This window comes from Marinobacter manganoxydans MnI7-9 (assembly GCF_000235625.1).
Classification (GTDB): Bacteria; Pseudomonadota; Gammaproteobacteria; order Pseudomonadales; family Oleiphilaceae; genus Marinobacter; species Marinobacter manganoxydans.
The window spans coordinates 57,672-143,400 of the sequence record NZ_AGTR01000013.1; the positions used below are offsets into that span (position 1 = coordinate 57,672).

Here is an 85,729-nt window from a genome sequence, read left to right on the forward strand (position 1 = left end):
TATGTCCGGATTGCCGCCGGCGAGTCGCCCGTTTCTCTGGATTTTCCCCAGCTTTTCGGGGGCGCCTGGTCATTCCCCGTACTTGAGGGCGAAGTGGCCTGGCTGCTGGATGGCGCTATTACCCGTGTGTTTTCGGATGGCGTACGGATGCGTTACGGCGAGGCCACCGAACTGGACGGTGCTTTTGACCTCAGGATGGATCGAGAGGGTGAAGACAATCTGGGGCTCAAAGTGTCGGTGAAAAACGGCAACGCCGACATGCTGGCAGATTTCGTTCCGGTTAAGGCGGTAAACCCCGGTTTGTACGATTGGCTCACGACCGCCATTCTCGAGGCCGATATTACCTCAGGGACGTTTTTCGGCCATGGTCAGATAGGTTTTGGTGCACCCCGGGGCTCCTTCGTCACCTCAATGATCTATGAATTCGATCAGGCATCTGTCCGCTACGATGACGCCTGGCCGGAGGTCACAGGTGCCCGGGGCAGTGTCAGGGTTCACAATGGCGACACGCTGGTTCGACTCGAAGCAGGTCAGACCGGTGGCCTGGATCTCGATCCCGGGACGGTTCGCGTGGAGCCCTCCGATCAAGGCACACGGATAAGGGTGGATACCTCGGCACGGGTGCCCGGCGAATCGGTCGGGTTCTGGATGGAAAATAGCCCCCTGGGTGATATGGCAGGCACAGAGGCCCAGAAGCTTGAATATGGTGGTGAGTATCAGCTGGACCTTGGTGTCGACTTGCCATTGGGGACGGAGCAGCCAACCGTGGTTGAGGCAAAAATTGCCGCACAGGAAGGCACCGTCTCCTACCCCTCGGCAGGGTTGGCCTGGCGGTCGGTTCAGGGTGAACTGACCTACCACAGCGAAAACGGCTTCTCCGGTGGCCCTTTGACTGCCGAATTTTTCGATGAACCGGTAACCATTGCCTTCAGCAAGTCCCGGGCGGGCAATGCCCTTACCATCCGGCAGTCGGGAACGCTACCGGTGCCCGGGGTGTTTGAGCAGGCGGGACTTGAGACCAGTTCGGGTTTTGGTTTGCAGGGCAATGTTACCTATACCGCGGACCTGGACGTGGGATCGGATTCAACGTCGGGCATCCGAGTGCGGTCCAGTCTTGAGGGGCTGGCGGTTGACTGGCCGGAGCCACTGTCAAAAACGGCGGATGAGGCAGCACCGCTGCGGGCAACCATCAATCCCTCGGCCGCCGGCGGGCTTGGCATTACGGGCGACTGGGAAAACCGCGCAACGTTCGATCTGTTATGGAAAGAGACCGGGTTTGATTTGCGTCTTGGCCGCCTGCACCTTGGCCCGCAGGTGTTGAACGATATTGATATCAATGCCCTCGATCTTGGTGACCGGTGGGTGGTGACCACCAGCTCGCAACGCGCCGAAGGCCGACTGACAATTCCGCAAAATGGCGACACGGTGAAGGCCGATTTTCAGGTGTTACGGCTCGTGCGCAGTGAAACACCCCCTGAGGATTCGCCGGAATTACTCACCCTCGAAGAGCAGCTTGAGGCGTTCCGCGCGCTGGATATGGGAAACTGGCCGGATATCGATGTCTCGATTGCGGAACTGCAACTGAACGACGAATCGTTGGGACAGTGGGCCTTCCGGCTCCGCCCCGAACCTTTTCGGTTGCAGGTAAATGACATCGAGGGGCGCCTGAATTCCCTGACACTGCTGGGCGACATGAGCTGGAGCATCGTCGGAGACCGGGAAACCAGCCGGTTTACAGGTTCCATCAGCGGGGGTGCGCTCGCGGATCTGAACGAGCTCCTCGACACTGAAATGCCGGTCACTAACGAGGGGACCAACATAGAGCTGGATCTGGACTGGCCCGGCCGTCCGGATGAGCTTTCCATACCGGAGCTCAGTGGCTCGGTCAGTCTAAGGCTGGATGAGGGTGTGATCCTGGAGCGAAACAACACGGCGCAACTGTTCCGGGTGTTCAATCTGCTGAACTCTGACACCCTATGGCGCCGGTTGAAGCTCGACTTTTCCGATCTGTATGAGCGTGGGGTGGCATTCGACGCGATCTCGGGCAAGGCGCAGATCATCAATGGCTTGCTGACCATGGATCCCGAACTGCAAATAGTGGGCCCATCCGGCGCCTTCAAACTCAGTGGCACGACCAATATGGCCAGCGAGGAGCTGGATATGCGGCTTGTGGTTGTGTTGCCCCTGACTCAGAATCTGCCATTGGCGGCGCTGCTCATGGGTGCCGGTGCGCCGATCGGCGGCGCCTTGTTTGTGCTGGACAAGATTCTGGGCGATCCTTTGAGCAGGCTGACAAGCGCAACCTACAGCGTGACCGGCTCATGGGACGAGCCGGAAGTGAATCTGCAACGGGTTTTTGACACCGGCGAATAACTTTTCTGTTTGGCAATATCGGAGGCAGTCATGAACAAGCGTGTTTCCAACCGGGTCGCAGCCATCCAGATGGTCAGCGGTCATGACATTGACGCCAATCTGCGCGAAGCGGAACAGCTGCTGGCCCGGGCTGCCGAGCAGGGCGCCTCGGTCGCCGTACTGCCTGAGAATTTTGCGGTTCTGGCCACCAGTCAGATGATTGATCGTGGTCGCCAGGAGGCGGGGGCCGAGCCTGTCATAAGAACCTTCCTGGCCGAACAGGCCCGGAAACTGGGGCTCTGGATCGTTGGCGGATCGATGCCCGTGGCCAAACGACCGGACGGCTCAGATCTGGAGGATCGGGTCAGGGCAACCTGCATTGTCTTTGATGACCAGGGTGAGGAAGTTGCCCGTTACGACAAGATTCACCTGTTTGATGCCATGGTGGAAGACGCCCATGGTCAATACCGTGAATCGGACACCTTCGAGCCCGGCGAACAGATAGTGACCGTGGATACGCCCGCGGGCAAGCTGGGGTTGGCGATCTGCTACGATCTTCGCTTTCCGGAGCTGTTCAGGCTGCTGCGTGAGCAGGATGTCGACTGGATTTGCCTTCCGAGCGCTTTCACCTGGCAGACCGGTGATGCCCACTGGTACCCCCTGATCCGGGCCCGCGCGATCGAGAACCAGGTATGGTTAGTGGCACCTGGCCAGGGTGGCCAGAACAGCGAGCGCCGTCGCACCTATGGCCACAGCCTGATCTGTGATCCCTGGGGGCGGATCGTGACGGAAATGGGGGAAGGCCCGGGCCTGGTCACCGCCGAACTGGACGCCGATCAGGTAGCCAATCTGCGCGCCCGGATGCCGGTGTGGGAGCACCGCCGGCTCAAAGGTTGAACCAACGGCTCACATGGCCTCGGCGTCATCGATGCACTCCCTGAGATAACGGAACAGTTTCCGGGCCTGGCCGGTGTTCTTCTGTTTTTCGACGTCTTTTCGGGCGTTTCGAGCAAGGTTTCGCAGGTGCTGCATATCGGCAGTGGGGCAGTAGCTGAAGAACTCGCCAACAACGGAATCGCCTTCGGCAATCATCCGGTCCCGCCAGCGTTCCGCCAGGTGGTGTCTGCGGGTGTGTTCTTCGCTACCGGCATCGAAGGCGTCGATGGCTTTCGCCAGGGCTTCAGGATCATCTTCCTGTCGGATGACCTTACCGATGTATTGCAGGTGCCGTCGTTTGGCCTCGTTCTGGCGGATACGGCGGGATTCCTCGATCGCGGCGCGGAGGGTCTCGCTGATTGGCAAGGTTTCCAGCTGATCGTTGCTCAGGTCCAGCATCCGCTTGCCCAGATCCTGCAGGGCATGCATTTCCCGTTTCAGCTGGGATTTGCTCGGGCCGTCGTATTCCGGCGCGTCGTTGTCTTGATGGTCTTTCATAAATCCGAGATCCGCTTAAGCGTAGAAAATCGTCGCGAGGCCAAGAAAGGCCATGAACCCGACTACATCGGTCACAGTCGTGAGAATCACGCTGCCTGCCAGGGCCGGATCAATATTGCGAGATTTGAGAAACAGTGGCAGAACCGTGCCAACCAGCGCTGCGGCGACAAGATTGATCACCAGCGCGGCAGCAATGATCGCGCCGATCATCACATCCTGGAACCAGAGCATGGCTGCACCCGCCACCACGGCGGCCCAGAGCAGGCCGTTCAGTATCCCTGACAGAAATTCCCGGTTCAGCAGCCAGCCTACGTTGGCGCCGCTGATCTGCCCCACGGCCATACCGCGAATCACCAGTGTAAGCGTCTGACTACCAGCAATGCCGCCCATACTGGCAACAATTGGCATCAGCACTGCGAGCGCCACCACTTTGGCGATCGTGTCTTCAAATAGCCCGATGACGGCGGAGGCGGTCAGTGCCGTAATCAGGTTGATGCCCAGCCAGACGGCACGGCGACGGGTGGTTTTCCACACCGGCGCAAAGGTGTCCTCGTCTTCGTCCAGACCCGCCATACTCATCAGTGAGTGGTCCGCATCCTCCCGGATAACGTCAACCACGTCATCGATGGTGATCCGACCCAGCAGGCGGCCCTCCTCGTTTACCACCGGCGCCGAGATCAGGTCGTAGCGTTCAAACAATGTCGCTACCTTGGTGTCGGAGAGGCTCACGGGAATGGGCTCGATGTCGGTATCCATGACTTCCCGCACGGTGGAGGCGGGGTTGGAGACCAGCATTTTCGTGATGGGCAGCATGCCAATGAAATCGTCCCGGCGGCTGACCACGATCAGGCTGTCGGTCATGGGTGGCAGGGTGCGGTGCCTGCGAAGGTAGCGGAGCACAACATCGATACTGATGTCCGGGCGCACCGTAATGGTGTCCGTGTTCATCAGACCGCCGGCGGTGTCCTCCGGATAGGAGAGAACTTCCTCCACCCGTTGCCGGTCCTGCTCGTCCATGGTCTCCAGGACTTCCTGGATGACCGTATCCGGCAGCTGCTGCAGCAGGTCGGCCAGGTCGTCTGACTCGAAATCCTCGATGATGTCCGCCAGTTCCTGAGCGTTCAGCTGGCTCAGGAAGTAGCCTCGGATATCATCACTGAGATACTGGAGAACCTCGCCTTCGAGGTCTTTGTCCACCAGGTTCCACAGCAGGGCCCGCTGCCGGGGCGGTGAGGACTCCAGCAAATGGGCAATATCACTGGGGCTCAGGCCACCGTTCAGGATGCGGGCAACCTGCTTCAGTGCGCCACTGTCCAGCGCTTCGCTCAGGGAACGAAGACGCTGGCGGGCCTGGCTTTTTTCCAGAATATCGGTCATGTGTTTATTTTACTCACCCTCACCGAAATAGTCGTTAATCAGTTCCACCAATGCTTCGATGGCCTGTTCCTCATCCGGTCCGTCGGCAATGAGCTCCACATCGGTTCCTTTGCTGGCGGCCAGCATCATCACCTGCATGATGTTCTTCGCGTCCACATCCCGGCCTTTGCCGCTGATACGCACGCTGCTGTCGTATTCCGATGCCGTGTTGACCAGCTTCGCAGTGGCGCGCGCATGCAGGCCCAGTTTGTTGATGATGGTAATGGGGCGGCGAATCATGGCTTGATCAGATCTCTTCCCGGGTCTGCAGGTGTGGCAGCTCGGTGTGCCGCACTTGCACATTGCTGTACCGTTGCCGGAAGTACTCACCCAACTGCTCGCACACATACACCGACCGGTGCTGGCCGCCGGTACAGCCAATGGAAATGGTCATATAGCTGCGGTTACTGTCTGCAAAGGAGGGCAGCCAGGTATCCAGAAATGATTTCAGGTCCTCGATCATCTTCCGGCTTGCCGGTTCTTTTTCCAGAAACTCGATAACCGGCTGATCCGTCCCGACATACTTGCGGAGGCTGGTATCCCAGTAGGGGTTGGGCAGGCAGCGGACATCGAAAACGTAGTCGGAATCCAGCGGCACGCCGTGTTTGAAGCCGAATGACTGAAACAGGAGAGCCAGTTCCTGATCTTTTCGACCGACCACGCGCTGCTTGACCATGTCCCGCAGCTCGTACATGGACATGCCGGTGGTATTTACGTAAAGATCGGAAAGCTTGGAGAGGGGCTCCAGCAGTTTCTTCTCGCTGGTAATGGCTTCCCGGAGAGAGGTCCTGTCGTCACTCAACGGATGCTTTCTGCGGGTGGCGTGAAAACGCTGCAGAAGCGACTGCTCGTCGGCGTCCAGGAAGATGATTTCAACGGTAACCCCGGTTTCCTGGAGGCGCCGGTAGATCTCCTCGAAATTGGCCAGCTCGCCGGAAAGGTTCCGCGCATCGATACTGACGGCCATCTTGCCCAGTCGACCAGGCCTGGTCTGGCTGGCGGCTTCCCGTGTGAGGGGGAAGAGCAGGCCAATAGGAAGATTGTCGATGCAATAAAACCCGAGGTCCTCCAGCACATGAAGTGCGGTACTCTTGCCCGAACCGGACCTGCCACTGACGATAATCAGCTTCATGACCACCTTACCTCCACTGCAGTGAATATCAGCCGCCTGAGGCGGTCATGCGCTGGTACAGCGTGCTGGCGTCCTCGGATTGCCGGAGGCGATCACAGAACGACCGCTCATTGAACTTTTCAGCCAGTTGGCTGAGCAGCTCCAGGTGTTCGCTCGTTGCTTCCTTCGGGACGATCAGGGCGAAAATCAGATCCACCGGCTGATTGTCGATAGCATCGAATTCGACGCTTTCTTCCAGCGTCATCAGCACGCCCACCACGTGATCAAGTCCTTCCAGACGGCAGTGGGGAATGGCGATTCCCTGGCCAATGCCGGTGCTGCCCAGGCGCTCGCGGGAAATCAGGTTGTTGAAGAGCTGGGTCTCGCTGAGCGTGTTGTCCTGATGGTTTATCTGCTCGGCAATAAACTCCAGGGCCCGTTTCTTGCTGGACGCAGCTACCCTGCAGAGGGTGAGCTCCGGAGCAAGAATGTTCTCTATGGTCAGGGATGTGTCGCTCATGGATCGACTGCGTTTCCGTTAAAAAAAAGGCTGCGACACGTTACTCATGTCGCAGCTCGATTAGATGAATTGCATGAAAACAGTCAGTTAGCGAGAGCCGTTTCCGTGCATCCGGTCTACATTCTTTTCCTTGTGCTTGAGGATCTGACGGTCAAGCTTGTCGATCAGGGCATCGATGGCTGCGTACATATCCTCATTTTCTGCCTTTGCGTGAATCTCACCACCAACCACATGCAACGTGGCTTCCGCAATCTGGCGCACCTTTTCCACTTCCAGGGTCACCTGGCAGTTACTGATGTGGTCAAAGTGACGCTCGAGCTTCTCGAACTTCTCTGAAACATAATCCTTCAGTGCGGGAGTAAGTTCTACGTGATGGCCTGAAATATTGAGTTGCATAGGCGTCTCCTGTTGTCATCGTGCCGGCTCCCGGGAGCCGGTCTGGGTGCTGGCGCATTATGCGCCGGCGAATACGGTGTTGCGTCCCGGCCCCGGGTATTCAGACCAGCCGCTTGCGCTCGTTGGACGGCGGAATGTGCATGGCCTCCCGGTACTTGGCAACGGTGCGTCGCGCAACCTTGATACCCTGTTCCCCTAGCATGGCTGCAATTTTGCTGTCGCTCAACGGCTTTTTGGGCGTTTCCGCCGCAATCAGCTTCTTGATCATCGCGCGTATGGCCGTGGAGGAGCATTCTCCACCCTCGTCAGTGCTGACATGGCTGGAGAAGAAGTACTTCAGCTCGAAAATGCCACGGGGGGTATGCATGTATTTCTGGGTGGTTACCCGTGAAATGGTCGATTCATGCATCTCTACCGCCTGGGCGATGTCTGAAAGAATCAACGGTTTCATGGCTTCTTCACCGTGATCCAGGAATCCCTGCTGGTGCTCGACAATACGGGTCGCGACTTTCAGCAAGGTCTCATTGCGGCTCTGCAGGCTCTTGATGAACCACTTGGCCTCCTGCAACTGGTCGCGCAGGTAGGTGTTGTCTGCGCTGCTGTCCGCACGCCTTATAAGTGAAGCATAGCTGGCATTGACCCGGATGCGCGGTGCAATTTCAGGATTCAGCTCAACACGCCAGCGGCCATTGTGTTTGCGAACGATCACGTCCGGAATCACATAATCGGGTTCGGCCCGGTCAATGACATCGCCCGGCCGCGGATTCAGGCCGGTGATCAGCGCCAGGACATCCCGCAACTGGTCTTCTTTCAGGCGGCTGCGGCGCAGCAACTGGGCGTAATCGCGGTTGCCCAGCAGGTTGATGTAATGGGTAATTACAAGGCGTGCCTGGGCCAGCCAGGGTGTTTCCGGCGGCAGCTGGTTGAGCTGGATCAGCAGGCATTCCTGTAGGTCCCGGGCAAACACGCCGGGCGGATCAAAGTGTTGCAGGCGGTGAAGCACGGCTTCCACTTCATCCAGTTCAAGGGGGTCTTCATCGTTCTCATCCAGCAGTCCGGCGTGGATTTCCTCCAGCGGGCTGGTGATATAGCCCCGTTCGTCCACTGCATCCATCAGGGCATGGGCAATGGCCTGGTCCCGTTCACTGAGGGGCGTCAGATTGAGCTGCCATTCCAGGTGATCCTGAAGCGTTTCGGTCGGGGAATTACGGGTTTCGAAATCGTGATCGTTTTCGTCGTCGTTGCGGGCTGCCGGCGCTGGTGCGGACTGGTAGATGTCGTCCCAGGCGGTATCAACCGGCAGATCGTCCGGAATGTTGTCAGGAATCTCGTTCTCCGAGGACCAGTCCGGGCCGTTCTCGGATTCATCCCAGTCGCTGGCCGGTTCCGGGGCAGCTTCAGCGGCGGACTCGGTGGCGTTGGCCTCGCGCTCGTCGTTTTCGCTGGCTGCGTCGGTCTGGTCATCGTCCTCGGAGGTCTCCAGCATGGGGTTGGATTCCAGTGCCTGCTGGATTTCCTGCTGGAGGTCGAGAGTGGAGAGCTGGAGAAGCCGGATCGCCTGTTGCAGCTGGGGCGTCATGGTCAGGCTTTGACCCAGCTTTAACTGTAAGGAGGCTTTCATAACCATGGTTCAGGATCCGTCACTCATCAGCGCGTTGTGTCATAAGTCGTGAAAAAATCTTTATATGCCGGTTACTTGCCGTGATTTTAATTTACCCTAGCAAGTTCTTTGCCGAGTTTACTTGCTACAGGTCATCAAAACAATCAGCCATTGGGTGTCAGAGTCTGAATTCGTCGCCGAGATAGACTTCCTTGACCTGCTGGTTGGCCAGGATGGCGTCGGCATTGCCGGAGGCGATGATGTGGCCGCCGGAAACAATGTAGGCATTCTCGCAGATGTCCAGGGTCTCACGCACGTTGTGGTCGGTGATCAAAACGCCAATGCCTTTGTCCCGAAGGTGCCGGATGATGTGTTTGATGTCACTGACGGATATGGGGTCCACACCGGCGAAGGGTTCATCCAGCAGGATAAAAGCCGGCTCCATGGCCAGTGCCCGGGCAATCTCCACCCGTCGGCGTTCACCGCCGGACAATGCCATGCCAACACTGTCCCGGATATGGGTGATGTGGAATTCTTCCAATAACCCCTCGAGCTTCTTCTCCCGCTCTGCCTTGCCCAGCCCCGGCCGGGTTTCGAGGATGGCCATGATGTTGTCGCGTACGGACAGTTTGCGGAAGACCGAGGCTTCCTGGGGCAGGTAACCGATGCCCTGGCGGGCCCGACCATGCATGGGCAGGGGGGTGATATCCCGGCTGTCGATCGTGATCCGCCCGCGATCAGCGGGGACGAGCCCAACGATCATATAGAAGCAGGTGGTTTTCCCGGCACCGTTGGGACCAAGCAGCCCGACAATTTCCCCACTGCGGATTTCCAGGGAAACGTCGATCACCACTTTTTTCTGTTTGTAACTCTTTGCCAGGTTACTGGCTCTCAGAACTGCCATCGGATCCCTGTCTGTCTGTACTGCGTGGCTGAATCACCATCTCTACCCGGCCGCTGCCCTCGCCGGTGTCTGCGCCGCCCTCAGCGGTGACAACCCGGCCGACGGTATCATAATGAATGACATCACCCCGGAACAGGTTGCCATTCTGCTCGATGACTGCTTCCCGTTCAAAGGTCAGCTGGCTGTCGGTGGCAGACCAGGTAATGTTCAGGGCACGGGCATCGGTTTCGCCTTCCCCCTCGCGCGCCGGTTGACGGTATATAGCGGGCGTACCAGAGGCTTCGATCCGGCTCAGGCCGTCCTCGGTCCGGTACAGGACGACCCGCTCGGCAGTCAGGCGGGTATTGCCCTGCTCAAGTTCCACAGCGCCGGTGTAGGTGGCAATGCCCTGGCCGTCATCCAGGCGGGCGGTATCTGCGGTGACCTTGATAGGAGTGTCAGAATCAAGGTCAAATGCAGCCGCCGGGCCGATCATCACGACCGTTAGCAGGGCAGCCATCAGGCGCCGGTATCGGTTAGTTTCCGGTTTCATAGAGTCCTTCCACCTGGGAGTTCAGTTCCAGAATTCGTTCGTCTATCCACGCTTTCATGCCCGTGGCCCGGGTTATGCCGGTAACATCACGTATTTCTACGGGCGCGTCTGTATATACCATGCCCCGGTCGTTATCCAGGGTCAGGCTTGATGTTGTCAGGACGGCGTCCCGTTCGCCAATCGTGCGCTGAACCCGGACATTGTCCGTCAGGTACACCAGATTCTGGTTTTGCAGCAAGCTGCCATTGTCGGCCTCGACAATCCACGGCAGGGCCTCCTGGTCCCCGTACAGCTCGGCCCGGGGAGATTCCATGGTGGCCAGGTTGCCTTCCTCGAACTGCTCAATTCGGGGGCTGGAAAACCGGATCTTGAGATTGCCCGCTTCATCGAAGGAGGTGTACTGACCATTCACCACGAAACCGTCTGGTTCGGCGTCTCCCCGTAGGGCCGCTGCCTCGTCATCAATCACAGGGGGTTCATCGCTGCGCCAGAGCAGGAATACGGCTGCCACCACGGTAGCAGCCAGTGCCAGTGCTCGCAGCCAGGGTCTGTCCAGCAGCCAGTTCATGCCTCGGGCTCCAGATAGGGGGCAAGTGCTGCGTCAAGCCTGCCATGGGCCGTCAGCAGCAAGTCGCAGGCTTCGCGGACCGCCCCTTCGCCGCCCCGGGCAATGGTGCAGTAGTCGGCATGCTGCTGCACCAGCCAGTAACCGTTGGGCACGGTGATGCCCAGTCCGGCGAACCTCAGTGCCGGGAGATCTGGCAGATCGTCCCCCATGTATGCGATGGCCTCGGGGCTGATATCCATGGTGCTGACCAGTTCCTGAAGGGCTACCTTCTTGTCCTCTCGCCCCTGCATCAGGTGGGGAATGCCAAGATCCCGCATGCGCTTCTCGGTCAGGGGGGACTTTCGTCCGGTGATCACGGCCACGGTAATCCCGGCTGCCATCAGTTGTTTCAAACCCAGGCCATCCAGAATGTTAAAAGCCTTGAGCTCATCACCAGTGGCGCTGAAATAAAGTTTACCGTCGCTCATGATGCCGTCGACATCCAGTGCGATCAGGCGGATCTTTACGGCCTTTGCCAACAGCGAATCCGGCCATTGGTGCTTCATATCAAACAGCTCCTCATAGCCCCTAGATAACGCCGGCACGCAGCAGGTCGTGCATATTGATGGCGCCAATCAGACCACCCTGGTCGTCGGTAACGGGGAGGGCGTTGATCTTCATCTCCTCCATTATGTTCAGCGCTTCCGCCGCCAGATGATCGGCCTGGATCGTTTTACCATGCCGGGTCATGACCTCGTTGATGGGCGTATTGTGAATGTCCACCGATCGATCCAGAGTCCGTCGAAGGTCACCGTCCGTAAATATTCCGGTAAGAGTGCCTTTATCATTGACGACGGTGGTCATACCGAGACCCTTTCGGGACATCTCAAGAAGAGCACCGCTCAAGGGGGTATCCTCGTTGACGACTGGAATCTGATCACCGCTGTGCATGATGTCGGAGACCCTGAGCAGCAGCCGACGCCCGAGGCTGCCGCCGGGGTGAGAGATAGCGAAATCCTCGGCACTGAAGCCCCGGGCCTCAAGGAGTGCAACGGCGAGGGCATCGCCCATCACCAGGGTGGCCGTTGTGGAGGAGGTGGGCGCCAAACCCAGTGGGCAGGCTTCCACCATAACGCTGACGTCCAGATTGGCGACGGCTTCCCGGGCCAGTGTGGAGCTGGCATTGCCGGTCATGCTGATCAGCGGAGCGCCCATGCGTTTGATCAACGGCAGAATGGTGACCACCTCGCTGGTGTTGCCGCTGTTGGAAATGGCGATGACCACATCCTGGGAGGTGATCATACCCATGTCACCGTGGCTTGCCTCGCCCGGGTGCACGAAAAACGATGGCGTTCCAGTGCTGGCCAGGGTGGCGGCAATTTTGTTGCCAATGTGGCCGGATTTTCCCATGCCGGTCACAACCACGCGGCCCTTGCAGTTCATGATAACTTCGCAGGCCCGCGTGAACTGGTCGTCGATTCGGCCTTCAAGGGCATCAATGGCGTCGCGCTCAATGCGGATGGCGCGGATGGCAGAAGATCGGAAATCGCTGGGAGTCTGTTCGGTCATCGGGCTTTGGGCCTGGCTGTCGGGACGTTGTAAATGTTGGGCAGAGTATACCATTTTCACCCGGCAACGATGCCCGGTTACCGAAAGTTCAGTCAAACTGATCATTGCTATCAGTACATTTTGGGCACTTTGGATTGAGCTTGCGCGCTCCTTGGCATAATGTAGCCCCTCTTTGAAAGGTAAGGACTATGAATTCACCGGCTTACATATCGCTCAAGGACGTCGTGTTCTCCCGCTCAGGGCGCCGTATCTTCGACGGTGTCAGCCTGGACATCCCCCGCGGAAAAATCACCGCCATCATGGGGCCCAGCGGAACCGGGAAAACCACGCTGCTTCGCCTTATTGGCGGCCAGCTCAGGCCGGATTCGGGCAGTGTTGTGGTGGACGGCCATGAAGTGCCGAAGCTCAAGCGCAAAGCCCTCTACAGCCTTCGGGAAAAGATGGGCATGCTGTTCCAGAGTGGGGCGCTGTTCACCGATCTGAGCGTGTTCGAGAACGTGGCCTTCCCGTTGCGGGTGCACACAAAGCTGCCGGAAGACATGATTCGTGATGTCGTGCTAATGAAGCTTGAAGCCGTCGGATTGCGAGGCGCACGCCAACTGATGCCGTCGGAACTGTCCGGAGGTATGACCCGCCGGGTTGCTCTTGCCCGAAGTATTGCCCTGGATCCCGAGCTGATCATGTACGACGAGCCGTTCGCCGGCCAGGACCCGATTGCCATGGGCGTTCTGGTAAAGCTGATCCGCGATCTGAACAGCTCCATGGGGCTGACCAGCGTTCTGGTCTCCCACGATGTGCCCGAATCCCTGAGCATCTGCCATTACGCCTGCATTATTTCTGATGGCAAGGTAATCGGTGAGGGCACACCGGAGGAGCTCCGGGCGCATCCTTCCGGGAAGGTCCAGCAATTTTTGCAGGGGCAGCCGGATGGCCCGGTGCCGTTCCATTATCCGGCCGAAGGCGCCGCCAGTGACTTCGGCCTGTCGGGAGGTGCCTCTTGATTGACAGAATAGCGGCATTCGGACGCCTGGGGCTGGATATCGTTTCTTCATTCGGTCGTTCCGGTCGTTTTCTGGCGGGCGTTCTGGGCGGTGTTCCCCGCCCGGCAACGGGCTTCCCGCTTCTGATGAAACAGATTTATGCCGTTGGGGTGCTCTCTCTGGCCATTGTTGTGGTGTCGGGCCTGTTTATCGGCATGGTGCTGGGGCTTCAGGGATACACTATTCTGAGCGACTATGGCTCGGAAGCGGCCATCGGTCAGATGATTGCGCTGACCCTGGTGCGTGAGCTTGGCCCGGTGGTGACAGCATTGCTGTTTGCCGGCCGCGCGGGTTCAGCTCTGACGGCAGAGATTGGCTTGATGAAAGCCACCGAACAGCTATCAAGTATGGAAATGATGGGTGTAGACCCGCTGCGGCGTGTCATTGCGCCTCGCCTCTGGGCCGGGTTTATTGCCATGCCGGTACTGGCGGTGATTTTCTCGGTAGTCGGCATCTGGGGCGGTATGCTTGTGGGTGTGGACTGGCTGGGTGTGTTCGAAGGCTCCTTCTGGGGCAACATGCAGTCGTCTGTGGATTTTGTGGATGACGTCCTGAACGGCGTCATCAAAAGCGTTGTTTTTGGTTTTGTTTGTGCCTGGATCGCGGTTTACCAGGGCTATGACTGCGTGCCGACATCGGCAGGTATCAGTTCGGCGACCACCAAGACGGTGGTGTACTCATCGCTGGCGGTGCTGGGGCTGGATTTTGTACTGACCGCTGTCATGTTTGGCGATTTCTGAAACATCGATCAACGAGATATTACCGGAGCCTGAAATGGCACAGAGAACCACTGAAATCGTAGTTGGCCTGTTCATGATCGCAGGCTGCGCAGCCCTGCTTTTCCTGGCGCTGCAGGTTAGCGGGCTGTCGCCGAAGTCGGCCGAGAGCACCTATACCATTTACGCCAATTTCAACGATACGGGCGGGCTCACGCCCCGCGGTCGGGTCTCGATGGCCGGGGTAACGGTTGGCACCATCGAATCCATCAGCCTGAACACGGAAACCTTCCAGGCTCGGGTCGAGATGTCGATTCATTCGGATGTGGACAATATCCCGTCGGACAGTTCCGCAGTTATACGTACATCCGGCCTGCTCGGCGAGCAGTACATTGATATATCGATTGGCGCCGAGATGGATTCGCTGAAAGAGGGCGATACCTTCTATTCGACACAGTCGGCCATGAACCTGGAACGGCTGATCAGCAACTTTGCATCGGGCCGTTGATTCGGGCCGGAAAGATCAAACAGGAGATCCTGATGTTTGCACTGAGACACCACATTCTGATCGGCCTCTTCATGGCCCTGGCTCTGGTCGCGCCGACCCAGGCGAGTGAAGCGGAGGAGCTTCGCAAGTATGTGGATGCCAACACCCAGCGGCTCGTGGACAAGCTGAACGAGGAGCGCGGACTCTACGAGCGGGATCCAGAGGCTTTTTATAAAAGCATGGATGAGGCTCTGACCGATTTTGTCGACTTCCGCCGCATCGCTGCCAGGGTGATGGGCCGTTACGCACGCCAAACGACGCCTGAGCAACGAGACGAGTTCGTGGCCAAGTTCAAGCGCAGTCTGTTTGACAGCTACGCCCAGGCGCTGGTTAATGCCGAGAATTTCGAGATCCAGGTCAAGGAGGCGACCATCAACCCCCAGAGTGACGATCGAGCCTCTGTGCAGATGGAAGTGATCAGTGCCTCCGGTAATCGCTACCCGGTGACCTATTCGATGTACAAGACGGCGGAAGGCAAGTGGTTGATGGAAAACGTCATTGTTGAGGGCGTCAACATAGGCCTGGCTTTCCGGGATCGATTCGGCCAGGAAATGGAAGAAAACCGTGGCCAGATCCAGGCGGTGATTGATGGGTGGAGCGACGCTGTTGAAAGTCTGAACCTCGATCAGGAAGTCAACCAATCATGACCAGCGGCTCGCCTGTGGTTCAGCTCCTGGACGGCGTGCTTGTCGTGACCGGTGAAGTGAACACAGACACCGTGGTCGGCTTGAGAAAGCAGGGTGAGAAGCTGATCCGTTTGGCTTCTGTCGATCTGGTCGTCGACCTCGATGGACTGGTGACGGCCCACAGTGCTGTTCTCTCCATGCTGCTCTGCTGGCAGCGCCTGGCGCATCAGGCAGGCGTTGCCCTTTCGTTTCGTGGCGTCAGCCGCCGTCTGGCCTCGCTGGCAGCCCTGAGCAATCTTGATGATCAGCTTGAGGGGTTTGGTCCGGAAGCCGTCCATCCCGCCCACTGATTATTCCGGCCTCGCTCCCTTTCTTGACCGGATGCTAAAGCTGACCCGAGCGCCGGAATTGGTTACAATCTCGCCCCTGATTTCAAAACACCCGAGGATTGTCTATGGATGCCGCCCAAGTCACCGAGCTGGTCAAAGAAGCGTTGCCCGGCTGTGAAGTTCAGGTTCAGGTTGATGGTACCCATTACCTGGTCGTCGTGGTGGGTGACGTATTCGAAGGCCTGCCGACTATCAAGCGCCAGCAGTTGATCAACAAGGCGCTGTTCCAGCAGATCATGGATGGCTCGATTCACGCCCTTCATCCAAAAGCATTTACTCCGGCCGAATGGGCTGAGCGCCAGGGCTGAACGGCCCGGACAAAACAGGATATTTATTGTGGATAAACTTCTGATCAGAGGCCGCAAGCCTCTGGATGGTGAAATCCGGATTTCCGGTGCCAAGAACGCCGCACTGCCGATCCTGGCAGCCACTCTGCTGGCGGATGAGCCGGTAACCGTAGGCAATCTACCGCACCTGCACGACGTAACCACCATGATCGAGCTGCTGGGTCGCATGGGTGTTGAAGTGATCATTGATGAGAAAATGAGCGTGGAAATCCATGCCAACACCATCAAACACTTCCATGCCCCTTACGAGCTGGTGAAAACCATGCGGGCCTCCATTCTGGTGCTGGGTCCGCTGGTGGCTCACTTCGGCGAAGCAGAAGTATCCCTGCCCGGCGGTTGTGCGATCGGCAGTCGCCCGGTGAACCTGCACATCCATGGCCTGGAAATGATGGGCGCGGACATCAAGGTCGAGAATGGCTACATCAAGGCCAAGACCAACGGTCGTCTGAAAGGCGCGCACATCTTCCTGGATATCGTCACCGTAACCGGCACCGAAAACCTGATGATGGCCGCGGCCCTGGCCGACGGAAAAACCATCCTGGAAAACGCGGCCCGCGAGCCGGAGGTTGTTGACCTCGCCGAGTGTCTGATCGCCATGGGCGCAGACATCAAAGGTCACGGTACCGCCACCATCGAAATCAACGGTGTTGAGCGCCTGCACGGTTGCCATTACAACGTGCTGCCAGACCGTGTTGAAACCGGTACCTATCTCGTCGCTGCGGCTGCAACCGGCGGTAGGGTAAAACTGAAGGATACCCGGGAAGACCTGCTGGAAGCTGTTGTGCTCAAGCTTGAAGAGGCCGGCGCCCACATCAACACCGGCCCGGACTGGATTGAACTGGACATGAAGGGTAATCGCCCGAAGGCGGTTAGCCTGCGTACAGCGCCATATCCGGCCTTCCCGACCGACATGCAGGCGCAGTTCGCTGCAATGAACGCCGTGGCCGAAGGCACCGGTACCATTGTGGAAACCGTATTCGAGAACCGGTTTATGCACCTTCAGGAACTGATCCGCATGGGTGCGGATATCACGCTTGAGGGCAATGCCGCGATCATCAAGGGTGTGGACCACCTCACCGGCGCGCCGGTTATGGCCACGGACCTCAGGGCCTCGGCAAGCCTTGTCATCGCCGGCCTCATGGCCGACGGCGATACCATCGTAGATCGCATCTATCACATAGACCGCGGGTACGAGTGTATCGAAGAGAAACTGCAGTTGCTGGGTGCCACCATCCGCCGCCTGCCAGCGTGAAAGACATCTATCCAGACACTACGGGAAACCGGAAGAATCCATGACAGATTCCATAACCATCGCCTTGTCGAAGGGACGAATCCTGGAAGAGACCCTGCCGCTGCTCGCAGAAGCGGGCATTGAGCTGATCGACGACGTCAAAAAGTCGCGCAAACTGGTGTTCCCGACAACGGATCCCCATGTGCGGGTATTGATCATCCGGGCCACCGACGTGCCGACCTATGTTCAGTACGGCGGGGCGGACCTTGGTGTGACCGGCAAGGACGTGCTGATGGAGCATGGTGGGGAAGGGCTGTATGAGCCACTGGATCTGAACATTTCCCGGTGTCGCCTTATGACCGCCGGCCCAAAAGATCAGACTCCGCCATCCGGTCGTATCAAGGTGGCAACAAAATTTGTAAACCTGGCCCGCCGATATTACTCGGCCCAGGGCCGTCAGGCAGACATTATTAAGTTATACGGTGCCATGGAGCTGGCTCCGATTCTCGGGCTGGCCGACGAGATCGTCGACATTGTCGACACCGGCAACACGCTGAAGGCGAACGGCCTCGAGGCCCGGGAACTGATTGAACACATCAGCAGCCGGCTGGTGGTCAATCGTGCCTCCATGAAGATGAAACACGAGCGTATTAACCCCATAATCGAAAAGATGTCCGCAGCTGTGGATAAACGCCGGACCTGATGTCAGGGCCGGCCAGAGTCAGTTAGTCGTTAATCCCATACAGGATTTGAGTTATGACCGCCAAGATCACCCGATTGAACGCTTCCCAAAGTGACTTTAATGATGCGTTGGCCAAACTTTTGGCCTGGGACGACAGCGTTGATCATCAGGTGAACGAGTCGGTGCGCCATATCCTGCATGAGGTGAAAACCCGGGGTGACCAGGCGGTTCTGGAATTTACCGAGAAATTCGATCGCCTGAAGGTTGGGTCCGTCGCCGAGTTGGAAATGGATCAAAGCCGTTTGCAGCAGGCCCTCGACGCGATTCCCCAGGACCAGCGGGTTGCCCTTGAAAAAGCGGCTGAGCGAATTCGCGACTACCACGAACGCCAGAACCAGAAGTCCTGGCAGTATGAGGACGAAGACGGAACCGTGCTTGGCCAGAAGGTAACGCCATTGGACCGGGCGGGCTTGTATGTGCCCGGCGGCAAGGCTGCTTACCCTTCATCCGTGCTCATGAACGCTATTCCGGCAAAGGTCGCCGGCGTCAGTGAAGTGGTGATGGTCGTTCCAACGCCGGATGGTGTGGTGAACGACATGGTATTGGCCTCGGCAGCGATTGCCGGCGTTGACCGCGTATTCACCGTTGGGGGCGCCCAGGCTGTTGGCGCGCTGGCCTACGGTACAGAAACCATTCCGGCCGTCGATAAAATCGTCGGCCCCGGTAATATCTTTGTTGCCACCGCAAAGCGTGAAGTGTTTGGCGTCGTCGGCATCGACATGATTGCCGGGCCCTCGGAAATTCTCGTGATCAGTGACGGAAAGACCGATCCCGACTGGATCGCCATGGATCTCTTCTCCCAGGCAGAACACGACGAACAGGCCCAGTCCATCCTGATCAGCCCGGATGCTGAATTCCTCGACGCTGTCGAAGCCAGTATCAACAACCTGCTTCCAACCATGGAACGTGCCGACATCATCCGCACCTCCATGACTGACCGCGCCGCGTTGATCCATGTCACCGACCTGAAACAAGCCGCCGAAGTGTCCAACCGCATCGCCCCGGAACACCTGGAGCTGTCGGTTGAAGACCCAGAGGCCATGCTCGATGACATTCGCCACGCCGGCGCCATCTTCATGGGCCGCTACACCGCCGAAGCCCTGGGTGACTACTGCGCCGGTCCGAACCACGTGCTGCCCACCAGCGGCACCGCACGGTTCTCTTCACCCCTGGGCGTCTATGACTTCCAGAAGCGGTCCTCCATCATCGGCTTCAGCGCTGCCGGTGCTGACCGCATGGGACGTGTGGCCTCGGTTCTGGCCCGTGGCGAGGGCTTAACGGCACACGCCCGGTCGGCGGAATATCGTATTAAAGATTAAAAGACTTCACCCCCTATGTATGCAGGGCGGCGGGGAGGTCACTCTCCGAGAATGTCGGCGGCCATGGATGGCCGACGCCAAGCGCACATGGGTGTGGCAGAGCGATGATGAAGCGGAGCTTCATGCGATAGCCACACGACAGCAATCTGAGATTGCTGGCCGGACCCGCTTGCGGGTGCTCGTAGCGGTTCTCGGAGAGTGACCTGCCTGTCGCCCGTCTGCACCAAATGGAGTGCATAATCGATGAGCAAATTCTGGAGCCCCCTGGTAAACGACCTGGTTCCATACGTCCCAGGCGAACAGCCAAAAATGGCCAACCTGGTGAAGCTGAACACCAACGAAAACCCCTTCGGCCCCTCACCAAAAGTCATCGAAGCCATCCAGGCCGAACTGAACGACGGCTTGCGCCTCTATCCCGATCCGGAAGGCGAAAGCCTGCGCGAGACCATTGCGGCTTACCACAAGATAAAGCCGGAACAGATCTTCCTCGGCAACGGCTCCGATGAAGTCCTCGCACACATCTTCTTCGGTCTGTTTCAGCACGGCGAACCGATCCTGTTCCCGGACATCACCTACAGCTTCTATCCGGTTTACTGTGGCCTCTATAACATCGAGAGCAAAAAAGTACCGCTGACAGAAAGCTTTGAAATCAACCCGGAGGACTTCAAGCAACCCAACGGCGGCGTGATTTTCCCGAATCCGAACGCGCCAACCGGTCGGTATCTCGAGTTGCAGCATGTTGAAGAGATCCTGGTGGCCAACCCCGACCGCGTCGTGGTGGTGGATGAGGCCTACATTGATTTCGGCGGCGAGTCGGCAATCACCCTGGTCGACAAATACCCGAACCTGCTGGTCTCCCAAACGCTCTCCAAGGCCCGCTCGCTGGCGGGGTTGCGCGTAGGCTTCGCTGTCGGTCATCCGGACCTGATCGAGGCCCTGAACCGGGTGAAGAACAGCTTCAACAGCTATCCGCTGGACCGCCTGGCCCTGGCCGGTGCGAAAGCAGCCTACGAGGATGAGGCCTGGTTCCGGAAGTGCTGCGATGGCGTGATCTCCGAGCGAGAGCGGGTAACGTCTGCTCTCGAGGGGCTGGGTTTTGAGGTGTTACCCTCAAAGGCAAACTTTATCTTTGCGCGTCACAAAGAGCAGCCGGGTGAGGTTTTGGCGAAGAGCCTTCGTGAGCAGGGCATTATCGTTCGGCACTTCAACAAGCCCCGAATCAGCGAGTTCCTGCGCATCACCATCGGCACTGTTGATCAGAACGATGCTTTGATTGCTGGGCTCGAATCACTCTAGCCTTTGGAGCTAGCGGGCAGCGCGAGGCAGGCACCCCTTTTCGGGAACCGCTACGAGCACATCCATGTGCGCTTGACGTCGGCCATCCTTGGCCGCCGACATTCCCGAAAAGGGGTGCCTGCTTCGCTCGTCGAACTTCTCAGAAATAGTCCGGAGCGATTACTGATGGCTGAACGAAACGACATCCTTAAAAAAATCGGCGTATGGCTGCAGCCAGAGAATTTCCAGGATTACTGTCCGAATGGCCTGCAGGTTGAAGGCACGTCCGAAATTAATACTGTCATTTCTGGCGTAACTGCCTCAAAAGCTCTCATCGAAGCCGCTATTGAAGCAAACGCAGATATGATCCTCGTCCACCACGGTTACTTCTGGAAAGGTGAGGACCAGCGAATCCAGGGCATGAAACGAGAACGCTTGAAACAGCTTCTCGACAACGATATCAATCTTGTCGCCTACCACCTCCCGCTGGATGACCACCCGGAATACGGCAACAATCGTCAGCTTGCAAGTATTCTCAACATCAAGAATCCACGCCCGCTCGGCGGTCTGGTCTGGGAGGGTGAGCTGGAAGAAGCGATGTCTCCAGAGAAATTCGGTCTTCACATCGCCAGACAGCTTCACCGTGAACCGCTCTGGGTTGGCGAGGGTCCGGCTGCGATCAAGCGGGTAGGTTGGTGCACCGGTGCTGCACAGGGGTTTATTAACACTGCTCTGGACGCTGGCCTGGATGCCTACATCAGCGGTGAAATCTCCGAGCCGACGACGCATACGGCAAGGGAGTGCGGCATTCATTATTACGCTGCCGGACACCACGCGACCGAACGCTACGGCGTTCAGGCTCTCGGAAAAGCGCTAGTGGAGGAGTTTGGGGTAACCCACAAATTCATTGATTGTGACAACCCGGTCTGATCGCGAATAGGCGGTCAGACGAAGGCTTGAAGCGAATTGCACAGAGTTGATGGAGCGGGGTAGTCACCCCTTTCCGAGAATGTCGGCGGCCAAGGATGGCCGACGTCAAGCGCACATGGATGTGCTCGTAGCGGTTCTCGGAAAGGGGTGACTACCCCGGTCCCTGCCCAAGCTTGGCAGTCTTGTCGAGACTAAACTCCCAAGCTTCCGCGAGAGCAAAAAAGAACTCAGGCCTGCTGAGCCTTATCACCCTTCTTGAGCCCAAAGTCCTCAGCAAGCGTGCCGGAATCCTTAGGATCTGTCTTGGGCGCATAATCCCGCGGCGGCTCGGAAGCGTCCTCGCGAACCTCTTCCAGGCGCTTCTTGGAAGTCTCCTGCGCCAACTCCTCCATCCAGTCTTCGTCATTGCAAAGACGGTTGGCGCCGCGTGCCATATGCTGGTTCACGTCGCGGTAGGCATCGTTGAAGCGGCGCAGCAAATGGGCCGACTCCATGAAATGCTCGTTCACCTGGGCCTGGTAGCGGGTATATTCGCTTCTCAGTTCCTCAATCTGCTGTTCCGCCCGGCGCTGCCGAAGCGACGTTCCCTGCCCGGAACGGCCAACAAATACCCCGATGACAATGCCAACAACCAATGCGGCAATCGCTGCCAGAATCAGGTTTGTCATATGCTGTGTCGTCCTTTTACCTAGAAGTGAGCCAAGCCCCTGTTCGACGAGTATAACGCCCCAGGCTCCATCATCCCATGATTGTGGCCTGCGCCAATCGTCGTATTGCTGCCCAGGCGGCCAACGTGGCGAAAAATCGCCAAATGCGAGACAATATGGCGCCCAAATTTACGATCAACTTCCGGGAATACCTTGATGACAGCTGCGATGTCCTCCGAAACCAGTGCGACCATGACCCCTTGGCAACGTTACCAGAAGGATCTTGAACGCCCGGATTTCCAGAAGGACTCTGCCCAGGAAGATGCGGTCAAGCGCCTTCAGTCACTTTACGACAAACTGGTTGAAGCCGAAAGGGATCGCAGCAAGCCCAAGGCCAAACTTTTCCGCAAGCTCAAAAAAGGCAAGGAAGAGCCGGTCAAGGGCCTGTATTTCTGGGGCGGGGTAGGTCGCGGCAAAACCTACCTGATGGACACCTTCTACGAGTCGCTGCCTTTTGATCGCAAGATGCGGGTTCACTTCCACCGTTTCATGCAGCGTGTCCACAGCGAACTCAAATCGCTCAAGGGCGAGAAAAACCCTTTGGAGCTGGTGTCCAAGAAGTTTGCCGATGAAACCCGGGTTATCTGTTTCGACGAGTTTTTTGTGTCCGACATTGGCGACGCTATGATCCTCGCCACTCTCATGGATGGTTTATTCAGCCGCGGCGTCACCCTGGTGTGTACCTCCAACATTGTGCCGGATGGTCTTTACAAAGATGGTCTCCAGCGCGCCCGGTTTCTGCCCGCTATTAAGCTCGTCAAAAAGCACACCGATGTGGTTAACGTTGATGGCGGCGTAGACTACCGGTTGCGGACGCTCGAGCAGGCGGAACTGTTCCACTCGCCTCTTGATGAAGATGCGGACGTCAGCCTGCGCAAAAGTTTCGATGCTTTGGCGGTTGAGGCCGGCAAACACAGCAAATCCATGGAAATCAACGGCCGTAAAATTCCGGCCCAGGCGCACGCAGACGACGTGGTCTGGTTCGATTTCAAAGACGTCTGCGACGGCCCACGAAGCCAGAACGATTACATCGAGATGGCCAGGCAGTTCCACGCCATCATCGTCAGCAACGTGCCCGTCCTGGGCAAAGAAAAAGACGATCAGGCGCGCCGGTTCATTAACATGATTGACGAATTTTACGACCGCAACGTTAAAGTCATCATCTCGGCGGCGGCACCTATCACAGAGCTTTACACCGGCGGCCGCCTCGGCTTCGAATTCGAGCGCACCGAATCTCGACTGCTGGAAATGCAGTCCCGGGAATACCTTGAAGCACCGCACAAACCATAAAAAAGAAAACAGCCCTGCGTAGGTCGGATCAGCACAGCGCAATCCGACAAGAACCTGCCAGACAACCAACAGAGAGATTCAGAAATGAGCACAGACAACGTCGTTATCGTAAGCGGGGTTCGTACCCCCATGGGTGGATTCCAGGGTAGCCTGGCCAGTGTCAGCGCAACCGATCTTGGAGCGATCACCATCGCCGAGGCCGTAAAACGCGCCGGTCTGAAGCCTGCGGATGTGCAGGAAGTCATCATGGGCAACGTCCTGCCTGCCGGCCTAAAACAGGGCCCGGCCCGCCAGGCTATGCGCAAGGCCGGCCTGCCGGATCACACTGGAGCTACCACCATCAATAAGCTCTGCGGCTCCGGCATGAAAGCCGCCATGTTCGCCCATGATCTGATCAAAGCCGGCAGCAATGACATCATGGTAGCTGGTGGTATGGAGAGCATGTCCAACGCCCCCTATATTCTGCAGGGCGTCCGCAGCGGCTACCGCATGGGACCGGGCCAGGCACCCCAGGATCATATGTTCCTGGACGGCCTCGAAGACGCCGAAACCGGTCGCCTGATGGGTGCCTTTGCCCAGGAAATGGCGGACAAGAAAGGCTACACCCGGGAAGAAATGGATGAATACGCCATCACCTCCCTCACTCGGGCCAAAAAAGCCATTGAGGAAGGCCTGCTGAAAGACGAGATCATTCCGGTAACCGTGAAAAGCCGAAAAGGCGAGGTGGTCGTTGAGGACGACGAGCAGCCCCACAACGCCAACATCGACAAGATCCCGAGCCTCCGCCCGGCCTTCGCTAAAGATGGCACCGTCACAGCGGCAAACGCCTCTTCGATCTCAGACGGCGCTTCTGCGTTGCTGCTGATGCGCGAGTCCGAGGCTGAAAAACGCGGCCTCAAGCCGCTGGCCCGCATCGTCGGCCACAGCACCCAGTCCCAGCATCCGTCCGAGTTCACCTGCGCCCCGGTTGGCGCCATTGAAACCCTGTTTGGCAAAACCGGCTGGAGTAAAGACGACGTCGACCTCTTCGAAATCAACGAAGCCTTCGCCATGGTCGCCATGATGCCCATCCGCGAACTAGGCCTGGACCCCGAGAAAGTCAACATCCACGGCGGCGCCTGCGCGCAGGGTCACCCCGTCGGCTCCACCGGCTCTCGCCTGCTTGTCACCCTCATGTACGCTCTTCAGCGTTACGGCAAAAAGAAGGGCATTGCAGCTCTTTGCATCGGTGGCGGCGAGGCTACGGCCATGGCGATTGAGATGCTTTAAGCAAGAATCCTGGATAGCTCTTTTGCTTCGGTTGTTGGGCAAGGGGCGGTCGTCTTTCTGAAACACGCCGTGAATACGTCCCTGTAGGCTTGACGGCAGCATCCATGCTGCCGACAGTTTCAGAAAGACGACCGCCCCTTGCCCCTGACAATACGAGAAGGCTTTTCGAGGCACTGGTGCCGAAGCTTCCTTTTGTCGTGAATCTGGTGACATCTGAGTCGCAGATTACATCGGAACTATGGGCGCTGACGTCGGGGTGAGCCTTCCGGGAATGTAGAGGGCCATGGATGGCCCGAAACAAGCGCACATGGATGTGCTCGTAGCGGTTCCCGGAAGGCTCACCCCGGCGGCAGTGCTTGCTCCCAAGTTTAAAGCGAAAAAAACCACCAAAACCAAAGTGGTTGCATCTAATTTTGTTGTCTATAGTGATTCTGTGCGACGAAACCCGGCGGCAAACGGCGTTTACAGGGGGATGATAGCAAAATCATACTTTTGACTGATCAAAGCGCCCGAAGGCGTTAGCTATAGTGCCAACATCACGAGCACTGTGCATGAAGCCTCCAATACATCGTGAACACCAATAATCAGAGCAGCGACTCAGAACAACAATGGAGTAGCCTTCCAATGACAAGAAAAACACATCAATGGCAGCGTTGGACCAAATTACCGCTGGCCGTGGCAGTTGCAGCCGGGATGTCCGGTCACGCAGCCGCCTATTCGTTTTATGTGGGTGATGTGGAAGCCCAGTTCAACACCACGCTGTCTGCGGGTGCAGGTTGGCGGGTCGAGGATAGAGATAAGCGTCTGATCGCGCAGGGTAACCTTGGCCCCGAGTATGCCCCAGGTGGCTCCCTTGCCAATATTGGTTCCTCTACGAACAACTATGACGACGGCAACCTCAACTTCGAGAGTGGCGATACTTACTCCAAGATCGTCAAGGGTAACAGTGAACTTTACCTGAACTACTACGTTGACAACCCCTACCTTACACGCGTGGGCGGCCTGCTTCGTGGGCGTTACTGGTATGACTTCGAGTTGAAAGACGAGAACCGCGCCGTTGATTTTGTCGGCCAGCAGCGTGAGCTGAATCCAGACGCGAAAGATAATGCTTCCGGTGGTGAAATCCTCGACGCCTACATTTTCTCTGACTGGTATTTCGGTAATGTTCCGGTCAGCCTTCGCTACGGCAAGCAGGTTGTGAGCTGGGGCGAGAGCACCTTTATCCCGGGCGGCATCAACGTCATCAACCCGGTGGATGTTCCCGCCTTCCGGGCGCCGGGCTCTGAACTGAAAGACGCGCTTCTCCCGGTCGAGATGTTCTACATGTCTGCGGGTATCACAGAGAACGTCACCGTTGAGACCTTCGTACAGGCAGACTGGGAGCCGGTTCGTCCGGACGACTGTGGTACCTTCTTCTCCACCAACGATTTCGCAGCTGATGGTTGCGGCCCGGTACTTCTCGCTGGCCAGCTACCGGATTCCCAGGCCTTTGCACAGGGCTTCATCGCGCCTCGGATTGGAGACCAGGAAGCGGATTCCAAAGACCAGTTTGGTGTGGCCGTGCGCTGGTATGTACCTGAGCTGAATGACTCAGAGCTGGGTTTCTACTACATCAAGTACAACAGTCGTCTGCCATACGTCAGTGGTCTGGTGAACAACCCATCCAGCCCGACTTCGACGCAGCAGAACGATCCGAGCCTGCCGTTCTCCAGCTTCCCGAGCTACTTCATCGAGTACCCGGAGAACATCAACCTGTACGGCATCAGCATCAACACCACCACACCCGGTGGCTGGTCGCTGGGCGCTGAATACAGCTTCCGCGACAACGTGCCTTTGCAGTGGAACGCTTTTGAATTGATCTTTGGTGGCTTGCAGCAGCGTGATCCAGCAGGTGACCCACTTAGTAAGCTGGAAGCGCAGCGTCTTGCAGAAAATCCGGGTGCAAACCTGGCTGGCAAGCCGGTCGCCGGATACGATCGTTTCAATGTGTCCCAGGCTCAGTTTACGCTGATCAAGTTCTTCGATCAGGTAATGGGCGCCAGTCGGCTGTCTTTGATCACGGAGTTCGGTGCAACTTATGTGCATGACCTGCCGGATTACGACGAAGCTCGTTACGGTCGTTCAGGCACCTTCGGTATTGGTACTCTCCCGTTCGGCCCAATCGACATCTGTTCCGACGGTGGTGCCAACATCAACACCAACTACTGTAACAACGAAGGCTTCACAACCGACTTCTCGTGGGGTTACCGTACCCGTCTGGTTTGGGATTACCTGGACGCCGTGGCCGGTGTTAACCTGTCACCGCAGCTGGCCTGGAGCCACGATGTTGAGGGTTACAGCCCGCAGCCGGGCGGTGCTTTCAACGAAGGCAGCAAGGCTATCGGTCTGTCTCTGCAGGCGGTTTACCAGAACAAGATTACCGGCAACATCGGTTACACAAACTTTTTCGGCGGCAAGCCGTATAACGAGTTGACTGACCGCGATTTCGTGAGTGCTAGCGTTTCATACTCATTCTGAACCCGGAAAGTATTCGTTGAACGAGGGAATTTAAATGAAACTAAACAAGAAACTACTGGCCACAGGCGTTCTGGCAGCGAGCATGTTTGCCGGCCAGGCCTGGGGTGCGGTTTCTGCTGAAGAAGCGGCCAAGCTGGGTAACTCGCTGACACCGATGGGTGCAGAAAAAGCCGGTAACGGCGGTGCCATTCCCCCCTGGACCGGTGGTCTGACAACGCCGCCTCCCGGCTACAATAATGACGGCATCTACGTGAATCCGTTCGCGGATGAGCAGCCCAAGTTCACCATCGATCAGAACAACGTCGAGCAGTACAAAGACAACCTGTCCCCTGGCCAGGTGGCTATGATCGAGCGCTACGATGACTACTTCATGCCGGTGTACGAAACCCATCGTACTGCTGCTTATCCTGAAGAGGTCATGGAGCAGACCGTTGAAAACGCGACCACGGTTGAGCTGATCAAGGACGGTAACGGTCTGGGCAACTATCAGTCTGCCACCCCGTTCCCGATTCCCCAGAATGGTCTGGAGGCAATCTGGAACCACATTACCCGTTACAGAGGTGGTTCTGTACAGCGTACCGTTGGTCAGGTGACGCCGACTGAAGCTGGTGATTTCTCTGTTGTGAAATTCCAGGACGAGCTTACCTGGCGTACCTACCTCTCGGATTACAATCCGGACGAGGATGCGAACGTTCTGTTTTACTTCAAGCAGGCCATTACCGCTCCGGCACGTCTCGCCGGTAACGTACTGCTGGTACACGAGACCATCGACCAGGTTGCCGAGCCTCGCCGTGCGTGGGTTTACAACGCCGGTCAGCGTCGGGTTCGTCGGGCACCTCAGGTAGCGTATGACGGACCGGGTACCGCGTCTGACGGTATGCGTACCTCGGATAATTTCGACATGTTCAACGGTGCTCCGGACCGCTACAACTGGGAGCTGGTTGGCAAGAAGGAAATGTACATTCCGTACAACTCCTACAAGCTGACCGATCGCAGCCTTAGCTATGACCAGATCATTCAGGCTGGTCATATCAATCAGGATTACACTCGCTACGAGCTGCACCGTGTATGGCATGTTCGCGCAACCCTGAAAGAAGGGGCCCGCCACATCTATGCCCAGCGTGACTTCTACATTGATGAAGACTCCTGGCAGGCATCTGTCATTGATCACTACGACGGCCGTGGCGAACTCTGGCGTGTTGCAGAAGCCCACAATATGCAGTTCTACGATCAGAACGTGCCCTGGTACGCCATAGAGACGCTGTACGACCTGCTCTCTGGCCGCTACCTCGCGCTTGGTCTGACCAACGAGGAAGAGAATCCGTATGAGTTTGGCGTTGAGCGCCGCTCCAGGGATTACACGCCGGCCGCATTGCGCCGCGCCGGTACCCGGTAAGGGTTCTACAGAAGACCAAAAAACGGCGGGCCTCACGGCCCGCCGTTTTTTTTACACCCTGGAAAACCCTTTCACGTCAAAATTTTGCAGCCCACCCCTCAATTGGTTTAACCTTCTTATCATACTAAAGGCGTACCCGATGTCGGTCGCCATTGAAAAGTCAGTGCAAGATCCACTTTTCCGGCGGTGCAAGGCAGTGCGAGCCGGAGCTAAATGGGGCAGTGCGTGAAACCATTCAATGATGGCTGTGCAGCCAACGACGAATTCCAGTCAGCGAACAGTGGTCTTCAACGGGGCGAGTTAATCAGGGACCTGCTCAGACAACGGGTTCATATTCCCCCGGTTCCGTCCGATTCAATGGTTCGGCCAAAGCTTGATACCAGGATTTCCGAAGCACTGACTTCCAGAGGTGTTCTTTTTCTGGAGGCGCCCTGTGGTTACGGCAAATCCCACGCTGTGGTCAGCGGCCTCGTCAGCGCTCAAATGGCTGCCGATCAAGTCCGCTGGATTACGCTGAACTCCCAGGATAATGCACCATCCCGCTTCCTGACCTTGCTTGCCATTGCCCTGGATCTGCCTGAAACCCCGGAGCAGGGGCTCCAGAGCGGCGCCACCTTCTCGGATACCCTTTCGATGATGCAGGTCGCTTTGGCGCGAGAGGGTTCCGGCCAGCCACGGGTCCTGGTGCTCGACAACCTCCAAAATCTCAGCAATCCCGCCGTAGTGGACCTGCTTCAACAGCTGGTGATGGAATTTCCGAGTGGTTCGTCCATCATTCTTATCTCCCGTAAGGCGCTACCTTTCGAAACGCACAGCCTCGAGCTGGAAAACCGTTTCACCCGCATCGGGTCTGAAACGCTTGAGTTTTCCCGTTCAGAAACCTTCGAGTTTTTCCGGTCCGCCACGACGAAGAGCGAACTCACCAGCGTTGCTGTCGATAACCTCTACTATATGACCGAGGGCTGGGCGACGCCGTTGGCGCTGTATCGTCGGGAGGTTGCTCAGAATATCGAGCGCAAACCCATTCAGGAAACACCGAGCGTTGAAAGGTTTTTGAAGGAGTCGGTGCTTGGCAATCTGACCCCGGGGCAGATGCGGTCCATGCGGGGTATTGCAGAACTTGAACTGTGCTCCGATGAACTGTTCCTGGCGCTTGAGCGACTCCTGCCTGAAGCTGGCTTTGTTCCCTCTCAGGCTGCCGAGCGGGGGCTGCCCCTGAAGCCGATGCCGGGCCGTGGTCGCTGGTTCCGTGTAAACCCGTTGTTGCAGGAATGGCTGAAGTCGCCCGTAATGGCCGGTTATTCGGAGCGGATGCTGCAGGCGAGCCGATGGTTTGGCGTGCGCGACCAGTTCCCGGAAGCATTGAAATACGCGCTACTGTCTGGAGATGCCGAGGAAGTCATCCGCATAGCCGCTGAGGGATCAGAGGCTTTGCTGTTGGGTCAGGATACCGCATCGCTCCTGCGCCTTCGAAAGAGTCTGCCGGCCCAGCTCCTGGAACGAAGCGTGCGTCTCAGAATTGTCTATAGCTGGGTTCATGCAATTGGCGGCCAGTTCCGCCAGGCTCGAGCGCTGATTGATGGTCTGGCTGTGACCGACCGACAGGAGCAGGCTGCACGGATTCGTGCCTTGAAAGCGTTTATCCTGCGGGGCGAGGGCAGTGTTGGGCCGGCTTTGGACATGGCTGATGAGGCCCTGGCTGACGGGGAACTCAGTACTCAGGGCCAGCTTGTCACGCAGATGGTCCGTTCCAGTGCATTGTGCGCCGCGGGTCGATTCCCGGAGGCCCGGGAAGCAAACCGGGCTGCGTCGAGACTGGCAAGAGAAGCGGGCGATTCCGGTTCGGAAGCACTGGCGGTTTATGCCCATGCCCGGATCGAACTGGGCAAAGGCGCCCTGAAACATGCAGAGCAATTGTTGCGCACCGGTCTCGATACCGCCATGCAGGAGCTCTCGCGTCCTGCCCGGATTGGTGAAACCCGCCTGCAACTGAATCTGGTGCTTGTGCTTTGGCATCAGGGCCGTGAAGCGGAAGCAGATCGCCTGTTGGTCACCTGTGGGCGACATGCTGAACAGACCAGGGATCTTGGACTGCTGCTGGCGATGACCATTCGTGTCTTGATGTGTCGGGCCCAGGGGCGATTGGAGGATGCGTTTGTCTGGATTGGTCGGGCCGAGCGTACCATGCATTCCTGGCAAGTCGACGAATCCCTGTTCGTACCTGTTCTCGAGGCCCTGAAAGCCAACTGCTGGTTGTCGCAGAATCAGATCGACAGTGCCGATCAGGCGGTTCGAAAGCTTGCTCCTTACCGGGAAGCGGGCTGCGTACCGGAGCTTTTCCCCATGATGCCGGGCTTGCTGGACTGCCTTCAGGTTCGGGTCGACCTGGCCCGCGGTGATCTGATAAAAGCCCGGGAAACACTCCAGGGTATCCGTGAACGATATGAGGGAGCCATTCCATGGGGCGTAGAGCTCCACATGCGCTTGCTTGAGGCTGTGATCGTTCTGGATGAAAAGGGACCGGTGGTTGCCCTGAAGATTCTGTCTACCGTCGTCAATGAGGCTGCTGCAGAGCATTTCATCAGTCCTTTCCGGGAGCTCAGGAACGAATTGCAGGAGCTAATGACGAAGGGCTTTGGTCAGCTTCCCGAGAGTGCGTTTAAAGAGGCGCTGGGCGAGGTGTTCGAGCTGCGTGAGGTCGCGGGTACCCTGGACACCCTGGCGGAGCCCATCAGTGAGCGGGAGCAGGGCGTGCTTGAGCTGATTGCAAAAGGGCTTTCAAACCAGGAAATAGCTGACAAGCTGCATATTTCCCTGCACACGGTGAAAACCCACGCGCGTCGAATCAATGCCAAGCTGGAAGTGAAATCCCGAACCCAGGCTATTGTCCGGGCCCGGGAGCTTGGGCTGCTTTAAGCTCATCGATTCGCGCATCTTTTTCGGCCCAAATCTGGCTCACCCAGCGCTGGAACGCAATCCGGGTCTCCCGGTTGTTTTCGTAATCCATTCCCAGAAACTCGCCTGGAATTTCCCGCGTCCGAACGTCAATAATAATCCTTCGGATTCGCCCGCAAAGGTAATCCCAAAAGCCGGCCCTGCCTTCGGGATACACGATCGTGACATCCAGCATTGTGTGAATCATGTCGCCCATCGCGTCCAGTACAAAAGCCGTTCCGCCTGCTCTCGGTTTCAAGAGGTGCTTGTAGGGTGAATTCTGGCGATCATGCTTCTCGGGTGTAAAACGGGTGCCTTCCATGAAGTTGAAGATCGTTACCGGGGTGTAGCGAAACTTCTCGCAGGCAGCCTGGGTGGCCGCTACATCCTTTCCCTTGAGCTCAGGGCGTTTGGCAATCTGTTCCTTGGTGTGGCGATGCATGAACGGAAAATCCAGCGCCCACCAGGCAACCCCCAGAAACGGCACCCAGATCAGCTGTTTCTTCAGGAAGAACTTCAGCAGGGGAATCCGGCTGTTCAGTACGTACTGAATGGCGGGAATGTCGGCCCAGCTTTGATGGTTGCAGGTGACAAAATACCAGTGCTTCCGGCTGAGATTTTCCACGCCCCGCACATCCCAGTCGACCTTGTGCAGAAGTTCCATCAGCAGATTGTTGAAGCCAATCCAGACCCACGCGATGGTGTTGAGGATCACCGTGCAGCCCTTTCGTACGGCGGTAATGGGCAGAACGAGTTTAAGCAGGGCGACTGCGAGGAGAAACGGAATCAGCACCAACGTGTTACACAGGATGAGCAGGGCCGCCAAAGTCCCCTTCAGCGGCGCGGGGAGAAAATCGAGCATGGGGTAGGGTCTCTAACCTTCAGCCGGGTTGGTTTTCAGTGATGATTGGCGGGGTAGCAAACCGGTTTCCGCTTCGGTAGAAGCCAGCTGTTCGAGGCTGCCGGGTTCGAGGTTTCTAACCACGCTGCGGAAATCGTCGTCGTAAAACTCCAGGTTGTTGTAGTGAATCATTGCCCGGATCTCTTCAATGTATTCTTCTCCGCGCTCGGAGTAGCCAAGCAGACCCTCTGCAAGCTCCAGGCCTGAGAGAGGGGCATTATCACGGCGGTCTTCGAGGCGGACGTCTCGCAACAACTGATAGGTCGGGTGGCGATTCAGGTTCTGTATGTACGCACGAACCGAGCGGTAGGGTGAGGAGAACTTGGCCACCTCATGGCTCGCGCCCTCTGCTCGGCCGCGGGGAACAAGTCCGCAGCCTTTCGAAAAGCACCACTGGCCAAAAAGGTTATTACCTTTCGTGGCAAACCGGGAGGTGCCCCAGGCGGATTCGTTGGCGGCCTGTGCCAGGATCAGAGACGGAGGAATCACATCGAGACGCTTGCGTAGCAGGGCAAACTGCTCGTCGCTGCCGGGCTCGGCATCCACTCTTAATCGCTCAGACTGTTGGGCCAGCCAATCATACTCCTTGCTGGTCAATGTCTCCTTCGCAGCTAGGCTATCCAGGTAGTCTCGCTCAATCAGAATCCGTGAGTTGGCCAGAACAATCCGTGGGTAGAGAAACGAGAAGAACGCGGCCTTCTTCTCTGTGGTGTCCTGATACTGAGAAAAATCCGGCAGGTCGTCGTTGGCCCAGCTCGGGAGCGGAGGCAGAGAAGACAGTGCGGGTTCGGAGCCTGTGTTATCGGAGTTGATCCGGTCAATACTGGCCTGTGGCGTATAAAAGCCACCGCCGATCGCAAATGCAATCAGGGGGAGCATCAGTATGACGGCCCGTTTACCCGCAGACATAAAACCTCTCGTTTCAATCGATATAGCAATGATTATAACAGGTTATACGAGAGCGTTTGCCAGTTGGGTTTTGTCGGATGCCACTGCCGTCAGGGCAGTCGTGTTGCAACAAGCAAACCGATCTGTTCCTCACCACCCCCTGTGGATCGGAAACGCAAATAGAACTGGTCCTGACTGGCGGTGTGAAAACCCTCAAGCACAAGGTTGCCTGAGGTGAACTCTACCCTCCCGTCGCCCAGTTGGCTGAGCGCCAGGTCGATGTCCGCCAGGCTCTCCAGCGCAGGTTTTGTCACGGTCTCGTCATCAACGGAATGGGTGCTGGTCAGCGAAGTCGGCGAGAGTGTTGCCGAGCTTGAGGATTCGATGGTCAGCAGGGCATTGTCAAAATGTCGGAGGCGGTTCGTCTGCGATGTCAGGGCCAGGGCCACGCCCTGAAGCCTGAACTGTCCCGCAGCCGGTGCGGTGTTCGCGGTTTGTTCCGCCGCAATCAGGATACCGTCTCCAAGCGGACCATCGTCCAGGTTGAATGCCATCAGGGTGCCATCCGGGGTGCTGGCACCGACCCCAATATCTGGCCGCTGGAAATCACCGGAAGCGGTGGTGATGTCCAGGTTCAGTCGTCCGATATCCACATCCCCGTTGCTGAGCCGCGAGGTTCGGTTGCTCAGGGTCCAGGATTCTGTTCGGGTACCGGTGGAGTCCGTCGTGACAGCGCCTGAACTGTCTCGTTGTAATGACGTAAAGCTCTGGGATTGGTTCACTGTGCCGCCAGAAATCTGCCATTGGCCAACGCCTGCTTCAATGGTGAGAGGCGTTGTCTCATCGCTGAATCGGGTTCCAAGATACAGCATGTTGTAGTCGCGGCCATTCAGACTGTCTGCGTCGAATCCCTCCTTCCTGAGGAGGTTGACCTCAAGAACCGACAGATACTGATCCTCCAGAGTACCCAGCCGCCGCAACTGGTCGCCGTCTGCTTCCAGCTCGATAGCTTTGCCAGCGCTGAAATAGCCGCTGATCACCCGGTCGGGCCCAGTGGTTTCATCCTCAGGCGCGCTTGTGAAGGCGTCCAGGTAGTAGGGATTGCGAGTCCAGCCAATAATTTTCGAGCTGCCCCGGCCGGTAATGCTCTGATACAGGGCCCGGCCTGCCAGCAGGCGGGTGCCTTCCAACAACGTGGCTGCTCCAGGTGATGAGGAGTGGGTATTCCGTTCCCAGTATTCGGAGCCCCGCACGAAGAAGTTGTTTCCCGCCTGGTGAATCAGAGCCTCGCGATCGTATGGGATATCGTTGGCCAGAGAGGTCACTCGGATGTTGAAGGCATCAAAGCTGGTCAGGGTCAGAGCCGGATAAACATAGCCGGTGCCATTATCATCGGTCAGCACCTCTTCCTGGGCCGTTCGAACACCCCATTGTCCGGACCCGCTCAGGGTAGACTCGAGAAAGGTCTGCCCCAGCTCGATACCCAGAAATACCGAATTGTAGTCTGCGGAACTGGCGCTGATCTTTCCCGAGGACGTCTCATCGAGCACCGCGTAGTCGGCCATTGCGCTCACGTAACGGGCAAAGTCTCCCCGATCTTCGAGAATATCCAGGGCACCGCCGAGGCCAACATTGGATGGAATCTCAATTTCAAAGTCGTGGACCTGATCGGCGAGGGTCGACCAAACATACTTGTTCAGGCATAGCTCGCCGCCTTCATCGGCAACGCAATCCAGAATGGTCTGGAACTCACCGGCCGTATAGCTGCTGAGCGTGTTACGCACCAGATATTCGGAAAAAGGATTCACCTTCACATCCCGGTCTGCATCGGCCGCCAGGGCTCGCATCCGGGTGTTGCCATAACTGGCATCGATAATCACATCCGGTCCAAGGGGCAGGCCTTCTGTGAATTCGATAATGGTGAAACCTTCGCTGTCGGTGCGGCTGGAAATGGGAGGCTCGCCCAGGTTCTGCAAGGCCGGGTTGGTGTAGTAAACACTCACCCTGTCCGGTTGCACGATTCTCAGGTTGCGGCGGGTAGGCTCGCCGTCGCTGGTGACACCACCCGGTACTTCCATGGTTACCCGGACTTCGTTGCTGGCGAGGCCCCCGGTGTTGGTGGAATCGCCGGTGTTGCCGGAGCTGAAATCGTCCACCGGGTTCTTGTTGCCTGCGAAGTCATTGGGCTGACTAGCCGCCCCCTCAATGGCATCGTCACCGCCACCACATCCGGCGGTGAGTAATAGAGTCGAAGAGAGCAATAAACCGAGTGTGAATCGCATGCCTGGCTATCCGTGCAGAAAATACAGGCAAACAGTCTAACAGTGGGATTCTCGGGAAAGCGTGAGGAAAAGCACGAAAGGGTTATGGAGGGAACACGAAACGGGCCCCACCGGGCCCGTTTCAGAAAAGGCAGGAATCAGAAGAAAATCTTCATGCCCGCCATAACGCCTTCATCGAGATTGACGTCTCGTGAGGAGTTCTCGATATCGGTGTTCAGATAGCGATAGCCGGCGAAAATCTCGGCGTTGCGGATAACCCGATAGCTACCACGCAGCTCAAGGCTGGTCATATCATCGGAATCGCCAAACGAGAGAATGCTGGGGGCGTAGTGCAGGCCACCGGTGAACGACAGGCCAGGGACATCCGGGATATTGACGGTCGCAAAACCGCCAAGACCGACAGCACCGCCATCGGCGCGGCTTTGATCCCAATAGATACCCCTCATGCCGATGCCGGCTGTGGTGGGCAGGTTGCCGATTGCCGTGCGGCCCTGGGCATGGAAATCAACGTTGAAAATATCGCGGCCACCTTCGCGGTAGGTGTAACCGGTGCCAAGCTGGATATCGTTGTTGGTGCCGAAGAAGTTTACCTGGCCCTTCACCGAGTCGTTTGTAAGGCTAAGATCCACGTCACCTGCGAAGGCAGGCGCGGCAGCCAGTGAGAGAACCATCAGGGAAATCCGGGACGCTTTCATAGTTGTGCACCTTCGTTACGTTTTTAGCAGAATTGGCGGTATGTTAACGGGACGCACCGGACCACTCAACTTAAATGCCAGTAAGTCCCCGTTAACTTTCATTTTTCGCAGATCAGTGCCGGGTGGTCTCGCCGCCCTGGTCCAGATCTTCTGGTGATGCGTTCTCAGCGGGTACCCGGTATTCCTCGTTGGCCCAGGCCCCCAGATCGATCAGTTTGCAACGCTCGGAGCAGAAAGGGCGCCAGGGATTGGTCTCGGTCCATTCCACGGACTTTTTACAGGTTGGGCATTCAACGTTCATGGTTGCCTTCGGGTATCGGAAACGTGTCTGGATGTCTGTGCCTGTAGTTCGGTAAGCCGGTCTCAGGAGGCAGCAGACGCCTGACAATATTGTTCCAGTACTGCCCGCAGCATTTCAATATTGACAGGCTTGGCAACAAACGAATCCATACCGCATCGGCGGCAGCGTTCCTCGTCTTCTTCCATGGCACTGGCGGTCAGCGCGACCACCGGGATGCGCACGCGGTTGTGGGTTTTCTCCCATTCCCGCAGGCGTCGGGTGGCTTCAAAGCCATCCACACGGGGCATCACACAATCCATGAACACCAGATCGAACGGGTGCCACTGCCAGAGGCTGGCCGCGGCCTCGCCATCGTTGGCGGTCATCACGTCGCAACCGAGTTTCTCCAGCAGTCGACGGGTCAGGGTGCGGTTCACAGGGTTGTCTTCCACCAACAACACCTTCATTCGGCCGCAGGGAAGCTCCCGGCGCCGGGCGGTATCGGTGGTGGCCTGAAGCGAGAATCGGGTCAGGAAGCGCCGTTCTTCTTTGGCTGCATCGGCAAACAACTGGTTTAGGATGGGGGTCAGGCAGGACTCTCGCAGAGATTTGCTCAGGAAGGCATCTGCACCGGCCTGGCGAAAATGTTCAGCGTCGCCCCGTTGCGGGTTGGACGACAGGATCAGCAGGCGCATATCTGACCAGAGCGGGTTGCTACGGATCTGCCGGCACAGCAGGTCGCTGTCCATATCCGGCACAAAGCCATCCAGAATGATCGCGTCGAACGGCTGCTGGCCATCGAACGCCGTGCGCAGGGACGTTAGTGCTTCGCCGGCGGACTTCACCGCCTCAATGTGCACCTCGTGCCGGGACAGCATTTCCAGTGTGATCTTGCGGGACAGCTCATAGGAATCCACAACCAGAATCCTGCGATTCTTCACCATCCGGGTGTCCGGCCGAACCCGGGCGGCGTTCTCCGGGGCCACGGGCAGAGTCAGTTCCATCCAGAAGGTCGAGCCCTCACCGGGGCGGCTTTCGAGATCCATCGACCCGTCCATCAGGCCCACCAGTTGACGGCAGATGGTGAGGCCAAGGCCTGCACCGGGCAGTTGACGCTGGAACTGTTGGCCAAGCTGCACGTAGGGCTCGTAAACCAGGGGAACATCTTCCGGGTTGATGCCCACGCCGGTGTCTTCCACGGCAATGCGAAGGCGAGCCTTGTCATCCCGACGGCCCAACACCTCGATACTGATCAGCACATGGCCGGAATCGGTAAACTTGATGGCGTTGGACGTAAGGTTCAACAATATCTGGCGAATGCGAACCGGGTCCCCCTTCAGGGCCCAGGGCAGGTTTTCGTCGATCCGAAGTTCCAGTGCGAGGCCTTTCTCCCGGGCGCGAGAGCCAAGCATGTGCACCAGATCATTGAGGGTTTCCCGAAGGTCAAAGGGGATGTCTTCAAGTACCAGTTTGCCCGCTTCCATGCTGGAGATATCCAGCAGGTCGTTGATGATGGCCGAGAGGCTTTCCGAGGCGCTCAACAGGGTCAGCACGTATTCCCGCTGCTCCTGATCCAGCGGCGTATCGGTAAGCAGGTTGGCGTAGCCCAGCACCGACTGCAGCGGAATGCGCAGTTCGTGGCTGACATTCGCGAGGAACTGGTTCTTGGCGTGGTTGGCGCGAACTGCCTCGTCCCGTTCACCCTGGGACTGGATCGTGGTTTGGCGCAGAGAGCGGGTGTCCTCTAGGATCTGCAGGCGCATCTTGTTAAGGGCCTGCTCCAGCTCCGAGAGTTCATCTGGTGTTTTTCGGGGTTTGCGCTTGAGCTCCAGCGGGTCTACCAGCGCGTCGAGATTCAGCCGGGCGGCGTAATCGGCCATAGATTCCAGATGCCGGGTCAGCGTTAAACGAACGATCACCAGCAAGCCCAGGGTGCCCAGCATGACAACAATGGATTGAAACAAAAGGTTCAGGAACGCGCGGTTACGCAGGTCTGTGTAGATCTGGTCGATGGAGGAGGTGACGGTGAGCGTGCCAACGTTTTCAGGACTGCGGTTGTTGGAGCGGTCGAAAACCAGTGGAAAGGTTTGCGATATGACCCGGCCCTCAGGGTAAGTACCGGTGCTGAAGGTTTCGCCGGTGCTGGTCACCACCCGCCCGTACTGGACAGCGGGCACTGCTTTCATATCATCCAGGCTGTTGGCCACCTCGCTGAAATTCATGAGCCAGATGTTGTTGCTCATGCTTCCGGAAACCAACTCCGCGGCCCGTGTCTGGTCATTCAGCAGATCGTTCTTGCGCCGCTCGAATTCTCCGATCAGCTGAACGCCCGTTGCCACCAGAGACAGAAAAAGGCTGAACAGCAATACGTAGGCGAGCAACCTTGCCGCCAGTGGTCGTATTCCCAATCGTTTGAAGAACCGCTTTGAAGGCAAGGCACATATTCCCTGTGTCGACTACAAAATCACCAAAAGCAGTTTAACAGACCGTCAGCACTTCGACACGTTTCCGTGAATGATCATTCACGAATCGGAATCGCACGTTCAAATCGTACAGATGCGCACCGTAAATGCGCTCTTCTTCCCGTCCTCTGCGAAAGGAGGGGCGTGGATCGTAAGCCACCACATCCTCGATCAGCGGCCGCAGTTCCGGATACTCTTCGGGTGACAGCTTGCCAATCTGGGCCTCCGCTTCCGGCAGAAAAACCACGTCGAGTTTTTCCGTGGGTGGCGAGTCTGCCCAGCCCAATGTCGCTTCAGGAACTGAATCGGCGAATGGCAGGTAGGGTTTGATATCCAGTATAGGTGTGCCCTCGATGAGGTCATGATCACTGATGCGGAGAATGAGCTGTCCATCTTTGCGCACCAATCCCTCATTGCGAACGACCGAAAGGCCGAGGCTGTTTGGGCGAAACGGAGACCGGCTGGCAAACACACCCATCTTGCGATTGCCGCCCAGCCGGGGAGGGCGCACCACGGGCCGCCAGTCTGCCCGCACCGCCTCGTGAAACTGAAAGGTCAGCCAAAGGTGGCTGGCGGTCTCCAGCCCACGGAAGGCATCTTCCCGGTCAAACGGTGGCTGGATGATCAGTTCGGCCCGGGCATGACGGGTCAACCCCGGCTGGCGAGGCACCCCGAACTTGTCCTGAAAGCATGAACGGGTAATGGCGATAGGCGTGAGAGTAAGGGCCTCGGCCGCGGGTTTCGAGGGGTGTCTTGGCATTACAAACGATCATCCTCAATGATACCGGAGAAAAACATTTCCACCCGAAATACCACAGAAGCTCGGTCTTTAAAGCTCTCCTCCCGGGGGAATTCCAGTGCTGGAATCAGCTCCGCATAGAGCCAGTTGCTGTGTAGACGGTAGCGGAACGTGAGATCGCCGAATGCTGATGTGGTGCGCCAGGAAGGTTTGCTTTCCCCAAGCACACCCAGCCGGGGCGTTACAATCAAGCGGTTATTCATGCGCTTACGCATGCTGAATATCTGAGCCGCAACAAATTCCTTGTCGTTGTGCACCCACTCCAGTTCTGAAGACGAGCGAAAATACCAGTCATTGCCCACCGGGCGCCCAACGCCAATCCAGGTTCGCTCGCCCCAGCCATCCTGATGAAAATAATAGAACCGTTGCTGAGCGTTCAGAATCCACTTGTCGTCCAGCCGCCAACGTTTCTCAGCCGTTGCCCGCCAGAACGCGTCTGGAGGAAGTCGCAGGCGCACACCCACGTCGTTGGAAAAGTTGATGGCGTCACCAATCTGGGTCAGGTAACGCAGTGCACCTGTGGCTTCCGTATCGGAACGCTCGGGCTCCGTAAGCTGCCGGTCCCGCTGGCGCTCCCCGAGAGGAATCAGGTCTTCGCTCTCGCTCTCGATCACCAGGCGCAGTTTCCGACGAGTGGTGGGGATATCCAGCCGGAACCGAGCCTCAGGCTCAAATTGTGCCGGATCGCCGTACTCGGATTCTGTCGCAAAGCCAATGCGCAGGTAGCTCTCGTTGTTGGGAAGGCTCTGGGCGCTGCCCGATAAGGTACGGTCTGCCCATTGGCCAACCGACTGGATCTTCTGCCCGTGAAGACGCTCCTGCCGCAGCACCCAGTTGCTGAATTTGAGCCAGTAGGAATCCCGGGGATCGGCCCAGTATTCGTCCGGCTCAAACGTATAGAACCCGATCGGGAGCTGACCCGGCGAGAGAATCTCAGCCACGGAACGCTCCCGAACCTCAAACACCGGCTCAATGCTGTAGCTTGGAGAAGAGACCGTCAGAGAAAGTGCAGCCGCAAGGGCTGCCATACGATAGCGGGAAAACCAGTCAGCCAAAGTCCACCAGCAACCTTTCATGCAGTTCCCGCACCTGACGCGTTACTTCATCCAGAGGGCGGTCATTATCAATCACCTCATCCGCCCGCGCCAGCCGATCTTCGCGCGACATCTGAGCCGCAATGATCCGCTCAACCTGCTCCCGGGAATTGTTATCCCGGGCCATGGTGCGCCCAATCTGGGTTTCTTCAGGCACGTCGATCACGATAATGCGGTCAACCAATTCGTGCTGGTCGGTCTCGAGAAGGAGAGGGGAGACCAGAAGCACGTAGGGAAGCTGGTAGTTTTCCGGGTTCAACTGGCGAATCAATTCCTCGCGGATGATTGGATGCAGCAGCCTTTCGAGCCAAGCACGCTCTTCCGGCTTCTCAAAGACAATCCCACGAAGCTGCGCCCGATCCAAAGCACCCTCAGAAGTGAGGATGTTCTTCCCAAAATGCTCTGAAATCCGTTCCAGTGCAGGCGTTCCCGGCTCAACCACCTCACGGGCAACGTCATCGGCGTCCACCCAGTGCACGCCGTGCTCACCAAACAAGCGAGTCACAGTGGATTTTCCGGAACCAATCCCGCCGGTAAGGCCAACAATCTTCATGAATCAGACTCCCAGGAATCCGTACCAGAAAGCCTGAATCTCACTCCCAAACCACAAACAAATCAACCCCGCCGTCGCCAAGTAAGGCCCAAACGGAATCGGCACCTCGCGCCCGTGCTTCTTGAACACCATCAGGCTGATACCCACAACCGCACCAACCACCGAGGAAAGCAAAATCACCGCCGGCAACAACTGCCACCCCAGCCAGGCGCCAAGCGCGGCCAGCAATTTGAAGTCACCATGCCCCATACCTTCCTTACCGGTAACCAGCTTGAACAGCCAATAAACCGACCAAAGCGAGAGATACCCGGCCACCGCACCCCAAAAGGCACTGTTGAAGTCCGTAAGCACACCGAAATAATTCAGCACCAGGCCCAACCACATCAAGGGCAGGGTGATGCTATCCGGCAGAAGCTGAGTGTCGAAATCAATTACGGTCAGCGCCACCAGAGCCCAGACCAGCAAAAGGGCCCAAAGCGCCGACTCGTTCGGCCCGATGACAGCAATGGTCATCACCGAGAATATCGCGGTAACGGCCTCAATGATCGGATAGCGCGGTGAGATGGGCGCCTTGCACGAGGCGCATTTGCCCCGAAGAACCAGCCAGCTGACGACTGGAATATTCTCCCAGGCCCGAATGCCATGGCCGCAGGAGGGGCAGGTGGAGGCAGGTTTGGAGAGCGTAGTCCGCTCTTCCTGCTTGCGCTGCTTCTCAGGCAGCTCAAGGAATTCCTCGCACTGGCAGCGCCAGTCCTGATGCATCATTTTGGGTAGCCTGAGAATAACGACATTCAGGAAGCTGCCGATGCAGAGGGAAACGAGGGTGACAGAGAGGAAAAGAAGCCAGGGCGTGGCGAGAAAGGCGTCCAGAGTAATCATCAATTATCCGAGAATCAGGCGGGGGAACTTGGGGTCAGGAGAATGCTTTCTTCTGACCCCAACTTAAAGCGTGAACTCGGGGTCAGATGAAAGCTTTCATCTGACCCCTTTTTCAGATCGTTAACCAACAACCTGACCCATCTGGAAGATCGGCAGGTACATGGCGATAATCAGGCCACCAACCAGAACGCCCAGGACTGCCATGATCATTGGTTCCATAAGGGCTGTGAGGTTATCGACCATGTCGTCAACCACCGCCTCGTAGTGTTCGGCAACCTTAGCCAGCATTTCGTCGAGGTTACCCGATTCTTCGCCGATCGCCGTTAGCTGGACGGCCATCACAGGGAAGATATCTTGCTGACGCATGGAGGCTTGCAGTTGGGTACCGCTCGATACATCGTTTTTGATGCGGTCGATCGCATCTCGGTAAACGGCGTTACCGGTCGCGCCGGCCACAGAATCAAGTGCGTCTACCAACGGAACGCCGGCAGCGAAGGTGGTCGAGAGTACGCGACCGAATTTTGCGACGGCGGATTTATCAAGAATTTCCCCTACGATCGGAAGTTTCAGGACGTATTTGTCGACAATATCTGAAAACTTCTGTGAGCGACGTTTGGCTTCTTTGAATAGAAAAATCGTGCCCACAATTCCCAGTAAAACAACGAACCACCAGCTTTGGAGCCACTCAGAAAGTCGAACAACCATCTGGGTAAAAACAGGAAGCTCGGCACCAAAGCCTTGAAATAAGCTTTCAAATTGTGGAACTACCTTCACCAAGAGAATCGCGGTCACAACGATTGCAACCACAATAACGGCAATCGGGTAGGTCATTGCCTTTTTGACTTTTTTCTTAAGTAGCTCAGTCTTTTCGAGATAGGTGGCAATTCGGTCCAGCATTGCCTCAAGCGCACCGGCTTTTTCGCCGGAATCAACCAAATTGCAATATAGGTCATCAAAATGCTTCGGATGTTTCCGAAGAGCCCCGGCGAAACTGGTACCCGATGAAATATCATTGCGGATGCTCATAACCAGTTCCTGGAGCCCCTTGTTCTCAAGACCGTCAGCAACAATGTCAAAGCTTTGAACCAGCGGAACACCGGCCTTCATCATGGTCGCCAGCTGGCGAGTAAGCATGGCGATGTCGAAGGGGGTGATCTTTTTGCTGCCACCAAAAAGCGGCTTGGGCTTCTTCTTGACCTTGTCCGGGATAATGCCTTGCTTGCGAAGTTGTGCCTTAACCAGCGCCAGGTTGGAGCCAGTCAATTCACCCTTGGACTTGTTACCCCTACGGTCTTTCCCTTCCCAAACGTACGATTCCAGCTTCTGTGCTTTCTCTGCCATGCTTAATCCTTCGTCACGCGGTTGGCTTCCTCAAGACTTGTTACGCCCTCGATCACTTTCATAAGTGCTGATTGGCGCAAGTTGCGGAAGCCTTCGGCCTGAGCCTGCTTTGCAATTTTGATGGAACTGGCTTCTTCCATAATCATGCTCGCCAGCTCGTCGGTAATCTTGACCACCTCGTAAATCCCGACGCGGCCTTTATATCCTCCATTGCATTTATCACAGCCCTTGGGGCGGTACAACGTGAAGCCTGTATCAATTTGTTCCTGTGTGAACCCTTCCTCCAAAAGCACGTCTTGCGGGACTTCGAAGGGCTGTTTACATGAGCTACACAGTCTCCGGCCAAGGCGCTGGGCAATAATCAGACTCACGGAAGTAGCGATGTTGAACGATGGAACGCCCATGTTCATCATCCGCGTGAGAGTCTCTGCGGCACTGTTGGTGTGGAGTGTCGATAGAACCAAGTGTCCCGTCTGTGCCGCCTTGATCGCGATATTTGCGGTTTCCAGATCCCGGATCTCGCCCACCATGATGACGTCAGGGTCCTGACGCAGGAAGGCTCGCAATGCTTCTGCAAAGCCAAGCCCAACGCGGTTGTTTACGTTGACCTGGTTAATGCCCTCCAGGTTAATTTCTGCCGGGTCTTCCGCAGTGGAGATGTTGATGTCCGGTGTGTTCAGGATGTTCAGCCCGGTATACAAAGAAACCGTTTTGCCCGAGCCGGTGGGTCCCGTCACCAGAATCATGCCCTGTGGCTGTTTCAGGGCATCCATATACATCTCTTTCTGGTCTGCCTCATAACCGAGCACATCAATGCCCAGCTTTGCCTGGCTGGGATCAAGAATCCGAAGAACAATCTTCTCTCCCCAAAGCGTAGGCAGAGTGTTTACCCGGAAATCTATGGCTTTAGTCTTGGAAAGCTTCATCTTGATCCGGCCGTCCTGGGGTACCCGACGCTCGGAAATGTCCAGCTGAGCCATAATCTTTACCCGGGCGGAAATTTTCGGGGCGAGCTTTATGGAAGGACGGGAGACTTCTTTCAAGATGCCGTCTGTACGGTACCGAACTCGGTAGACCTTTTCATAGGGTTCGAAGTGGATATCCGAAGCGCCGCCGCGAATGGCATCCAGCAACATCTTGTTCACATATTTTACTATAGGAGCGTCATCTACCTCGCTGGCAACTACAGCGCCATCGTCTTCTTGCTCGCCGCCTTCAGTTTCAACACCTTCAAGATCCGAATCATCCAGATCACCCATTGTGGTGTCTTGGGATTCCAGATACTTGTCGATGGCTTCCCGAAGTTTGGCATCGTCCACCAATATTGCATCGGTGCTTAGACCCGTATTGAACTTGATCTCGTCCAACGCCTGGATGTTGGTCGGGTCTGAAACTGCAATGAAAAGCCTGTTGCCTCGCTTGTAGAGAGGCAGGGCGTTGTGCTTGCGGACCAACTTCTCGTCAACCACCTTCTCCGGCATCATTTCTGGGAGAAACGAAGTCAAGTCCAAAACCGATACCCCGAACTCCATAGCGGCAGAGAACGCAAGCTTGGAGCTATCTGCCAGGTTGTTCTGGGTGAGGTAAGTGATCAGAGGGATCCGGTTCTGCGAAGCTTGCAAGAACGCATCTTTTGCCGTTGCCTCATCTAGCAGCCCGTCATCCACGAAGCGCCTCGCAAGACCCGTAAGCGTGATATTGCTTTTGTTGGTAGACATAAATTAAATAAGAAACGCAGCCTAAGTTACTGAAACCGGTGTTTTGTCAATTCCAGTGAGTTTAGATGGCTAGCTTCGGTTTGGAAAGGATTGTGCGCATTCTGCGACGTATACCGTAGTCAGAAGAAAGCTTTCTTCTGAACCCATGTTCAAAAATACGCTTAGCTGAAACCCAGATCTGACCAAATTTGTCACCAACTGACGCCGGCGAGCATTCGACCTTATAAGCGGAGAGATACGGGACTTAGTCATCAAGCCCATTAACTAACTGTTTATATTTGATAAATTTTCTTTTTTTTCAGACAGGAGAACCTGGCACGGCCAATGCATTGTTCTTGGCAGGCTCAAAACTCCGGTCACGGGGTACGACTCCACCGGGCCCGGGCCAGTTAGACTTGTTAACCGATGAACTCAGAGGTCGATCATGAAGAATATGCAAATTAACCATACTCAGAAGGGTTTCACCCTTATCGAACTGATGATCGTTGTTGCGATTATCGGTATCTTGGCAGCGATCGCTATTCCGCAGTACCAAGATTATACTGCGCGCTCTCAAGTTAGCCGGGTAGTAGGGGAGGTCTCTGCCGTCCGCACAGCAGTCGAGGAACTTGTAAACCGTGGCGGCGTGACACTTTCAACTACGGCGAGTGATGCTGGATACATTGGTTACAACGCGGCCGCTTCAGACTTGGTTTCGGCCTTTGGGATCACCGGTACTCCGCCCAATGTAGTTCTGACTGCTACCATGGGTGATGCGGGTGCGGCCGTAAGTTCTGCCGAAGTAATTTGGGAGCGTGACAACAACGGTGCGTGGAGCTGCCGTATTGAAGGTGTAACCGACGGACAGGGTGGCTGGAAAAACAGCTATGCTCCGAACGGATGTCAGCCTTCTAACTAATGATTAGAAGCTAGCAGCAGTTTTTACAAAAGGGGCCTGAGGCCCCTTTTTGTTTGTTACGACACCTGTAATTGTCTTTGGGTGCAGAGCGATGAGAAAAAAGGTTAGGAGCTTCTCTGCCAAAACTGTTTTGGCGGTCACGCTGATATTCTTCAGCTTTTCTATGTTTTCTGACCTAATGCCTAATATATTTCGTGGCTATGACTCGCAGCGTTTTTTTGTTCTCGGGTTATGGAGTGCAACAATAGTCTATTTTCTGACTCGCTGGGCATTTTTGGGAACAATACCTGAGCTTATACGTATTTATTTTTTTCCAGTAGTTTTTCCGCTTTTATTCATACTTCTGGCTGCTCTTCCTCCCCACCCTGTCCCCCATATATGGGTCGAGCCGTTGCAATATGCATTATTCTTAACCGCAGTTGTTATTTGGGCTTCCGCCTACAAAAATTTGGGAGGCTGGGACACAGCTAAAGAATTAATTCTGGGCTTATTATTTATTGCGTCTCTTTACGCGTTGATGAATATAAATATATATATTTTTGCTGCTCTGGATGGTTTCTCAAAAATAACAGATGTTATCCCTTTTGGTTTTGAGAATATGAGGCTATGGAGCCAGATCGCAACATTTATCTTGCCACTATTTGCCTTGGCTGGAGTGTTGTCGCAGAGGTTCTCATCCAGTTTGCCGTTGAGTTTTCTGATGATCGGCGCCGGGCTTTGGTGGTGGATCGCTTTACTTACAACCTCTAGAGGGACTATTTTCAGTGTAGTTGTCGCCACCCTGTTTGTTTCCGTCATGTTCAGAAAATATGCTTTCAGAGTTATTAAAATGCTGTTAATACAAGCGTTTCTGGGCCTCTTTTTCTGGATTCTGCTTTCCCTTTATCTACCTGGTCTCTGGTCGGAAAACGATATCCAGAGAGGGTTGAGCTTTTCTGACTCAGGGCGATTCGCTCTGTGGGCGGAAGCGATACAAATGAGCCTTGTGGATTTTCCACTCGGAATGGGCCCGATGTCTTGGGTGTTTCATCAGCCATTAACCGCGGGCTACGAGCGCTTTGGTTCGATTGGTTCTCCACATAACATGTATTTGTTGTGGGCTGCTGAGTATGGTTGGCTATTTCTAGCGATTCTGATTGGGTCGACCTTGCTAACATTAATGCGGTTGAGGTCGGCTTTTCCAAGGATAAGAGATTTTTCAGAGTCTGAACAAAAGCATCTGCTGGCTGGCCTTTCTTTATCAGGAGCGGCAGGTATAACCGATGCTAATTTTTCTGGTGTTTTCATATCGCCTTCATCACTTTTTTTGGCTTTTTTTGTTTTTTCTCAGGTTCTTGGGATTTTGTCTTGCTATGCAGCTGAAGCGGATGGAAAGATAGAGAAAGCAACTAGCAAAAATTCTCGTTGTCCTCTCTTTATAAGATTGAGCGTTTTTATTTTGGTTGGCCTAGCTCTTTGTTTTTATTGGTTCGGTCTCATTGAATTTTTCGATGCAATGTCGCTTGATGCCGAAACTTTTCGTGAACAAGAGCGAAGTCCGTTTGCTGCGAGATTTTGGCTGCATGGCCTGTTTCCGAGATCGCCATGATCATGTTCCGTTGGTGTGAATTTTGCAAATTGTTATTCATTAGGGTCTTTGTTGAGTAAACAGATGAAAAATGAAGAAATCGGATTCACCTTAATTGACCTCATGATCGTTGTTGCGATTGTCGGGATATTGTCGGCGCTAGCGTTCCCTGTTTACCAGAAGTATGTTATTGAATCACAAATGAAAAGAGCAGTTTCCGAGCTAAGCTATTATCGGGCCAACTTTGAAGAGGCGGTTTCTCGCCCATCAACCTTAGATAATCGCTCTTTGGGTTACACGCCTTCAACTTTGACCACGGGAAGTTTGTCTGAAAATATTGCTACTATTAATGGTGACGGTTCTGGTCAATTAGAAGTGACCCTCGGGGGCGATGTTCATCCGATTTTGTCAGGTGTGATTGTGAGGCATTCGAGAACACCGCTTGGCGAGTGGCGGTGTATCCTTTCCAATACTCCGGTTGACGCGTGGAGATCTAGTTACGTCCCCGACGGATGTGTTGTCGAATAGACGCATACGTATGTGTTGGTTAAACCTCCACCTCCTCAAACAACTCCGGCACCTCAACATCCCAGCCAAACTTATCTCGAATCCTCTTACGCATTACGTCACTAGCAACCATCTCCCCGTGAGTGACGTACACTTTCTCAGGCTTGAGTGAACCCTGTTCCAGCCAGGCCAAAATCTCGTTGTAATCCCCATGCGCAGAAAGCGAATCCAGATTATGAATTTCGGCCTTAACCGGCCAATGCTCGCCATGAATCTTCACCGATTCCGCGCCATTCACCAATGCATCCCCACGAGTACCTGGAGCTTGGAAGCCCGCAAAAACAATGCTGTTTCGAGGATTCGGTAGAAGTGTTTTCAGGTGGTGTAGCACCCGTCCACCACTGGCCATCCCGCTAGCAGAAATAATCACGCAGGGGTAGCGCACCGCGTCCAGCTCAATCGACTCTTCCACCTTTCGAACAAACGTGGTTTTCTCATCAATCAGTTCGCACTGAGCCGCGTTAAGCTTATGTTCCTTGTGGTGCTTGCAGAAGATCTCCGTAGCCTTGATGGCCATCGGGCTGTTCAGGAACACGGGAAGCTTGGGAATCTTCCCGTCGCCCATAATCTTGTGAATTACATAAAGCAGCATCTGTGCCCGGCCAACGGCAAAAGCGGGTAAAAGCACAATGCCTCCGCGACCCGCGGTTTTAGTAATGATGTCTGCCAATTCCGCTTCCGGGTCCGTCTCGCCATGAGCGCGATCCCCGTAGGTTGATTCGCACACCAGCACGTCGGCTTTCTGCAGCGGCTCCGGCGGCCGCATGATGATGTCGTTTTGTCGCCCCACGTCACCGCTGAACACAACCGTTCTGTCTGCGCCCTGGTGATGAACGTGCACACAGGATGACCCCAGAATATGCCCGGCCGGGGTAAAGGTTACCTGGAACCCTTTCACCGGCTCGAACGTCTCGTGGTAGTGCAGGGACTCAAAATGTTTTAGAGCTTCCCAGGCGTCTTTCTCGGTGAACAGCGGCTCCGGCATCTCGTGCTTCGAGAACTTCTTGCGGAAGGCGTATTTCGCATCCTCTTCTTGCAGAAAGCCGGCATCCGGCAGCAGTACCTTGCACAGTTCATGGGTGGCTTTGGTGCAGTAAACCTTGCCTTTGAAGCCGTTTTTCACCAGGGCGGGTAAATAGCCGGAATGGTCAATATGGGCGTGGGTAAGCACCACCGCATCAATAGTGGATGGATCCACCGGGAACTTCGCCCAGTTGCGCCGGCGCAGGGTTTTGACGCCCTGGTACATGCCACAGTCCACCAGTACACGGTGCCTATCATCCGAGAGCAGGTAGCGGGAGCCGGTGACTGTGCCTGTGCCGCCAAGGAAGCGAAGTTTCATAGAGGCGTCCTTCTGGTTCTTTGTTAAGGGAGTGTTACTATTACCCATCATAGTTCATAACGTTTTGATCTGAAGCAGGAAGCGAATCGCATGCATTACAGCTCCATCCTCCCGGATGTCATCAAGGTAGCAGACGAGGCCAGCGAGAAAGTGCTTCATATTTACCAGTCAGACTTCAAGGTGAGCTACAAGGCGGATGATTCGCCCATCACGGCTGCAGATACCGCTGCCCATGACATCATCGTCCACGGTCTGCGCAGAATAAGTCGCGACATCCCTATACTTTCCGAGGAAGGTAAAGACATTCCCTGGGAAGAGCGCAAGCACTGGCGCCGATTCTGGCTGGTGGATCCCGTCGACGGTACCAAGGACTTTACGCAGCGCACCGGGGAGTTCACTGTCAACATCGCCATGATTGAGGACGGTGAGCCCGTTATGGGTGTGGTCATGGCTCCGGCTTTGAAAGAAGCCTACTGGGGTGTGGTCGGTGAGGGCGCCCATATGCGCGATCGCACAGGCAAAGTTCACCGGATTAGGGTGGCGGAGCCCAAAAACGTAAAGCGTGTTGTGGCCAGCAAGAATCACCTTAACCCGGAGACCAGAGCGTTTATCGATAAGCTCGGTGAGCACGAACTCGTGCAGGCTGGCAGCTCGTTAAAGTTTTGCCGTATTGCCGAGGGGCACGCTGATATATACCCACGTATGGGGCCAACCTGCGAGTGGGATACAGGCGCCGCGCAGGCGGTGCTGGTGGCGGCCGGTGGGAAAGTTCAAACGGTGGATGGCAAGCCTTTGAAATATGGTAAACAAGATGTGTTAAATCCTTATTTCATTGCGGCGGGAAGCTGGTACATTCCCCAGCCATGACATGGTATGCACTTCAGCACAAGCCGGCGCAGGGTGACCGTGCCCTGCAACATCTTCAAAATCAAGACATTGTCTGTTTCTACCCGAAAATTACGGTGGAGAAAATCAAAGCCGGCAAGCGCACCAAAAGGCTTGAGCCGCTCTTTCCCGGCTATCTGTTCGTGAATCTGGAACAAACCGATCCTATGTGGGCAAAACTGCGCTCCACTCGTGGTGTGCTGCGAATTGTGAGTTTTGCCAACAAGCCCGCCGCCATCAGTGATGAGGTTATCCAGCACATCAAGGACAGCCTGGATTCGGTGGCAGAGCAGGGCGGTATCAAGCCCGGTCAGGCCGTTCACTTGAGTGAGGGGCCGTTCGAGGGCATTCATGCTATCTTCCAGGCCTATGATGGAGAGGCGCGGGCTATCGTGCTGATTAACTTCATGCAGAAGCAGCAGAGGGTGAAAGTTCCGGTATCTGCGCTGAAAACCTGAGCAGTTTCCGCTTGAAACATCTACCGAAATCCCATGCCAGGCTTCAGGCTCTGGCTGTTTTAGGCGAAATGCCTGCATAATAATAAAAAAGGACGGCCACCTATGGAAGATAAGCAGCGTTCAGTTCAATCCTCTTATGACCACGAGATCAGCCTCGTTGACCTGGCTTCCACCTTCTTAAAGCGACGTCGAATATTCTACCTCGTATTTCTCGTATCTCTGGCGGCGGGCGTTCTATACGCCATGCTCTTGCCGGAAAAATATGATTATGTCAGCTTGTTCAGGCTGGCCGAGAAAGAGTCCGGAAATTTTATTGAGAAGCCGGCCATAGTGATCGCAACGCTGGAGAATCGTTGGCTTCCGGACATTGAGGCCCTTCACCAGGCGGAACAGGACCAGTCCATTCCGTTTGAGGTTCGCTTCTCGAACCCGGAGAACACCGGGCTTATCCGGATTGTCTCCGAAGGCACACCCGCCCAGGAGGAGGGCATCAAGCGAGTTCATCGCCAGCTCATTGAGAAATTGCAACAAACGCAATCCGTAACCGTCTCCAGGCTGCAAGAGAACCTTGAAAGGCAAATCGAATCGCTCACTTCCACCATTGGCAAGTTGGAGGGTTCTTGGGATGCCGGAGCCGCACTTGCCGATACGGTTGAAAAGCGCCTTTCCCTGGAGGCGGTCCTCAGTTCCATCCAACCGGCGGAACAACTGCTGCTCAATCGTCAGAGCGCGGAGCGAAAAGGCCCCGCGCGGAGCCTGATTGTGGTTTTGGCTGCCATGCTGGGTTTGATGGGCGGCATATTTCTTTCGTTTTTTGCTGAGTTTGTAAGCCTGGTAAGAGCCAATCTGAATGAAATGTAGGCGAAAAGATTGAGGTTCTGAAGCTTTAACAATTCTTTACTCTCACAACTCCCTGATAACCCAAGTGTCAGACTTTTTGTCACTTGCTTGTCATAGACATTGCCGTAAAATCGTCACGCTTCTGAAACAGTTCATTCATCTACCGACAAGGATACAGTTGGGAGTCAGTTGTCCCCTTCCTTTTGCCTGTTTCCTGTCGCTTTTCAGATAATCCAATTTTATGACCTTAAAACACTGGGCCCTGGTCGGTGGGGCGGTAGCGTGTCTGACAAGTGTTGCTTTATCGGCCGCTCCTTGGCTTGAGCCTGGCGATTCGCGGGCGCGTTTTGCGGCTCAGAAGCTGGCCGATCGAGGCCATATGGATCGCACTATCAGCACCTGGCCAATGATGTGGAGTGCGGTCCACAGTGGCCTGGAGGACAGCGTCAGCTCTGATCAGACCTCGGTGGGCTCCGCTGCCGCGTACCTGCGCTTCGAAAAAGAACAGCAGGCTCAGCAGGGCTTCCGGGGCGAATACAGCCTCTATGGCAGTAGCGAGATACCCGGAGTTCGCGGTTTTGATCAGAACCCGCTTGCGAAAGCCGGTACTGCGATCAACCTCCAGTGGCAAGGTGAAGTCTGGGCCCTGGGGCTAAAGCCTTCCTATGCCCATGAAAGCGACGATGACGAGGAGCTTCGCCTGGATGGCAGCTATTTGGCTGCGGCTGCAGGTAACTGGGTGTTGGGCGCTGGGGCCATTGACCGATGGTGGGGGCCCGGCTGGCAGTCCAGCCTCATTCTCTCCAACAACGCCCGCCCCATGCCGGCGCTTTGGATTAATCGGAACAATACCCACGCTTTTGAAACCCCGTGGTTGAGTTGGATCGGTCCCTGGCAATTCACAGCGCTTGCGGGCCAATATGAGAGTGACCGTGCGGTGCCCGATGCCAAACTTATTGGCATGCGCTTCACGTTCCGCCCGATCGATGGCCTGGATATTGGTCTTTCACGGGCCATCATGTTTGGTGGAGAAGGGCGACCTGAAGGCGCGTCGACCATATGGAACGCGCTGATCGGCCGCGATAACGGCCAGCTCGAGGAAGACGACCCTGGCAACCAGCTCGCCAGCATTGATGCCCGCTATGGATTCGCACTTGGCCAGCAATCCATGGGGCTATACGCCCAGATGATGGGCGAAGACGAAGCTGGCGCTTTCCCGGCCCGTAAGTCCTGGCTTTTGGGCACGGACTGGACGACGCAGCTATTCAACGCTGATCAGCAATGGTTTGTAGAATATACCAACACCCTGGCGGACGACTTCCTGGGCGACGCCATGCCCAACATCACCTACGATCACTCCCGCTACCGCTCCGGCTATCGCTATTACGGCCGCAGCATGGGTGCAAGTTTTGATGGCGACTCTGAAGCGCTCACCCTGGGGGCTTTCAACTTTCTCGACAGCGGCACGAACATCAGTGCCAGGGTAAGTTTCGCGAGACTGAATAAAGAGGGCGCCATCCGCAGTGAAGTACCGAACGACGATATATTCTATACCGTGCCGGACGTTGATCAGAATGTAACCATTCTCGATTTAGGCTACGGAACGAGATTGCTTAGCGGCTGGCTGGACCTGAACCTCCAGGCCTCCGATACGAAAATTCAGTACCAGGGTGGAGAGAAAGACCAGTGGTCTTTCGGCGCGACCTGGACTTACCGTTTTTGAATTTCAATAAACCTAATCCCGGATATCATTACCCGTGAAGCTGAAAAACCTCTTGCTCCCCCTGGCAATGCTGCTCCCCATGCCAGTAACCGCCCAGTCCATCAGCCAGTCCCAGATCGAACAGTTTCAGAGCCTGCCCCGGGCCCAACAGGAAGCCTTGGCCAGCCAGTACGGTCTCGATCTGGACGATATACAATCCTCGGGGCAACGGAATCAGCGCCCTCAAGACGTTCAGGTCGTAGAGCCAGTCGCGAGTATTACCGACGAAGACAGGGAACAGGCGCGCAGAGAGAAGGAAGAAGACAAGAAAGAGCAGGAAGCTGCGGATAAAAACGGAGGGCTGAAACCATTCGGCTATGATCTTTTCAGAGGCAGCCCAACCACTTTCGCCCCGGTGACAGAGATCCCTGTTCCTTCCGAGTACACACTCGGCCCGGGTGACGTATTGCGAATCCAGCTTTGGGGTAAGGAAAATCAGAGCCTGGACCTGCCCATCAGCCGGGATGGCACCATCAGCTTCCCCCAGTCCGGGCCCATGAGCCTGGCAGGGCTGAGCTTTGATGAGGCGCGGCAGCAAATCCGTAAGCAGGTATCCGAGCAATACATTGGTGTCCAGGCCAGTGTCTCCCTGGGCGAACTGCGAAGCATGCGGGTGTTCGTGCTTGGGGAGGCCCGCAACCCCGGTTCCTATTCAGTCAGTTCGCTCTCTACCATTACCAACGCTTTGTACGTCTCTGGTGGCATCAAACAAACCGGCTCCTTACGAAACCTTCAACACAAACGTGATGGCAAGCTTGTGGGCACGCTGGATCTCTATGAGTTACTGCTCCAGGGTGACAGCTCCAACGATAACCGCCTGCAACCAGGCGATGTGATATTCATTCCGTCCGTAGGCAAGCGCGCCGGTATCGAAGGCGAGGTACACCGCCCCGCATTGTACGAGCTTAAAAACGAAAACACTCTGGCGGACCTAGTTGGCATGGCCGGTGGTCTTACCTCGCAGGCCTATCCCCAGCGCATAAATATAGAGCGGACTAACGAAGATTTTCTCAGGATCATCGCTGAGGCCGATTACACAGCCGCCAAAGGAAAGAAAGCAAGAATCCAGGCCGGTGACAGAGTGAATATTCCGTCAATCTCCGATATCACTGGTCAATACGTTGAGATCGCCGGTGCGGCCACACGCCCGGGCCGTTTTGCCTGGATGCCTGGTATGCGGGTGAGTTCAATTATCGGGAATATTGATGCGGATTTGATGTCCAGTGCTGACAAGCGCTACGCGGCTATCGTTCGCACCGACAAATCCACTGATACGATTTCAGTGCTGAACCTAAGGTTGAGAAAAGCCATCCAAAATCCGGGTAGTGAGTTCGATTTCCAGCTGGAGGAAAAAGACAAGCTGCTGATCTTCTCAGATGCCGGAAAAGTAGAGCGCGAAGAGGAGCTTCCCGAGAAGAGCGACGAGATTGAGGATGAAGATCGGCGCGAGTTCACTCGTGAACGTCTTTTTGAACCAGTGCTTCGTCGCTTGAAGAGCCAGGCAACACCTTCATCGCCACAAAGGACCATTCAGATAACCGGGCCCGTCCGATATCCTGGTGAATATCCCCTACCTGCCTCCAGGCAGCTTGCGGATGCAGTTTTCGTGGCCGGGGGTTTGAAGGACTCGGCATCGCTCTTCAATGCAGAAGTGGCGCGCTACACCACCGATGACGATGGCATCGGCAAGACCCGGATCCTCAACGTGAATCTGGCCGATGCCATGGACGGTAATGGCACCCTGGCCCTCCAGAGCCGCGACCGGATATTGATCAAATCCATTCCGGAGTTCGCGAAAACCAGCACGATTGAACTGAAAGGTGAGGTGCGTTACCCGGGCGAATACACATTCCGGGATGGGGAGACCCTGAAACAAGTGATTGAACGTGCCGGCGGCCTGACTGACAACGCCTTCCCGAGAGGCGCGGTATTTACCCGGGCCAAGCTGCGTCAGTTGGAAGCGCAGCGCCTGCGTGAAGCGGAAGAGCGCCTGCAGGGAGATCTCCTCGGCGTTCAGCTTGAAGGCGATGGGCTAGGCGGCGAGAGTGCTGACCGGGCGCAGCAGGTCGAGGAGCTGCTTGAAGATGTTCAAAGCAGCCGACCGGTTGGTCGTATGGTGGTTGACCTCGAGGCAGTTGTGAACGACGAGGGCTATCAGGCGATCCGCCTTCAGGACGGCGATACGTTGACCGTTCCAACCATTCCCCAGTCCGTCACCGTATTCGGCGAAGTGCAATTTCCTACTAGCCACCTCCACCAGGCCGGCCTGACTGTGGATGACTACCTTGATCGTTCCGGCGGGCCGACGCGCCAGGCCGACGAAAGCCGTGTGTACGTTGTGAGGGCAGATGGGTCGGTAATGCTTCCTGAGAAAAGCCGTTGGTTTGGTAGCAGGAGCCAACAGTTGGAACCGGGCGATACGATTATCATGCCGATTGATGTGGACCGCCTGAATCAGCTTGAGCTTTGGTCTAACGTTAGCCAAATCGTTTATCAAATGGCCTTGGGTGCAGCAGCGGTAGGAAACCTGTAATGACTAAATACGAACCCCACACGCATGAGCCAACAAAGGAACTGGGCCGTTATCCGGATGACGAAATAGATCTGCGGGAACTGTTCCTGACGCTTTGGCGGGGCAAATGGATAATTCTGGCTACTACAGTCGCCTTTGCTGCTGCTGGTGTGTTCTACGCCCTCAGCAAGCCCAATATCTACCAGGCCGGCGTATTGCTGGCGCCGGCCCAGGATGAAGGCAGCGCAGGTGGGTTAGGTGGCCAATTAGGTGGTCTGGCCAGCCTGGCCGGAATCAATCTGGGTAGTGGCGGTGCCAACAAAACCGTGATGGCCAAGCAGGTGTTGCAATCCCGCGCCTTTCTCGCTGATTTCATTCATCGCCATAATCTTAGCGTGGCGCTCATGGCGACCGAAGGCTGGGACATCAATAGCCAAGAATGGGTGATCAACCGGGAAGTCTACAATCCACAAAGCGGTGAGTGGCTTCAGGATGAGGATGGCAAAAGCCAAAATCCAACCGACTGGGATTTGGTTAAGAAATTCAAAGAAAACCACCTCAGCATTTCTGATGACAAAGAGACTGGCATGGTCACTGTAAACATAAAAAGCCAGTCTCCACCAGTTGCGAAAGAATGGGCGGAAAAGCTGGTGCACGACATCAATGAGCATATGCGCCAACAAGATGTGAAAGACGCCGAAGCTAGGATTGCTTATCTGGAAGAAAAACTCGGCGAAACCAATATCGCTGGCATGCAGCAAGTGTTCTACCAGTTAATTGAAAGTGAAACGCGCACCGTTATGTTGGCCAACGCCCAAAATGAATACATTTTCAAAACTGTAGACCCAGCAGTCGTGCCGCAAGAAAAAAGCGAACCCAAAAGAGCCCTTGTCGCTATCGTGGCAACCATGTTGGGCGGAATGCTGGGGGTCTTTGCGGTCTTTGTCCGAGCTTTTATTCGTGGCGGCCAAAAAGAGAAAGAAAACGTATGAAATTGCTTGTAACCGGCGGCGCGGGCTTCATAGGCTCTGCCGTAATTCGCCACATCATTACCAACACCAGAGATGAAGTGGTCAACCTCGATAAACTCACTTACGCCGGCAACTTGGAAAGTCTGGCGGAAGTGAGCGATAGCGGGCGTTACGCCTTTGAACAGGTAGATATCTGCAACCGCGCGGAAGTGGACCGCGTACTTGCTCAACACCGGCCAGATGCCATTATGCATCTGGCCGCCGAAAGCCACGTAGACCGCTCAATCGATGGCCCGGCAGATTTCATCGAGACCAACATTGTAGGCACCTATACCCTGCTCGAAGCCACCCGCCAATACTGGCAGGAGCTGAGGGGCGACAAAAAAGACAACTTCCGCTTCCATCATATAAGCACAGACGAAGTCTACGGCGACCTCCCGCACCCGACCGAAACCGAGAATGCGGAAGAACACCTGTTCACAGAAGACACGGCTTACGCCCCAAGCAGCCCATACTCAGCAAGCAAAGCCAGCTCAGACCACCTGGTTCGGGCCTGGCGGCGGACCTATGGCCTGCCAACCCTGCTGACCAACTGCAGCAACAACTACGGCCCCTACCACTTCCCGGAAAAGCTCATCCCGTTGATGATCCTGAACGCCCTGGAAGGCAAGCCGCTACCGGTATACGGAAAAGGCGACCAGGTCCGGGACTGGCTCTATGTGGAAGACCATGCCCGTGCCCTCTATAAAGTGGTCACCGAAGGTACACCAGGCGAAACCTACAACATCGGTGGCCACAATGAAAAACAAAACATCGAGGTGGTGCATACTATTTGCGACATTCTCCAGGAACTGCGCCCGCAACAAACCAGCTACCGTGACCTAATCACCACTGTTAAAGACCGCCCAGGCCACGACAGGCGCTATGCGATAGACGCCGGCAAAATCCGGGAAGAACTGGGCTGGACGCCCCAAGAAACTTTCGAAACAGGCATCCGACAAACCGTTCAGTGGTACCTTCAAAATCTTGACTGGTGCCAGCGGGTGCAAGATGGCACATACCAAAGGGAACGCCTCGGAGAAGTAGTATGAAAGGTATAATCCTGGCAGGTGGCTCCGGCACCCGCCTTTATCCCATAACGCTCGGCACCTCCAAACAACTCCTGCCAGTGTACGACAAACCCATGATCTACTACCCGCTCTCCGTACTCATGCTGGCGGGCATCCGGGATATCCTCATCATCACTACCCCGGAAGATCAGGGAGGCTTCAAACGCGCACTGGGTAGCGGCGAACAGTTTGGGGTTAACCTGTCCTACGAAATCCAGCCAAGCCCGGACGGACTCGCCCAAGCCTTCATCATCGGCGAGGAATTTATTGGTGAAGACAGCGTATGCCTGGTCCTAGGCGACAATATTTTCTACGGCCAAGGCTTCAGTCCCAAGTTGAAACAAGCTGCCCAGCGAACGGAAGGTGCGACCATATTCGGCTATCAGGTAAAAGATCCGGAACGTTTCGGCGTAGTAGAGTTCGACGAAAACAAACACGCCATCTCCATCGAAGAAAAGCCCGAACATCCAAAATCTCACTATGCTATAACTGGCCTTTATTTTTACGACAACAAGGTGGTAGAAATCGCTAAACAGGTAAAACCCAGCAATCGGGGAGAACTGGAAATCACCTGCGTAAACCGGGCCTATTTGGAGCAAGGCAAGCTGAGCGTAGAACTACTCGGTCGGGGCTTTGCCTGGTTGGACACTGGCACCCACGAAAGCCTGCTGGAAGCAGCTCAGTTCGTGGAAACAGTAGAGAAGCGCCAAGGCTACAAAATTGCCTGTCTCGAAGAAATCGGGCTCCACCAAGGCTGGCTGGCCAAAGAGCAATTCCTACAACAGGCCGACCAGCTCAAGAAAAACGGATACGGCCAATATCTGCTAGATATTCTGGAAGATGCGAAATGATCCCCGTCACCAAGCCTTTCATGCCAAACCGGGAAAAACTGGACCAGTACCTGGATGGAATCTATGAGCGAAAGTGGCTGACCAATAATGGCCCCTTGGCGCAGGAACTTACAAGCAGGCTGGAAGAGTATCTTGGCGTTGAAAACCTGCTACTGGTATCTAACGGCACGCTGGCGCTGCAAATTGCCTATCGTGTTCTAGGAATTAATGAGCCGGTAAATGGAAAGCCCGCAGAGGCGATTACAACACCTTTTACCTTCATTGCCACTGCAAGTTCTCTGAAGTGGGACGGCATTCAACCAGTGTTTGCAGACATCGACCCGGAAACTTGGTGTCTAGCCTCGAAGAATATTGAGGCACAAATCACCCAACAAACCCGTGCAATTGTTCCAGTACACGTTTTTGGAAACGCGTGTGATGTTGAAACCATCGATTCAATCGCTCAAAAGTACAACCTTAAGGTTATCTACGACGCTTGCCACGCGTTCGGCGTGAAATACCAAGGCGAAAGCTTACTCAAACACGGCGACGCAGCCACTTTGAGCTTCCACGCCACCAAGCTGTTCCACACAGGTGAGGGAGGGGCCATTATCTTCAAGCGCAAGGAAGATTTGGAGCGGGCGAAGAAATTGATCAATTTCGGTATAAGCGGGCCGGAGAGTATTGAAGAGCTGGGCATCAACGCTAAGATGAACGAATTTCAGGCAGCCATGGGTTTGTGTGTGTTGGATGAAATGGAAGCGAACATGGCTGCCCGATACGCAGTTTGGGATAGTTACGAACGTGAGCTTGCTGGTTCAGTTCAACTTCAAAAGAAGAGTGAGGACCTTTACTACAACGCATCCTACTTTCCCGCCGTGTTCGAGTGTGAGTCTGTGGCTCTTCAGGTGGCAGGTCTTCTTAAACAAAACGGAATTCTGGCACGCCGATATTTTTTTCCTTCGCTGGAAACCGTCGAGTGTTTAGGTCGAAAGGATTACCAGCCAGTTTCGCATGACATAGCTGGGCGGATACTGTGTCTCCCAATTTATGCAGGCATAGAAGAGAAGGCACAGAAGAGTGTTATTGATGTGATTAAGTTATGCTTGGCAAAAGGGCGTCAAAGATAATGGCATTTCTATCACGTGAGCATCTAGAAAATCTTGGACTTTCTGAAATTGGCTCTCATGTGTTTATCTCAGATAAAGCATCATTTTATAACCCTGCGAAAATAGCTATAGGTAATCATGTTCGTATTGATGATTTCTGTGTTCTTTCTGCGGGTGAGGGCGGAATCGAAATCGGAAACTATGTTCATGTTGCTGTGTTTAGCTCATTGATTGGAGCAGGGCGAATCAAGCTGTCTGACTTTGTAAATCTTTCCTCTCGCGTCTCGATCTATAGTAGTAACGATGATTACACTGGAGCAGCTTTGACCAATCCGATGGTTCCGGCTGAATTCAAGAATGTTCAATCGGCTGATGTAGAGTTGAAGAAACACGTCATCGTGGGTTCAGGCAGCGTTATCCTGCCTGGTGTTACCCTAAACGAGGGTGCGGCAATAGGCGCGCTAAGCATGGTGGTAAAGGACTGTGAAGAGTTCACTATCTATTCGGGGGTTCCCGTTAAAGCATTAAAATCCAGAAAAAGAGACCTGAAGAAACTTGAGCATCGGTTTCTGAATTCCCAATGAAAATCCTTCACATCGCCACAGACGACAAGTTTGTGGATCACGCTCTCCCTGTGTTTGAAAAAGTCTATCCTGAGGCAAATGACGTTTTTGTATTCGCTTCCAAAAAACCGCTCAAATATGTGGAGCTTAATCCCGATCACATTGAAACGAAGCAAAGCAATTATTTTAACAAGAAGCCAAAATTAGGGAAAGAAGCATACCAAAAGTACGACCTAGTTATATTCCATTGTCTAAGGTGCTCGACTTATCCTGAACTGGCTAATATCCCAGAAGATACACCGACGATATGGCTTGGATGGGGAGTCGACTACTACGTTGATTTTTTACACGGCATTCCGCTGCTTTTGAGCGATACGCAGAAAATATACAATAGACTCGTTGGTAACAAGCCGAAGCGACAGGCTGCAAAACTAGTCAAACGCCTCGTCGGCGTGTTAAGACCTCGCAGCATCAAAATTCGCGCTGTCGAGAGAATTACGATATTTTCGCCAGTACTCCCAGAAGAGTTCGGAATGGTAAAAAACGCTCGGACTTGGAGACGTTTTCCAGAGTTTGCATCATGGAATTACGGAACGTTGGAAGACCATCTCATCAAGGGTTTTGAGGGTGAGAGCGTAACTGGTAAAGCCATTCTTATTGGCAATAGCGCAACATACACCGGGAATCACGCAGAGGTTTTTAGCCTTCTCCGCGAACTACAGGTGAATGATCGGCAGGTGATAGCGCCACTCAGTTACGGTGATCCTAAATTGGCGGCAATATTAAACGCCATGGGGCAGACATACTTTGCTGATAATTTCGAGCCACTGATGGATTTCATGCCTATTGAAGACTATATCGCCATTATTAAAAAGTGCGGCTATGTAATTATGAACCACGTTCGCCAGCAAGCGGTTGGCAATATTGTGATTATGCTTTATCTGGGGGCTCGGGTGTTTTTGCGTCAGGAGAACCCCGCATACAACTTCTTCAGAAAATCCGGCATCACAATCTCCACAGTGCAGGAATTGGTAGAGAATCCCGAACTTCTGAACGAGCCTTTAACGCAAATAGAGCAGGCCAAAAATAAGGCGATTGTAAGCGATTACTGGTCTCGTGAGAGGGCCTATGAGCGGACTCGAATGCTTGTAGAAAAGGCGTTCGCAATGAAAGGTTTGGAATGCCCTGAAGTGTTGCCTGAGACGTACCGGTGACCCCCAAAAAAATAGCTGCCTTCGCAATAGGCCCAATAGGGGGCGCTGTCCTTGGCCTAATCTCCTTGCCGGTCATAACTTGGTTTTTCTCCCAAGAAGACGTTGGGCGCATGGCCATGCTGCAAGTCACCTTGGGTTTCAGTACTCTGCTGTTCAGTCTTGGTCTAGATCAATCTTACGTGCGGGAGTTTCATGAGGCAAAAAGCAAACCCGCGTTGCTTAAACGCGCCATGATGCCCGGTTTAGTTTTGTTGGTGCTTGCGGTTTTGTTATTGCTTTGCCTCGGAGGCGCTCTGGCTGAGTGGTTATTCGGTGTACGAGAATGGCACTTGAGTACACTGGTGGCGCTGGCGTTGGTGGCCAGCTATATCTCCCGGTTTTTGTCGCTTGTGTTACGAATGAACGAGCGCGGCGTGGCATATTCGATGAGCCAGCTGCTGCCCAAACTGCTCTTGTTGTTAATCATCGGGACTTACATTGCGTTTAGTGCAGAGAAAAACCTGACAAACCTTGTAGTAGCAAACACAGCAGCGATTGCTTTTGTTTGCGTAATTTTTGGTTGGAATACCAGAACGGAGTGGCTGACAGGAATTCGGACCAAACTGGATGTGGAACAGCTGATAAGTATGCTCCGCTTTGGGCTTCCGCTGATTCTTGGAGGGCTCGCTTTCTGGGGGCTTACGGCGATAGACAAAGTTTTCCTGCGGTCCCTTGCATCCTTTGAGGAACTGGGTATTTACTCCGTGTCGGTTAGTTTTGCGGCGGCTGCCACGATCCTCCAGAGTGTATTCTCTACTGTATGGGCTCCCACCGTGTACAAGTGGGCCAGCGCTGGTCAGGGCCTGGAAAACGTTCACAGAGTGACCCGTTACATACTCGCGCTGGTTGTACTCGGATTCACCCTAGCTGGATTGTTCTCTTGGATTATCACGCTCTTTTTGCCAAAGAACTACGCTTCGGTGCAATGGATCGTGGTTTCCTGTATTGGCTACCCCTTGCTCTATACACTATCGGAAACTACGGTTGTGGGTATCGGAATCTCACGGCGCACTTCTTTCTCAATGTTGGCAGCCGTCCTCGCCTTTGCGATCAACCTGGCAGGTAACTGGTGGCTAATCCCAATTTTCGGCGCGGCCGGCGCTGCTGTGAGCACGTGTGTTTCATTCTGGGTATTCTTCTTTCTGAGAACCGAGTTTTCCGCCTTTCTTTGGATGCCCATGCCTCGTCTGTTGTTATATTCCTTCACCTTGATATCAGTTTTCGGAGCCGTAGTGTTCACCCTATGGGGGGAGGCCTTAAATAGCCTGATGATGACCTATTGGCTGGTCGTTTTAGGTTGCTGGGGCTTTGCTTTTAGGGCCGAGATTGCAGAACTGATTCGTTTTTTTGTGGGCGTCATCGGCAACAGAGTGGTGTAGCCGCATCCTGCGGATAGCAGAGCAGTTTATAGCGAGCGCCCTTAATCTCTGAACGAGAGTTCGGCTCAAAGCAATTTCGGAAGGTCCCAGAATGGTCGTGCTCTATGTTTTATCATGATGCGAGTATAAAAAATATTCATTTCCATTGCATGCTAAGACATACTTCGACTTCAAGCCTAGAAGAAAAATTCTGTTATCAAATATGTAACAAGCGCCTTAAAGGGCAAGTCACTATAGCAGTTTTGGTTGAATCTTGAGGTGAATCTTCTGTTTGATTAGTTGTAGCGAATGGTCTGTCACGTCATTAAGATTGGCCAAAATTCTAAAAGTATAAGTAGTTCATGTGCCTTTCATTAAGTCAGCACGTAATTGACCTCAAGATTGCGCGGCCTTTCGCCTAAAAGCCTCAGTATTTGATAAGAATAAAACATATTGGAAATTAAAAAGGCAAAGCGCGCCACTTCTGGATGTTGCTTCTGCATCGAGTGCTCTGGCTAAAGCACGTCTACGCCATTGGTGAGTCCAAAGTACAATTAATGTCTATATATTTATCTTTTTATTCTATAATAGGGCTATTAGCTTTACTTCAATCAAAGCTAAAAAGTGATCAAAAGCTAATAGCTTCATACTTGATATTTGTCCTAGTTTCTCTCTTCTCAGGACTGAGGGGCTCAGTCGGAGCTGACACTCTAAATTACCTGCAGATATATCAGGATTCGCCTGGGATTGCCCATTTTTTTGAATCAGAATGGAAGGTTGAGCCTTTATTTCTATTCTTGAATTCGCTTCATAAATCCATATTTGATAATGAGTTTTTGTTTCTCCTGGGTTATTCGGTATTTCAGGCCTTTCTTTTAATGCTTGTAACTCGCAGGAGCAAAAATCCCTCTTTATTCATATTTGTTTATGTTGTGTATTTTTTATTTGAATCTCCACTTTAATATATTAAGAGCTGGTACCGCCATACTATTCCTTCTATTGGCGCTAAATTCTAAAACACCTCTACGAGCCGTTGGCTTATTTTCAGTTGGCCTTGGTTTCCATCTTTCGATAATTGTGGCTTTGCCATTGTTATTGGCTGGCTGGAATCTTACATTAAGAAAGCTCGCATTGTGGTTTGTTGTAATATCATCTTTGTTTTTTGGTATAATTTTAACGTTTTCTGATAAAATAATCGAGAAAATTATTACTTATGTGACTTACATTGAGTACGGCGGCGACTATCCAATAGTCTTAATTTTCACAACACTTATCTTCTCAACTACAATTTTTGTGCGTAAAGGAGATTTTCCAAAAACATACTATCTGTCTGGAGCTCTTCTGATTACTTCTCTAGTGCTCACATTCTTCTTGCCTGGTTTTTATAGGATTACGTCAATATTTTTATTGTTGTACTTTTGGTATTTTGTACAGTTCTTTCGAAATCCCGTCAGTCTATACTCTTTTATTTTCTCTGTTTTCTTTTTATATCATTCGGCGGCTTCCATTATGGTCATTGGTTCGGAAAAAGAGCGGTTAGAGAAACGTATTGAGGTATCGGTGGGCGCTCGTAAAGAAGCCTACAAGAAAGCATTGAATTCGACATACATTCCTTATGAATTCTATTGGCAAAATTTTAATGAACTCTAGGATGGCTGCATCAATATTTTTCGGTATTTCAAAGTTCAATGCCTTAATGAGACTGCTCCATTGTTCTGAGGACAAGGAGGATCTTGTTCCTTACAGGGTGAAGTGTTGTATTAGTGGTTTTGTTAAAATTGATACGATCCGGATTTTGTCCCGCCGAAAATGCTGTTTGCACTGCTCTTGCCCTTAGACCTTAAATTATTAAAATTGAAGTTTTTTGTGAGTGCAAGCATGATCCCAAGTAAATTTGGTAGGCTAAATGATGAACGTAAATCATCCGAAAGTATTAATAGTTTCTAATCTTTATTCTGTGGCCGGGCATGTGTCCGGGGCAAATATCACCACGGCTGTCAAAGATCTTATCGAAGGTGCGTTCTCACAGAGAATGAATGTTATTGGTGTAATCCGGTTTGAAAGCATATTCAGGAAGCCTGCGGCCGGCTGCAAGACCTTTCTAGAGAATGGGGTACAGGTCTTTGATGTTCCTAGAGTAGGGTTAAGAAATTGGATCTTCGCTAAAGCCACAATGCTTTTATCGAGAAGGGAGCTTAGCAGCCTTAAACCCAATATCGTGGTGTGCCATAGAGCAACCAATCTTTATTTTGCCAAGAAAATTTTCGGCAGTTCTCCGAAGTATGTATTTGTTTTGCACCAATCCGATTTAAATTCAGAGATCTTGAGTTATGCATTGTCAGAATCAGACCTTATTTTGGCTCGATCAAAGCCATTATCTGACAGGATTTTAAAATTTTATCCCAGTGCTAAAGTTTCCGGCATTGTTGGGTCTGGTGTTGACATGAGTAATGCTAAAAGAAAAGATAGAGCCCTTGTTGATTCTAATATTTTGAAGATTGTGTTTGCTGGCAGACTAGTGCCATTAAAAAATATTGATGTAGTGTTGGTCGCTTTATCCAAACTTAGGAAACAAGGTCAGCGCTTTTCATTTAAAGTACTTGGCGATGGCCCATTAAGAGAAATTTTGGAAAGGACGGCCGTTGAGCTTGGAATCAAGGACAGTGTTGAGTTCTATGGCCATGTCGATAAATTCAAAGTTTTGTCTGTTATGAGTGATAGTCATCTTTTTGTTATGCCGAGCGCTCCAGAAACTTTCGGTTTGGCGTATTTAGAAGCCATGTCTCAGGGTTGTGCGGTAATAGGTCATCGAGGTTGGGGCATTGATGGGCTGGTTGAAGATGGTGTTCAAGGATATTTGGTGAACGAAGCAAATGATCAGAATATCCTGGACTGTTTTTTGAGATATATGCGTCTGCCTGGAGTGCAAAGGTTTGATTTGCACGAAGAAGCCTTTAACTTGGCTGCTAGGAACGATAAGTCTTCTGCTGCTGAAAACTATAAATCGCTCATTGAGTCGGTCATGTATGATGTATGACTAAAAGTTAGGTTTCTGATTTAATGATAGTCCATGTATGTAATAATTACGTATCTTCGAAAGTTCATGGTAAGATTGTTGAAAAAATATCGGTCTTATTTCCAGGTCATCAATCTGTTTTTATTCCAATAAGGAAGAAGTCCGACGCTTGGGTCAACTCATTTTTTAGCGGAGACGTTTCGTTCAAGTATAGTAGGTACCCAAGATTCATAAAATATTTTCCCTTTATTAAAGTGCTTTACAATTTTTTAAAATTCAGGCGGTTTTTCAAAGGGCTTGATGACTCCCTGCCCACTCGCAGTGTTTTAGCACACACCCTTTGGACGGATGGCTCGATAGCATACTTTGCGTACAAAGCTTTCGGCTTACGCTATTCAGTTGTTATTAGAAATACTGATATTAATATTTTTATTCCAAAACTTCCTCAATATAGATGGTTTGTTAAAAAAATTATCTCCAACGCCGACAGTGTAATTTTTGTCAATGGTGTATACCAGCAGCGCCTTTCAGAGCGCTTCCCAGAATTATATAGGTGTATTAGAAATAGCTGGCTAATATATAACGGCCTCGATGATTTTTGGCTAGGGTCAAAATTTTTTGGTGATTTTTCGAGTAGGGATTGTGTTTGTTACGTTGGCGCTTTTAATCATAATAAAAACCTCCGGAATATTTATGGGTCTGTCAAGGAGGCGAGAAAAAGTAATCCAAAGATCAAGCTCGTTTTGATTGGGGGCACACAGGCTGAATTCTTGAAGGTTGTTCAGTCTGATGTTATACCCAACTGGGTAAGTGTCTTAGGTAAAGTCAAGGAAAAAGAGGTGATTTCAAGCTATCTGCGTCGAAGTTTTGTGTTTTCTATGCCATCGTTTTCGGAAACATTCGGTTTGGTTTACCTTGAGGCGCTCTCGCAGGGCTGCAATCTGATATGTAGCAGAGGAGAGGGCGTGGATGGTGTGGTCTTTGGCGATCATATAACGCTGGTAGATCCAAACGATGTGAATGAAATCGCTGATGCTGTCTTGAATTATTATGGTAGAGATTTTCCCTCTGGAAATAAAAAAGCGATCAGCGAATTTCTAGACGAATTTTCTTGGGAACGTGTGGCACATAAATATTTCGACGCTATCCCAAAATAATCATTGCTCAAATAGAACGAATGCGTAGGGCTTTTTTTTGAAGATTATATATCTCCACCAATACTATACTTCGCCAGAAATGTCCGGCGGTACTCGATCCTACGAAATGGCTCGTAGAATGGTGTCTGCGGGACACGAAGTGCACATGGTCACCAGTTACCGCGATGCAGAGGGGCGTCGGGACGGCTGGTTTCAGACGACCGAAGCAGGCATTAAAGTACACTGGTATTCCGTTCCATATTCCAATCAACTTGGATTTTATCAGCGGCTGAGAGCTTTTTTTTCATTTGCGTTTGCTGCACGTGAAAAGGCGCTCTCCCTCGATGGCGATGTTGTGTTTGCTACCAGCACACCACTAACAATTGCTTTGCCAGCGGTTTTTGTCGCGCGAAAAAAGCAAATACCAATGGTGTTTGAAGTTCGTGACCTGTGGCCGGAAATGCCGATTGCAGTGGGTGCTTTGAACAATCCATTGCTTCGGTTCGCTGCTTATCGCCTTGAGTATTGGGCCTACCAGAACGCTTCATCGGTCGTAGCACTATCTCCAGGGATGAAGGCCGGTGTGGTTCGAGCGGGTTACCCCGCCAGCAAAGTTGCTGTTATTCCAAATAGTAGCGACAACGTGGAATTTCTGCATGACTGCACAAAAGCCATGCAGTTTCGTTCATCGCGTGAGTGGTTGGGAGAGCGCCCGTTATTGGTATATGCAGGCACGTTCGGACAGGTTAATGGTGTTGAATACATGGTAAGCCTGGCCTACGAGCTTCTGAAACTTAATTCTAATGTTCGTATTTTGTTAGTGGGCGATGGGCGGGAGCGACCTAACCTACAGCGCGCGGCAGAGCAGGCCGGTGTGTTGAATGTTAACCTGTTCGTTGAGAATCCTCTCTCTAAAAAGGAGGTTCCAGGACTTCTGAGCGCCGCAACTGTAGCTTCGAATCTCGTTATTGACTTACCCCAGGCTCATGCCAACTCAGCTAATAAATTCTTCGATACCCTGGCCGCAGGAAAACCCATTTTGCTGAATCATGGTGGGTGGATGCACGATTTAGTGAAAAGCCGAAACTGTGGTCTTGCACTTTGGCACTACCCAATGGCTAAAGCGGCAGCAGAAGTCGATCAAAAGCTTAACGATACCGAGTGGCTTGAAAAAGCCGGGGCGTCCGCCCGGGCGCTGGCTGAAGAATGTTTTGATCGCGATAAGCTGGCAGCTCAGTTAATGGAGGTATTGCAAGCGTCAGTAAATGGGTATCCCGAGATCTGCGAAAAAATCGCGCCGGGTGAATACGGTCAGCAGGGAAATTAAATTCGTCTTCATAAGGAGTAATTCCATGAAAAAAATCGCAGTTATTGGCCTCGGCTATGTGGGGCTCCCGCTGGCAGTAGCATTTGGTAAAAAGCGGAATGTTGTAGGCTTTGATATCAACGCAAAGCGGATTGCAGAGCTTAAGCAGGGGGAAGACTTCACCCGGGAAGTATCAGCAGACGAGTTAGCTGAAGCGAGCGGGCTTCGTTTTACCGATTCTCTGGATGACATCGCCGAGTGCACGGTTTTCATTGTTACCGTGCCCACTCCGATTGATGAGTACAAAACGCCAGTCCTTAAGCCCTTGGTGAAAGCCAGTGAAAGTGTGGGAAAGGTGCTTAAGCCCGACGATATTGTAATTTACGAATCTACTGTCTATCCCGGCGCTACGGAAGAGGTGTGTGTGCCAGTCCTGGAGCGATTTTCAGGCCTCAAGTTTAACGAGGATTTTTACGCTGGTTATAGTCCGGAGCGAATTAATCCGGGAGATAAGGAACACCGGGTAACCACTATTACCAAGGTTACGTCTGGTTCTACTCCAGCCATTGCGGATAAAGTAGACGCCCTCTATTCAGACATCATCACCGCTGGTACTCACAAAGCCAGTTCCATTAAGGTGGCGGAAGCGGCGAAAGTTATTGAAAACACCCAGCGTGATCTCAATATTGCGCTGATGAACGAGCTGTCCATGATTTTCTCTCGCTTGGGCATTGATACTCTTGAAGTATTGGCTGCGGCTTCTACCAAGTGGAATTTCTTGCCATTCAAACCGGGGCTTGTGGGTGGTCACTGCATTGGCGTTGACCCCTACTACCTTACCCACAAGGCTCAGGCTATCGGCTACCATCCAGACATCATTCTGGCTGGCCGCCGAGTAAATGATGGTATGGGTCAATATGCCGCGGCTGAGCTGGTCAAGGCAATGATTAAAAAGGGACACACCATTTCTGGGTCTCGGGTATTGGTAATGGGGTTAACCTTTAAAGAGAATTGCCCTGATCTACGTAATACCCGTGTAGTTGATGTTATTGCGGAGATGCGTGAGTTTGGCTGCCAAGTCGATGTAACTGACTGCTGGGCCGATATCTTGGAAGCCAAGGAAGAATACGGTCTTTCGTTAATAGAGCAACCCGAAACAGGTGTTTACGATGCTATTTTTTTAGCCGTACCGCACAATGAGTACGCTTCAATGACGGCCGATGATATAAGAAGCTATTGCAACGAAAATGGGGTGGTGTTTGATCTGAAAGGTGTTCTGGAGTCTGGTGCTGCTGATTTACGTTTGTAATTATTCTGTGGAGATGTTGAATATTGTTGGTTAAAAGGATAACAGATACCGTCGTAGCGTTGGTGGCACTGGTGATGCTCTCACCAGTGCTTTTGGTGGTTGCTTTATTAGTGCGCTTCAAACTCGGATCCCCCATCCTCTTTCGCCAAATCCGCCCGGGCTTGGGCGGTAATCCCTTCAAGATGGTGAAGTTCCGCACAATGTTGGATGCCACCGATGAGCACGGTAATCCGCTCCCGGATGAACAGCGCCTAACTCGGTTTGGTAACTTTTTGCGCTCCACCAGTCTGGATGAGTTGCCGGAGCTTTGGAATGTACTCAAGGGCGATATGAGCCTGGTGGGGCCGCGTCCGTTATTGATGGAATATTTGCAGCTGTATTCGGCAGAACAATATCGCCGCCATGAGATGCGACCGGGCATAACTGGTTGGGCACAAGTAAACGGACGCAATGCGATTTCCTGGGAAGACAAGTTCAGGTTGGATGTTTGGTATGTGGACAATCAATCGCTCTGGCTCGATTTGAAAATCTTGTTCTTTACTCTCAAAAAAGTACTGGTTCGTGATGGCATCAGCGGAGAGGGACAGGCCACTATGTCGAAATTCTCTGGGAATGATGACTGATGCGAATAGCGATTCTTGGCGCTAGCGGACACGGCAAAGTAATTGCGGACGCAGCAGAGCAACTAGGCTGGCAGCATGTTACTTTTTTTGACGATGCTTGGCCGGACGTTAAGAAGAATGGTCCTTGGACTGTGAACGGGAAGACGGAGGCGTTGCTCGCAAGGCTATCGGATTTTGAGGGCGTTGTAGTTGGCATTGGCAACAACAGAATCCGCGAAGAAAAACAACGGAAGCTAGCGAGAGCTGGCGCCAAACTGGTTTCTATCGTTCACCCGACTGCAACCGTTAGTTCTCACGCTTCCATTGGGCCCGGTACAGTTGTTTTTGCCAACGCAGTTATTAACCCTTGTGCCAACGTCGGTGGTGGCGTCATTCTCAATACCGGTGCAGTGGTAGAGCATGATTGTGTCGTTGGTAACTTCGTCCATATCAGCCCAAACGCGGTTTTAGCCGGTGGCGTCAAGCTCGGTCAACAAGTTTGGGTGGGTGCCTGTGCCTCAATAAAACAATTGATCTCCGTCGGGGAAGCCTCGATCGTTGGCATGGGCGCCGTAGTGACGAAAGATGTCGAGTCTGGTGTAACCGTGGTGGGAAATCCAGCGCGAATCCTGCGCCAGTGAATAGTCCCAAGTTCTTGAATCAGGATACAACTGAGTAACCTATGTTGAACGGACCTTTTTCTCCCTGGCCTTCTTTTACAAAGGAAGAGGCCGATGCGGTGCGTGATATTCTGCTATCCAATAAAGTTAATTATTGGACTGGTCGGGAATGCCGCGAGTTCGAGCGTGAGTTCGCCACTTTCGCAGATTCAGGATACGCCATTGCGCTGGCTAATGGCACAGTAGCGCTGGACTTGGCGTTGAAGGCGCTTGATATCGGGGAGGGCGATGAAGTAGTGGTAACGCCCCGCACCTTCCTGGCGTCTGCTTCCAGTATTGTGAATTCCGGTGCGGTGCCAGTGTTTGCGGATGTATCTCCCGACTCCCAGAACATTACGCCGGAAACTGTGCGCGAGGTCATCACCCCTCGTACCCGCGCAATTGTGTGCGTGCACCTGGCAGGGTGGCCCTGTGATATGGATGGGTTTATGGCGCTGGCGGAGGAGTTCGGGCTGTCTGTTATTGAAGATTGCGCTCAGGCTCACGGTGCACGCTATCGGGGGCGCTCTGTAGGTTCCATTGGCCATGTAGGGTGTTGGTCTTTTTGCCAAGACAAGATTATGACCACTGGCGGTGAGGGTGGCATGGTCACCACCAACAATCGCGAGCTTTGGTCGAAAATGTGGTCTTTTAAGGATCACGGGAAAAGTTGGGAAGCAGTCTACGAGCGTGAGCATCCGCCTGGGTTCCGTTGGTTGCATGATTCTTTTGGCACCAACTGGCGGATGACAGAAATGCAGGGGGTGATTGGCCGTATTCAGCTAGGTCGAATGCCGGAATGGAACAGAGCCCGCACCGCTAATGCGGAGCGCATTTGGGCTACTTGCCGAGAATTGCCGGCTTTGCGGGTGCCTGAATTCTCCTGTGGTGTCAGCTGTGATTCCGAGTGCTCAGGCAGGAATGGCTGCTCCCACGCGCATTATAAGTGCTATGTGCAGGTAAGACCGGAATATCTGGCACCGGGCTGGTCTAGGGACCGAATTGTTGAAGAGGTAATCTCCCACGGCGTGCCCTGTTTCCAAGGATCTTGCTCTGAGGTGTATCGTGAGCGTGCATTTGATGGCACTGGCTGGCGCCCCGCAGAGCCACTTGAGGTTGCGCGAGAATTGGGCGAGACCAGCCTGATGTTTCTGGTGCACCCAACATTGACAAAAGTAGAGATAGAAAAAACCTGTTCGGTTTTGCGTTCCGTAATGGAACAGGCCACCCGAGAATGAGCCTCTCTTATTCCTGATGTTCTCTGATCCATTGGAGTCTGCTGATTTATGTGCGGTATTGTCGGCGCCGTATGCGCTCGCGATGTAACACCTTTTTTGTTAACTGGCCTTCAAACACTGGAATACCGTGGGTATGACTCGGCTGGGCTGGCGCTTCTCAACGGTGGCCTCAAACGGGCCCGTTCCGTGGGCCGTGTGGCCGAGCTGGGCGCAGTGGTTGATCGTGAGCAGTTACAGGGGCATATCGGTATTGCCCACACACGCTGGGCCACACACGGAGTGCCGGTGGAACGGAATGCGCACCCACATGTGTCCGGTAATCTTGCGGTAGTTCACAATGGCATTATCGAGAACCATGTTGAACTAAGGGCCATGCTGTCGGGTTTGGGCTACGACTTCACTTCGGATACCGACACCGAGACAGTTGCTCACCTCGTGGAGGCCTGCCTGTCAGGGAAAATGGGGAAAGCGCCCTCATCGCTCTTCGAGGCTGTTCGGGCTGCGGTGCCCCATTTAAAAGGGGCTTACGCGTTGGCTGTCATTCATGCTGATGAGCCAGATACGCTGGTTGTGGCCCGGGAAGGTTCGCCCCTGATGTTGGGACAGGGTGAAGCCGGTTTTTATGCAGCCTCCGATGCCTCCGCTCTGATTTCGGAAACCCGTCAGTTGATGTATCTGGAGAACGGGGATGTTGCCCAGCTTACAGGAGATGGGTTTACGATTCGGGATGCAGAGGGCCAGTCGGTTACCCGTCCTGTGGCCACCTCTACGCTGACAGCAGATGCGGTTCAGTTGGGCGAGTACAAGCACTACATGCAAAAGGAGATTTTCGAGCAGCCCCAGGCCCTTGGCAATACCCTGGAAATGCTTGGCGGTGCAGGAACGCTTCAGGCGGGCTTGTTTGGTGCGGATGCCGCTCGAATGTTTGAGGAAGTGGACTCAGTACTCATTCTGGCCTGTGGTACTTCCAGCTATGCCGGAATGGTGGCGCGGTACTGGATTGAGGCGATTGCGGGCGTGCCCTGCAATGTCGAGATTGCCAGTGAATATCGGTACCGGAAATCAGTAGCCCGGGAATCCCAGTTGGTTGTGGCCATATCCCAGTCGGGAGAGACCGCGGATACCATCGCAGCCCTCCAGTATGCCAAGTCGTTGGGTCACAGATACACGCTGGCGATCTGCAATGTACCCGAATCCTCCATTGTTCGTGAGGCTGCACTGCGGTTTATAACGCGGGCAGGTCCCGAAATTGGTGTGGCTTCTACCAAGGCGTTTACCACGCAGTTACCGACGCTGTTCCTGCTTGCTTTGGTTTTAGCCAAGGGACGCGGCGTGTTATCGGCTGAGGATGGGGCAGCCTACCTGGACGAAACGCGCCATTTACCGGTCGCTGTTGAAAAAGTCCTGGCGCTGGAGCCGGCGATCCGCGATCTCGCCCAGCAGTTCGGCAGCAAGCATCACGCGCTGTTCCTTGGCCGTGGCCGCCATTACCCGATTGCACTTGAAGGTGCCTTAAAACTGAAAGAAATCTCCTATATTCATGCAGAAGCTTACCCGGCGGGCGAATTGAAACACGGCCCGTTGGCGTTGGTTGATGCCGAGATGCCCGTGGTGGTTGTGGCGCCCAATGATGAACTGTTGGAGAAATTGAAGGCCAACATGGAAGAAGTTCGGGCCAGAGGTGGCGAACTGTTCGTGTTTGCCGATGGAGACAGCCAGATCGTCTCCGAACCCGGAATACAGGTTCTTAAAATGCCCGAGCATTACGGAATCTTGTCGCCGGTTCTTCATGTTGTTGCACTGCAATTATTGGCTTACCAAGTGGCTCTAGTGAAGGGCACTGATGTGGACAAACCCCGCAATTTGGCCAAAAGTGTTACTGTTGAGTGAATGTGGCGATCATCTTTTCTGGTAAAGGAACACCATGTTTGAAAAATTCCTGAATTTATCTCGGGTCCACAAGCGGCTGGTGTCGGTTTTTGCTGATGTGGCGGTTCTGTTTTTTGCTTTGTGGGCGGCGTTTTCGCTGCGCCTGGAGCAGCGGTTCTGGGTGCCTGATCAGGGGCAGCTTATTGTCTCTGGGTTAACGGTTGTCTTCACGATTGCCGTGTTCATAAAGCTGGGTCTCTATCGCGCGGTCATTCGCTATCTGAGTGACAGGGCCTTTATCACGGTGATAACCGGGGTGGTGATTTCGTCGATCACCTTGATCTTGTTGGGATATTGGCTTGAGGTACAGGTTCCTCGTTCCGTGCCTATCATTTACGGGGCGCTGGCTTTTATCTTTGTAAGCGGAACCAGAATGACGGTCCGTATGCTGGTGAATCGTCCTCGGCATCGCAACAAGCAGTTTGTGGCGATTGTTGGTGCAGGCGAGACCGGCCTGCAACTTGCGAACGCGCTGGATCAAGGCACCGAATATCATCCTGCGGCTTTTATCACGTTGCTGAAAGCAAACCACCGGGCCTTGATTAATGGAATCCCGGTTTACGACATCAGTCACATCGAGCGTGTGGTGAGGGAGCATCGTATCAAGCGTTTGTTGCTGGCTCTGGATGCCGATTCTGGTATTGACCGTAAGCGCTTGCTGAAAAAGCTGGAGCCGCTCGCCATTCCGGTGCAGACCGTTCCAACCATGTCCGAACTGGTAGCGGGCCAGGCACGCATCAATGATATCCGGGATCTGGAGCTTGAGGATTTGTTGGGTCGGGACCCCGTGCAGCCAGACAATGCACAGGTCGCTACCAGCCTGTATGAGCGCGCAGTAATGGTAACCGGGGCTGGTGGCTCAATAGGTTCCGAGTTGTGCCGCCAGATCATTCAGCACCGTCCTTCCAAATTGGTGCTTTTTGAACAGTCTGAGTTTTCTCTTTACGCCATTGAGCGCGAGCTTCAGGCGATCAATCAGATTGAGGCACTTGGGGTAGAAATCCACCCGTTGCTGGGCAGTGTTACCCACCGTCGGCGCTGCGAGACCGCGATGCGGAGTTTCGGCATTGAGACGGTATACCATGCTGCGGCCTACAAGCATGTGCCGCTGGTAGAACACAATATTATCGAAGGTGTTCAGAATAATGTGTTTGGTACCTTCCACGTCGCAGAGGCAGCGATTGCGGCTGGAGTAAAGCGCTTTGTGCTGATCTCTACCGATAAGGCAGTGCGCCCCACCAATGTGATGGGCGCCAGTAAGCGCCTTGCCGAGCTTGTACTCCAGGGTCTGGCACAGCGCCAGTCAGACACCATCTTCTCCATGGTGCGATTTGGTAACGTGCTCGGTTCTTCCGGCTCTGTAGTTCCGCTGTTCCGGGATCAGGTTCGCGATGGAGGACCGATAACGGTAACTCACCCGGATATTATCCGGTACTTCATGACAATTCCCGAGGCCAGCCAGTTGGTCCTTCAAGCTGGCAGCATGGGGCAGGGAGGCGAAGTGTTCGTTCTGGATATGGGTGAACCGGTGAAAATCGCCGACCTGGCTCGCAAGATGATTCACCTGATGGGTTTGATGGAGAAAACCGACGATCGGCCGGATGGGGATATCGAAATTGTATTCTCCGGGCTGCGGCCCGGTGAAAAGCTCTATGAGGAGTTGTTGATTGGCGACAACCCGCAGGGTACGGCTCACCCCCGGATCATGATGGCAAGGGAGGTCTCGATGCCTTGGGATGAGGTAGAGCAAACCTTGAATCGGTTGATGCGGGCAAGCCATGACTTTGATTGTCAGGAGATCATTCAGATCCTTAAAACGGCGCCCACAGGATTTGCTCATAACGGTGATTTGGCGGATCTGGTCTGGTGTCATGGGGATCGTCATCTTGCGGCTTCTCCTTCAGAGTCTGAGAAAATAAGGCGTTTCCCTGCCTGAAACGTTTGGTTTGCCGAGGCGAGAACGTTCTTTAAAAGAAGGGGCAGATTGGGAAGAACTTCCCCCTTTTTTCTTCTATCATGCAGATGCAGTCTATGGGTCGTGGCACCCGGAATGAACAAATTAAGGCAATCGAAACCTAATGTTTGAAAACAGCTCCATACTGATCACCGGAGGGACAGGCTCCTTTGGCCATACCTTCGTTCCCATGCTCCTCAAACGTTTCAATCCGAGAAAAGTGATTATTTTCTCCCGGGATGAGATGAAGCAGTGGGAGATGGCCAAGAAGTTTGCCGGCGACCACCGCGTTCGCTTTTTTATTGGCGATGTGCGCGACAAAGATCGGCTGTACCGTGCGCTGGATGGCGTGGACTATGTGGTGCATGCAGCGGCCACAAAGATTGTCCCTACGGCGGAGTACAATCCCTTCGAGTGCATCAAGACGAATATCAACGGCGCAATGAACCTGATTGATGCCTGTATCGACAAAAGCGTGAAACGTGTTGTTGCCCTCTCGACGGATAAGGCCAGCAGCCCGATCAACCTGTATGGTGCTACCAAGCTGGCCTCAGATAAATTGTTTGTGTCGGGTAACTCCTACGCAGGAGGGCATGATACCCGCTTTGCGGTGGTTCGCTATGGCAATGTGATGGGTTCCCGTGGGTCGGTCATTCCGTTTTTCATGTCGGTTAAGGACCAGGGAGTGTTGCCCATTACCGACGAGCGGATGACCCGCTTTATGATTTCGTTGGAGGAGGGCGTGGAGTTGGTGTGGCACGCCTTTGAGGATATGGAGGGCGGGGAAATCTACGTGAAGAAGATCCCTTCCATGAGGGTGACCGACCTTGCCCGTGCGGTCGCTCCAGATGCCAAACACGAGATCGTTGGCATCCGCCCCGGCGAGAAGCTGCATGAGCAGATGATTGGCGCCGAGGATTCCTATTACACCTATGAGTATCCGGAACACTTCAAGATCCTGCCGGCCATTCATGGCTGGAGCGCCGATGCAGCTCGTATCAAGGATGGCAAGAAAGTTCCTGAAGGATTCATTTATTCAAGTGACAACAACTCGGAATGGATGTCTGAGGATCAACTGCAGGCCTGGATCGACGCCAATCGGGAAAAAATCGGGAGTATCTGATTGATGATTCCTTACGGGCGCCAGGAGATTACCCAACAGGATATTGATGCCGTTGTTGAAGTGCTTGAATCGGACTTCCTGACCCAGGGCCCGAAAGTGCCAGAGTTTGAGAAGACGGTGGCCAGCCATGTGGGTGCCAGATTCGGCGTGGCCGTTAACAGCGCAACGTCAGCCTTGCACATTGCCTGCGCGGCTCTCGGCCTGAGAGAAGGGGACTGGCTGTGGACCTCGCCGGTCACGTTTGTGGCCTCGGCCAACTGTGGTCTTTATTGCGGTGCAAAGGTGGATTTCGTCGATATCGACCCCCGCACTTACAACCTCTGCCCGGATGCGCTTGAGCGAAAGCTGGAACAGGCCAGGGAGCAAGATCGTCTGCCCAAGGTGGTTGTGCCTGTTCACCTGTGTGGCCAGCCTTGCGACATGGAACGGATCAAGGCGTTGTCTGAGCGTTATGGCTTTCGCATTGTCGAGGACGCGTCCCACGCCATTGGTGGCAAGTATCAGGGCGAGTTCATTGGCAGCGGCCGGTACAGCGATATCACGGTGTTCAGTTTTCATCCGGTAAAAATTGTGACAACTGCGGAAGGTGGCATGGCTGTCACCAATGATGCAGAACTGGCGCAGCGCATGGAGATGCTCCGCAGCCATGGCATAACCCGCGACCCTGCCCGCATGACCCATGAGCCAGACGGCCCCTGGTACTATCAGCAGGTGGACCTGGGCTTTAACTACCGTATGACCGAGTTGCAGGCGGCCCTGGGTGTCAGCCAGATGGCACGGCTGGACGACTTCGTGAAGAGCCGGCATGAACTGGCCCGGCGATACGATGAACTGCTGGCGGATTTGCCGGTGGTGACGCCATGGCAGCATCCGGACAGCTATTCCGGCCTTCATCTTTACGTAATCCGCCTGAAACTGGGAGAGCTTCGCACCAGCCACCGTGAGGTATTCGAATCGCTGAGGGAGCAGGGAATCGGTGTAAACCTGCATTACATCCCCGTCCATACTCAGCCTTTCTACGAGGCTATGGGGTTCGCGCCCGATGATTTTCCGGAGTCCATGCGCTATTACAACGAGGCGATCAGCATTCCCATGTACCACGGCCTGACGTTTGAACAGCAGGACGCGGTGGTTGAAGCGCTGAAGCAGGCCCTCTCGGCATGAAGGTTGCGATCATTCCGGCCCGGGGAGGCAGCAAGCGGATTCCGGGCAAGAATATCCGGGATTTCTGCGGCAAACCGATGATTGCCTGGTCCATTGAAGCGGCTCGAGCGAGTGGCTGTTTTGACGAGGTGATCGTTTCAACCGATGACGAAAAGATCGCCGAAGTAGCGAGGCAGTGCGGAGCGATAGTTCCTTTTATGCGTCCTGAGCATCTTTCAGACGATTATACGGGAACACTTCCGGTTATCCGGCACGCGGTTGAGTGGTTTATAAGCGCCGGCCATGTCGTCGATCTCGCTTGCTGCATCTACGCCACGGCCCCTTTCACCATGCCTGAGGACATTCGGGAAGGCGTAAGGGAGCTGCAAGCCGCCGGCTGCAGCTTCGCGTTTTCTGTGACCAGCTATGCCTTTCCCATTCAGCGTGCACTTCGCCTTGCCGATGGCGGGCGGGTGGAGATGATGCATCCCGGGCAGTTTTCGACTCGATCCCAGGATCTGGAAGAAGCTTGGCACGATGCCGGTCAGTTCTATTGGGGAACCGCGGACGCCTGGCTTGAGGAACGGATGATCTTCGGGCGGGACTCTATCGGGATCCCGATTCCCCGTTACCGTGTTCAGGATGTTGATACTCCTGAGGATTGGAAGACGGCTGAGTATATGTTCGAAGCGTTGAGAGCCAGGGCGCGCAATGGCTGAATCGCTTGCAGTGGCTTTTCGGGTCGATGCATCCACCCTTATAGGCTCTGGTCATGTGATGCGCTGCCTCACTCTTGCAGACGCGCTGGCGGAATCAGGTGCCCGATGTTTTTTCGTAATGCGGCACAAGCCGGGAAATCTCGAAAGCGCGGTGTGCAGCCGGGGGCACCAGGTATTAATGCTTTCATCGGGCGGGGCGGAGCAAAGCGCGAGCTATTCTGAAGATGAGCCACCCCACGCCGGCTGGCTGGGAGAGAGCTGGGAAGCCGATGCCTCTGACACTCTAAAGGCACTGAAAGGCATCGAGTTGGACTGGCTGGTGGTAGACCACTACGCACTCGATCATCGCTGGGAGTCTAAGGTTGTTGGTTGTTGCCGGCGCCTGATGGCTATTGATGACCTTGCAGACCGAAAGCATCAGTGCGATTTGATTCTGGACCAGAATCTGGGGCGTGAACTGCATGATTACGATGGTCTTGTACCGATCCATGCCGAACGGCTGACTGGCTCTGATTACGCTTTGCTCAGGCCCGAGTTCTCACGGGCACGTGCCCTGTCTGTCGAAGAAAGGAAAACCCGGGAGCCCGGGAACATACTTGTTAGTATGGGGGGCGTGGATGCAGTTAATGTTACCGGCGATGTTTTGAGGGTATTGGATAGCATCGAGGTTGTTGCCTCTTGCCGGGTTACCGTCGTTCTCGGGGCGGCCTGTCCTCATATCGACGAGGTGATAGAGCAAGCTGAATCAATGCGTCTGGATACACGGGTGGTCGTAAATGCCAGCAACATGGCGGAGCTGATGAGCCAGGCAGATCTTGCCATTGGTGCCGCTGGGGGCTCTGCCTGGGAACGCTGCTGCCTTGGTTTGCCCAGTTTGCTTGTGGTAATGGCGGACAACCAACGGCCGGGCGCTGAGGCGTTGAAACGGGCTGGCGCATCACTCATTTTGGGGTGGCCGGACGCTATTGAAGAGACATTGCCCAGGGCGATGCATGAAGTATTCGCGCCCGGCAGGTTGCTTGAGATGAGTCAGAATGCTGCCCCAATCTGCGATGGCCTGGGTGTGCAGCGTGTGGCTGATGCCCTCCGGGAGGTTTCGGATGAGTAGTGGGCGGCTGAGACTTATGCGCTCCGGGGACCTGGCGAGGGTTCGGAATTGGCGGAATCATCCCGATGTGCGCCAGTTTATGTACACCAGCCATGAGATCTCCCCCGAAGAGCATGAGCAGTGGTTTGCCCGGAACAGTGAAGCCCCCGGTGTGTGGCTGCTGATCTACGAGGTTGATTCGGCCCCTGTCGGCTTCGTTAATATCTCCTCGACCCGCTGTGCCCAGGTTGCAGACTGGGGCTTCTATCTGGCACCGGATGCGGAGCCAGGAACCGGGCGGTCGCTTGGTGAGGCTGCCTTGAGGTACGCCTTTGAAGAGCTGGAATTGCATAAACTCTGCGGGCAGGCGCTCGGTTTTAACGAACGATCAATCCGCTTCCATGAGCGTCTTGGATTTACCCGGGAAGGTGTTCTTAGAGAGCAACACTGCGATGGCGAGGGTTATCACGATGTTATCTGTTTTGGCCTTCTGGCTGCCGAGTGGAAAAACGCGAAATAAAAGTTTAAGGGCGTGTTTATGAGTGAAGCAAAAATTGTCATTGATGGTCGTGAAATTTCATCATCTCAGACGCCTTACATAATTGCGGAGCTGTCCGCCAACCATAACGGCAAGCTTGAAACGGCTCTGAAGATCATTGATGAAGCGGCCGAAGCCGGGGCAGACGCGGTAAAATTGCAGACTTACCGGCCCGATACCATCACCCTGAACTCCGATGCTGATGATTTCAAAATCAAAGGCGGGCTCTGGGACGGTCGTACCCTCTACGAGTTATATGAAGAGGCCCACATGCCGTGGGACTGGCACAAGCCTCTATTTGAGCGGGCCCGGGAGCGGGGGATTACGATTTTCAGTTCGCCGTTCGATACCACCGCTGTTGATCTGCTTGAGGAACTCGGCGCACCTGCCTACAAGATCGCCTCGTTTGAGGCTGTGGATCTGCCATTGATTGAGTACGTGGCCCGCACCGGCAAGCCGATGATCATTTCCACCGGGATGGCGGATGCGGAAGAAATCCGGGAGGCCATTGATGCGGCGAGAGGAGCTGGCTGTAAACAGCTGGCGATTCTTCACTGTGTAAGTGGCTACCCGGCGCCGGCAGAAGACTATAATCTGCGGACCATTGTAGACATGCAGCAGCGTTTCGGCCTGATAACAGGGCTTTCGGATCACACCCTGGACAATACAACGGCGATTGCCAGCGTTGTACTGGGTGCATCAATCATTGAGAAGCACTTCACGCTCGACCGTTCTGGCGGTGGTCCGGATGACAGTTTTTCCCTTGAGCCTGACGATCTCAAAGCGCTTTGCCGGGATAGCAAGATAGCCTGGAGGGCACTTGGCGAGGTGAATTACGGTCGAAAATCCAGCGAGCAGGGTAACGCGCTGTTTCGCCGTTCCTTATACTTTGTGAATGATATCAAGGCGGGGGACGTCATATCCGGCGAAGATGTAAGGAGTGTTCGCCCGGGTTTCGGGTTGGCGCCCAAGCACCTGAAAGCCGTTGTTGGCAAGGTGGCCGCACATGACATAAACAGGAACTCCCCGGTCAGGAAAGAAGACTTTCAGTAACCGGTGCTCAAACAAGAAATTTGCCCAAGGACTGGGGCAGTTTCAAAACTATCAACAAGGACGTTCAGCATGATCTCGATATCTCACCACGGCGCCACCTCTGGCGTAACCGGCTCCTGCCACGAACTCACCGTTGGTCACGCGGCCGAAAAGAGCGGCATCCTCATAGACTGCGGCCTGTTCCAGGGCCAGGACGAGGGCCGCGGTGCTTCCGCGTCTGATCTCTCCATTGATTTTCCCATTGATCATATCCGGGCCCTGGTGGTCACCCACGTGCATATCGACCACGTGGGGCGCATTCCCTATTTGCTGGCTGCGGGGTTCGATGGGCCCATTATTTGTTCCGAACCTTCAGCCATTATGCTGCCGGAGATTCTGGAGGATGCCCTGAAGATCGGCTTCACCCGAGACCGGCAGCTGATTGAACTGGTTCTGGGAGTGATCCGTTCCCGCCTGGTGCCGGTGCCTTATGGCCAGTGGCATTCGGTGTTCGCGGGGGATGATTGCTCGCTGTCGGTTCGGCTGCAGAGGGCTGGGCATATTCTGGGCTCGGCCTATGTTGAGTGTGATGCACGTGCGGGCGAATCTGAAGAACGGGTTGTGTTCAGTGGCGACCTCGGCGCGCCCCATGCTCCGTTGCTGCCCGCCCCCCAATCCCCCGAGCGAGCAGATCGGTTGGTGATCGAGAGCACTTATGGAGACAAAGACCACGAGGACCGGGAAATGCGGCGTTACCGGTTGAAGGCGGTTCTGGAGCACGCGCTGGAAGATGGTGGAACGGTGTTGGTACCGGCGTTCAGTATTGGGCGCACGCAGGAGTTGCTTTATGAGATTGAGGGCCTTATCAATGAGTTTGGTGGAGAGCTCTGGAGCAACCTGGAAATTGTTGTGGATTCGCCGCTGGCGGCTGAATTCACTCGAATCTATCGAGACCTGAAGCCTTACTGGGATGCTGAGGCCACAGACTTGGTGCGCCAGGGCCGGCATCCGCTTTCTTTCGAGCAACTCACGGTTATCAACTTCCATGAAGACCACCTGAATGCTGTGGATTACCTTGCCCGTTCCCACCGCGCCTGTGTGGTTCTGGCCGGCTCCGGTATGTGCGCCGGTGGCCGTGTGGTGAATTATCTGAAGGCAATGCTTGGGGATAAGCGGAACGATGTCCTGTTTGTGGGTTACCAGGCTGCGGGCACGCCGGGGCGCGATATCCTCACTTATGGGCCTCGCGGTGGTTGGGTGGAGCTTGATGGTGAGCGCTACGATATCCGGGCCCGCGTTCATCAGGTCGGTGGCTATTCTGCACATGCGGGGCAATCGGATCTTGTGGCGTTTGTATCAGGTATACCTGTCCCGCCCCGTGAGATTCGAATTGTCCACGGTGATCCGGGCGCTAAACTGGCGTTGAAAAGGTGTTTTCAATCCCTGACGGGTACAGACATAATTATACCATCTGAGTAGGGCGGATCGACGCCGGGTTTTGCTTCTAGGGAAAGGAATTCAAATGAAGAAAATTGCAGTTATTGGTCTTGGTTACGTGGGGCTGCCTCTCGCCGCGGCCTTTGGTGAAAAGCGGGAGATTATCGGTTTCGATATCAATAAAAAGCGAATTGCCGAGCTGAAAGATGGCGTTGATTTCACTCGTGAGGTGTCCCGGGAAGAATTGGCTGCGGCGTCGGGTTTGTCTTTTACCGATAATCTTGAAGGCATTCGTGATTGCCAGATTTATATTGTCACGGTGCCCACCCCGATCGATGAATTCAAAACGCCGGATTTAACACCTCTGGTAAAAGCCAGCGAAACCGTAGGCAAGGTTTTGAAGCAGGGCGATATTGTGATTTACGAATCCACGGTATATCCCGGCGCCACGGAAGAAGTTTGCGTGCCGGTTCTGGAGAAAGTCTCCGGTCTTGCGTTTAACAAGGATTTCTTCGCCGGTTACAGTCCCGAGCGAATCAATCCGGGTGACAAAGAGCATCGGGTAACCAGCATCATGAAAGTGACTTCTGGTTCCACTCCGGATATTGCCGATGAGGTGGATGCACTATATGCCAGTGTTATTACCGCAGGCACCCATAAAGCCAGTTCCATCAAAGTGGCCGAAGCGGCAAAGGTTATCGAAAACACCCAGCGCGATCTGAATATCGCGCTGATGAATGAGCTTTCGATGATTTTTTCTCGCCTGAAAATTGATACCCATGAAGTGCTTGCTGCAGCGGGAACCAAATGGAATTTCCTGCCCTTTAAACCCGGCCTGGTGGGTGGCCACTGCATCGGTGTGGACCCGTACTACCTCACCCACAAAGCCCAGGCTATTGGTTACCATCCTGAAATTATTTTGTCCGGCCGGCGGGTAAACGACAATATGGGCCCATATGCGGCAGCTGAGCTGGTAAAGGCCATGATCAAAGCCGGACATACCGTGGCCTCGTCAAGAGTTCTTGTAATGGGGCTCACCTTTAAGGAAAACTGCCCGGATTTGCGAAACACTCGGGTTATTGATGTTATCCGTGAGCTGGAAGATTTCGGTTGCTCTGTGGATGTAACGGACTGCTGGGCGGATAATGCCGAAGCCGAACATGAATATGGTATTTCCCTGGTGGAGTCCCCGAAACCCGGAGATTATGACGCGCTGTTTCTTGCCGTGCCGCATCGTGAATATGCTGGCAAGCCTTCGAAGGAATTGCGTGCTTATTTGAAAGATAATGGGGTTCTATTCGACCTGAAGGGTGTTTTGCCGTTGGGCGAGGCGGATCTCAGATTGTAAGTACAATTTTCGTACAGCGTGTATTTTAAAAGCCGGTCAAGTTGATCGGCTTTTTTATTAAGGGGTCGTAAATAAATAATTTTGCCAGACTACATTTATTTTATTATTATTGTGCCTGACTTTTCGTCAACTCCACTTAAGTTTTTAAAACCCCTATTTGAATAAGGTTTTAATTCCATGGCAAAGATTAACGACTATTACCAGAAAAAACAGCTTATGGAAAAGCTTGCTGCAGAGCTGGAACAGCTTGAAGAAGACCAGGCTCTGAAAGGTGAACTGGAGTTTGAAAACAAGGTTCGCGCCTTGATGAAGGAGTATGACAAGTCGCCGAAGGATGTACTTCAAATTCTCTCTGCTATTGATCCCTCAGTGGCTGGCGCAAAGGCTGACACAACCGCTGGCAGCCGCCCGAAGCGCCCGATGAAGACTTACAAGAACCCGCACACCGGTGAAGTGGTCAAGACCCGTGGTGGCAATCATAAGACGCTGAATGAGTGGCGTCAGAAGCATGGTAAGGAAGCTGTGCAGAGCTGGCAGCAGGACTGATTCAGGCCTGCATTTGCTTCCCCCCTCTCCCCCGG

Annotated in this window: 80 protein-coding genes (1 of these 80 running past the window's edge); 54 read left to right on the forward strand and 26 right to left on the reverse strand. The window is 54.3% G+C overall.

From position 1 onward, the window contains the following. Together KYE_RS02695 and KYE_RS02700 are read left to right on the forward strand one after the other, a co-directional pair. Positions 1 to 2,373: the 3' portion of a YhdP family protein gene (locus KYE_RS02695; protein WP_008170146.1), read on the forward strand. The gene continues 1,383 nt to the left of window position 1, outside the view; only the last 2,373 of its 3,756 coding nucleotides appear in the window; the start codon falls outside the window, past its left edge; the stop codon is at positions 2,371 to 2,373. 30 nt (positions 2,374 to 2,403) lie between these two features. Then, on the forward strand, positions 2,404 to 3,249 hold the full coding sequence (locus KYE_RS02700) for a carbon-nitrogen hydrolase family protein (protein WP_008170148.1): 846 nt from the start codon (positions 2,404 to 2,406) through the stop codon (positions 3,247 to 3,249). 9 nt (positions 3,250 to 3,258) lie between these two features. On the opposite strand, the gene yjgA is transcribed toward KYE_RS02700, so the two are convergent. The 12 genes from yjgA to KYE_RS02760 all read right to left on the reverse strand — a co-directional run bounded on the left by yjgA (position 3,259) and on the right by KYE_RS02760 (position 12,381). Further along, positions 3,259 to 3,786, reverse strand: a complete 528-nt coding sequence (gene yjgA, locus KYE_RS02705) for a ribosome biogenesis factor YjgA (RefSeq protein WP_008170149.1) — start codon at positions 3,784 to 3,786, stop codon at positions 3,259 to 3,261. 15 nt (positions 3,787 to 3,801) lie between these two features. Next, positions 3,802 to 5,163, reverse strand: a complete 1,362-nt coding sequence (gene mgtE / locus KYE_RS02710) for a magnesium transporter (RefSeq protein WP_008170150.1) — start codon at positions 5,161 to 5,163, stop codon at positions 3,802 to 3,804. A gap of 9 nt (positions 5,164 to 5,172) precedes the next feature. After that, the gene (locus tag KYE_RS02715) at positions 5,173 to 5,442 is read right to left on the reverse strand and encodes an HPr family phosphocarrier protein (protein WP_008170151.1); all 270 of its coding nucleotides are present in this window, start codon (positions 5,440 to 5,442) and stop codon (positions 5,173 to 5,175) included. A 7-nt stretch (positions 5,443 to 5,449) separates the two neighbouring features. Continuing rightward, complete coding sequence (gene rapZ, locus KYE_RS02720) at positions 5,450 to 6,334, reverse strand: RNase adapter RapZ (protein ID WP_008170152.1); 885 nt, start codon at positions 6,332 to 6,334, stop codon at positions 5,450 to 5,452. Positions 6,335 to 6,362: 28 nt separating this feature from the next. After that, complete coding sequence (ptsN, locus tag KYE_RS02725; protein WP_008170153.1) at positions 6,363 to 6,833, reverse strand: PTS IIA-like nitrogen regulatory protein PtsN; 471 nt, start codon at positions 6,831 to 6,833, stop codon at positions 6,363 to 6,365. A gap of 87 nt (positions 6,834 to 6,920) precedes the next feature. Continuing rightward, positions 6,921 to 7,229: a ribosome hibernation promoting factor gene (hpf, locus tag KYE_RS02730; protein WP_008170154.1), complete on the reverse strand. Its 309-nt coding sequence runs from the start codon at positions 7,227 to 7,229 to the stop codon at positions 6,921 to 6,923. Between the two features lie 100 nt (positions 7,230 to 7,329). Beyond that, a complete protein-coding gene (locus KYE_RS02735) occupies positions 7,330 to 8,856 on the reverse strand; it encodes an RNA polymerase factor sigma-54 (protein ID WP_176443020.1) in 1,527 nt (508 codons plus the stop codon). Positions 8,857 to 9,007: 151 nt separating this feature from the next. Then, complete coding sequence (gene lptB / locus KYE_RS02740; protein WP_008170158.1) at positions 9,008 to 9,733, reverse strand: LPS export ABC transporter ATP-binding protein; 726 nt, start codon at positions 9,731 to 9,733, stop codon at positions 9,008 to 9,010. Then, positions 9,711 to 10,265, reverse strand: a complete 555-nt coding sequence (lptA, locus tag KYE_RS02745) for a lipopolysaccharide transport periplasmic protein LptA (protein WP_008170160.1) — start codon at positions 10,263 to 10,265, stop codon at positions 9,711 to 9,713. The genes lptB and lptA overlap by 23 nt, the downstream gene beginning before the upstream one ends. Beyond that, the gene (lptC, locus tag KYE_RS02750; protein WP_008170163.1) at positions 10,249 to 10,833 is read right to left on the reverse strand and encodes an LPS export ABC transporter periplasmic protein LptC; all 585 of its coding nucleotides are present in this window, start codon (positions 10,831 to 10,833) and stop codon (positions 10,249 to 10,251) included. The genes lptA and lptC overlap by 17 nt, the downstream gene beginning before the upstream one ends. Beyond that, positions 10,830 to 11,378: a KdsC family phosphatase gene (locus tag KYE_RS02755; protein WP_008170166.1), complete on the reverse strand. Its 549-nt coding sequence runs from the start codon at positions 11,376 to 11,378 to the stop codon at positions 10,830 to 10,832. Before KYE_RS02755 ends, lptC begins: the two co-directional genes overlap by 4 nt. A gap of 22 nt (positions 11,379 to 11,400) precedes the next feature. Next, the gene (locus KYE_RS02760) at positions 11,401 to 12,381 is read right to left on the reverse strand and encodes a KpsF/GutQ family sugar-phosphate isomerase (protein WP_008170168.1); all 981 of its coding nucleotides are present in this window, start codon (positions 12,379 to 12,381) and stop codon (positions 11,401 to 11,403) included. Positions 12,382 to 12,569: 188 nt separating this feature from the next. Here KYE_RS02760 and KYE_RS02765 point away from each other — a divergent pair, with 188 nt between their 5' ends. From KYE_RS02765 to KYE_RS02815, 11 genes are all read left to right on the forward strand, one after another. Beyond that, complete coding sequence (locus tag KYE_RS02765) at positions 12,570 to 13,382, forward strand: ATP-binding cassette domain-containing protein (RefSeq protein WP_008170170.1); 813 nt, start codon at positions 12,570 to 12,572, stop codon at positions 13,380 to 13,382. Further along, positions 13,379 to 14,161 (forward strand): lipid asymmetry maintenance ABC transporter permease subunit MlaE, encoded by a 783-nt coding sequence (gene mlaE / locus KYE_RS02770; RefSeq protein ID WP_008170172.1) that lies wholly within the window; start codon positions 13,379 to 13,381, stop codon positions 14,159 to 14,161. Before KYE_RS02765 ends, mlaE begins: the two co-directional genes overlap by 4 nt. Positions 14,162 to 14,195: 34 nt before the next feature. Next, positions 14,196 to 14,645 carry an outer membrane lipid asymmetry maintenance protein MlaD gene (gene mlaD, locus KYE_RS02775; RefSeq protein ID WP_008170174.1) on the forward strand — a complete coding sequence of 150 codons (450 nt, stop codon included), beginning with the start codon at positions 14,196 to 14,198 and terminating at the stop codon, positions 14,643 to 14,645. Positions 14,646 to 14,677: 32 nt separating this feature from the next. After that, positions 14,678 to 15,331 carry a phospholipid-binding protein MlaC gene (locus tag KYE_RS02780; RefSeq protein WP_008170176.1) on the forward strand — a complete coding sequence of 218 codons (654 nt, stop codon included), beginning with the start codon at positions 14,678 to 14,680 and terminating at the stop codon, positions 15,329 to 15,331. Next, entirely contained in the window at positions 15,328 to 15,660 is a 333-nt protein-coding gene (locus KYE_RS02785; protein WP_008170178.1) for a lipid asymmetry maintenance protein MlaB, read from the forward strand. Before KYE_RS02780 ends, KYE_RS02785 begins: the two co-directional genes overlap by 4 nt. Positions 15,661 to 15,764: 104 nt before the next feature. After that, on the forward strand, positions 15,765 to 16,007 hold the full coding sequence (locus tag KYE_RS02790) for a BolA family protein (RefSeq protein ID WP_008170179.1): 243 nt from the start codon (positions 15,765 to 15,767) through the stop codon (positions 16,005 to 16,007). Between the two features lie 28 nt (positions 16,008 to 16,035). Then, the gene (murA, locus tag KYE_RS02795) at positions 16,036 to 17,298 is read left to right on the forward strand and encodes a UDP-N-acetylglucosamine 1-carboxyvinyltransferase (RefSeq protein ID WP_008170181.1); all 1,263 of its coding nucleotides are present in this window, start codon (positions 16,036 to 16,038) and stop codon (positions 17,296 to 17,298) included. Between the two features lie 40 nt (positions 17,299 to 17,338). Then, positions 17,339 to 17,980 (forward strand): ATP phosphoribosyltransferase, encoded by a 642-nt coding sequence (hisG, locus tag KYE_RS02800; RefSeq protein WP_008170183.1) that lies wholly within the window; start codon positions 17,339 to 17,341, stop codon positions 17,978 to 17,980. A 53-nt stretch (positions 17,981 to 18,033) separates the two neighbouring features. Next, a complete protein-coding gene (gene hisD / locus KYE_RS02805; RefSeq protein ID WP_008170186.1) occupies positions 18,034 to 19,338 on the forward strand; it encodes a histidinol dehydrogenase in 1,305 nt (434 codons plus the stop codon). A gap of 243 nt (positions 19,339 to 19,581) precedes the next feature. Continuing rightward, a complete protein-coding gene (hisC, locus tag KYE_RS02810) occupies positions 19,582 to 20,634 on the forward strand; it encodes a histidinol-phosphate transaminase (protein WP_008170190.1) in 1,053 nt (350 codons plus the stop codon). Between the two features lie 165 nt (positions 20,635 to 20,799). Further along, on the forward strand, positions 20,800 to 21,543 hold the full coding sequence (locus KYE_RS02815) for a Nif3-like dinuclear metal center hexameric protein (protein WP_008170193.1): 744 nt from the start codon (positions 20,800 to 20,802) through the stop codon (positions 21,541 to 21,543). Between the two features lie 227 nt (positions 21,544 to 21,770). Here KYE_RS02815 and KYE_RS02820 read toward each other — a convergent pair whose 3' ends face one another. Next, the gene (locus KYE_RS02820) at positions 21,771 to 22,211 is read right to left on the reverse strand and encodes a YhcB family protein (protein ID WP_008170195.1); all 441 of its coding nucleotides are present in this window, start codon (positions 22,209 to 22,211) and stop codon (positions 21,771 to 21,773) included. A gap of 231 nt (positions 22,212 to 22,442) precedes the next feature. Between KYE_RS02820 and zapE the strand changes: the two genes are divergently transcribed. The 6 genes from zapE to KYE_RS02850 all read left to right on the forward strand — a co-directional run bounded on the left by zapE (position 22,443) and on the right by KYE_RS02850 (position 31,638). After that, complete coding sequence (gene zapE / locus KYE_RS02825) at positions 22,443 to 23,540, forward strand: cell division protein ZapE (protein WP_008170197.1); 1,098 nt, start codon at positions 22,443 to 22,445, stop codon at positions 23,538 to 23,540. Positions 23,541 to 23,624: 84 nt separating this feature from the next. Beyond that, entirely contained in the window at positions 23,625 to 24,809 is a 1,185-nt protein-coding gene (locus tag KYE_RS02830; RefSeq protein ID WP_008170199.1) for a thiolase family protein, read from the forward strand. 283 nt (positions 24,810 to 25,092) lie between these two features. After that, positions 25,093 to 25,305, forward strand: a complete 213-nt coding sequence (locus tag KYE_RS02835; protein WP_008170200.1) for a hypothetical protein — start codon at positions 25,093 to 25,095, stop codon at positions 25,303 to 25,305. A 128-nt stretch (positions 25,306 to 25,433) separates the two neighbouring features. Next, complete coding sequence (locus KYE_RS02840) at positions 25,434 to 27,326, forward strand: DUF1302 domain-containing protein (protein WP_008170201.1); 1,893 nt, start codon at positions 25,434 to 25,436, stop codon at positions 27,324 to 27,326. A 34-nt stretch (positions 27,327 to 27,360) separates the two neighbouring features. Next, entirely contained in the window at positions 27,361 to 28,722 is a 1,362-nt protein-coding gene (locus KYE_RS02845; RefSeq protein ID WP_008170202.1) for a DUF1329 domain-containing protein, read from the forward strand. Between the two features lie 213 nt (positions 28,723 to 28,935). Beyond that, on the forward strand, positions 28,936 to 31,638 hold the full coding sequence (locus KYE_RS02850) for a LuxR C-terminal-related transcriptional regulator (protein ID WP_008170203.1): 2,703 nt from the start codon (positions 28,936 to 28,938) through the stop codon (positions 31,636 to 31,638). Here KYE_RS02850 and KYE_RS02855 read toward each other — a convergent pair. The 12 genes from KYE_RS02855 to pilB form a co-directional block, all read right to left on the reverse strand. Continuing rightward, positions 31,604 to 32,518, reverse strand: coding sequence for an acyltransferase (locus KYE_RS02855; RefSeq protein ID WP_008170205.1), 915 nt, complete (start codon positions 32,516 to 32,518; stop codon positions 31,604 to 31,606). The genes KYE_RS02850 and KYE_RS02855 overlap by 35 nt on opposite strands. 12 nt (positions 32,519 to 32,530) lie before the next feature. After that, positions 32,531 to 33,466 (reverse strand): glucosaminidase domain-containing protein, encoded by a 936-nt coding sequence (locus tag KYE_RS02860; protein ID WP_008170208.1) that lies wholly within the window; start codon positions 33,464 to 33,466, stop codon positions 32,531 to 32,533. Positions 33,467 to 33,555: 89 nt separating this feature from the next. Then, on the reverse strand, positions 33,556 to 35,727 hold the full coding sequence (locus KYE_RS02865; RefSeq protein ID WP_008170210.1) for a hypothetical protein: 2,172 nt from the start codon (positions 35,725 to 35,727) through the stop codon (positions 33,556 to 33,558). Positions 35,728 to 35,864: 137 nt separating this feature from the next. Beyond that, complete coding sequence (locus tag KYE_RS02870; protein ID WP_008170212.1) at positions 35,865 to 36,422, reverse strand: YfaZ family outer membrane protein; 558 nt, start codon at positions 36,420 to 36,422, stop codon at positions 35,865 to 35,867. 112 nt (positions 36,423 to 36,534) lie between these two features. Next, complete coding sequence (gene yacG, locus KYE_RS02875) at positions 36,535 to 36,723, reverse strand: DNA gyrase inhibitor YacG (RefSeq protein ID WP_008170214.1); 189 nt, start codon at positions 36,721 to 36,723, stop codon at positions 36,535 to 36,537. A gap of 62 nt (positions 36,724 to 36,785) precedes the next feature. Then, positions 36,786 to 39,137, reverse strand: coding sequence for a response regulator (locus KYE_RS02880; protein ID WP_039881809.1), 2,352 nt, complete (start codon positions 39,135 to 39,137; stop codon positions 36,786 to 36,788). Between the two features lie 43 nt (positions 39,138 to 39,180). Then, positions 39,181 to 39,924, reverse strand: coding sequence for a tRNA (N6-threonylcarbamoyladenosine(37)-N6)-methyltransferase TrmO (gene tsaA / locus KYE_RS02885; RefSeq protein WP_008170218.1), 744 nt, complete (start codon positions 39,922 to 39,924; stop codon positions 39,181 to 39,183). Next, a complete protein-coding gene (locus KYE_RS02890; protein WP_008170220.1) occupies positions 39,924 to 41,018 on the reverse strand; it encodes a hypothetical protein in 1,095 nt (364 codons plus the stop codon). Before KYE_RS02890 ends, tsaA begins: the two co-directional genes overlap by 1 nt. Next, the gene (gene coaE, locus KYE_RS02895; RefSeq protein WP_008170222.1) at positions 41,011 to 41,610 is read right to left on the reverse strand and encodes a dephospho-CoA kinase; all 600 of its coding nucleotides are present in this window, start codon (positions 41,608 to 41,610) and stop codon (positions 41,011 to 41,013) included. Before coaE ends, KYE_RS02890 begins: the two co-directional genes overlap by 8 nt. A 3-nt stretch (positions 41,611 to 41,613) precedes the next feature. Beyond that, complete coding sequence (locus KYE_RS02900) at positions 41,614 to 42,489, reverse strand: prepilin peptidase (RefSeq protein WP_008170223.1); 876 nt, start codon at positions 42,487 to 42,489, stop codon at positions 41,614 to 41,616. Between the two features lie 120 nt (positions 42,490 to 42,609). Beyond that, the gene (locus KYE_RS02905; protein ID WP_008170225.1) at positions 42,610 to 43,830 is read right to left on the reverse strand and encodes a type II secretion system F family protein; all 1,221 of its coding nucleotides are present in this window, start codon (positions 43,828 to 43,830) and stop codon (positions 42,610 to 42,612) included. A gap of 2 nt (positions 43,831 to 43,832) precedes the next feature. Further along, the gene (gene pilB / locus KYE_RS02910; protein ID WP_008170228.1) at positions 43,833 to 45,548 is read right to left on the reverse strand and encodes a type IV-A pilus assembly ATPase PilB; all 1,716 of its coding nucleotides are present in this window, start codon (positions 45,546 to 45,548) and stop codon (positions 43,833 to 43,835) included. A gap of 424 nt (positions 45,549 to 45,972) precedes the next feature. On the opposite strand from pilB, the gene KYE_RS02915 reads away from it, so the two are divergent. The 3 genes from KYE_RS02915 (at position 45,973) to KYE_RS20970 (ending at position 48,541) form a co-directional block, all read left to right on the forward strand. Then, positions 45,973 to 46,446, forward strand: a complete 474-nt coding sequence (locus KYE_RS02915) for a pilin (protein ID WP_008170229.1) — start codon at positions 45,973 to 45,975, stop codon at positions 46,444 to 46,446. Between the two features lie 91 nt (positions 46,447 to 46,537). Then, the gene (locus KYE_RS02920) at positions 46,538 to 48,034 is read left to right on the forward strand and encodes an O-antigen ligase family protein (RefSeq protein ID WP_008170231.1); all 1,497 of its coding nucleotides are present in this window, start codon (positions 46,538 to 46,540) and stop codon (positions 48,032 to 48,034) included. Between the two features lie 63 nt (positions 48,035 to 48,097). Further along, positions 48,098 to 48,541 carry a pilin gene (locus KYE_RS20970; RefSeq protein WP_039881810.1) on the forward strand — a complete coding sequence of 148 codons (444 nt, stop codon included), beginning with the start codon at positions 48,098 to 48,100 and terminating at the stop codon, positions 48,539 to 48,541. A 19-nt stretch (positions 48,542 to 48,560) separates the two neighbouring features. On the opposite strand, the gene KYE_RS02930 is transcribed toward KYE_RS20970, so the two are convergent. After that, a complete protein-coding gene (locus KYE_RS02930) occupies positions 48,561 to 49,922 on the reverse strand; it encodes an MBL fold metallo-hydrolase (protein ID WP_008170235.1) in 1,362 nt (453 codons plus the stop codon). A gap of 90 nt (positions 49,923 to 50,012) precedes the next feature. Between KYE_RS02930 and cysQ the strand changes: the two genes are divergently transcribed. The 32 genes from cysQ to KYE_RS03085 all read left to right on the forward strand — a co-directional run bounded on the left by cysQ (position 50,013) and on the right by KYE_RS03085 (position 85,694). Further along, complete coding sequence (gene cysQ, locus KYE_RS02935) at positions 50,013 to 50,789, forward strand: 3'(2'),5'-bisphosphate nucleotidase CysQ (protein WP_008170237.1); 777 nt, start codon at positions 50,013 to 50,015, stop codon at positions 50,787 to 50,789. Next, positions 50,786 to 51,265 carry a transcription/translation regulatory transformer protein RfaH gene (rfaH, locus tag KYE_RS02940; RefSeq protein ID WP_008170239.1) on the forward strand — a complete coding sequence of 160 codons (480 nt, stop codon included), beginning with the start codon at positions 50,786 to 50,788 and terminating at the stop codon, positions 51,263 to 51,265. Before cysQ ends, rfaH begins: the two co-directional genes overlap by 4 nt. 102 nt (positions 51,266 to 51,367) lie before the next feature. Next, positions 51,368 to 52,126 (forward strand): Wzz/FepE/Etk N-terminal domain-containing protein, encoded by a 759-nt coding sequence (locus tag KYE_RS02945; protein WP_008170241.1) that lies wholly within the window; start codon positions 51,368 to 51,370, stop codon positions 52,124 to 52,126. A gap of 358 nt (positions 52,127 to 52,484) precedes the next feature. Further along, positions 52,485 to 53,828: a capsule assembly Wzi family protein gene (locus KYE_RS02950; protein WP_158217737.1), complete on the forward strand. Its 1,344-nt coding sequence runs from the start codon at positions 52,485 to 52,487 to the stop codon at positions 53,826 to 53,828. A gap of 34 nt (positions 53,829 to 53,862) precedes the next feature. After that, positions 53,863 to 56,400 carry an SLBB domain-containing protein gene (locus KYE_RS02955; RefSeq protein ID WP_008170244.1) on the forward strand — a complete coding sequence of 846 codons (2,538 nt, stop codon included), beginning with the start codon at positions 53,863 to 53,865 and terminating at the stop codon, positions 56,398 to 56,400. Further along, the gene (locus KYE_RS02960; protein WP_008170246.1) at positions 56,400 to 57,371 is read left to right on the forward strand and encodes a Wzz/FepE/Etk N-terminal domain-containing protein; all 972 of its coding nucleotides are present in this window, start codon (positions 56,400 to 56,402) and stop codon (positions 57,369 to 57,371) included. The genes KYE_RS02955 and KYE_RS02960 overlap by 1 nt, the downstream gene beginning before the upstream one ends. Continuing rightward, positions 57,368 to 58,441, forward strand: coding sequence for a dTDP-glucose 4,6-dehydratase (gene rfbB, locus KYE_RS02965; RefSeq protein WP_008170249.1), 1,074 nt, complete (start codon positions 57,368 to 57,370; stop codon positions 58,439 to 58,441). Before KYE_RS02960 ends, rfbB begins: the two co-directional genes overlap by 4 nt. Continuing rightward, positions 58,438 to 59,310 (forward strand): glucose-1-phosphate thymidylyltransferase RfbA, encoded by an 873-nt coding sequence (rfbA, locus tag KYE_RS02970; protein ID WP_008170251.1) that lies wholly within the window; start codon positions 58,438 to 58,440, stop codon positions 59,308 to 59,310. Before rfbB ends, rfbA begins: the two co-directional genes overlap by 4 nt. After that, entirely contained in the window at positions 59,307 to 60,419 is a 1,113-nt protein-coding gene (locus KYE_RS02975) for a DegT/DnrJ/EryC1/StrS family aminotransferase (RefSeq protein ID WP_008170254.1), read from the forward strand. Before rfbA ends, KYE_RS02975 begins: the two co-directional genes overlap by 4 nt. After that, positions 60,419 to 60,982 carry an acyltransferase gene (locus tag KYE_RS02980; RefSeq protein ID WP_008170256.1) on the forward strand — a complete coding sequence of 188 codons (564 nt, stop codon included), beginning with the start codon at positions 60,419 to 60,421 and terminating at the stop codon, positions 60,980 to 60,982. The genes KYE_RS02975 and KYE_RS02980 overlap by 1 nt, the downstream gene beginning before the upstream one ends. Beyond that, a complete protein-coding gene (locus KYE_RS02985; RefSeq protein WP_008170258.1) occupies positions 60,979 to 62,175 on the forward strand; it encodes a TDP-N-acetylfucosamine:lipid II N-acetylfucosaminyltransferase in 1,197 nt (398 codons plus the stop codon). Before KYE_RS02980 ends, KYE_RS02985 begins: the two co-directional genes overlap by 4 nt. Further along, positions 62,172 to 63,593, forward strand: coding sequence for an oligosaccharide flippase family protein (locus tag KYE_RS02990; protein WP_008170259.1), 1,422 nt, complete (start codon positions 62,172 to 62,174; stop codon positions 63,591 to 63,593). The genes KYE_RS02985 and KYE_RS02990 overlap by 4 nt, the downstream gene beginning before the upstream one ends. A gap of 536 nt (positions 63,594 to 64,129) precedes the next feature. Next, positions 64,130 to 64,534, forward strand: a complete 405-nt coding sequence (locus KYE_RS22295; protein ID WP_158217738.1) for an EpsG family protein — start codon at positions 64,130 to 64,132, stop codon at positions 64,532 to 64,534. Next, a complete protein-coding gene (locus KYE_RS21810; protein WP_413540215.1) occupies positions 64,494 to 65,222 on the forward strand; it encodes a hypothetical protein in 729 nt (242 codons plus the stop codon). The genes KYE_RS22295 and KYE_RS21810 overlap by 41 nt, the downstream gene beginning before the upstream one ends. 256 nt (positions 65,223 to 65,478) lie before the next feature. Beyond that, positions 65,479 to 66,609, forward strand: coding sequence for a glycosyltransferase (locus KYE_RS03000; protein ID WP_008170264.1), 1,131 nt, complete (start codon positions 65,479 to 65,481; stop codon positions 66,607 to 66,609). Between the two features lie 23 nt (positions 66,610 to 66,632). Beyond that, positions 66,633 to 67,745, forward strand: a complete 1,113-nt coding sequence (locus KYE_RS03005) for a glycosyltransferase family 4 protein (protein ID WP_008170266.1) — start codon at positions 66,633 to 66,635, stop codon at positions 67,743 to 67,745. A gap of 79 nt (positions 67,746 to 67,824) precedes the next feature. Next, positions 67,825 to 69,051 (forward strand): glycosyltransferase family 4 protein, encoded by a 1,227-nt coding sequence (locus tag KYE_RS03010; protein ID WP_081467495.1) that lies wholly within the window; start codon positions 67,825 to 67,827, stop codon positions 69,049 to 69,051. 25 nt (positions 69,052 to 69,076) lie between these two features. Then, a complete protein-coding gene (tviB, locus tag KYE_RS03015; RefSeq protein ID WP_008170270.1) occupies positions 69,077 to 70,339 on the forward strand; it encodes a Vi polysaccharide biosynthesis UDP-N-acetylglucosamine C-6 dehydrogenase TviB in 1,263 nt (420 codons plus the stop codon). A 26-nt stretch (positions 70,340 to 70,365) separates the two neighbouring features. Continuing rightward, a complete protein-coding gene (locus KYE_RS03020) occupies positions 70,366 to 70,962 on the forward strand; it encodes a sugar transferase (protein WP_039881817.1) in 597 nt (198 codons plus the stop codon). After that, positions 70,962 to 71,582, forward strand: a complete 621-nt coding sequence (locus tag KYE_RS03025) for an acetyltransferase (protein ID WP_008170273.1) — start codon at positions 70,962 to 70,964, stop codon at positions 71,580 to 71,582. The genes KYE_RS03020 and KYE_RS03025 overlap by 1 nt, the downstream gene beginning before the upstream one ends. Before the next feature lie 41 nt (positions 71,583 to 71,623). Continuing rightward, a complete protein-coding gene (locus tag KYE_RS03030) occupies positions 71,624 to 72,838 on the forward strand; it encodes a DegT/DnrJ/EryC1/StrS family aminotransferase (protein ID WP_008170274.1) in 1,215 nt (404 codons plus the stop codon). Positions 72,839 to 72,886: 48 nt separating this feature from the next. Further along, on the forward strand, positions 72,887 to 74,728 hold the full coding sequence (glmS, locus tag KYE_RS03035; protein ID WP_008170276.1) for a glutamine--fructose-6-phosphate transaminase (isomerizing): 1,842 nt from the start codon (positions 72,887 to 72,889) through the stop codon (positions 74,726 to 74,728). A 34-nt stretch (positions 74,729 to 74,762) separates the two neighbouring features. After that, the gene (locus KYE_RS03040; protein WP_008170278.1) at positions 74,763 to 76,703 is read left to right on the forward strand and encodes a polysaccharide biosynthesis protein; all 1,941 of its coding nucleotides are present in this window, start codon (positions 74,763 to 74,765) and stop codon (positions 76,701 to 76,703) included. A gap of 142 nt (positions 76,704 to 76,845) precedes the next feature. Next, the gene (pseB, locus tag KYE_RS03045) at positions 76,846 to 77,844 is read left to right on the forward strand and encodes a UDP-N-acetylglucosamine 4,6-dehydratase (inverting) (RefSeq protein ID WP_008170280.1); all 999 of its coding nucleotides are present in this window, start codon (positions 76,846 to 76,848) and stop codon (positions 77,842 to 77,844) included. A gap of 3 nt (positions 77,845 to 77,847) precedes the next feature. Beyond that, positions 77,848 to 79,008 carry a UDP-4-amino-4,6-dideoxy-N-acetyl-beta-L-altrosamine transaminase gene (pseC, locus tag KYE_RS03050; RefSeq protein WP_008170282.1) on the forward strand — a complete coding sequence of 387 codons (1,161 nt, stop codon included), beginning with the start codon at positions 77,848 to 77,850 and terminating at the stop codon, positions 79,006 to 79,008. Then, positions 79,005 to 79,706: a pseudaminic acid cytidylyltransferase gene (gene pseF, locus KYE_RS03055; protein ID WP_008170283.1), complete on the forward strand. Its 702-nt coding sequence runs from the start codon at positions 79,005 to 79,007 to the stop codon at positions 79,704 to 79,706. The genes pseC and pseF overlap by 4 nt, the downstream gene beginning before the upstream one ends. Next, positions 79,699 to 80,814: a UDP-2,4-diacetamido-2,4,6-trideoxy-beta-L-altropyranose hydrolase gene (gene pseG / locus KYE_RS03060; protein WP_008170284.1), complete on the forward strand. Its 1,116-nt coding sequence runs from the start codon at positions 79,699 to 79,701 to the stop codon at positions 80,812 to 80,814. Before pseF ends, pseG begins: the two co-directional genes overlap by 8 nt. Then, on the forward strand, positions 80,807 to 81,313 hold the full coding sequence (gene pseH, locus KYE_RS03065) for a UDP-4-amino-4,6-dideoxy-N-acetyl-beta-L-altrosamine N-acetyltransferase (protein WP_227497730.1): 507 nt from the start codon (positions 80,807 to 80,809) through the stop codon (positions 81,311 to 81,313). The genes pseG and pseH overlap by 8 nt, the downstream gene beginning before the upstream one ends. An 18-nt stretch (positions 81,314 to 81,331) precedes the next feature. Continuing rightward, entirely contained in the window at positions 81,332 to 82,384 is a 1,053-nt protein-coding gene (gene pseI, locus KYE_RS03070; RefSeq protein WP_008170286.1) for a pseudaminic acid synthase, read from the forward strand. A gap of 69 nt (positions 82,385 to 82,453) precedes the next feature. Then, positions 82,454 to 83,842, forward strand: a complete 1,389-nt coding sequence (locus tag KYE_RS03075; RefSeq protein ID WP_008170287.1) for an MBL fold metallo-hydrolase RNA specificity domain-containing protein — start codon at positions 82,454 to 82,456, stop codon at positions 83,840 to 83,842. A 43-nt stretch (positions 83,843 to 83,885) separates the two neighbouring features. Then, on the forward strand, positions 83,886 to 85,148 hold the full coding sequence (gene tviB / locus KYE_RS03080) for a Vi polysaccharide biosynthesis UDP-N-acetylglucosamine C-6 dehydrogenase TviB (RefSeq protein ID WP_008170288.1): 1,263 nt from the start codon (positions 83,886 to 83,888) through the stop codon (positions 85,146 to 85,148). 177 nt (positions 85,149 to 85,325) lie between these two features. Then, positions 85,326 to 85,694 (forward strand): histone-like nucleoid-structuring protein, MvaT/MvaU family, encoded by a 369-nt coding sequence (locus KYE_RS03085; RefSeq protein WP_008170289.1) that lies wholly within the window; start codon positions 85,326 to 85,328, stop codon positions 85,692 to 85,694. Positions 85,695 to 85,729: the final 35 nt, after the last annotated feature.

Bases quoted from the DNA above. Each gene is read 5' to 3' on its own strand.
- KYE_RS02700 (WP_008170148.1), top strand. From the start codon at position 2,404: ATGAACAAGCGTGTTTCCAACCGGGTCGCAGCCATCCAGATGGTCAGC.
- yjgA (WP_008170149.1), bottom strand. From the start codon at position 3,786: ATGAAAGACCATCAAGACAACGACGCGCCGGAATACGACGGCCCGAGC.
- mgtE (WP_008170150.1), bottom strand. From the start codon at position 5,163: ATGACCGATATTCTGGAAAAAAGCCAGGCCCGCCAGCGTCTTCGTTCC.
- KYE_RS02715 (WP_008170151.1), bottom strand. From the start codon at position 5,442: ATGATTCGCCGCCCCATTACCATCATCAACAAACTGGGCCTGCATGCG.
- rapZ (WP_008170152.1), bottom strand. From the start codon at position 6,334: ATGAAGCTGATTATCGTCAGTGGCAGGTCCGGTTCGGGCAAGAGTACC.
- ptsN (WP_008170153.1), bottom strand. From the start codon at position 6,833: ATGAGCGACACATCCCTGACCATAGAGAACATTCTTGCTCCGGAGCTC.
- hpf (WP_008170154.1), bottom strand. From the start codon at position 7,229: ATGCAACTCAATATTTCAGGCCATCACGTAGAACTTACTCCCGCACTG.
- KYE_RS02735 (WP_176443020.1), bottom strand. From the start codon at position 8,856: ATGGTTATGAAAGCCTCCTTACAGTTAAAGCTGGGTCAAAGCCTGACC.
- lptB (WP_008170158.1), bottom strand. From the start codon at position 9,733: ATGGCAGTTCTGAGAGCCAGTAACCTGGCAAAGAGTTACAAACAGAAA.
- lptA (WP_008170160.1), bottom strand. From the start codon at position 10,265: ATGAAACCGGAAACTAACCGATACCGGCGCCTGATGGCTGCCCTGCTA.
- lptC (WP_008170163.1), bottom strand. From the start codon at position 10,833: ATGAACTGGCTGCTGGACAGACCCTGGCTGCGAGCACTGGCACTGGCT.
- KYE_RS02755 (WP_008170166.1), bottom strand. From the start codon at position 11,378: ATGAAGCACCAATGGCCGGATTCGCTGTTGGCAAAGGCCGTAAAGATC.
- KYE_RS02760 (WP_008170168.1), bottom strand. From the start codon at position 12,381: ATGACCGAACAGACTCCCAGCGATTTCCGATCTTCTGCCATCCGCGCC.
- KYE_RS02765 (WP_008170170.1), top strand. From the start codon at position 12,570: ATGAATTCACCGGCTTACATATCGCTCAAGGACGTCGTGTTCTCCCGC.
- mlaD (WP_008170174.1), top strand. From the start codon at position 14,196: ATGGCACAGAGAACCACTGAAATCGTAGTTGGCCTGTTCATGATCGCA.
- KYE_RS02780 (WP_008170176.1), top strand. From the start codon at position 14,678: ATGTTTGCACTGAGACACCACATTCTGATCGGCCTCTTCATGGCCCTG.
- KYE_RS02785 (WP_008170178.1), top strand. From the start codon at position 15,328: ATGACCAGCGGCTCGCCTGTGGTTCAGCTCCTGGACGGCGTGCTTGTC.
- KYE_RS02790 (WP_008170179.1), top strand. From the start codon at position 15,765: ATGGATGCCGCCCAAGTCACCGAGCTGGTCAAAGAAGCGTTGCCCGGC.
- hisG (WP_008170183.1), top strand. From the start codon at position 17,339: ATGACAGATTCCATAACCATCGCCTTGTCGAAGGGACGAATCCTGGAA.
- hisD (WP_008170186.1), top strand. From the start codon at position 18,034: ATGACCGCCAAGATCACCCGATTGAACGCTTCCCAAAGTGACTTTAAT.
- hisC (WP_008170190.1), top strand. From the start codon at position 19,582: ATGAGCAAATTCTGGAGCCCCCTGGTAAACGACCTGGTTCCATACGTC.
- KYE_RS02815 (WP_008170193.1), top strand. From the start codon at position 20,800: ATGGCTGAACGAAACGACATCCTTAAAAAAATCGGCGTATGGCTGCAG.
- KYE_RS02820 (WP_008170195.1), bottom strand. From the start codon at position 22,211: ATGACAAACCTGATTCTGGCAGCGATTGCCGCATTGGTTGTTGGCATT.
- zapE (WP_008170197.1), top strand. From the start codon at position 22,443: ATGACCCCTTGGCAACGTTACCAGAAGGATCTTGAACGCCCGGATTTC.
- KYE_RS02830 (WP_008170199.1), top strand. From the start codon at position 23,625: ATGAGCACAGACAACGTCGTTATCGTAAGCGGGGTTCGTACCCCCATG.
- KYE_RS02835 (WP_008170200.1), top strand. From the start codon at position 25,093: ATGGATGGCCCGAAACAAGCGCACATGGATGTGCTCGTAGCGGTTCCC.
- KYE_RS02840 (WP_008170201.1), top strand. From the start codon at position 25,434: ATGACAAGAAAAACACATCAATGGCAGCGTTGGACCAAATTACCGCTG.
- KYE_RS02845 (WP_008170202.1), top strand. From the start codon at position 27,361: ATGAAACTAAACAAGAAACTACTGGCCACAGGCGTTCTGGCAGCGAGC.
- KYE_RS02850 (WP_008170203.1), top strand. From the start codon at position 28,936: ATGGGGCAGTGCGTGAAACCATTCAATGATGGCTGTGCAGCCAACGAC.
- KYE_RS02855 (WP_008170205.1), bottom strand. From the start codon at position 32,518: ATGCTCGATTTTCTCCCCGCGCCGCTGAAGGGGACTTTGGCGGCCCTG.
- KYE_RS02860 (WP_008170208.1), bottom strand. From the start codon at position 33,466: ATGTCTGCGGGTAAACGGGCCGTCATACTGATGCTCCCCCTGATTGCA.
- KYE_RS02865 (WP_008170210.1), bottom strand. From the start codon at position 35,727: ATGCGATTCACACTCGGTTTATTGCTCTCTTCGACTCTATTACTCACC.
- KYE_RS02870 (WP_008170212.1), bottom strand. From the start codon at position 36,422: ATGAAAGCGTCCCGGATTTCCCTGATGGTTCTCTCACTGGCTGCCGCG.
- yacG (WP_008170214.1), bottom strand. From the start codon at position 36,723: ATGAACGTTGAATGCCCAACCTGTAAAAAGTCCGTGGAATGGACCGAG.
- tsaA (WP_008170218.1), bottom strand. From the start codon at position 39,924: ATGCCAAGACACCCCTCGAAACCCGCGGCCGAGGCCCTTACTCTCACG.
- coaE (WP_008170222.1), bottom strand. From the start codon at position 41,610: ATGAAGATTGTTGGCCTTACCGGCGGGATTGGTTCCGGAAAATCCACT.
- KYE_RS02900 (WP_008170223.1), bottom strand. From the start codon at position 42,489: ATGATTACTCTGGACGCCTTTCTCGCCACGCCCTGGCTTCTTTTCCTC.
- KYE_RS02905 (WP_008170225.1), bottom strand. From the start codon at position 43,830: ATGGCAGAGAAAGCACAGAAGCTGGAATCGTACGTTTGGGAAGGGAAA.
- pilB (WP_008170228.1), bottom strand. From the start codon at position 45,548: ATGTCTACCAACAAAAGCAATATCACGCTTACGGGTCTTGCGAGGCGC.
- KYE_RS02915 (WP_008170229.1), top strand. From the start codon at position 45,973: ATGAAGAATATGCAAATTAACCATACTCAGAAGGGTTTCACCCTTATC.
- KYE_RS02920 (WP_008170231.1), top strand. From the start codon at position 46,538: ATGAGAAAAAAGGTTAGGAGCTTCTCTGCCAAAACTGTTTTGGCGGTC.
- KYE_RS20970 (WP_039881810.1), top strand. From the start codon at position 48,098: ATGAAAAATGAAGAAATCGGATTCACCTTAATTGACCTCATGATCGTT.
- KYE_RS02930 (WP_008170235.1), bottom strand. From the start codon at position 49,922: ATGAAACTTCGCTTCCTTGGCGGCACAGGCACAGTCACCGGCTCCCGC.
- cysQ (WP_008170237.1), top strand. From the start codon at position 50,013: ATGCATTACAGCTCCATCCTCCCGGATGTCATCAAGGTAGCAGACGAG.
- rfaH (WP_008170239.1), top strand. From the start codon at position 50,786: ATGACATGGTATGCACTTCAGCACAAGCCGGCGCAGGGTGACCGTGCC.
- KYE_RS02945 (WP_008170241.1), top strand. From the start codon at position 51,368: ATGGAAGATAAGCAGCGTTCAGTTCAATCCTCTTATGACCACGAGATC.
- KYE_RS02950 (WP_158217737.1), top strand. From the start codon at position 52,485: ATGGATCGCACTATCAGCACCTGGCCAATGATGTGGAGTGCGGTCCAC.
- KYE_RS02960 (WP_008170246.1), top strand. From the start codon at position 56,400: ATGACTAAATACGAACCCCACACGCATGAGCCAACAAAGGAACTGGGC.
- rfbB (WP_008170249.1), top strand. From the start codon at position 57,368: ATGAAATTGCTTGTAACCGGCGGCGCGGGCTTCATAGGCTCTGCCGTA.
- rfbA (WP_008170251.1), top strand. From the start codon at position 58,438: ATGAAAGGTATAATCCTGGCAGGTGGCTCCGGCACCCGCCTTTATCCC.
- KYE_RS02975 (WP_008170254.1), top strand. From the start codon at position 59,307: ATGATCCCCGTCACCAAGCCTTTCATGCCAAACCGGGAAAAACTGGAC.
- KYE_RS02980 (WP_008170256.1), top strand. From the start codon at position 60,419: ATGGCATTTCTATCACGTGAGCATCTAGAAAATCTTGGACTTTCTGAA.
- KYE_RS02985 (WP_008170258.1), top strand. From the start codon at position 60,979: ATGAAAATCCTTCACATCGCCACAGACGACAAGTTTGTGGATCACGCT.
- KYE_RS22295 (WP_158217738.1), top strand. From the start codon at position 64,130: ATGTCTATATATTTATCTTTTTATTCTATAATAGGGCTATTAGCTTTA.
- KYE_RS03000 (WP_008170264.1), top strand. From the start codon at position 65,479: ATGATGAACGTAAATCATCCGAAAGTATTAATAGTTTCTAATCTTTAT.
- KYE_RS03005 (WP_008170266.1), top strand. From the start codon at position 66,633: ATGATAGTCCATGTATGTAATAATTACGTATCTTCGAAAGTTCATGGT.
- KYE_RS03010 (WP_081467495.1), top strand. From the start codon at position 67,825: ATGTCCGGCGGTACTCGATCCTACGAAATGGCTCGTAGAATGGTGTCT.
- tviB (WP_008170270.1), top strand. From the start codon at position 69,077: ATGAAAAAAATCGCAGTTATTGGCCTCGGCTATGTGGGGCTCCCGCTG.
- KYE_RS03025 (WP_008170273.1), top strand. From the start codon at position 70,962: ATGCGAATAGCGATTCTTGGCGCTAGCGGACACGGCAAAGTAATTGCG.
- KYE_RS03030 (WP_008170274.1), top strand. From the start codon at position 71,624: ATGTTGAACGGACCTTTTTCTCCCTGGCCTTCTTTTACAAAGGAAGAG.
- glmS (WP_008170276.1), top strand. From the start codon at position 72,887: ATGTGCGGTATTGTCGGCGCCGTATGCGCTCGCGATGTAACACCTTTT.
- KYE_RS03040 (WP_008170278.1), top strand. From the start codon at position 74,763: ATGTTTGAAAAATTCCTGAATTTATCTCGGGTCCACAAGCGGCTGGTG.
- pseB (WP_008170280.1), top strand. From the start codon at position 76,846: ATGTTTGAAAACAGCTCCATACTGATCACCGGAGGGACAGGCTCCTTT.
- pseC (WP_008170282.1), top strand. From the start codon at position 77,848: ATGATTCCTTACGGGCGCCAGGAGATTACCCAACAGGATATTGATGCC.
- pseF (WP_008170283.1), top strand. From the start codon at position 79,005: ATGAAGGTTGCGATCATTCCGGCCCGGGGAGGCAGCAAGCGGATTCCG.
- pseG (WP_008170284.1), top strand. From the start codon at position 79,699: ATGGCTGAATCGCTTGCAGTGGCTTTTCGGGTCGATGCATCCACCCTT.
- pseH (WP_227497730.1), top strand. From the start codon at position 80,807: ATGAGTAGTGGGCGGCTGAGACTTATGCGCTCCGGGGACCTGGCGAGG.
- pseI (WP_008170286.1), top strand. From the start codon at position 81,332: ATGAGTGAAGCAAAAATTGTCATTGATGGTCGTGAAATTTCATCATCT.
- KYE_RS03075 (WP_008170287.1), top strand. From the start codon at position 82,454: ATGATCTCGATATCTCACCACGGCGCCACCTCTGGCGTAACCGGCTCC.
- tviB (WP_008170288.1), top strand. From the start codon at position 83,886: ATGAAGAAAATTGCAGTTATTGGTCTTGGTTACGTGGGGCTGCCTCTC.
- KYE_RS03085 (WP_008170289.1), top strand. From the start codon at position 85,326: ATGGCAAAGATTAACGACTATTACCAGAAAAAACAGCTTATGGAAAAG.